The sequence below is a fragment of the Mycolicibacterium hodleri genome, from assembly GCF_025822245.1.
Lineage (GTDB): Bacteria > Actinomycetota > Actinomycetes > Mycobacteriales > Mycobacteriaceae > Mycobacterium > Mycobacterium hodleri.
In genome coordinates, this window is record NZ_JACKTL010000061.1 from 1 (window position 1) to 92,746 (window position 92,746).

Consider the following 92,746-nt stretch of genomic DNA (forward strand, 5'->3'; position numbering starts at 1 on the left):
AACGTGGCCACCCATGGGGCCAACTGGGCCAACCTCTTCTCCGGGGCCGCGGCCGCGCCGGCCGCGGTGGCCTGCCGCGGCCGCGCCGGCCGCGGTGGCCTGCCGCGGGGTGACGGGGCCGCCGCAGGCCGCCGCCAGGACCACCACGGAGACGAGCAGAACGTACCTGGCATGGCGCATGATCACCCGATCTTGCCCGACGAATCCGGACGGGGCCGAGTTTGGCGGAATGGGTCCGCACCCACCGGGTGTTCCACCGATCAGTGGGGCCGCACTGGCGGGATCGGTGAAGTGCGGGACACTAGAGGTCACGAGGAGGCGAGGCCGCATGGCTGAACACCCAGAAAATCCGGGACAGCACTACCAACCAGAGCACACCGGCATCTACGAGCTGGAGTTCCCCGCTCCCCAGTTGTCGTCCGAGGACGGCCGTGGACCGGTGATGATCCACGCGCTGGAGGGGTTCTCCGATGCCGGTCACGTGATCAAGATCGCCGCCGCACACCTCAAGGACTCCCTCGACACCGAGCTGGTGGCCTCGTTCGCGATCGACGAGTTGCTGGATTACCGCTCCCGTCGCCCGCTCATGACGTTCAAGACCGACCACTTCACCCACTACGACGATCCCGAGCTGAACCTGTACGCGCTGCACGACAGCGTCGGCACGCCGTTTCTGCTCCTTGCGGGACTGGAGCCGGATCTTCGGTGGGAGCGGTTCATCACCGCCGTCCGATTGCTGGCCGAGCGCCTGGGCGTGCGTCAGGTCATCGGCCTGGGCACCATCCCCATGGCCGTGCCCCACACCCGTCCGATCACCATGACGGCGCACTCGGTCGACAAGGAACTGATCGCCGAGCACCAGCCGTGGGTGGGCGAGGTTCAGGTGCCGGCCAGCGTGTCGAACCTGCTCGAATACCGGATGACCCAGCACGGTCACGACGCGGTGGGCTACACCGTCCACGTGCCGCACTACCTGGCGCAGACGGACTACCCCCCGGCGGCCGAGGCGCTCCTGGAACAGGTTGCCAAGACTGCGTCCCTGCGTCTGCCACTCGGCCAGCTCGCCGAGGCGGGCATGGAGGTCCACACCAAGATCAACGAACAGGTCTCGTCGAGCGAAGAGGTCGCCCAAGTGGTGACGGCGCTGGAGCGACAGTACGATGCTTTCGTTGCTGCCCAAGAGAACCGATCCTTGCTGGCGCGTGACGAGGACTTGCCGAGTGGCGACGAACTCGGCGCCGAATTCGAGAAGTTCCTCGCCGAGCAGTCCGGAGACGATTCCACGGGCGGGGACGGCGACACCAGGTCTTGATTGGCCGCCTGACCAGGGCCCCGACGACGGAGTTGGTGATCGTGACGGAGCGAAAGACCAATCTGCGACCGGTGCGCGAGCTGACGCCGACGCTGCACTACAAGACCATTCACGGCTATCGGCGCGCGTACCGCATCGCCGGTTCCGGTCCAGTCATCCTTCTCATCCACGGGATCGGCGACAACTCCACCACGTGGAGCACGGTGCAGTCCAAGCTGGCGCAGAGGTTCACCGTGATCGCGCCGGACCTGTTGGGTCACGGCAAGTCCGACAAGCCGCGCGCCGACTATTCGGTCGCGGCGTACGCCAACGGGATGCGCGACCTGCTCAGCGTTCTCGACGTCGAGCGGGTCACCGTGGTCGGTCACTCGCTCGGCGGCGGCGTCGCGATGCAGTTCGCCTACCAGTTCCCGCAATTGGTGGAACGGCTGATCCTGGTCGGGGCCGGCGGGGTGACCAAGGACGTCAACGTCGCGCTTCGCATCGCGTCGCTCCCCCTGGGTACCGAGGCGCTGGCACTGCTGCGCCTTCCGCTGGTACTGCCCGCCCTGCAGCTGGTCGGGCGGCTCGGCGGCTCGGTGCTCGGTTCGACCGGCGTCGGGCGCGACATTCCGGACATGCTGCGAATTCTCGCCGACCTGCCCGAGCCGACGGCGTCCTCCGCCTTCGCCAGGACGCTGCGCGCGGTGGTCGACTGGCGCGGACAGGTCGTCACGATGCTCGATCGATGTTATTTGACCGAATCCGTTCCCGTGCAGCTGATTTGGGGATCGCACGATTCGGTGATCCCGGTCAGCCACGCACGCATGGCCCACACCGCGATGCCCGGTGCCCAGCTCGAGGTCTTCGAGGGGTCCGGGCACTTTCCCTTCCACGACGACCCCGATCGCTTCGTCGAAATCGTCGAGAAGTTCATCGGGGCCACCGATCCCGCCGTCTACGACCAGGAGGCGCTGCGCGATCTGCTGCGCTCCGGGAGCAGCGAAGGCGGCCTCACCGGGTCGATCGACACCCGCGTCGCCGTGCTCGACGCGCTCGGCGCCGACGAACGCAGCGCTACCTGACCGTCCGCGACATCCGCCACGTAGCATCGGTTCATGGCCTTGGACGTGACCGTGTTGCGGGTCTTCACCAACGCGGGCGGTGAGTACGGCAATCCCCTCGGCGTCGTCGACGCCAGCCTGGTGGCACCTGCGGACCGACAGCAGGTCGCCGCCGAATTGGGTTACAGCGAAACGATTTTCGTCGACTTGCCCGCTGCGGACACCCTGACGACGACCGCACACGTCTTCACCCCGACGGTGGAGTTGCCGTTCGCCGGGCACCCGACGGTGGGTGCGTCGTGGTGGTTGAAGAGCCACGGCACCCCGGTCAACACGCTCCAGGTGCCCGCCGGTGTCGTGCGCGTCGCCTACGAGGACCACGCCGACGGTGACTTCACCGTGATCACTGCGCGGGCGGACTGGGCACCGGACTTCTCGATCTACGAGATGGCCTCGGTCGACGACGTGCTCGCCGCCGATCCCGACGACTACCGCGACGCGGTCGAGCACTACGTCTGGGCCTGGATCGACGAGGCGGAGGGACGCATTCGCTCGCGAATGTTCGCCAGCGACCTCGGCATTCCAGAGGACGAGGCAACCGGCGCCGGCGCGGTCCGCATCACCGATCACCTCAGCCGCGACCTGATCATCACCCAGGGCGTGGGTTCGGAGTTGCGCACGGGCTGGAGCGCGGACGGCTGGGTGACGGTGGCCGGCCGGGTCGTCGACGACGGCGTCCGACGACTCGACTAAGTGGTCAGGTCGACGCGACGCCGCGGTGGGCGCGTAGCGCCTCGATCTCGCGTTCGAAGTCGGCAGCCGACGAAAACGACCGGTACACCGAGGCGAATCGCAGATACGCCACCTCGTCGAGGTCGCGCAGTGGGCCGAGGATGGCCAGGCCCACTTCGTTGCTGGGGATCTCCGGGGAGCCAGCGGCCCGTACGGCGTCCTCCACTTGCTGCGCCAACAGGTTCAAGGCGTCGTCGTCGACGTCGCGCCCCTGACAGGCGCGCCGCACGCCCTTGATGACCTTCTCGCGGCTGAACGGTTCGGTGACCCCGCTGCGCTTGACGACCGCGAGGACGGCGGTCTCCACCGTGGTGAACCGACGCCCGCACTCCGGGCACGACCGGCGGCGTCGAATGGCCTGGCCCTCATCGGCTTCGCGCGAGTCCACGACCCTCGAGTCGGGGTTACGACAGAACGGACAGTGCATCTCCGCTCCTTCGCCGCACGTACCTACTCCGGTCGCATACGAGCGTACCGTTGCACGGCAGCGAGTTTGACGGCGCATGCCGTGGATCACCCAACCGGCGCGATGAGCGTCTGGCCGGCGTCGACCGCCGCCGTCTTCAACTCGTTCAGGTCGCGGATCTCGTCGACGACCGCCCCCACCGAGGCGTCGGGGGCGATCCGTTGGGCCAATTGCTCCAGCGATTCGCCGGCCTGCACCTGCACCACGGCCAGCCGGGGCGGCGTGGTGGCGGGCGACTCCGGGGACGCCATCTCCGCGATCAACCCGAGCCATACCGTGATGCCCGCGGCGACGAGCGCCAGGACGACGGTCGCAAACGGCGTCACCTTCTTGCGACGGTTGGAGGCCCGCGACATCAGGACGCCGGTGCGGCGGTAGTGCAGCGGCGCACCCGCCGGCCGGTGGGGTTGCGGACCACGTCGCGCACCGGCCGCCGTCCGCCGCACCGGCCGCATGGGCCGCACGACGAGGTCGGTGGGGTCTTCTCGGGTGATGATCGTCATCTCGCGGGCCTTTCCAGTGGGGTCGATTCGCTCTTGTGTTCGAATACTAATCGCTCAGGTGTTCGATGACTAGAACACGTGATCGAACTGTTGCAAACGCTAGCGGCACCCACCGACACGTCGCCCCGTCCGCGACACGCGTCGAACACATGTTTGATTCCGAGTCCGAGGAGGACTACATTCGGCGCCATGAGCGAGAGCAACGACACGGTTCTGACCGAACGTCAGCGCACCATCCTGGAGGTCATCCGGAGTTCGGTGATGACCCGCGGATATCCGCCCAGCATCCGCGAGATCGGTGACGCCGTCGGTCTGACCTCGACCTCGTCGGTCGCCCACCAGCTCCGCACGCTCGAACGCAAGGGCTACCTGCGCCGGGACGCCAACCGCCCGCGCGCGGTCGACGTCCGCGCGGTGGACGATCCGTCGCGGCTCCCGGCCCCAACCGTCACCACCGACGTCGCCGGGTCCGACGCGCTCCCCGTCCCGACCTTCGTCCCCGTCCTGGGCCGCATCGCCGCCGGCGGGCCGATCCTGGCCGAGGAGGCGGTCGAAGACGTCTTCCCGCTGCCGAAGGAACTCGTCGGAGAGGGTGCGCTGTTCCTGCTGAAGGTGGTCGGCGAGTCGATGGTCGACGCCGCGATCTGCGACGGCGACTGGGTCGTGATCCGGCAGCAGAACGTCGCCGACAACGGCGACATCGTGGCCGCCATGATCGACGGCGAAGCGACCGTGAAGACCTTCAAGCGCACCGGCGGCCAGGTGTGGCTGATGCCGCACAACCCCGCCTTCGATCCGATCCCGGGCAACGACGCAGCCATCCTCGGCAAGGTCGTCACCGTGATCCGCAAGATCTAGAGCCCGGGACCCTCCGCTAGCCCTTCGCGAAGCCGTTCGTCAGCGCGAATTCCTCACTGGCGAACCAGATTTCGGGTTGGACGTCGTCGTAGCCACCGCTGTCGGGCGTCCAGTACAGCCCCGTCTTGGTGTCGGCCTTGATCGGATAACCGTTGGGGGCGTCTCGGCCTCCGCCGCTGGCGAGCCGCAGCGACGGCTCGGCCACCACGGGTTCCTCGAAGTGGATGGCCGCATGCCGCCCGCTGGGTGGCCCACTGTCGAATTCCGGCTCGACCTGCGGCACCACCGGCTCGTCGACGACGGGGGCGGAGGTGGGCACCGGATCGACCGCGACGACGGGCTCGGCCGTCGTGACGGGATCCGGATCGTCGAGGTCGGAGAACCAGGGCGCCTCCGGTTCATCCTCGGCGGCCGTGACGACGGGCGTCGGCGCGGTGTCGATGGCGTCCTGATCGGCGGAGAGATCGGCCACGAAACCGTCGGGCCCGTCGGCATCCGGCCTTGATGCGCGGTCACCGCGCTCGTCGCCGGGCATCGCCCACGTGCTGCGTCCCTCACCAAAATCGCCCACGGGAATCGGCCCGGAGTGCTCGTCCCGATCATCGTCGTCGTAATCGTCGTCGTCGAACTCGTCCAGGGGGGCACGGTCGTGTCGGCGTCGGTTCAACACCACTGCCGCCGTCACCACCCCGACGAGGACCAGGACGGGCACGATGCCCAGCAGCCACCACGGGCTGGGACGGAACCACTGAGATCCGCCGTCGGAACCCGCGGCCGTGGCCGCGGGCGCCTCCGGCGACTTGGCACCCGGCACCTCCAGCCCCTTCAGCTGGGACTGCAGGCTGGCCGGCTCGGTGGTGAATTCGTTGGTCGACTTGTTCCACGAAATCGCGCCGCCGCTGAACTTCTGGGTGACGACGTCGCCGTCGGCGGTCTGGTCGGCCGTGGGCGCGCCGAGCTGGCCGGTCGCGCCGCCGAGCTTGGTCCAGGCGGCGTTCATCGCCCCGCGCACGATCACGGCACCGAAGTCGGGCGTCCAGAAGATGACCGGCTTGTCGTCGGCCGCGAAGCCGGCAACCTTGCTCATCGGCGCGAGGCCACCGTCGGCCTCGTCGCCGGTGGGGAATCCGAGGTCGCCCTGGGGCCCGCCGACGCTCTCGTACTTGGCCAGCACCTGGCCGGTCAGGACGTTGGCGCCCGTCGCCGGGCTGTAGAAGATCTTGCCGCCGGCGTAGTTCTGTCCAGCGCCGTCGGACCCGATGGCGTACTGCCCACCGTCGGGAGCACCCAGGGGCCCCAGCGGCCCACCCGCGGCACGGCGCGCCGCGGCGATGGCCGTCGTCACGTCGCCGGGGATCTCGAGTCCGGCGAGCTGGTCGGCCAGCTCCGGCGGGGTCGTCGTGAACGCGTTCGACTTGCGATTCCACGTGATCTCGCCACCGGTGAAGGTCTGGCTGACGTCGTCACCGCTGTACGCCTCGTCGTCGGTGGGGACGCCGAGTACCCCCGCCGACCCGCCGAGCTTGTCCCACGCGGCGTTGACGGCGCCCCGGACCACTCGAGCGCCCGTGTCAGGGGTCCAGAAGATCACCGGTCGATCGGCGGCGCTGAAGGTCGTGTTGCGGCTGCCGGGCGCCTTGCCGTCACCCTCGTCGATGGTCGGGAAACCGAGGTCGCCGTCGGCAGGGCCCCCCAACGACTGGTATTCGTCGAGGATCGCCCCGGTCATGGCGTGCGCGCCGGTGTCGGGGGTGAAGAAGATCTTGCCGCCGGCGAAGTTCTGGCCGAAGCCGGCTCCGATCGGATAGACCCCGCCGTCCTTGATGCCGAGCGGTCCGGTGGGTCCGCCACCGGCGTCCCAGGCTTGCGTGATGGCGGCGTCGGCGTCGGCGTCCGGCGTGGCCGCCGCGAGGGGTGCGACGAGCAGGACGGCAGCCGCCACCGCGATGACGACGACGCCTGCGCGCCCGATCGTCCTGCTGAGCCGGGTTCCAAGCCCCGTCATGACGTGTCCTCCCCAACGAGCTCCGCCGGACTCCCGTGAGTTCCGCGTGCGTCAACTTTGCGTTAGTCGACGTCCATCTTGAGGGATATCCAACCCGTCCGGGAATGTGTCGCGCCAACGGGCTGGTCGAACACGACCAGGGAAAGTTAGCTAGACGCCCAGGCTACGACCGATGATCTCCTTCATGATCTCCGTCGTCCCGCCGTAGATCGTCTGGATGCGGGCGTCGAGGAATGCCCTGGCGACGGGGTATTCACGCATGTAGCCGTAGCCGCCGTGCAGCTGTAGACAACGGTCGTTGAGCCGCACTTGAGCCTCGGTGGCGTACCACTTCGCCATGGCGGCCTGTTCGACGGTCAGCTTCTCCTCGAGGTGCAATCTCACGAAGTCGTCGACCATGATGCGCACCACCGTGGCTTCGGTCGCCAGCTCCGCGAGCAGGAAGCGGCTGTTCTGGAAGCTGCCGATGGGCTTGCCGAACGCCTTGCGGTCCTTGGTGTACTGCAACGTCTGGTCGAGCACGGCCTCCATGCCGGCGGCGGCCATGACCGCGATGCTGATGCGCTCCTGGGGAAGGTTCTGCATCAGGTAGACGAAGCCGGACCCCTCCTCACCAAGGAGGTTCTCGGCGGGCACGTGCACGTCGGTGAACGACAACTCGGCGGTGTCCTGGGCGTCGAGGCCGATCTTGTCGAGGTGGCGTCCCCGTTCGAAGCCCGCCATCCCGCGCTCGACGACCAGCAGCGAGAAGCCCAGCGCGCCCTTCTCCGGGTCGGTGCACGCGACGACGATCACCAGATCGGCGTTGACGCCGTTGGTGATGAAGGTCTTCGAGCCGTTGAGCACCCAGCTGCCGTCCTCCTGCTTGACGGCGCGGGTCTTGATGCCCTGTAGGTCGCTGCCGGTGCCCGGCTCGGTCATGGCGATCGCCGTGATGTAGTCGCCGGAGCAGAAGCCGGGCAGCCACCGCTGCTTTTGTTCCTCGGTGGTCAGGCGCAGGAAGTAGGGCGCCATGACGTCGTTCTGCAGGGGGAACCCCAGTCCGCTGTAGCGACCGGCGGAGGTCTCCTCGGTGATGACGACGTTGTAGCGGAAGTCGTCGTTGCCGCCGCCGCCGTATTCCTCGGGCACGGCCATGCCGAGGAAGCCCTGCTTGCCGGCTTCGAGCCATACCTGCCGGTCGACGATCTTGTTCTTCTCCCACTCGTCGTGGAAGGGAGCGACGTGGCGCTCCAGGAACGCGCGGTAGGACTCGCGAAACAGGTCGTGCTCTGGCTCGAACAGCGTGCGGTCGTACTTGACGGCGCCCATGGATGACCTCCGGATCGGCGAAGCGGGATTTGCCTTCGACGATATACCACCCAACCGGATGGTTGACGCCGTCGGCAGCGTGGCGCACGGTGGCCCCGCGTGTGACGGGGCCACCCCCCTAGGATCGGGGCAATGGCGAAGAACTCGACGTCACTCACCCACTGGGGTGCGTTCACCGCCGACGTCCGCGACGGCGACATCGCCGCGGTTCGTCCGTTCGCCGCCGACGCCGACCCCTCACCCCTGCTCGGCAATCTCGCGGGCTCGATTCGGCACCGGTCGCGGGTCGAGACACCCGCGATCCGCCGCGGGTGGCTCGAGGACGGCCCCGGCCCCACCACCCGGCGCGGGTCCGACGAGTTCGTCGCGGTGTCCTGGGACGAACTCACCGAACTGCTCTCCGACGAGCTTCGGCGCATCGTCGACCTGCACGGCAACGAGGCGATCTACGGCGGGTCCTACGGATGGGCCAGCGCCGGGCGCTTTCACCACGCCCAGAGCCAAGTGCACCGATTCCTGAAGATGCTTGGCGGATACACCTTCTCGCGTCACTCCTACAGCCTGGGCGCGACGGGCGTGATCATGCCGCGCGTCGTCGGCACCCACGACGACCTCTTCCAACGCTCCACCGCGTGGGACGTCGTGGCGGAGAACACCGAGCTGATCGTCGGCTTCGGCGGGATCGGAGTGAAGAACTCGGCCGTGAACTCCGGTGGCACCACCGAGCATCCGACGCGCCGGGCGCTGCAACGGCTGCGCGAGCGCGGCGGCCGGATCGTGTCGGTGAGCCCGCTGCGGGACGACACCACCGGCGACTGCGAGTGGTTGGCACCCGTGCCCGGCACCGACGTGGCCGTCATGCTCGGCCTGGCCTACGTGCTGGCCACCGAGGGTCTCGCCGACCGCGGCTTCCTCGCCACCCACTGCACGGGCTATCCGCGGTTCGAGCGGTACCTGCTGGGTCTGGACGACGGCGTGGCCAAGTCCCCAGGGTGGGCGGCCGAGATCAGCGGGCTGCCCGCCGACGCGCTGGTCGCGCTGGCCCGCCGGATGGCGGCCACGCGCACGATGGTGACGGTGAGCTGGTCGCTGCAGCGCGTCCGCTACGGCGAGCAGGCGCCGTGGATGGGGCTGACCCTCGCCGCGATGCTCGGCCAGATCGGGCTGCCGGGAGGTGGGTTCGGTCACGGCTACGGCTCACAGAACGAAGTCGGCATGGCCCCGCTTCGCTGCCGATTGCCCACGCTGCCACAGGGTCTCAACCCGGTGTCGACGTTCATCCCGGTAGCCGCCGTCAGCGACATGCTGCTGCACCCCGGCGAGCAGTTCGACTACAACGGCCGCACGCTGACCTATCCGGACGTCAAGTGCGTGTACTGGGCTGGCGGAAACCCGTTCCACCATCACCAGAACCTCCCCCGGCTGAGGCGAGCGCTGGGACGGGTCGACACCGTGGTCGTGCACGACCCCTACTGGACCGCGATGGCCAAGCACGCCGACGTCGTCGTGCCGTCGACGACGCCGTTCGAACGCGACGACTACTCGGGATCGCACAACGACCCTCGGTTGATGGCGATGCCCGCTCTCGCCGCACCGTACGCGCAGTCCCGCGACGACTACACGACGTTCTCGGCGATGGCCCGACGTCTCGGCTTCGGCGACCAGTTCACCGAGGGCCGCACCGCCGGCGAGTGGTTGGTGCACCTGTACGAGAAGTGGTCGGCCCAGGTCGATTTCGAGGTTCCGACCTTCGACGAATTCTGGGCCGCCGGGCACCTCGTGCTGCCGACCGAGACCGGGCTCTCGCTGCTCGCCGACTTCCGGGCCGATCCGGTCGGCCACCGACTCGGCACGCCCAGCGGGCGCATCGAGATCTTCTCCGACGACATCGACGGATTCGGTTACGACGACTGCGCGGGCCATCCCACGTGGTACGAACCGGAGGAATGGCTGCGCGGACCCCGCGCGGCGGCATATCCGCTGCACCTGCTGGCCAACCAGCCGGCCACGCGGTTGCACGGTCAGCTCGACGGCGGAAAGACCAGCCTGGACTCGAAGATTCAGGGGCGCGAACCGATTCGCATGCATCCCGACGACGCCCTCGGCCGCGGCCTGACCGCCGGTGAGGTGGTGCGGGTGTTCAACGACCGCGGCTCGTGCCTGGCCGGCCTCGTCGCCGACGACGGCCTTCGACCCGGCGTGGTCCAGTTGTCGACCGGTGCCTGGTACGACCCCGAAGACCCGGCCGACCCCGACGCGATGTGCGTGCACGGCAACCCCAACGTGCTGACCGCGGACGTGGGAACGTCGTCATTGGCCAAGGGCTGCACCGGCGCTCACGTGCTGGTGCAGGTCGAGAGATTCGACGGCGCGTTGCCGCCGGTGCGGGCACATCAGCCGCCGACGATCGTCGGGCGACCGGATGGCCGCCCGACGACCGGAGACTAGGAGCTGGTCTGGGCCCGACCGGAGCCGGACCGGGGACGACGAGGACCGCCGCCACCGCGACGGGCGCCGCCACTGGAGGCACCCGGCCGACCGCCGGCGGCGTTGCCGCGGAACGGAGAACCGTTGCCGCGGCCCGATCCACCGGTGCTGCGGTTGCCGCCGCGCGACGACGGCGGCGTGGCCGGGCGCTCCGGCGGCTCGCGGTGCGGTGCGATCTCGCCGACGAGCTCGAGAACACTCGCCGAGTCGGCCCGCACCTGCTGCGGCTGGGCCGAAATGCCGGCCTTGCGCAGCAGCTGCTGGGTGTCCCTGCGCTGCTCGGGCAGGACCACGGTCACGACGTCGCCCGCGCTGCCGGCGCGCGCGGTGCGTCCCGAGCGGTGCAGGTACGCCTTGTGCTCGACGGGCGGATCCACGTGGACGACCAGTTCGACGTCGTCGACGTGAACGCCGCGCGCGGCGATGTCGGTGGCGACGAGCACGCGCGCGTCACCCGAGCTGAAGGCCGCGAGGTTGCGATCGCGCGCGGGCTGGGACAGGTTGCCGTGCAGGTCCACTGACGGAACCCCGGCGTCGGTGAGCTGCTTGGCGAGCTTGCGCGCCTGATGCTTGGTGCGCATGAACAGGATTCGGCGGCCGGTGCCCGAGGCGAGCAGGTGCACCAGCTGCGTCTTCTCGGCGGCGCCGGAGACGTGGTAGACGTGGTGCGTCATGGCCACCGGCGGTGCGTCGATCTCGTCGACCGAGTGGGTGACGGGGGTGCGCAGGAAGCGGTTGACGAGCTTGTCGACGCCGTTGTCCAAGGTCGCCGAGAACAGCAGTCGCTGACCGTTGGCCGGGGTGGCGGCCAGGATGCGCGTCACGCCGGGCAGGAAGCCCAGGTCGGCCATGTGGTCGGCCTCGTCGAGCACCGTGATCTGGACGGCGTCCAGCGAGATGTGGCGTTGCTTCATCAGGTCTTCGAGGCGGCCCGGGCAGGCGACCACGATGTCGACGCCGCCCCGCAGCGCGGACACCTGACGGCTCTGGGACACGCCACCGAAGATGGTGGTGACGTTCATGCCGAGCGCGGCCGCGAGCGGCTGGATGACGGCGGTGATCTGCGTGGCGAGCTCGCGGGTGGGCGCCAACACCAAGCCGGTGGGCTTGGACGGCCGTCGCTGGCCACCGGCCAGACGTGACACCAGCGGGATCGAGAACGCCAGCGTCTTTCCGCTGCCGGTCTTTCCGCGGCCGAGGACGTCGCGGCCGGCCAGCGTGTCGGGCAGCGTGCCGGTCTGAATCGGGAACGGACTGGCGATGCCCTGGTCGGCGAGAACGCGACTGACGCGCTCCGGCACACCGAGGGATTCGAAGGTGGGTTCTACGGAAGTCATGTGTCTGAAGTGCCTTTCCGGCATGGGTGCGGCCGCGTCTGCGCTAGACGAAATGGGTCAGGCGAATACGTGGCTCGATGGGCGAGATTGCCGGTGGGCAATATCGATCGCCGCGAGAAGAGCTAGTGCAATGCACTGATCGCCGGCATGCAGTGAGTCACGTCACTGTGACTGAAGGCACCGGGAAGATCGAGCGTTCCACGACGTGTTGACGGCGCGAGGCGACACCAACATTGACCCGAACTCTACCGCACTCCCGGGCCGCAACGGCCGCGGCGGCCTACAACGTGACGAAGTCGGCAAGCGCGGCGGCCAGCGCCGCCGGAACACGCGCCTTGATCCGCGTACCGGTTTCGGTGTGCTCGGTGGCGTCGACCCGGCCCTCGGCGTGCATGCGGGCGATCATCTCGCCGCGGTCGTACGGGATGGTGACGTCGACGGTCACGTCGGTGGGCTCGACCATCTCGCTCATTCGGCTGCGCAGCCGGTCGAGTCCGTCGCCGGTCCGGGCCGAGACGAATACCGCGTCGGGCAGCGCGCGCCGCAACTGCGCCAGGCCCAGACCCGTCGCGGCGTCAGTCTTGTTGACCACCAACAACTCCGGCGGCGGGGCGATGTCGTACTCCCGTACCACCTCGTTGACGACCTGGCGGACGGCGTTGACCTGAGCCAGCGGGTTCACGTCGGAGCCGTCGATCACGTGGATCAACAGATCGGCGTCGACGACCTCTTCGAGCGTCGACCGGAAGGCTTCGACCAACTGGGTGGGAAGATGACGGACGAACCCGACGGTGTCGGTGAGCACGAACGGCCTGCCGTCGTCGAAATGTCCACGGCGCGTTGTCGGTTCGAGGGTGGCGAACAGCGCGTTCTCGACGAGCACCCCGGCGCCGGTCAGCGCGTTCAGCAGGCTGGACTTGCCCGCGTTGGTGTAGCCGACGATGGCCACCGACGCCGCGTCGCTGCGCAGCCGGCGCCCGCGCTGGGTGTCGCGGATCTTCTTCATGTCCTTGATCTCGCGCCGCAGCTTGGACATTCGTTCGCGAATCCTGCGGCGATCGGTCTCGATCTTCGTCTCACCGGGCCCGCGCGTACCCACTCCGCCGCCGCTGCCGCCGGCGCCACCACCTTGGCGAGACATGGACTCGCCCCAGCCACGCAGCCTCGGCAGCATGTACTCCATCTGCGCGAAGGCGACCTGCGCCTTGCCCTCGGCGGAGGTGGCGTGCTGGGCGAAGATGTCGAGTATCAGCGCGGTGCGGTCGACGACCTTGACCTTGACTGCCTTCTCGAGCGCGTTGAGCTGTCCGGGGGTCAGTTCGCCGTCGCAGATGACGGTGTCGGCGCCGGTGGCCACGACGACGTCGCGCAATTCCTTGGCCTTGCCCGAGCCGATGTAGGTGCCCGCGTCGGGCTTGTCACGGCGCTGCACCATGCCTTCGAGCACCTCGGAGCCCGCCGTCTCGGCGAGCGCGGCCAGCTCCGCCATGCTGGCGTCGGCGTCGGCGGCGGTGCCGTCGGTCCAGACGCCGACCAGGACGACGCGTTCGAGGCGCAGTTGTCGGTATTCGACTTCGGTGACGTCGGTTAGCTCGGTCGAGAGGCCCGCCACCCGGCGCAGTGCCGAACGGTCGTCGAGGTCGAGTTCGCCCGTGCTGGGCAGTCTGGGAGTGGTCATGTAATTGGAGATGTTGCCCCTTTAGGTGGTGTCATGCATCCGAATATTCACAGCTGGGCTCGCCACCAGTCGTCGGACAGCTCGCCCTGAGCCACCATCACCGATGGTCCGCGCAGATAGCTGGTGGTGTCGGTGATCGTCACGGTGACCTCGCCACCGGGAATCCGCACGGCGAGCGTGCCCGTCTCGTCGCCCCGATGGCTCAGGGCGGCGACCGCCGCCGCAACGGTTCCCGTTCCGCACGAACGTGTTTCGCCCACTCCGCGTTCGTGCACACGCATCGACACGGCGTCGTCGACCGGGGCGGTGAGCACCTCCACGTTGACGCCGTCGGGGAATTGCGCGGCGTCGAACCACACCGGCGCGGCGACGTCGAGGTCGGCGAGCTCCGCGGCGGTGAGGGATCCGTCCACGCATGCGAGGTGGGGGTTGCCGACGTCTACGGCCACTCCGGTGAAGCGGCGACCCCCCGCTCCCCCGATGACGGCCGAGCCGATGCCGAACTGGTTGGCCTTGCCCATGTCGACCGTCACGTCCGCGGCCAGGTCGGTGACGTCGCGCAGCACCACCTGGCGTGGCCCGGCCAACGAGCCGACGACGAATTTGTCGCGCTGCTCGAGCCCGCTGACCCGCAGATAGTGGGCGAACACCCGCACGCCGTTGCCGCACATCTGGGCGACGGATCCGTCGGCGTTGCGGTAGTCCATGTACCAGTCCCCTGGGCCGACGCCTTCGGGGATCCGGTCGAGGACGCCGGCGGCCAGCGCCGCGTCGGCCGTGGTCACCCGCAGAATGCCGTCGGCGCCGAGGCCGCGGCGGCGGTCGCACAGCGCGGCGACCGCGCTCGGCGTCAGCGCCAGGCGGGCACCGACGTCGGGCAGCACGACGAAGTCGTTCTCCGTACCGTGTCCCTTGGCGAACATCACCTGCTCAGGATACGTGTTGCAGGATTGCGAGGACGGCGTCGAGGTTGCCGGGGTCGGACCCGTCGAGCCAGTGGATGCGATGGTCACGACGGAACCACGACCGCTGCCGGCGCACGTATCGCCTGGTGCCCATGAAGGTCCGCGTCCTGGCCTCGGCGATCGCGGCGTCGGCTCCCCCTTCCGAGGCCGTCTCGGCAAGCGCCTCGAGTACCTGCGCGTACCCCAGGGCACGTGCGGCCGTCACCCCGTCGCGCAGGCCGCGCTCGCACAGGGCCGTCACCTCGTCGACCAGACCGTCGTCGAACATCGCGTTGGTTCGGCGTCGTAGCCGTTCGTCGAGACGTTCGGTCTCCCAATCCAATCCGACGATCAGGGTGTCCCAGCGGGGTTCGCCGATCGTCGGCGCGCTGGCCGCGAACGGCTGGCCGGTCAACTCGACCACCTCCAGCGCGCGCACGATGCGACGACCGTCGGTCGGCAGGATCGACGCTGCGGCCTCGGCGTCGACGCTCGCCAGCTCCCCGTGCAGAGACGACACGCCGATCGCGGCGAGCCGGGCCTCCCACCGAGCCCGCACCTCGGGATCCGTGGCCGGGAATGCCCAGTCGTCGAGCAGGGACTGGACGTACAGCATCGACCCGCCGACGATCACCGGCACCGCCCCGCGGGCCAGGATGGCCTCGACGTCCGCGGTGGCGGCAGTTTGATACCGGCCAACGGTCGCGGTCTCGGTGACGTTCAGGACGTCGAGTTGGTGGTGCGCAATCCCCCGCCGCTCGGCAACCGGCAGCTTCGCGGTGCCGATGTCCATGCCGCGGTACAGCTGCATGGCGTCGGCGTTCACGATCTCACCGCCGAGCCGCTCGGCCAGGTCCAGCGCCAGTGCGCTCTTGCCCGTGCCGGTCGGTCCGACCACGGCGATGGGCCGGATCACCGCGGCCGCCACGTCCCGACGGCGTATCCGACGCCGTAGGGCGCGCCGCGGTACAGCTCGCTCACCTGCCACGCCGAGGATCCGACCAGACCGGCCAGCACCTGGAACGCCACCCTGCCCACGACGACGTCCGGCAGCCGGGTCAGCGCGTCGGCGTCGCCCACCGCCAGTGCGTCGTCCAAGGCCGCTTGCACCGGGACGGACGCGGGGTCGTAACCGCCGGGCGCCGACGCGGTCAGCGTGTTCGCCCCGTCGGCGACCACCAGGACCCCGACGGGCTCGGAGACGGCGTCGACCTCGGCGCGCAGGGCCCGGCCCCTGGCGAGTGCGGCGTCGACCTCGTGGTCGGCGGCGTAGACCCAGACCTCGGCACTGGCCGTGGGTGCGTACGTGGTGCGCACCCAGCCCGCGACCAGGGCGCACAGGGGCAGGGGCTTCGGCGCGGCGCCGGCCCGCTCGGACAGGGCGACGCGCACGTCGACGCCGTAGCCGCCGAAGGTCCCGGTCGTCCCGGGTCCGATCACGTTGTCGCTCGCGCCGACGCCGACGACGAACCAGCGGTCGGGCAGCTCGGCGGCCGCCTGCGCCACCGCCGCCGTCAGATCCTGCAGCTCAGAGGCCGCGCCGGTGGCCAGTTCGGGCACCAGGACGGGCGCCGACGGGACGAGGGCGATGGCGGTGAGCACGCCCTCACGCTAGCCAGTCCGGCGGCCGGTGAACCCGCCGAGGGCAACTGCTCGTGCAAAGCCGTGGGCACGCCCCGGTCCGACCTGTTTCAATGTCGGGTGGAGCAAGCCATCAGGAGCACCGCTAACAGGCGCCGCGTTGCGCGGCAGGAGCGTGGGTCACCCACGCGGAGGGCACGAGGTTCGAGAACATGACCACAGGTGAATCACGCGAAGCACCCAAGCCCGCACCCAAGCCCGTGCCCAGGCCAGGACCTCCGCGCCCCGCTCCGCGCCCAGGCGCCGCACCGGCCGCCGTGGTGGCGCCACCGTCGGGCGACCCGCACCGCTTCGGCCGCGTCGACGACGACGGCACGGTGTGGCTGACCACCGCCGACGGCGAGCGCGTCGTCGGTTCCTGGCAGGCCGGCGAGCACGAGGCGGCCTACGCACACTTCGGGCGTCGCTACGACGACCTGGCCACCGAGGTGGCGCTGATGGAACGCCGGCTCGCCTCCGGCTCCGGTGACGCCCGCAAGATCAAGTCCGCCGCCGCCGCGCTGGCCGAGACCCTGCCGACGGCGTCGGTCCTCGGCGACGTCGACGCGTTGGCCGCCCGGCTCGCCGCCATCGTCGAGGAGGCCGACTCCCATGCCGCCGAGGAACGGCAGAAGCGCGACGAGCACCGCGCTGCGCAGACCGCGCGCAAGGAGGCCCTGGCCGCGGAGGCCGAGGACATCGCCGCCAACGCGACACAGTGGAAGTCCGCCGGTGACCGGCTGCGCGAGATCCTCGACGAATGGCGCACCGTCACGGGCCTGGATCGCAAGACCGACGACGCGCTGTGGAAGCGCTACTCGGCGGCCCGCGAGACGTTCAACCGGCGTCGCGGCTCGCACTTCGCCGAGCTGGACCGCGAACGCGTGGGCACCCGCCAGGCCAAGGAGGCGCTGTGTGAACGCGCCGAGCAGCTGTCCGACTCGACCGACTGGGGTGCGACCGCGGCCACGTTCCGCGACATGCTGACGGAGTGGAAGGCGGCCGGCCGCGCCGCCAAGGACGTCGACGACGCCCTGTGGAAGCGGTTCAAGGCCGCCCAGGACAAGTTCTTCAAGGCCCGCAACGCCGTCAACGCCGAGCGCGACGCGGAGTTCGACGCGAACGCCGCGATCAAGGAGGCGCTCCTCGTCGAGGCCGAGGCCATCGACCTCTCCAATGCCGAGGCCGCCCGGGCCACGCTGCGCACGATCGGCGCCAAGTGGGACGCCGTCGGCAAGGTCCCGCGCGAGCGCGCCCCGGAATTCGAGCGCCGCATGAAGGCCGTCGAGAAGAAGGTTCGCGACACCGCGTCCACCGGCGGGGGCACCGACCCGGAGGCGCAGGCCAGGGCCGACCAGTTCCGGCTCCGCGCCGAGCAGTACGAGCAGCAGGCCGCCAAGGCCGAGGCTGCCGGTCGCACCAAGGACGCCGAGCAGGCCAGGGCCAGTGCCACGCAGTGGCGGGAGTGGGCCGAGGCTGCCGTCGCGGCGCTCGGCAAGAAGCGCTAGGAGCCGGGCTCGGGCGCCGGCCTCGCGGGGCCGATTCCCTGGTCGGGGCGTTCGTCGAGGTCGAGCAGCCCCTTGCCCTGCCGTTCGGTCGCCAGCCTGCGCCGTTCCTCTTCGGCGGCCAGGTGCACCGCCGTGCGTGACCAGACCACCCTGGCCCAGTGGAACGACAGCAGGATCACGGCGATCCACGCGACGATCAGCCCGATGCCGGGGCCCGGATGCGGCTCGGCCACCGTTTGACGCGACCACACCGCCAACATTCCGATGGGACACGCCACGGCCGAGCCGGCGAGCGCGACCCAGGCCAGGCCCCAGCGGCGGGTCAGCAGCGCGAGGATCGAGAAACCGACGCTGAAGATCAAGATCAGCCAGGTGAACACGCGCGACGGCAGGGCGATCGCCTCGCGAATCGCGGCGTCGGAGCCGACCAGGACGTCGAGGCCACGCGCGCTGCCGGTGTGCGGCAACACGAACGACAACAGGATGACGAACACCAGCACGGCGACCACCAAAGCCCGTGCGCCCGGGTCGATTTCGCGGGCCACCCGGCGTTCGGCGTCTTCGAGGTCGCCCTTGAACTCGTCGAAGTTCGGCTCGTTGCGCTTGTCGCGGCTCATCGGCTGCACCCCGCCACCACGGGCCGAGCGGGCGGCATGCCGATGCTGGGAAGTCCGAGACCGACGGCCTTCGTGCCGCCCGTGGTGATCTGGCGACCGGCCTCGTGGGCGTCACCGGCCTTGGTGCGGCGGTGCTCGAGGAGGACGGCGTCGGCGATGAGATGGTGCGGCGCCGCGCTGGTCACGGTGGTGGTGACGACGTCGCCGGGCCGGACGTCCCGCTCGCCGGGGGCGAAGTGCACCAGTCGGCCGTCGCGGGCCCGACCGGACATGCGTGCGGTGGCGACGTCCTTGCGGCCCTCCCCCGTGGCGACGAGGAGTTCGACTCGCGTGCCGATCTGGTTGACGTTCTCCTCCAGCGAGATTCGTTCCTGGAGTTCGATCAGACGCATGTATCTCTCTTGCACGACGGCCTTCGGTAGCTGATCGGGAAGCTCGGCGGCGGGGGTTCCCGGCCGCTTGGAGTACTGGAACGTGAACGCGCTGGCGAAGCGCGCCCGCTCGACCACCTCGAGGGTGGCGGCGAAGTCGTCCTCGGTCTCGCCGGGGAAGCCCACGATCAGGTCGGTGGTGATGGCGGCATCCGGGATGGCGGCCCGGACGCGGTCGATGATGCCGAGGTACCGCTCGGCGCGGTAGGACCGGCGCATGGCGCGCAGGATGCGGTCCGAGCCGGATTGCAACGGCATGTGCAGCGTGGGGCACACGTTCGGGGTGGCCGCCATCGCCTCGATCACGTCGTCGGTGAACTCGGCCGGGTGCGGGGAGGTGAACCGCACGCGTTCCAGGCCGTCGATTCGCCCGCAGGCACGCAACAGCTTGGCGAAGGCACCGCGGTCGGTCGGCAGCTCCTGCCACATCGTCGGGTCCTCGCGCAAGCGCTCGTCCGAAGCGAACGAGACGCCGTAGGCGTTGACGTTCTGCCCGAGCAGGGTGACCTCCGACACGCCCTGGTCGACCAGCGACTGCACCTCGGCGAGGATGTCGCCGGGACGCCGGTCGGTCTCCTTGCCGCGCAGCGACGGGACGATGCAGAACGTGCAGGTGTTGTTGCACCCAACGGAAATGGAAACCCAAGCGGCATAAGACGATTCGCGGGACGCCGGCAGCGTGGAGGGAAACTCCTGCAGCGACTCGACGATCTCGACCTGGGCCACCCTGTTGTGCCGGGCGCGATCCAGCAACGCCGGAAGCGACCCGATGTTGTGGGTGCCGAAGACCACGTCGACCCACGGCGCCCGCTTCAGTACGGCGTCACGGTCCTTCTGCGCCAGACATCCGCCGACGGCGATCTGCATGTCGGGGTTGGCTTCCTTGCGCGGTACCAGGTGGCTGATGTTGCCGTACAGCTTGTTGTCGGCGTTCTCGCGCACCGCGCAGGTGTTGAACACCACGACGTCGGCGTCGACCCCGTCGGCGGCCCGCTGGTAGCCCGCCTGCTCGAGCAGACCGACGAGCCGCTCCGAGTCGTGCACGTTCATCTGGCAGCCGTAGGTCCGTACCTGGAAGGTGCGCACGGGCGCACCATTGGCCACCATCGAAGTCACCCTCCAATGGTACGGCGGGGTCAGCCGCATCCAAACTTCCCGGATTGTCCAGAGCCCTGCCAGCTGATCGTTACCTGGGTAAGGTCTGTGCGCATGCAGACCGACCAGTCGGAGGCCGACCCACTCGAGCCGACTCCGACGACCGTGCCGATGATCTCAATCAAGGGCGTCAACAAGCATTTCGGCAGCCTTCACGTCCTCAAGGACATCAACCTCGAGGTGAACCGCGGCCAGGTCGTGGTGGTGCTGGGCCCGTCGGGTTCGGGCAAGTCCACGTTGTGCCGCACCATCAATCGCCTCGAACCGATCGACTCGGGCTCCATCGAGATCGACGGTGAGAAGCTGCCCGAGGAGGGCCGCAGGCTCGCGCAGCTGAGGTCGGACGTCGGCATGGTGTTCCAGTCGTTCAATCTGTTCGCGCACAAGACGATTCTGCAAAACGTCACCCTCGCGCCGATGAAGGTGCGCAAGTCGTCCAAGGACGCGGCGCACGCGGCGGCCATGTCGTTGTTGGAGCGCGTCGGGATCGCCAACCAGGCCGACAAGTACCCGGCGCAACTGTCCGGTGGTCAGCAGCAACGGGTGGCGATCGCCCGTTCGCTGGCGATGCAACCCAAGGTGATGTTGTTCGACGAACCGACCAGTGCCCTCGATCCCGAGATGATCAACGAGGTGCTGGCCGTGATGACCTCCCTCGCGGAGGAGGGCATGACGATGGTGGTGGTGACCCACGAGATGGGCTTCGCCCGCCGCGCGTCCAACCGGATCGTGTTCATGGCCGACGGTGCGATCGTCGAGGACGCCGAACCCCAGGAGTTCTTCTCCAACCCGAAATCCGAGCGCGCCAAGGACTTCCTCGGCAAGATCCTCAACCACTGAACGCTTCGGCGAAAGGAATACAGCTGTGCCCTCTAGAAAGCCGTCTCTTCGATTCAGGGTGGCCGCCGCCCTGGCGCTGTCGGTCGTCCTCCCCCTGTCGGTCACCGCGTGTGGCGGCGGTTCCGGCGGTGACGACGGCAAGATCGTCATCGGCACCAAGTTCGACCAGCCCGGTCTGGGGCTGAAGAACCCGGACGGCACGATGAGCGGATTCGACGTGGACGTCGCCACCTACGTCGCCGGCCAGCTCGGCTTCACCCCCGACAAGATCGAGTGGAAGGAATCACCGTCCGCCCAGCGCGAGACGCTGATCCAGAACGACCAGGTCAAGTTCATCGCCGCGACCTACTCCATCACCGACGCCCGCAAGGAGAAGGTCTCCTTCGCCGGGCCGTACCTGGTCACCGGTCAGAGCCTGCTGGTCAAGGCCGACAACTCCGACATCACCGGCCCCGACTCACTGCAGAACAACAAGAAGCTCTGCTCGGTGTCGGGCTCGACGCCGGCCCAGCGCATCAAGGACAAGTACCCCGGCGTGCAGTTGCAGCAGTACGACACGTACTCCGCGTGCATCGAGGCGTTGAAGAACGGAGCCATCGACGCGGTGACCACCGACGAGGTCATCCTCGCCGGCTACGCCGCGCAGAGCCCGGGGACGTTCAAGATCGTGGGCCAGCCGTTCTCCGAGGAGAACTACGGCATCGGCCTGAAAAAGGACGACACCGATCTGCAGACGAAGGTCAACGACGCCATCACCAAGATGGAGAAGGACGGCGACTGGGCGAAGGCGTTCGAGAAGAACCTCGGACCCGCGGGCATTGCGACGCCGGCGCCGCCGGCGCTCGACAAGTGACGCCGAGCGCCTAGAGCAGCGGAGACCACGTGGAGATCTTCTCCGAGTATCAGGACCGGATCTTCGAGGCGTTCTGGACCACCATCCAGTTGACGGTGTTCTCCGCCGTCGGAGCGTTGGTACTCGGCACGGCGCTGGCCGCGATGCGGCTGGCACCGGTGCCGATGCTCAACTGGGTCGGCACCACGTACGTCAACGTCATCCGCAACACGCCGTTGACGCTGATCATCCTGTTCTGCTCGTTCGGGTTGGCCCAGACGTTGGGGGTGACGCTGGTCGACTCTCAGTCGAGGACTTCGATCGAAGACAGCAACTTCCGCCTGGCGGTCCTCGGGCTCACGGTCTACACCGCGGCGTTCGTCTGTGAGACGGTGCGCGCCGGGGTGAACACCGTGCCGCTCGGACAGGCGGAGGCCGCCAGGTCGTTGGGGTTCACGTTCGGGCAGAATCTGCGAATGGTGATGCTGCCACAGGCATTTCGGGCGGTCGTCATTCCGCTGGGTTCGGTGCTCATCGCGTTGACGAAGAACACCACGATCGCCTCGGCCATCGGCGTCGCCGAGGCGGCGTTGCTGATGAAGGAGATGATCGAGAACACTGCGGCGCTGGCCACCATTGGGGCCATCTTCGCGCTGGGCTTCGTGATCTTGACGTTGCCGTTGGGTCTGTTGTTCGGCTGGCTGGGGAGACGATTGGCGGTGGCCAGGTGAGCGGCGCATCGGTTCTGTTCGACGCTCCGGGCCCACGCGCCCGGATCCGCAACCGCTTCATCAGCGCCGTCACGGTGGTGCTGGTGTTGGCGGTGGCGTGGGTGGTCTACGCGCAACTGGACGCCAAGGGTCAGCTGACGGCCGCCAAGTGGGAACCGTTCCTCACGGCGAACCTCTGGAAGACCTACATCTTGCCGGGCGTGCAGGGCACGCTGACCGCGGCCGCGGTGTCGATCGTCTTGGCGCTGCTGCTGGGGTTCCTCCTCGGCATCGGCCGGCTGTCCCACCACGACGGCGTCCGGCGGGTCTGCGCGGTGGTCGTCGAGTTCTTCCGGGCGGTGCCCGTGCTGATCATGATGATCTTCGCGTACTTCCTCTATGCGACCTACGACGTGTTCCCGTCGAAGTACCTTGCCCTGGCCGGCGTCATCACGGGTTTGACGCTGTACAACGGCGCCGTCATCGCCGAAATCGTCCGCGCGGGCGTCAACGCCCTGCCCCGCGGACAGTCCGAGGCCGCCGAGGCGCTGGGGCTGCGGTGGGGTCAGATCATGCGGTCCATCCTGCTTCCGCAGGCGGTCACCTCGATGCTGCCGGTGTTGGTGTCGCAGATGGTCGTGGTGCTCAAGGACACCGCGATCGGCTACCAGATCACGTTCCTGGAGATGGTCCGCCAAGGCACACAGGTGGGCTCCGCCTACGGCAACTACGTTCCCGCTCTGATCGTCATCGCCCTGCTGATGATCTGCGTGAACTTCAGCTTGGGGGCGTTCGCGACGTGGCTGGAGAGCCGACTTCGGCGCTCCAAGCGTGGGCCCGAGCCACTGCACGCCGCCCCGGTCACCCAGGGCACCTTCGGGGCGGGTGCCGGTGGCACGATCTAGGGCGATCGCCAACGTCACCGGTCAGACCCGGCGACGCTCCCGCTCGCCGGCCAGCGCGACCTTGACCACGTCGAGGGCCATCGACGGCGAATAGCCCCGGCGGGCCAGCATCCCGACCAGCCGGCGCGTCACCCGGGTGTCGTCGGCGGGGTCGTCGAGCCGCTCACGCCGCAATTTGTCGGCGACGAGTTGCTCGGCCCGGACCCGCTCGGCATCGGCGTCGACGTCGGTGAGCGCCTCGGCGATCACGTCGTCGTCGACGCCCTTGGTGCGCAATTCGGCAGCCAAGGCGCGCTTGCCCTTTCCGGCGTTGACGTGACGCGACCGGACCCACTGGTGCGCGAAGTCCTGATCGTCGACCAGCCCGACCGTCGTCAGCCGGTCCAGCACTCGCTCACTGACGTCGTCGGGGTAACCCCGCTTGGTCAGCCGCTCGGTGAGTTCGGCCCGGGTGCGAGCCCGCACGGTGAGCAGACGCAGGCACAGGTTGCGGGCCTGCTCCTCGCGTTCGCGAGGATCCTGCGCCTGCTCGTCGTCCGACTCAGAAGTCGACTGGGGCGGGCAGGGCTTTGTCATTGCTGGCGTCGTCGGTCAGCACGGCACCGATGCCGAGCTTTTCCTTGATCTTCTTCTCGATCTCGTTGGCCACTTCGGGGTTCTGGAGCAGGAAGTTGCGAGCGTTCTCCTTGCCCTGACCCAGCTGCTCACCCTCGTAGGTGAACCAGGAGCCGGACTTGCGCACGAAACCGTGCTCGACACCCATGTCGATGAGCGAGCCCTCCTTGGAGATGCCCTTGCCGTAGAGGATGTCGAACTCGGCCTGCTTGAAGGGTGGCGCCATCTTGTTCTTGACGATCTTGCAGCGGGTGCGGTTGCCGACCGCGTCGGTGCCGTCCTTGAGCGTCTCGATGCGGCGGACGTCCAATCGGATGGAGGCGTAGAACTTCAGCGCCTTTCCGCCCGTGGTGGTTTCGGGCGAACCGAACATGACGCCGATCTTCTCGCGCAGCTGGTTGATGAAGATCGCCGTGGTGTTCGAGTTGCTCAGGGCGCCGGTGATCTTGCGGAGCGCCTGGCTCATCAGCCGGGCCTGCAGACCTACGTGGCTGTCGCCCATCTCGCCCTCGATTTCGGCGCGGGGCACCAGTGCGGCCACCGAGTCGATGACCAGGATGTCCAGCGCGCCCGACCTGATCAGCATGTCGGCGATCTCGAGGGCCTGCTCACCGGTGTCCGGCTGGGAAACCAGCAGCGAATCGGTGTCCACGCCAAGCCTCTTGGCGTACTCCGGGTCCAGTGCGTGCTCCGCGTCGATGAACGCCGCGATGCCGCCTGCGGCCTGCGCGTTGGCGACCGCGTGCAGCGCGACGGTGGTCTTACCCGAGGATTCCGGGCCGTAGATCTCGACGACTCGGCCGCGGGGCAACCCGCCGATGCCGAGCGCCACGTCCAAGGCGATCGATCCCGTCGGGATGACCGAAATCGGCTGACGCACCTCTTCGCCGAGTCGCATCACCGACCCCTTGCCGTGACTCTTCTCGATCTGGGCGAGGGCTAGCTCGAGGGCCTTCTCGCGATCCGGGGCTTGTGCCATGGTGGTCTCCGTCCTGGTGAGTTCTCGATCGGTTCCGATCGGTTGGCCGTGACGCTAGAGGAGGCCTCCGACAAGGTGTCCGTCGAACACCGCCCACAGTAGACGAACACGTGTTCGATTCAAGTGGACACGCCGATGAGGTCGGAACGCGATGCCCGGACTCCCCGCGGGAGGTGCGCGTCGTTGTGCCACGAGGACCACCGGCCTATCGTGAGGACATCCCGCCCGGATGGGGGCAGACGTGCACGAGATGTCGCTGACGCAAAGTGTCGTCGATGCCGTCTGCGAGCACGCCGCAGGCAGACACGTGCACAGCGTCACGCTGGAGGTCGGCGCGCTGTGCGCGGTGGTACCGGATGCGATGGCCTTCTGCTTCGAGCTGGCCACCGAGGGCACCGTGGCCGCAGGCGCCCGGCTCGAACTCGACCTGCGACCGGGGGTCGCACACTGCCGCACCTGCGCCGCCGACTTCGAGCTCGACGATCCAATCCTGTTGTGCCCCTGCGGCAGTGCAGACGTCGACGTCCTGGGGGGCCGGGACCTGAGAATTCTGTCGATGGAAGTGAGTTGACATGTGCGCAACCTGTGGCTGTGGCGACGACGGCGCGGTGATCACGATCGCGGGTGAGACGGCACCCCACGACCACCACCACCCGCACCCGCACCCGCACCCGCATGATCACCCCCACACCGAGACCGTCACCCTCGAGCAGAAGGTGCTCGCCAAGAACGACGCACTCGCCCACCGCAATCGGCAGTGGCTCGCCGAGCGCGAGATCCTGGCGCTGAACGTCACCAGCTCACCGGGAGCGGGAAAGACGACCGTGCTCGAGCACACCATCCGACGCCTCGGCACCCGGCACCGCGTGTCGGTGATCGAAGGCGATCAGGAGACCCTTCTCGACGCCAACCGGATCACCGCCGCCGGAGCGCGCGCCGTTCAGGTCAACACCGGCGCGGGGTGCCACTTGGACGCCGCGATGATCGAACGCGCCCTGCGCGCCCTCGATCCGGAACCCAGCTCTTTGCTGTTCATCGAGAACGTGGGCAACCTGGTGTGTCCGGCGCTGTTCGATCTCGGCGAGGACAGCAAGGTCGTCGTCATCTCGGTGACCGAGGGAACGGACAAGCCGCTGAAGTATCCGCACATGTTCGCCGCGGCAGAACTGGTACTCGTGAACAAGATCGACCTGCTCCCCTACGTCGACTTCGACATGGATCTCTGTGCCCACCACGTCCGTTCGGTGAATCCGAATGCACGAACCGTGCCCGTCTCCGCCACCACGGGGGACGGCATGGAGAGCTGGTTCCAGTGGATCGACGACCGAGCCCTAAAGCTTGCCAAGATGTGATTGACAACACACTTTTGCCGGAGTAGATCTGAGAACCAGCGACGCGCAAGTGGGCCGAAGGGCGACTCCTGCGCCGTAGGGATCCCAGCCCGATCCCGGAAAGCCGCAGCATGTTGACCGAAGCTGCCAAGAAAGCGGAAGAGACCTTGATCCACATTCTGTGGATCAACGCCGGACTGAGTTGTGACGGCGACTCCGTGGCGCTGACCGGAGCCACTCAACCCAGTGTCGAGGAGATTGCGCTCGGTGCACTGCCGGGATTGCCGCAGGTGGCCGTCCACTGGCCGCTGATCGACTTCGAGTGCGGACCCAACGGCGGCGCCGACGACTTCCTCAGTTGGTTCTTCAAGGCCGACCGCGGGGAGCTCGAACCGTTCGTGCTCGTCGTCGAAGGATCCATCCCCAACGAGAATCTCCACGACGAGGGCTACTGGTGCGGGTTCGGCAACGATCCCGCGACGGACCAGCCGATGACCACCAGCGAATGGCTGGATCGGTTGGCGCCCAAGGCAACCGCGGTCGTGGCGGTGGGCACGTGTGCCACCTACGGCGGCATTCACGCCATGGCCGGCAACCCGACCGGCGCCATGGGCGTCCCCGATTACCTCGGGTGGGAGTGGACGAGCAAGGCAGGCATACCCATCGTCTGCGTGCCAGGCTGCCCGATCCAGGGCGACAACCTCTCCGAGACGCTGGTCTACCTGCTCTACATGGCCACCGGCCAGGCGCCGATGATCCCCCTCGACGACGCGCTGCGCCCCCAGTGGCTGTTCGGCAACACCGTTCACGAGGGCTGCGACCGCGCCGGCTACTACGAGCAGGGCGACTTCGCCAAGGAGTACGGATCGCCCAAATGCATTGTCAAGCTTGGCTGCTGGGGTCCGGTGGTCAAGTGCAACGTGCCCAAGCGTGGCTGGATCAACGGCGTCGGTGGATGCCCCAACGTCGGCGGCATCTGCATCGGCTGCACCATGCCTGGCTTCCCGGACAAGTTCATGCCCTTCATGGACGAACCGCCCGGCGGCAAGATCTCCACCACGGCGTCGGGCCTGTACGGCTCGGTGATCCGGAACCTGCGTCACGTCACCGGCCGCACCGTCGACGAGGAACCCAAGTGGCGGCACCGGGGCCGGGAACTGACGACGGGCGCGACCCGCACCTGGTAGGCGCGCGTCGCGAAGAAAGGCAGATTCGATGACCACCACAGTCCCCGGACCGCAGCACACCAAGAAGGACCCCGGCCAGCTCGTCGACATGGCGTGGGATCCGATCACGCGAATCGTCGGCAGCCTCGGCATCTACACCAAGATCGACTTCGAGAACCGCGAGGTGGTCGAGTGTCACAGCACCTCGTCGATCTTCCGGGGTTATTCGATCTTCATGAAGGGCAAGGACCCTCGCGACGCGCACTTCATCACCAGCCGCATCTGCGGGATCTGCGGCGACAACCACGCCACCTGCTCGTGCTACGCGCAGAACATGGCGTACGGGGTCAAGCCGCCGCACCTGGGTGAGTGGATCGTCAACCTCGGCGAGGCCGCCGAGTACATGTTCGACCACAACATCTATCAGGAGAACCTCCTGGCGGTCGACTACTGCGAGAAGATGGTCTCCGAGACCAATCCGAGCGTTCTGGCCAAGGCCGAGAACACCAGGTGCAACGGCGAAGAACACCACGGCTACCGGACCATCGCCGACATCATGCGGGCACTCAACCCGTTCACCGGCGAGTTCTACCGCGAGGCCCTGCAGGTCAGTCGCTACACCCGAGAGATGTTCTGCCTCATGGAGGGACGCCACGTCCACCCCTCCACGCTGTACCCCGGCGGGGTCGGTACCGTGGCGACGATCCAGCTGATGACCGACTACATCAGCCGCCTGATGCGCTACGTGGAGTTCTGCAAGAAGGTCGTTCCGATGCACGACGACCTCTTCGACTTCTTCTACGAGGCACTCCCCGGCTACGAGAAGGTCGGCCTGCGGCGGACCCTGCTCAACTGCTGGGGCTCGTTCCAGGATCCCGAGGTCTGCAACTTCGCCTACAAGGACATGACCGAGTGGGGCCGAAGGATGTTCGTCACCCCCGGCGTCGTCGTCGACGGGAAGCTGGTGACCAACGACCTCGTCGACATCAACCTTGGCATCCGAATCCTGCTTGGCAGTTCGTATTACGACGACTGGACCGATCAGGAGACGTTCGTCGCGAAGGATCCGCTGGGCAACGACGTGGACCGGCGCCATCCCTGGAACCAGCACACCAATCCCAGGCCGCAGAAGCGCGACATGGACGACAAGTACAGCTGGGTGATGTCCCCGCGGTGGTATGACGGCAAGGACCATCTGGCCCTCGACACCGGCGGCGGCCCCATCGCCAGACTGTGGTCCACCGCGCTGTCCGGGCTGGTGGACATCGGCTACGTGAAGGCCACGGGCCACAGCGTGCAGATCAACCTTCCGAAGACCGCACTGAAGGGCCCGGTCAGCTTCGAATGGAAGATCCCCCAGTGGTCGAACACCCTCGAACGTGGCCGCGCCCGCAGCTACTTCCAGGCGTATGCGGCCGCCTGCGCACTGCACTTCGCCGAGAAGGCGCTCGTGGAGATCCGGGCGGGACGCACCAAGACCTGGGAGAAGTTCGAGGTCCCCGACGAAGCCATCGGCTGCGGTTTCACCGAGGCGGTGCGGGGTGTGCTGTCCCACCACATGGTGATCAGGGACGGGAAGATCGCGAACTACCATCCGTATCCCCCGACGCCGTGGAATGCCAACCCGCGCGACAGCTTTGGAACACCGGGGCCGTACGAGGACGCGGTTCAGGGACAACCGATCTTCGAGGAGAACGACCGGGAGCAATTCAAGGGCATCGACATCATGCGGACGGTCCGCAGCTTCGACCCGTGTCTGCCCTGCGGCGTGCACATGTACCTCGGCAACGGCAAGAGCATCGAACGGCTGCACTCCCCCACGCAGTCCGTCACCGTGGAGTGACGGATGGCCCGGCCGCAGGGACAGGGCTCGGTGGATTCGGAGGTACCAGAGGCTACCCACTGGCGCTCCGCGGGTGACCGCATCCAGAACCTGCTCGACGCCTCCGCCGCAGGGGGTCCGGCCGCACTTGGGCGTGCCGAGGCGCTCGTCGCCGAGCTGACCGACCTGTACGGCGCAGGCATGCACCGGATGCTGTCGATCGCGGCCCAGACGGACCCGACGCTGGTCGAACGCTTTGCCGCCGACGATCTGGTCGCGAGCCTCATGCTGGTGCACGACCTGCACCCATACGCAGTGGAGCGCCGCGTCGAGGACGCTCTCGACGACGTCCGGCCCTATCTCGGGTCGCACGGTGGTGACGTCACGCTGCTCGGTGTCGTCGACGCCGCGGACGGCCCGGTAGTGCGACTGGCGCTCGCGGGCAGCTGCAAGAGCTGTCCGTCGTCGGCCGCGACGCTCGAGTTGACCGTCGACGACGCGGTGCGTGCGGCTGCGCCGGAGATCTCAGCCATCGAAGTCGTCGCCGCCGAGGCGGACCCGGTGCCGGGGGTGATCCCCGCCGAGTCCCTGATGACGCGCGTGCACGCCAGGAACGGAGCAGCCTGGTATCCGGCGCCCGACGTCGGAGCCCTCGAACCCGGCGAGGTCGGAGGCTTCACGGTCGCGGGCGTGACGGTGCTGGCATGCCGCGTCGGCGACGACCTCTTCGCCTACCACGACTGCTGCGGCAGCTGCGACCAGTCGCTGGCGGGTGCGGCGCTGCATCGCCGGATGGGGGGCGCCGCCGGCGCGGCGGTGCTGCGGTGCCCCCGGTGCCGCACCCACTTCGACGTCGTCCACGCGGGCGCCGGGCTCGACGGTACCGCCGCCCACCTGGAGCCGGTCCCCCTGCTGGTACGCGACGGTGTCCTCTCACTCGCGGTGCTTCCCGAGACCACCGGAGTCACCTGATGCCCGAGCTGAATTCCCCGGTCGCTCCGCTCCAGCCCACCGGAACCTACGACGTGATCTCGCGCATCCGCGCCAACCGGCGCATGCCCGAGGTGGCGGGCGAGCGCTGCGAGATGTGCTCCGAGCCCATCGCCGCCGAGCACCAGCACGTCGTCAACGTCGCGGGCCGGCAGTTGATGTGCACCTGCCGAGGGTGCTATCTACTGTTCAGCGATCCGAAGGCCGAGCTCAAGTACCGCGCGGTACCGGACCGCTACCTCCGATTCGCCGATCTGGCCCTGGACCGGCGGGCCTGGGAGTCGCTGCAGATACCGGTCGGTCTGGCGTTCTTCTTCCGGAACTCGTTGCAGGACAAGATCGTCGCGTTCTATCCCGGTCCGGCGGGGGCAACGGAATCCGAGCTGGACGTCGACGCCCTGCGCAGCATTGCCGGCGCCGACGTCCGACTGGAGACGTTGACCGACGACGTGGAGGCGCTGCTGGTGCGGGTGCGGGACGCGGAGCCCGCCGAGTGTTACCTGGTGCCGATCGATGCCTGCTACGAATTCGTCGGGCGTCTGCGAATGCTGTGGCGCGGGTTCGACGGCGGCCAGGACGTGCGCCGTTTCGTCGACGACTTCTTCGAGCGAATCGCCGCGCGCAGCAAGGTGGCCGCGCCATGACCGACATGACGTACACCGTGCTGGACGTGGCTCCCGAGCCGTACTCGCTCACCCCGCTGCTCGCCGCGCGCGTGCGGATCACCGCAGACTCCGACCACCCGGTGCAGGCGGTCGCCCTGCGGGCGCAGATCCGCATCGAGCCGCTGCGGCGCAGCTACTCGGACGAGGAGGCGATCGGCGCGCTAGACCTCTTCGGGCCGCGCGAGCGCTGGGCGGACACTCAGCGCAGCTTCCTGTGGCAGCATGCGACCGCCATGGTCCCGGGCTTCACCGGCGCCACCGAGTTCCAGCTGCCACTGGAGTGCACCTACGACTTCGAGGTGGCGGCGTCGAAGTATCTCCACGCCCTGACAGACGGCTTGGTCCCACTTCAATTCCTGTTCAGCGGAACGATTTTCGGCTACGGTGACCGAGGCCTGTCGGTCGCCCCCGTGTCGTGGGAGAGCGAGGCCCGTCACGACCTGCCCGTATCGGTGTGGCGGGACCTGATGCAACGGCACTACCCCGGCGCGGGGTGGATACGGCTCGATCACGACACCGTCGCCGCGCTGGCCGCCTACCGGTCGGCCCACGGGATGCTGGGCTTCGACGACGCCGTGACCGCGCTGATCACCGACGCGACCGAGGAGGCCCGATGACCACGGGCTGGGACCGCGCCCGTGCGGTCGCCGACGCGGTGCTCTACGAGGGGTACCTCTTGTACCCATATCGCGCCACGTCCGGCAAGAACCAATCACGCTGGCAATTCGGAGTTCTCGGCCCTTCGGGTGCCGCGGAGGCGGGCATCGGCGAGGACGACACCATGTCCGCCCAATTCGTGGTCGAGGGCGACGCCCAACTGAACCTGGTGCTCCGCTTCCTGCAGTTGCAGCATCGACAGGTCGAACGCCGCACCGCCGGTGGCAGTTCCGAACCGGTCGACGAACTCACCGGCGACACGCAGACCTGGGTGACGTGGGACGAGGCGACGGAACGCGAGCTTTCCATTGGCCCGTTCGACGTGGCGGAGGCGACCGCGACCCGCACCACCACCTTCACCGTCGTGGCAGGCGCCGATACCGAGGTCGTCGACGGCGGCAGACTCGTCAGGACCAGACGGGCGATCACCGGCGAGGTCGCGGTCGCCTCCCAGCCCGAGGACGGCTTCCACCGCGTGAGCCTGACCGTGCACAACACCGGAACCGGCGCCACGGACAAGGACGCAGCCATCGCCGCGTCGACGATCGGCACCCATGTCATCGCCGAAGTGGTTGGCGGCGAGTTCGTCTCGCTGCTCGAGCCGCCCGCCGCGGCCGCGGGCGTCGTGAGCCGGTGCGAACGGCACCGCTGCTTCCCGGTACTCGCGGGCGCTCCCGGGGAACGCGAGCTGCTGCTGATCTCGCCGATCATCCTCTACGACTACCCCGAGATCGCCGCACAGAGCGAGGGTGCGCTCTACGACTCCACCGAGATCGACGAAATCCTGACCCTGCGGGTGATGACCATGACGGACGAGGAGAAGGCCCAGGCCCGCGCCACGGATCCGCTCGCCGCCCAGATCGTCGACAGGTGCGACGCCATGTCGCCGGAAACACTGCAGCAGCTGCACGGGGTGCTGCGCAATCCCCATGCGGGCACGACGCCGGGCCTGGTGCCGGAGGTGCCCGAGGGCATTGACTGGTGGGATCCGCTGGCCGACACGGCGGTACGACCCGACGTCGACGCCGTTCTGGTCGGCGGCGTGCGCGTCTCGGCGGGGAGCCGGGTGAGGTTGCGGCCGTCGCGGCGGGCCGACGCGCAGGACATCTTCTTCGCGGGGAGGACGGCGCGCGTGACCTCGGTCCACGGGGACGTCGACGGCGGGCAGCACGTCGGCGTCATCGTCGAGGACGATCCGGCGGCCGAGATGCCCGACCACTACGGCCGCTATCTGTACTTCGCGCCGGACGAGATCGAGCCGCTCGACGCCGATGACCATCGAACCGACACCGAGAGAAGGAGTTCGACATGTACACAGTGGGCTGGGTGGCCACCGGGTTAGTGGCCGTCGTGGTGGTGGCAGGCGTGGTGGTGGGCGTGAGTTCGATCCCCGACATCAAGCGCTACATCCGCATCAGGAACATGTGACCGGGGCGGAGGCCACACCACGTCTCGGATACTGCTAGCCGGCATCGGCAACGTCTTCCTCGGTGACGACGGCTTCGGACCCGAGGTGTTGCGTCACGTCCTCGCTCGACAAAGAGACGACGACGTCCACGCCGTCGACTACGGCATCCGTGGCCTGCACCTGGCATACGACCTGCTCGAGGACTGGCGGGCACTCGTACTCGTCGACGCGCTGCCCGACCGAGGCGCGCCGGGCACCCTGCACGTCTTCGAGGCAGACCACGAAAGTCTCTCCACAACGGCAGGATTCGAATCCCACAGCATGGACCCTTCGGCCGTCTTCGCCACCCTGACCGCGTTGGGCGGTGCGCCGCCTCGGACGTTCGTGGTCGGGTGCGAGGTGCGTTCGGTCGAGGAGGGCATGACCCTGTCGCCGCCGGTTGCGGCCGCGGTCCCCGGCGCGGTGGCGGCGGTCACGGACGTCCTCGCCCGCCTTGGCGTCTCGAACGACGCGTCCGCGAGGAGCTGAACCATGTGCCTTGGAATCCCCGGCCGCGTCGTCGGGATGCTCGAGGGTTACGGCGGTCAACTGGCGCTCGTCGACGTCGCCGGCCAGCACCGCAAGGTCAACGTGGGCATGCTGCCGGAGGAGACCTTCGCACCGGGCGACTGGGTGATCATCCACATGGGATTCGTGGTCGAGAAGACCAACGCTGCAGGCGCGGACGCGGCGATGGCGGGTCTGGAGCTCATGGGCCGCGGGACCGGTGACGGCCTGGTGTCCGACGTGGCGAGTGCCGACCCCGGGGCGTCGACGTGACCGGTCGACGCAGGCTGGACGTCTGCGTGCGGGGTGTCGTCCAGGGCGTGGGATTCCGGCCCTTCGTCTACACCGCGGCGGCGGAGTTCGGACTGACGGGATCCGTGCGCAACGACAGCTCGGGCGCGCTCGTCGAGGTCGAGGGCGACGACGCCGCCGTCGACGCCTTCCTCGCTCGTCTGCGCGACCATCCGCCCCCGCTCGCCGTGATCGAATCCGTGGAGTGCCGAGCCGTTCCCGTCCAGGGCGGTACGGGTTTCGCCATCGCGGACACGTCGCGGTCGGGCGGCCGCACCCTGGCGTCTCCGGACGTCGCGATGTGCGCAGACTGTGCCGCCGAACAGTGCGACCCCCAAAACCGCCGCTACCGCCACCCGTTCGTCAACTGCACCAACTGCGGGCCGCGGTTCACCATCGTCGACTCGCTGCCCTACGACAGGGCAAGCACCACCATGGCCGCGTTCCCGATGTGCCTGCGGTGCGCCCGCGAATACGCCGACCCCGCCGACCGCCGCTTCCACGCTCAGCCGATCTGCTGCCCAGACTGCGGCCCCAGGCTGCGCTTCCACGCCGAAGGACAATCGACCGACGGTGACGCCGGGCTCGCACGGGCGCGACGGATGCTGCGCGACGGGGGCATCCTCGCGGTCAAGGGCATCGGCGGGTACCACCTGGCGTGCAATGCCGCCGACGACGCCGCAGTGGCCGAACTCCGCAGACGCAAGCGCCGCGGGGACAAGCCGTTCGCGGTGATGGTCGCGAACCTGGCGACGGCCGAGGCCGTCGCCCGCGTCGACCCCTCGTCGGCGCGCGTTCTCACCGGCGCGGCGCGCCCGATCGTCCTGATGCCCCGACGGCCAGGCGTCCGCGTCGCGGCGTCGGTGGCGCCGACGAACCCCGACCTCGGGGTGATGTTGGCGTACGCGCCCCTTCATCCGCTTCTGTTCGGCCTGCCGGGTGACGAGCCGGGCCCCGACGTCCTGGTGATGACGTCGGGCAACCTCGGTGGAGAACCCATCTGTTTCACCGACGACGATGCCCGCCAACGCCTGTCAGCGCTCGCCGATGGATGGCTCGATCACGACCGGCCCATCCTGGTGCCGTGCGACGACTCGGTCGTACGGGTGCTCGACGGCGTGGAACTGCCCCTGCGACGGTCCCGCGGATACGCGCCACTGCCGGTCGCGCTGCCGGTGCCGATCCCGCCGACGCTGGCCGTCGGCGCCGACCTGAAGAACACCCTCGCCGTCGGCGACGGCAGGTACGCGTGGCTCAGTCAGCACGTCGGCGACATGGACGACCTCGCGACACTGTCCGCATTCGACGGCGCCGAGCGCCACCTGCGCGCGCTGACCGGCGTGACGCCGGAGGTGATCGTCGCCGACGCGCATCCGAGATACCGGTCCACCGCGTGGGCACACCGCCACGCGAACGGCAGGCCCGTGCGACCGGTTCAGCACCATCATGCGCACCTCGCCGCGGTGATGGCCGAGAACGGTCTGGACGGTTCGGAACAGGTGCTCGGATTCGCCTTCGACGGGACGGGTTACGGCCCGGACGGCGCCGTGTGGGGCGGCGAGGTGATGCTCGCCGACTACAAGGGCTACCAGCGACTGGCCCACCTCAAATACGTGCCGCTGGCCGGCGGGGACGCCAGCGTGCTGCGGCCCTACCGGATGGCGCTGGCGCACCTGTGGGCCGCGGGGCTGCCGTGGGACGACGACCTGGCGCCGGTGCGGGCCTGCCCGGCCGACGAACGACGGGTGCTCCGCCATCAGCTCGAGACCGGGCTCGGATGCGTGTCGACCTCGAGCATGGGCCGGCTGTTCGACGCCGTGTCGTCGCTCGCCGGGGTCCGTCAGCAGGTGGCCTACGAGGCGCAGGCGGCGATCGAGCTCGAGGGGCTCGCTCGCGACGTGGACGGCGGGCCCGGCTATCGCTTCGGCGTCGACGCCACGGTGTCGCCCGTCCTCGTCGACCCCGCGCCGGTGCTCACCGCGGCGATCGCCGATCTTCGTGACGGCGCGGGGCCCGCCGTCGTCGCCGCCCGCTTCCACGTGGCGGTGGCAGACCTCGTCGGGCGACTGGCCGACGACGGCACCGGACGCCTCGTAGCCCTGTCCGGCGGGGTGTTCCAGAACGCGCTGCTGTCGACCCTCGTGTCGAAACGGTTGCGCGCCTTGGGTGTGACGGCACTTACCCACCGCCGCGTGCCCGCCAACGACGGTGGCATCGCGCTTGGTCAACTGATGATCGGAACGTCTGGATAGCGAAGGGAGACAACCATGTGCTTGGCGGTGCCAGGAAGGATCCTGCGCGTGGAGGACCGCGACGGCACGCTGATGTCCGTCGTGGACTTCGGCGGCGTCCAGAAGGAGGTCTGCTTGCAATACGTCCCCGACGCAGGCGTCGGGGAGTACGTGGTGGTACACGTCGGATTCGCGATCCAGCGGCTCGACGAGGAGTCGGCGATGCGGACACTCGCCGAGTTCGAACACCTCGGCGTGCTCGCCGAGGAGTTCGGCGACGGCTTCGAGATCGCGGCCAGGCAGGCAGGGGTGACACCGTGAAGTACCTCGACGAGTTCAGCGACCCGGATCTGGCGGCCAAGCTGATCGCCGAGATCAAGGCGATCACCACCCGGCGGTGGGCGATCATGGAAGTCTGTGGCGGGCAGACGCATTCGATCATCCGGCATGGCATCGACCAATTGCTGCCGGAGCAGATCGAGATGATCCACGGCCCCGGCTGCCCGGTGTGCGTCACCCCGCTGGAGATCATCGACAAGGCACTGGACATCGCCGCCCGGCCCGGCGTCGTCTTCTGCTCGTTCGGTGACATGCTGCGGGTGCCGGGTAGCGACGAGGACCTGTTCGGCATCAAGAGCCGGGGCGGGGACGTGCGGGTCGTCTATTCGCCGCTGGACGCGCTGACGATCGCCAAGGCCAATCCCGACAAGCAGGTGGTGTTCTTCGGCATCGGCTTCGAGACCACCGCACCCGCGAACGCGATGACCGTCTTCCAGGCCAAGAGGCAGGGCATCGAGAACTTCTCGCTGCTGGTGTCCCACGTGCTGGTACCGCCTGCGGTGGCGGCCATCATGGAGAGTCCCGTGTGCCGGGTACAGGCATTCCTGGCCGCGGGCCACGTGTGTTCGGTGATGGGAACCGATGAGTACCCGCCGCTCTGCGAGCGCTACCGGGTGCCGATCGTGGTGACCGGGTTCGAGCCGTTGGACATCCTGGAGGGCATCCGGCGTACGGTCGGCCAACTCGAGGCGGGGCGCCACGAACTGGAGAACGCGTACACCAGGGCCGTCTGCGCCGAGGGCAATCCGGCGGCCAAGCGGATGCTCGCCGACGTCTTCGAGGTCACCGACCGGGCATGGCGCGGCATCGGCACCATCCCGTCCAGTGGCTGGCGCCTGTCCCCCGCCTACCGCGATTACGACGCCGAACACCGGTTCTCCGTCACCGGCATCCACACCGAGGAGTCGACGGTCTGCCGATCGGGCGAGGTGTTGCAGGGGCTGATCAAACCGCACGAGTGCGAGGCATTCGGCAGTCAGTGCACCCCACGCAATCCCCTTGGCGCGACCATGGTTTCGTCTGAGGGGGCGTGCGCGGCGTACTACCTCTACCGCCGGCTGGAGGTGACCAGTGTCTGACGCCGTCGACGTCGAGTCCTGGGTGTGTCCCCTCCCGTTGCGAAACTCACCCAACGTCGTGATGGGCCACGGCGGTGGCGGCGCGATGTCGGCCGAGCTGATCGAACACCTCTTCCTGCCCGCATTCGGCCCGGCCGCCGACGCCGCGATGGGCGACTCCGCCGTCCTGGAGGTGGGTGGCGTACGACTCGCGTTCTCGACGGACTCCTACGTCGTCAAGCCGATCGTGTTCCCCGGCGGCACGATCGGCGACCTCGCGGTGAACGGCACCGTCAACGACCTGGCCATGGCCGGCGCCCAGCCGATGGTGCTGTCCACCGCCTTCATCCTCGAGGAGGGCACCGCGCTGGACGAGCTCGCCCTCGTCGCACGAGCCATCGGTACCGCGGCGCGTGCGGCGGGCGTACGGCTCGTCACCGGCGACACCAAGGTCGTCGACGCGGGCCACGGCGACGGCGTCTACGTCAACACGGCGGGCATCGGCATCGTGGACGCGCGTGCCGACATCCGCCCGCAGCGGGCGGCAGTCGGAGACGTGGTGATCGCGAGCGGCGACATCGGCGTCCACGGGGTGGCGGTGATGAGCTGTCGCGACGGGCTCGAGTTCGGCACCACCGTGACCAGTGACACCGCAGCGCTGAACGGGCTCGTCGCCGCAATGGTCGACACCGGCGTCGACGTCCACGCGCTGCGGGATCCGACCCGCGGCGGTGTGGCGGCCACGCTCAACGAGATCGCGAAGACCGCCGGGGTGGGCATAGCCGTCGACGAGCGGTCACTGCCGATACCCGCCGAGGTGCGGGACGCGTGCGGGCTGCTCGGTCTCGACCCGCTGTACGTGGCCAACGAGGGCAAGCTCATCGCCTTCGTGCCCTCCGACGGCGCCGAACGCGTGCTCGCGGCGATGCGCGAGCATCCCCTCGGCGCACGCTCGGTGGTCATCGGATCGTGTGTCGCCGAACATCCGGGGATCGTCGTCGCACGCACCGCGCTCGGGGGCAACCGGGTCGTCGACCTTCCGATCGGCGAGCAGCTCCCGCGGATCTGCTGACATGACGGCGGGCGCGGAGCTCTTCGCCAGGTACGCCTTCCCACCGAACGAACTCGGGTACTGCGGGCCTGGCGACACCCGTCCTGACGAACTCGCCTCGCACGCAAGGGAGTTCGACGGCGCCTGGCCGTACCTGACGGCCATCGCCGACGCCGTCGGCAGAGCCGATCCGCTGGACGAGGACGTGGTCCGCAGCTACTGGGTGGGCGGCCCGAGTCTCGAACGCGTCGACCCCGAGACGCTCCTGCCGTCGTTGCGCTCGGCGTTCGCGGGGCAGGTCACGGGTCTGCTCGACGCGTTGGGTCCGGATGGCGTGCTGGCCCATCACAGCTTTCACGTGTTCGCGGTCTACCCGTGGGTGCGCTTCCTCGACCGCGACCCCGCCACCCCGGTCTCGGTGATGCAGGCCTGCCGAATCCGGTGGGGCGTCGTGCGCGAGGTGGACGGTGACTGCGCCGTGGTGAGTGCGAGTCCGCTGACGTTCGTCGACCGCACCCTGGGCCTCGGAGCACCCGTCGACGAGCGTTTGCGGTGGCGCAGGGACGGCTCGTCACTGGCGCCGCGACCCGTCGTGGGTCAGGTGGTGGGTGCGCACTGGGACTGGGTCTGCGGTCCGCTCGGCGACCGCGACGTGACGGCACTGACGGCGGCTACCGAGACGACGCTGAAACTGGTGAATGCGGCGAGGGCCTGATCACCACTGGTCGCGGGGCACGTCGAAGTCGGCGCACAGCGCCCGCCACACCTCGCGCGGGTCGACTCCCGCTTCGATGGCCTGAAGGGCGGTCTGACCGCCGACGCCGCTGAGCACGTGGTCGACGAGCAGCGAGGCGCCTCGCACCCGGCCAAACTGGCCGTCGACCAGTTCGTGGAATTCCGTCAAACGCACGCCCACCAACTTACCGAGACCGCACGAGCGCGTCATGGCACACCCGTACCGGATCGGCGACGTCGGCGATGCTCTCGCCCGCCTCGCGGGCGCGTTCCCGATATCGGGGCGAGGACAGCACGTCGTCGACGGCGGCGGTCAAGGACCCCGCCGTCAGTGGCCGAAGAAGGCGCCCACTGCCCTGGCGCACAATGCGATTGGAGATCTCCCACTGGTCTCCCCCGCCCGGCACGAGGACCATCGGCACACCGGCCAGCAGCGCCTTGGCCACCAGGCCGTGCCCTCCCCCGCCGACCACCACGTCCGCGTGCGACAGCAGGGCGTCCTGACGGCCGAGGCCGACGACGGCCCATGGCGGCACGGACGCATCCCGCCCGGCCAGTCGGGACACCACCACCCGCGCGCCGGTCGGCACCGTCTGCCCGGGTATCAGCGTTTCGAGCGCCAGCTCGGCCAGGCCCTGCGTGCCGGTCACCGCCGTCGACGGGGCCACGACGATCACCGGTCCGGTGCCGTCGGGCACCTCGAGCACCGTCGTGGTCGGTTCGAAGTGGAGGGGCCCGACGACCACCGCCTCGGCGGGCCAGTCCGGGCGTGGCACCTCCAGCGCGGGCAGCGTGGCGATCAGCCGCCGCTCGGGTCCGGGATCCGACGCCGGCAGGCCGATCTCGACACGGGCAGCCGAACGTTGGCGCTGCCCCGTCCGCCACGACCGCGCGGTCAGCGCCCGCATCACCGCGTCGCGCAGATGCCCCCGCACGCCGACGCCGGGCGCCAGCCCGGAGCCCAGCGGCGGAAGACCCGTCGACGGTCGATACAGCGGATGCGGATTCAACTCCACCCAGGGCAGCCTCAACATCTCGGCGGCCATCCCGCCGCAGGAGGTGATGACGTCTGACACCACCAGGTCGAGGTCCAAGTCCGCGAGGCCACGTTCGTTGAGGACGGCCATGCGCGCCGCCCGCCGGTGCAGCTTGGCGCCGGAGTCGGCGTCGTCGTCACCCTCGACGGGGTCCAGACCGGCCAGCAGCATGGCGTCGACGCCCCGCTCGCCGGCCAGGTCCAGCCACTGGGCACCCGTCACCAGCGTGGGCTCGTCACCGGCAGCCAGAAACTTCAGGCACAGCGCGATGGCGGGAAACGCGTGGCCGGGATCGGGTCCGGCCACCACCGCCACGCGCATCGCACCACCCTGCCACGAGCGCCGGTGACCGGCGCCGACGCGATGAGCTCGGACTACTGTGAGGCCATGACAGAGCAGACATCGACCGGTCCCACGGTCGACAACAAGGCACTCGTCGAGCGGTTCCTGTTTGCGGTGCAGAACGAAGACTTCGACACCGCGGACACACTGCTCGCCGACGACGTCAAGTGGCAGAACGTCGGCCTGCCGACGATCACGGGCCGCCAGCGCATCGTCAAACTGCTCCGCAGCGGGCAGGGCCGCATGGGCTTCGAGGTGAAGTTCCATCGCATCGCCGCCGAGGGCAGCTCGGTGCTGACCGAACGCACCGACGTCCTGGTGTTCGGTCCGGTGCGGCTGCAGTTCTGGGTGTGCGGCGCATTCGAGGTGCGCGACGGCCGAATCACGCTGTGGCGCGACTACTTCGACTTCTTCGACATGTTCAAGGCCACGGTGCGAGGCGTGGCGGGAGCAGCGGTGCCGTCGTTGCGGCCCACCCTGTGACGAACGAGGTCGGGCGCACCAAGCCCAACGTCCTTCAGTACGTCGGCTACTGCTACGGCAAGCGCCTGCCCGCGTCCATGCGTCAGTGGGTGGCCGACGACCTGGCCGGCCCCGGTGCCACGCGGCGCATGATGACGCGGATGTTCGTGCCAGCGGTGTTGATCCTGACACCGTTCTGGATCGTTCCGATGTCGCTCTACCTGCACCTGTCGACGACGCTGCCCATCCTGATCCCGTTCATCTTCTTCTCGCACGCGCTGAACAAGGTGTGGCGCCGGCACATGCTGCGAAAGCACGGTCTCGACACCGCCCTCGTCGACTACCGCAACCGTCAGCGCGACGCCCACATCCACGACGCGTACGCCCAGAAGTACGGCCCCCGATCGGGGCCGCCGAGCAGCAGCGCCGTCTGAGGAGTCAGGCGCCGCGCAGGTGGCCGAGCTCGTCGAAGGCCTGGGCCCACCCGACGAGCCGGTCCGTCGCGTTGCCCAGCTCGTGCCGTTGACGCTGCGCTGACATCGGTGAGCTGGACATCGACCCGGAGTTGGCCGCGGACACCAATCGTGCTGCCGCTTCGACCATTTCGTCGTACTGCCGAACGCCGCTGTCGAGTTGGGCGGCGAAGGCCCGAATCGTCGGTGTCAGGTGCACCCGTGACTGGGGAGCCGCGGTCGCGGCCCTCTCCATCGACACGAGCTCGTTGGCCGTCGCCGTCATGGTGGTCGAGGTCAGGTTGGCCGCGGCGACGACGTCGCGCAACTCGTCGGCGGGCAGCATCCGGCCCCGCTCCATAACTCCAAGCAGGGAGAACAGGCCCCGCTCAGCCGAATTCAGGGCGGCGATCGGCTGGCGGGCCGCCGAACCCCACGGCGGCAACCGCCGCGACCGGCGTTCCGGCGGCAGCGGCGACCGCTTGAGCCAGCGGTACCGAATGAACGCCAGGGTGGCGAGGAAGGCGGCGCCGACGGCGATGGAGGCGGGAATTGGCAACACCCAGGCGGGGATGACGTCCCACGAGGCGAGCACCCCGGTCACCGCGATCCACAGTCCCGTGGAGAAGGTGAAGAAGACCGCCGCCCGCAGCGCCCACCGCCGCTTGCGGAGCAGCTTGGCCCGCGGGTCGGCGGCCGCACCGAGTCGTTGCGCCACGGTGTCGGAGAACTCGGCCGCGGTGTCCACGCCTCGCTGAACCAGCGTGCGCCACCCTTCGACCCGTCCGGTTCGAGGTTCCGCTGCCATGGCCACCTACCTTCGAGAACTATTGCGAGAGCGGATTTTCCGGCGTCGCCGCCGGGGGGTTGACCGCGGGCGCGGCCGGTGTCGCGGACGCGTCGCCCGCCGGGAGTGCGTCGCCGCGCATCGACGCGCGGATCTGCTCGAGACGGGAGTGTCCGGCCATTTGGACGCTGGCCTGCTGGATCTCCATCATGCGTCCCTGGACGGAGTTCTGGGCGAGCTCGGCGGAGCCCATCGCGTTCGCGTAGCGGCGTTCGATCTTGTCCCTGACCTCGTCGAGGCTGGGCGTGCTTCCCGGGGCGGAGATCTCGCTCATCGACCGCAACGAGGCGCTGACCTGTTCCTGCATCTTCGCCTGCTCCAGCTGGCTCAGCAGCTTGCTGCGCTCGGCGATCTTTTGCTGCAACACCATTGCGTTCTGCTCGACGGCCTTCTTGGCCTGCCCGGCTGCCTGGAGCGCCTGGTCGTGCAGCGTCTTGAGGTCTTCGACGCTCTGCTCGGCGGTGACGAGCTGGGCGGCGAACGCCTCGGCGGCGTTGGTGTACTCGGTGGCCTTGGCGGCGTCACCCGACGTCGCGGCCTGGTCGGCCAGCGTCAGCGCCTGCCGCACGTTGACCTGAAGCTTCTCGATGTCGGCCAGCTGGCGGTTGAGCCGCATCTCCAGCTGACGCTGGTTGCCGATCACCGACGCCGCCTGTTGGGTCAGCCCCTGGTGTTGCCGCTGCGCTTCCTCGATGGCCTGCTGAATCTGCACCTTCGGGTCGGCGTACTCGTCGACCTTGGAGCTGAACAGGGCCATGAGGTACTTCCACGCCTTGGTGAACGGGTTGGCCATCAGTGCGTTCCGCCTTCGTGTTGGAGTGAGTCCAGTGTGCCCGTCCCGTGCGGGGGGCTCACCGACATGCGTAGGTATTCGCTACCTGCCAACGTATCGGTTGCGCGCAGATCACCACACCCCTGCGCGCGTTTCCGACGTGGGAGAGCCGTTCCAGAGCCCTCAGGCCACCGCCATCGACACGGCCTGGGGAATGACGACCCGGGTGGAGTAGTCGATGGTGGCACCGCTGGCCGTGGCGACCGGACGCGGAGCGCCTCGTTCACTGCGTTCCATGGTCTCGCCGGCGTCGGTCAGCACGCGTGACAGAGGCACCTCCAGAGCCCCGCAGATGGCGCTCAGCAGCTCGCTGGAGGCTTCCTTGCGGCCGCGCTCCACCTCGGACAGGTAGCCGAGGCTGACCCGGGCGTCGTCGGACACTTCTCGTAGCGTCCGCCCTTGCGAGAGCCGGACTTGACGCAGCACGTCGCCGATCACTTCGCGAAGCAATGTCGTCATCGCGGTCTCCTCACAACGAAAGACGTGGTCACTGATTTCGGTTTCACTACCAAGCAGAACGCCCGCGGCGGCCAGATTGGTTCCCGACGGCCGCCCGCATCACGTCCGGACGCCCCGAACCGCCGACAGCAGGTAGTCCGCGCCGGTCAGGACGGTCAGCACGATGGCGGCCCACATGAACACCCATGCCCCGGTCAACCACGCCCCGCCCAGGGGCAGCACGAACAGCCCGATCGCGACGGACTGCACCAGCGTCTTGAGCTTGCCGCCCCGACTTGCCGGGATCACGCCGCTGCGGATGACCACGAACCTCAGGATGGTCACGCCGACCTCGCGGACCAGGATCACGATGGTGACCCACCACGGCAGGTCGCCCAGCATGCTGAGGCCGATCATCGCCGCCCCGATCAGCGCCTTGTCGGCGATCGGATCGGCGAGCTTGCCGAATTCGGTGACCATGCCGTAGCTGCGGGCGATGGCGCCGTCGACCCGGTCGGTGATCACCGCCACCGTGAAGATGATGAAAGCGACCACTCGCCAATACGTTTCGTGACCGTCACCGACGAACAAGGCCGCGAGGAACACCGGGACGAGCACGATGCGCAGACCCGTGAGCACGTTGGCGACGTTGACCACACTTACGCGCGGGGTCAACGGATCGACGTCTGACTGACCCGGCACGTGATCAGAATATCGGTAGCGCAAACCGATACCCTCACTGCTGTGACCAGAGCTCCCCTCGACGACGATCTGGTGGTTCGTCGCGCCCGCACGTCGGACGTCCCTCAGATCAAGTCTCTGGTCGACGTCTACGCGGGAAAGATCCTGCTGGAGAAGAATCTCGTCACCCTCTACGAGTCCGTCCAGGAGTTCTGGGTGGCCGAGGTGGACGACGAATTGGTCGGCTGCGGGGCACTGCACGTGCTGTGGTCCGACCTCGGGGAGGTTCGCACCGTTGCGGCGCACCCGCGGATGCGGGGCCGCGGCGTCGGGCACGCCGTCGTGACGCGGCTGCTGGACGTGGCCAGGGAGCTGCGGCTGCAGCGGATCTTCGTGCTGACCTTCGAGACCGAGTTCTTCGGCAGCCACGGCTTCCAGGAGATCGAGGGCACCCCGGTGACCGCCGAGGTGTACGACGAGATGCGCCGCTCCTACGACATCGGCGTCGCCGAATTCCTCGACCTGTCCTACGTCAAGCCCAACATCCTGGGCAACACCCGGATGCTGCTCACGCTGTAAGTGCCGAGCGTGACGCCACTGCGAGAATTCGGCCGAAGAGTCGCAGTGGGCTCACGTTCGGCGTCGTAGAGCTCGCCCCACCCGACCGATGATGGCGCCGTCGCTGTCCTCGGCAGTGATCCGAACGTCATCCCAACCGAGCTCGGTCAGGTCCGCGTGGCGCCTGATGTCCCTCGCGAACTGGCGGCGGGTCATCCGATGGTGTTTGCCCTCGTAGTCGACGCCCACCTTGAGGTCCCGCCAACCCAGGTCGACGACCGCCACGAGCTGCCCCCATTCGTCGTAGACCGGAATCTGGGTCTCCGGAGGCGGAAACCCTGCCGCCACGAGGACCAAGCGCACCCTGGTCTCCTGCGGTGACTCGGCGCCGGCGTCGACCAAGTCGAGTACCTCGACCGCGGCGCGAATGCCCCGACGTCCGCGATGGCGCTCGGCGAGTAATTCGACGTCGGACACCGTGAGCTTGGTGGCGCGCGCCAGTGCGTCGATCGCCGCGACGGCCCGGCCACGCGGGTAGCGGCACGCAATGTCGAGCGCCGTCCGTGCGGGTGTGGTGACGCGCACTCCGTCGACGTACGACGTCTCGTCGTCGTCGAATCGATCAGACCACGTGGTGATCCCGTCGGGGGGCCGCCGATTACCGAAGAGGATCTCGGCGGGGGCGTCGTCGTCCACCCACTTGGCACGATGCAACGCCGCCGCCGATTGCCCGGCGACGATTCCCGCACGTCCCGACCACAGCCACGCCGCCCGCGCGCGGGTCGCTGCGGTCAGCTCGGAACCCTTCGGCAGGTAGACGTCGCGATGGACGGCGACGAACCGACTCCGCAGGTGATACGGCGTCAGGTGACCCGCAGCCAAGGCCTCGCTGCCGACGAACGGCTCCCCCATGGCCGCAGTGTGCCGACACCGTCCGACACGTCGCCGAGCGTGAGCCCACTGCGAGAATTCGGCCGAAGAGTCGCAGTGGGCTCACGTTCGGCGATCAGTCCTCGTCGTCGGCGTCGGCACCGTTGGCGTCCGCGCCGCCGCGGATCAGCATCAGGGTGCCCGCCAGCTCGTCGGGCTTCACCAGGACCTCGCGCGCCTTCGAACCCTCGCTGGGTCCGACGATGCTGCGCGTCTCCATCAGGTCCATCAGGCGGCCGGCCTTGGCGAAGCCGACGCGCAGCTTGCGCTGGAGCATCGACGTCGACCCGAACTGCGACGAGACGACCAACTCGACGGCCTGGAGGAAGACGTCCATGTCGTCGCCGATGTCGGGGTCGACGTCGGTGCGCTCGCCGCTCGGCTTGGCGACGGTGACGCCCTCGGTGTAGTCGGGTTCGGCCTGGTCCTTACAGGCCGCGACGACGGAGTAGATCTCCTCGTCGCTGATGTAGGCGCCCTGGAACCGGACGGGCTTGTTGGCGCCCATCGGCAGGAACAAGCCGTCGCCCATGCCGATCAGCTTCTCGGCGCCCGGCTGGTCGAGGATCACCCGGCTGTCGGTCAGCGACGACGTCGCGAACGCCAGCCGCGAGGGCACGTTGGTCTTGATCAGCCCGGTGACGACGTCGACCGACGGCCGCTGCGTGGCCAGGATCAGGTGAATACCGGCGGCGCGCGCCTTCTGGGTGATGCGCACGATCGCGTCCTCGACGTCACGCGGCGCGGTCATCATGAGGTCGGCGAGCTCGTCGACGATGGCGATGATGTACGGGTAGGTCTTGTAGACCCGCTCGCTGCCCAGGGGGGCGGTGATCACGCCGGACTTGACGTTCTTGTTGAAGTCGTCGATGTGGCGAACCTTGTTGGCCTGCATGTCCTGGTAGCGCTGCTCCATCTCCTCGACGAGCCAGGCGAGCGCGGCCGCCGCCTTCTTGGGCTGCGTGACGATGGGCGTGATGAGGTGCGGAATGCCCTCGTACGGCGTGAGTTCCACCATCTTCGGGTCGATCAGGATCATCCTGACCTCTTCCGGGGTGGCTCTGGACAGCAGCGAGACCAGCATCGAGTTGACGAAGCTGGACTTGCCGGACCCGGTGGAGCCGGCGACCAGCAGGTGCGGCATCTTGGCCAGGTTCGCCGAGATGAAGTTGCCCTCGATGTCCTTGCCGAGGCCGATCACCAGCGGGTGGTGGTCGCGGCGGGTGGTCGGTGCGGTCAGGACGTCGGACAACCGGACCATCTCGCGGTCGGTGTTGGGCACCTCGATGCCGACGGCGGACTTGCCGGGGATGGGCGCGAGCATGCGGACGCTCTCGGTGGCCACGGCGTAGGCGATGTTCTTCTGCAGCGCGGTGATCTTCTCGACCTTCACGCCGGGCCCGAGTTCCACCTCGTAGCGGGTGACGGTCGGACCACGCGTCAGCCCCGTGACCGCGGCGTCGACCTTGAACTGGTCGAGTACCGACTGGATGACCTCCATCATCTTGTCGTTGGCCGCGCTTCGCAGCTTCGGCGGGTCCCCCGCCACCAACAGGTCCAGCGACGGCAGGGTGTAGGGCCCCTCGACGACGCGGTCGAGGGAGAGGGTTTCCTCGGCGACGGGCGCCGGAACCGGCGCCTCCGGCTTCTTGCGCTTGGGACGGGCCTTGGGCTCGGGTGCGGTGGGCGTCTCGTCCGCCAGGGGTTCGTCCAACGGGTAGTTGTCCATCGGCGTGCCCAGGCGACTCGCCGGGACGCCGGACCGAGGTGCAGTCGGCCACTGCGCCTCGTCGGCGCGGGTCGACGCGGGGTCGTCGTAGTACCCGTCGGAGAAGTCGTCGGCGCGCGCGGCGGGATAGTCGTCGTCGTACTCGGCGTCGTCGTCGTACTCGTCGTCATGGGTGTCGCCGCGGTAGGCGCCCATGAACACGTCCTGGATGACGCCGGGCACCTCGCGGATCGTCGTGCCGGTCACCAACAGCAGGCCGAACAGGATGCCGATGATCAACAACGGCGTGGCGATCCAGGGCGTCAGACCGTCGGACAACGGCCCGCCGATCGCGAAGCCGACGAAGCCCGCCACCCGTTGCCGGTCGGCGGGGTCCTGGGGCGCACCCGACCACAGGTGCCACAGGCCGAGCACCGGCAGCGCGATCATCGAGGTGCCGAGGACGAGCCGGGGCCGCGCCTCCGGGTGTGGTTCGGTGCGCATCAGCAGAATCGCGACGGCGATCAGGGCGAGGGGAAGCAGCACGACGGCGGAGCCGATGACGGTGCGGACGACCGAGTCGATCCACCCGCCGACCGGACGCGCCGCGTCGAACCAGGAGCTGGCGGCCAGCACGACGGCGAGTGCGAGCAGGCCGAGCGCGATGCCGTCGCGCCGGTGACCGGGCTCGAGCTCACGGGCCCGTCCGACGGAGCGCGCCGTGGAGCCCGCCCCCTTGGCCAGCATCAGCCAACTCGCGCGCGCACCCTTGCCGATCGCGGAGCCCGCGACCGCCACCGGAGAGGGATTGCGCCGTGGCGCGGGTTTGCGCCGCGGGGCGGCGGGGCGCGTCGTGCGCGCTCGGGGCTTTGAGCTGCTAGAACGAGCTCCCGAGCGGGCGGCGGTCTTACTAGCCATGCGGAAAGACTAGTCGCAACAACCCCACTTTCACCATTAGCCACACAGGTAACAAATAGCCAACAATCGCACGACGAATCCCGCAGCGCGTTGACACCGCGTCGACCTGCGGCGACATCCAACGTGGCCAGGGTCACGCCCCGGTGCGACGACGGATTCCGTAGGCGTCGGTACTCTCGACACGGTGATCGCACCGGCGAAAATTTCTGATGTTAAACCTTTGTTACACAACGTCTTTCGCTACGACGTTCCGGCCTCCCTGGTGGTCTTCCTGGTGGCGCTGCCGCTGTCTATCGGCATCGCCGTCGCCTCCGGCGCCCCGGTGGTGGCCGGTCTGATCGCCGCCATCGTCGGCGGGATCGTGTGCGCGGCCGTGGGCGGTTCGCCACTTCAGGTCAGCGGACCCGCCGCTGGGCTCACCGTCGTGGTCGCCGAACTGGTCGCACAATTCGGGTGGAAGGCGACGTGCGCGATCACCGCGGCGGCGGGCGTGCTGCAAATCCTGCTCGGTCTGAGCCGCATCGCCCGCGCGGCGCTGGCGATCGCACCGATCGTCGTCCACGCCATGCTCGCAGGCATCGGCATCACCATCGCCCTGCAGCAGGTCCACGTCCTGCTCGGCGGCGGGCCACCAAGCAACGCGTGGGCCAATCTGGTTGCGCTGCCCAGCCAACTCGCCGCGCCCCAATGGTCCGAGGTGCTGGTCGGCGGATTGGTGATCGCCATCATGCTGACCTGGCGCTTCGTTCCCAGTGCGGTCCGCGTCGTCCCGGGTGCGCTGGTCGCCGTGGTGGTGGCGACGACCGTCAGCTACCTCCCCGGCCTCAGCGCCGACCGCATCGGTCTCGACGAGTCCGTCGTCGACGCGATCGGCCTGCCCTCGATGCCGCAGGGCTCGTGGTCGGCGATCGCGATCGCCGTGCTCACCGTCGCCCTGATCGCCAGCGTGGAGAGCCTGCTGTCGGCGAGCGCGGTCGACAAGATGCACGGTGGCCCGCGCACCGACTTCAACCGCGAGCTCCTGGGACAGGGCACCGCCAACGTCTCGTCGGGTCTGCTCGGCGGCCTGCCCGTCACCGGCGTCATCGTGCGCAGCTCCACCAACGTCTCGGCCGGGGCCAAGACGCGCGCCTCGGCCGCACTGCACGGCGTGTGGCTCCTGCTGTTCTCGGTGTTCCTGGTCGGCGTCGTGGAGATGATCCCGAACGCCGCGCTGGCCGGTCTGCTCATCGTCATCGGCGTCCAGTTGGTCAAGCTCGCGCACGTCGAGCTGGCCCGTCGCACCGGCGAACTGCTGATCTACGGCGTGACACTGGTGGCGGTGGTCTTCCTGAACCTGCTCGAGGGAGTGCTGATCGGGTTGGTTCTCGCCGTCGGCATCGCCGCCTGGCGGATCGTGCGGGTCTCGATCGTCACCGAGGACCTCAGCCAGCGGTCCGCCGACGGCGGACGCGACCAGTGGCACGTGGCGATCACGGGGTCGTGCACGTTCCTCGCGCTGCCCAGGCTGACCGCGGCGCTCGACGGACTCCCCCGCGGCGCCGACACGTTCGTCGACCTCAACGTCGACTACCTGGACCACGCGGCGATGGACACCCTCCAGGAATGGATACGGCAGCGCCGTGCCGCGGGCGACGAGGTGACGGTTACCGAAACCGGCACGGCCCGAATGGAATTCGCTCACGATCGGCCACCGAAGCGCAACACCGAGGGCAGGCGGGTCATCTCCGCACTACGGCTGATCTGGCCCCCGCACCTCGCCGGCGGCGTCGACCGGTACAGCAACGGAGTCGCCCCCCTTCTGCGAGAGCGGTTCGGCTCCGACGACGAGCACAGCCCCCACACCATGCTGCTGACGTGTGCCGACGCCCGAATCCTGCCGAATCTGCTCACCGACAGCGGCCCCGGTGAGCTGCTCAACGTCCGCAACGTCGGCAACCTGGTGCCCGGCGGGTCGGCGGACGCGTCGGTGGAGTCCGCGCTCAGCTACGCCCTCGAGCGGCTGTCGGTGCGCACGATCGCCGTCTGCGGACACTCCGGCTGCGAGGCGATGGACGACCTCCTGCACGGCGGCGCCGACGGGGCGATCGGCCGGTGGCTCGACCACGGCCACGCCAGCGTCGCCGCCCTGCGCAACGGTCATCCCGTGGCCAAGGCGGCCGCCGAGGCGGGCTTCGGGGCAGCCGACCAACTCGGCATGGTCAACGTGGCCATCCAGGTGCAGACGCTGCAGCGACACCCCCTCGTCGCACCGCGGTTGGCGGAGGGCTCGGCGACCGTCGCCGGATTGTTCCTCGAATTGAGTTCGGCACGGCTGTATCTGGTGGGCGCGGACCACATCGCCGAGATCGGCCAAGGCGCCGCGCAGTTCGAAGGGCTCGGGGAGGTGGTCCGTTGACCCCCGCCTGCGCTGGGTAATGTGAGCCACGCCGATCCACTCGGTGCTACCCACTCGATGAGGAGTCCCCGCATGCCCGTCGTCGTCGTCGCCACCCTGATCGCCAAGCCCGAGTCCGTCGACGCGGTGCGTACCGCCTGCACCCAGGCGATCGAAGCGGTCCACTCCGAGCCGGGATGCCAGCTGTACTCGCTGCACGAGGCCGACGGCACGTTCGTCTTCGTCGAGCAGTGGGCCGACGAAGACGCGCTCAAGACCCACGGCACCGCGCCGGCGATCGGCACGCTCTTCGGGGCCATCGGCGAGCACCTGGACGGCGCCCCGGACATCAAGATGCTGCAGCCGGTCGTCGCCGGCGACCCCGCCAAGGGTCAGCTGCGTCCCTAGGCATGGGAACCCTCGAGGGCAAGGTCGCCTTCATCACGGGTGCGGCCCGCGGCCAGGGTCGCGCCCACGCGGTGAAGCTGGCGTCGGAGGGCGCCGACGTCATCGCCGTCGACCTGTGCGACCAGATCGCCTCGGTGCCGTACCCGATGGCCACCCCCGACGACCTCGCCGCCACCGTGAAACTGGTGCAGGACACCGGTTCCCGCATCGTCGCCCTGCAGGCCGACGTGCGGGATCGGTCGGCGCTGAAGACCGCGTTGCGGTCGGGGGTCGAGGAGCTCGGCGGGCGCCTCGACATCGTCGTCGCCAACGCCGGCATCGCACCGATGGCCGACGAAAACGCGTGGCACGACGTGATCGACGTCAACCTCACCGGCGTGCATCACACCGTGGACGTCGCGATGCGGCCGATGGTCAAGGCGGGCAACGGGGGCGCCATCGTGCTCATCAGCTCGGTGATGGGGTTGGTCGGCCTCGGCTCGCCGTTCGCCGGCTCCATCGGGTACGCCGCCGCCAAGCACGGCGTGGTCGGACTGATGCGGTCGTATGCGAACCTGTTGTCTGGTCAGAACATTCGGGTGAACTCGATCCACCCGGCCGGGGTCAGGACGCCGATGGTCGACAACGAGTTCACCCGAAAGTGGCTCGCCGAGATGACCGGTGGCGAGGAGGGCGACATGACCATGGCCAGCGTGGCCAACATGGAGACCGTCGAGCCGGAGGTCATCGCCGACACGGTGGCCTGGTTGGTGGCCGACACCGGCAAGCACATCACCGGCGTGGCCTTGCCGGTCGACGACGGTTACGTCAACAAGCGGTGACGGCCGCCTAGACCTCCAACACCGTCGGCACGATCATCGGCTGGCGACGGTACTTCTCGGCCACCCACTTGCCGACGGCACGCCGGGCGGCCTGGGCGAACCGGGTCGGGTCGGTGATCTTCTCCGCGACGAGCGACTGCAGCGATTCCTCGACGAGGCGGGTGACGGGCTCGAGGGCCTTGGGGTCCTCGGAGAAGCCGCGCGACTGTAGGTGCACCGGCCCGGCGATCTTGCCGGTGGCCCGGTCGAGCACGATGGTGACGGCGATGAAACCCGATGACAGCACCAGGCGTTCGCCCAGCGTGGCGTCGCCGACGTCACCGGTCACCAGACCGTCCACGAACATCTTGCCGACCGGGACCGCGCCGGAGATCTTGGCCCGACCCTTGACGAGGTCGACGCTGACGCCGTTCTCGGCCAGCACGATGTTCTCTTCGGGCACACCAGAACTTGCGGCCAACGCGGCGTTGGCACGCATGTGGCGCCAGGTGCCGTGCACCGGCATGACGTTGCGCGGACGTACCCCGTTGTAGAGGAACAGCAGCTCCCCGGCGTAGGCGTGGCCCGAAACGTGAACGCGCACTTGCGCGTTGGTGACGACGCGCACGCCGATCTTGGCCAACGAGTCGAGCACGTCGAAGATGGCCTCCTCGTTGCCCGGTATCTGCGACGAGGACATGATGATCAGGTCGCCCCGGGTCAGCGTGATGCTGCGGTGCTCACCGCGCGACATCCTCGACAGCGCGGCCATCGTCTCGCCCTGCGTGCCGGTGGTGACCAGGGTTATCCGGTCCGCGGGCAGCAGTTCGGCGGCGGCGATGTCGACCACGTCGTCGTCGCCGACGTTGAGAAAGCCGAGATCCTTGGCGATCCCCATGTTGCGCACCATGGATCTGCCGACGAAGGACACCTTGCGCCCGAGGGCCACCGACGCGTCGACGATCTGTTGCACGCGGGCGACGTTGGAGGCGAAGCACGCGACGATGACGCGCCCCTCGGCACCGCGGATCAACCGGTGCATGTTGGGCCCGATCTCGCTCTCCGACGGGCCCACACCGGGGATTTCGGCGTTCGTCGAGTCGCACAGGAACAGGTCGACGCCGGCGTCGCCGAGCCGCGACATGCCCGGCAGGTCGGTGGGCCGGCCGTCGAGCGGCAGCTGGTCGAGCTTGATGTCACCGGTGTGCAGCAGCGTGCCCGCGCCGGTGTACACGGCGATGGCCAGCGCGTCGGGAATGGAGTGGTTGACGGCGAAGTACTCGCACTCGAACACGCCGTGGTTGCTGCTCTGCTTCTCGGCGACCTCGACGAACACCGGCTTGATGCGGTGTTCCCGGCACTTCGCGGCGATCAGCGCCAGGGTGAACTTCGATCCGACGACGGGGATGTCGGGGCGCAGCTTGAGCAGATGCGGAATGGCGCCGATGTGGTCCTCGTGGGCGTGGGTGACGACCAGTGCCTCGATGTCGTCGAGCCGGCCTTCGATGTGCCGCAGATCCGGCAGGATCAGGTCGACGCCGGGCTCGTCGTGGCCGGGGAACAGCACGCCGCAGTCGATGACCAGGAGGCGTCCGAGGTGCTCGAGAACGGTCATGTTGCGGCCGATCTCGCTGATGCCGCCGAGCGCGGTCACCCGCAGCCCGCCCGGCTCCAAGGGGCCGGGAGGGACGAGTTCGGCGGTCATCGGAGCACGCCAGCTGCCCGCATGTCTGCCTCCAGCGCGTCGACCTGAGCGCTCGTCGCGGGGATCTGCGGAAGTCGCGGATCCCCAGTGTTGAAGCCCAACAATTGAAGTCCTGTCTTGGCCATGGTGACGCCGCCGAGACGGTTCTGGGCGTCGTTGAGGGTGCCGAGGCTGACGTGAATCTTGCGTGCCGTCGCAGGATCCCCGGAGGTGAAGGCCGACAACATGTCTCGCAACTGACTTGCCGCCAGGTGGCCCCAGACGCTGATGAATCCGGTCGCCCCCATGGCCAGCCACGGCAGGTTCAGGGCGTCGTCGCCGGAATAGTAGGCCAGCCCGGTCTCGGCCATGATCATCGCACCACCGTGCAGATCGCCCTTGGCGTCCTTGATGGCGACGATGTTCGGGTGCGGCGCGATCGCCCGAACGGTGTCCCATTCGATCGGCACCACCGAGCGGGGCGGGATGTCGTAGAGCACGTTGGGCAGCGCCGTGGCGTCGGCGACGGCGGTGAAGTGCGCGACCAATCCGGCTTGCGGCGGCCGTGAGTAGTAGGGCGTGACGACGAGGAGTCCGTGGGCGCCCTCGGCTTCACAGGCCTTCGCCAGGTGCACGCTGTGCGCGGTGTCGTACGACCCGGCCCCGGCGATGACCCTGGCGCGGTCCCCCACGGCCTCCAGGACGGCGGCGAGCAAGGCGAGCTTCTCGGCGTCGGTGGTCGTCGGCGATTCGCCGGTGGTCCCCGACACCACGAGACCGTCGCACCCGGAGTCGACGAGGTGCTTGGCAAGCTTCTTGGCGACAGCCAGGTCTACCGAGCCGTCCGGGCCGAACGGCGTCACCATGGCCGTCAGCATGGTGCCCAGACGGGCGCTGACATCGAATCCGCTGGTGGTCACGCGGTTGAGATTACCCGCTCGACACCGGCGATCACGAGCACCGGTGCTAGTCGCCGAGCACACCCGCGCGCCGCATCGCGGCGGAGATCAGTTCGAAGTCGATGCCGACGTGGGCTCGGGCCACGGCGTCGGCGTCGTCGGCGCGGCCGTCGGCGATTGCGTCGACCAACTCCTCGTGCTCGTGCAGCGAGCGCAACTCCATCTCCCGCATGGTCAACGGCTCGCCCCACAGATGGGCCGGCGCGCCGATGCTGACCGAGGCCTCCAGGTCGAGGAGGACCTGCTTGAGCACCGCGTTGTGGGCGGTGTCCATGATCGCCAGGTGCAGCCGGCTGTCGGCTTGCTGGGCGGCCAGCCCGGTGTCGGCGGTCCGGTACGCCTCGAGCGCGTGTCGAAGCCCGTCGACGTCGGCCGCGGTTCTGGCGTCGGCCGCCGCGCGGCACACCGCGCCGTGGAGTCGCGCGATCGCGTCGCATCGGTCACGCAACTCACCGAGCCGCATCGCCAGGGTGCGACGCACCGCCTCCGTGGACGACTCGGGCCACTGGTCGACGACGTAGGAACCCCCGCCCCGGCCGCGGCGGGTCTCGAGCAACCCGCGGTCGACCAGCCGGGCCAGCGCCGCCCGCACCGTCATGCGGCCGACGCCGAGCGCGGCGGCGAGGTCGCGTTCGACCGGCAGCCGGGCGCCGGGCAGGTACTCGCCGATGGCGATGGCCGTGACGAGCCGGTCGGTGATCTCGTCGACTCGCGTCGGCATGTCCAATTGCTGCGCGAGCAGGCCCGACGGCGGCCCGGCGTCATGCTCGGCCATCGGTGCCTCCCCCCGTCGTCGATACCGCGAATGTTAATTCCCATCGATTGGTCTTGCAGCGAGACCATTGTGGGTACATGCTGAGCGCCATGCTCGTCCAGACCCGCACGGTGCCCTTCCTCGACGGCGAGACCTGGGTGCAGATCACCAGTCCCGACGCCCCCCGTCCCGACGCCCTTCCGTTGTTCGTCTTGCACGGCGGCCCCGGCATGGCGCACGACTACGTGCGCAACATCGCCGAGCTCGCCGACGAGACCGGTCGCGTCGTCGTCCACTACGACCAGATCGGCTGCGGCCGCAGCACGCATCTGCCCGAGGCGCCGCGAGACTTCTGGACGCCGGCGTTGTTCGTCGACGAGTTCCACGCCGTGCGTGCGGCCCTGGGAATCGACCGGTACCACGTGCTCGGCCAGTCGTGGGGCGGGATGCTGGGCGCCGAGATCGCCGTGCGCCAGCCCGACGGCCTGGTCTCGCTGTCGATCTGCAACTCGCCGGCGTCCATGGAGTTGTGGATGGCCGCCGCCGCGCTGCTGCGCTCCGAACTTCCCGAGGACACCCAACGAGCACTCGACCGTCACGAGGCGGCGGGCACCGTCACCGACCCGGAGTACCTCGCCGCGACGCAGGAGTTCTACCGACGCCACGTCTGCCGGCTGACGCCTACGCCCCAGGACTTCCTCGACAGCGAAGCGCAGATGGAAGCCGAACCCACGGTGTACCACACCATGAACGGCCCCAACGAGTTCCACGTTCTCGGCACGCTGAAGTCGTGGTCGGTCGAAGACCGCCTGGGCCAGGTCACGGCGCCGACGCTGGTGGTCGCCGGCGAGTTCGACGAGGCCACCCACGCCACCTGGAAACCGTTCGTCGACCGGATCCCCGACGTGCGCAGTCACGTCTTCGCCGGGGCCAGTCACTGCACCCACCTGGAACAACCAGCCGAGTTCCGGGCCGTCATCGCCTCATTCCTCACCGAACACGACCGATAGGAGACCCTCGTGGTCAACTCCGACACGCCACCGGCGCAGGGGCAGCGCACCCTCGAATCATTCGGCTACACACAGGAACTCAACCGCTCGGTGTCGACGGTCGACCTGCTGGTGTACGGGTTGGTCTTCATGGTGCCGATTGCGCCGTGGGCCATCTTCGGCACCGTGTACAACAGCGCGTCCGGCATGGTGCCGCTGGTCTACCTCATCGGCCTCATCGCCATGATCTTCACCGCGTTGGCCTACGCGCAGATGGCGAAGTCGTTCCCGCTGGCCGGCTCGGTGTTCTCCTACGTCGGCCGCGGCATTCACCCCAGCGTCGGCTTCTTCGCGGGGTGGGCGATCCTGCTGGACTACCTGCTGGTGCCGACGCTGCTGTACGTCTTCGCCGCCGAGTCGATGGTCGGGCTGTTCCCCGGCAGTCCGCGGTGGGTGTGGGCGATCGTCTTCGTCATCGTCAACACGATCATCAACCTCGCCGGAATCAGCCTTCTCAAGTTCGCCAACCGGGTGTTCCTCGCCATCGAACTGGTCTTCGTGGTGGTCTTCGTCGTCATCGCGGTGCGCGCCATCAACGGACAAACCCTGCCGAACGTCGGATGGAGCACCCTGCCGATCTGGGACTCGAGCACCGTCACCGCACCTCTGATCGCGAGCGCGCTGTCGATCGCGGTGCTCAGCTTCCTTGGCTTCGACGGCATTTCGACGCTGGCCGAGGAATCGACGGGCCGCAAGAACCCGGCCGGCCGGGCGATGATCATCGCGCTGTTCGTCGTCGCGTTCCTGTTCATCACCCAGACGTGGCTGGCGAGTCTGCTCGCCGGCGGCCGCGAGTCGTTCAGCGATGACGAGGCCGGCAACGCGTTCTTCACCCTCGTCCAGGCGGCGTCCAACACGGGCTGGATGAACGCGTTCTTCGCGGTCAACGTCATGGCAGTGGGCTTTGCGAACGCGATGGCCGCCCAAGCCGCCACGAGCCGCCTGCTCTACTCGATGAGCCGCGACGGCCAGCTGCCCAGCTTCCTGTCGAAGATCAGCGGCCGCAAGGTCCCCATCGCGGCGATCCTCGTGGTCAGCGCACTCAGCCTGGTGTTGGTGCTGTTCTTCGTCGGACAGATCGGCTTGATCTCCTCGCTGGTCAACTTCGGCGCGCTGTTCGGCTTCTGCCTGCTCCACGTCTCGGTGGTCTGGTACTACGTGGGGCGCCAGAAGTCGAAGAACTACCTGCTGCACCTGGTGGTGCCGACGCTGGGCTTCCTGATCATCGGCTACGTGTTGTTCAACGCCGATTCACTGGCCAAGATCGGCGGTCTGGTGTGGCTGGTGATCGGCGCGATCGTGTTCGGCGTCAACGTCTTCCGCGGCAAGGGTGTACCGGAGCTGCCCGAGGAGAACGCGACGCACTGACTTCTGGCTTAGGGTGAGCCATGCCGGCCAAGACCATCGCCCCTCGCCTGCTCGCCGTCGTCGACGACGACATCCTGCCGCTGACCGAGCGGGGTGTCGACGCGGGCAACAAGGTCTTCGGCGCGGCGATCTTGCGAAAGTCCGATCTGTCGCTCGTCGTCGCGGGCACCAACGACGAGACCGACAACCCACTGCTGCACGGTGAGGTCAACACGCTCAACCAGTTCTACCGGCTCACCGACCGACCACCCACGTCCGACCTCGTGTTCCTCACCACCCACGAGCCGTGCACGCTGTGCATGTCGGCGATCACGTGGGCGGGGTTCGACAACTACTACTACTTCTACAGCCACGAGGACTCACGCGACAGCTTCGCCATCCCGCACGACCTGGTGATCCTCAAGGAACTGTTCGGCCTGGAGCCCGGCGGCTACCGGCGGTCCAACGCGTTCTGGACGGCGTATGCCCTGGCCGACCTCGTCGAGTCCGAGGACGAGCCGCTGCGGTCGCAGTTGCGGGCGCAGACCGCACGCATCAAGGCGCGCTATGCCGCGCTGTCGGATCGCTATCAGGAGTCCAAGGGCGACAACGACATTCCGCTCAGTTGACCCGCGCTGGCCCGGCCCGCAACTAGAGTCGGCGGCGCAGCGCCTCGACCAGATCGCCGCGCTCCCCCACCACGACGTCGTCGAGCTCCAACCACATTGCCATGGTGCGCAATTCGCCCGCGAGCGCCGCGGCCACCCGGCCGGCGTCCTGGCCCGGTTCGGTGAAGGCGCCGACGGCGTGCAGTGCGCCCCGGACACGATCGGCCTTGAGGTCGACCCGACCGACCAGTTCACCGTCCAGCATCAGGGGCCATACGTAGTAGCCGAACTGACGCTTGGGTTCGGGCACGTAGATCTCGATGCGGTAGTGGAAGTCGAACAGCCGCTCCACCCGCGGCCGGAAGAAGATCAACGGGTCGAACGGGCACAGCAGTGCCGTCCCCCGGTTCACCCGGGGCACCACCTGGCCGGCGCGGAGGTAGGCGGGCGCCGTCCATCCGTCGACCTCGACGGGCTCCAGTTCGCCCTCGGCGACCAGGTCGGCAATGACGGGTTTGGCCTGCCCCGCGCCCAATCGGAAGTAGTCGCGGATGTCGGTCTCGGTGGCGACGCCGAGCGCGGTCGCCGACCGCAGCACCAACGCGCGCACCGCGTCGGCGTCGGCCACCTCGCGGGCGAACACCTCGGGCGGCAGCACCCGCTCGCTGAGGTCGTAGTGCCTGGCGAATCCGACGCGGGTGGCCGTGGTCAACGTGCCGGCCGCGAACAGCGCCTCGGCCACCCACTTGGTGTCGCTGCGATCCCACCACGGGCCCTTGCGTCCGCGCGGTTCGGCGGCCAGATGCGCCTCGATCTGGCCGGCCGTCGCCGGACCCAGTTCGCCGACCGCGGTGACGACGTCGTCGGCCAACTGCCGGTTCTTGCGGACGATCTCCTTGCCCCACCTGCCGTCGGCGTATTCGCGCATGCGCCACCGCAACAGGGGCCAGTCGTCGACGGCCATCAGCGCGGCCTCGTGGGCCCAGTACTCGACGAGCAGACGTGGCGACCTAGCGGAATGGCTCCACGCCGCCCGCTCGAGGATGCCGCGGTCGTACGGCCCGAGCCTGCTGAAGATCGGCGCGTAGTGCGCCCGAACGGCGACCGAGACCGAGTCCAGTTGCAGCACCTGGATTCGGGACACCAGCCGCCTGAGGTGCGCGCGGGTCACCTGGCCGGTGGGCTTCGGCTCGGCGAACCCCTGCGCCGCGACGGCGACCCGGCGCGCCTGAGCGGCGGTGAGCTTCATGCCCGGACGTAGGTCGAGAATCGGTAGCGCAACCCCGACGCGCTGGTGAGCCAGTCGCCCTCGGTGCCGACCCACGCCTCGTCGAGCACCGGTGCGACGGCGTCGTCGTCGTCTCGGGTCAGCGCGACGTCGACCTCGGTGACCTCACAGCGGGTGGCCAGCGGCACCGCGAGCGCGTAGATCTGCGCCCCGCCGATCACCCAGGCGTCGCCGTCGGTCAGCCCGTCGTCCAGGCTGCCCACCACGGTCGCCCCGTCGGCCACGTAGTCGGCGTGCCGGCTGACGACGACGTTTCGCCGACCGGGCAGCGGTCGCACCTTCGCTGGCAGGGACTCCCAGGTGAGCCGACCCATGACCACGGTGTGACCCAACGTCAGGTCCTTGAAGCGTGCCTGATCCTCGGGCAACCGCCACGGAATGCCGTTGGCCCGCCCGATGACACCCGACGACGACTGCGCCCAAATGAGACCAACGCTCATACGGCGACGGGAGCCTTGATCCCCGGGTGCGGATCGTAGTCGACCACCGCGACGTCGTCGTAGGTGTAGTCGAAGATCGAATCCCGCGGTGCGAGAACGAGTTTCGGATACGGCCGGGGATCTCGGCCGAGCTGCAACCGGACCTGGTCGACGTGGTTGTCGTAGACGTGGCAGTCCCCGCCGGTCCACACGAACTCGCCGACCTCGAGGCCGGCCTGGGCGGCCATCATGTGCGTCAGCAGGGCGTAGCTGGCAATGTTGAACGGCACGCCGAGGAAGAGATCGGCGCTGCGCTGATACAGCTGGCAGGACAACTTTCCGTCGGCCACGTAGAACTGGAAGAAGGCGTGGCACGGTGGCAACGCCATCTGGGGAATCTCGCCGACGTTCCAGGCCGAGACGATGTTCCGGCGCGAGTCCGGGTCGCGCTTGAGCAGTTCGAGGGCGGCGCTGATCTGGTCGACGTGGTCACCCGAAGGGGTCGGCCAGGACCGCCATTGCACGCCGTAAACGGGACCCAGTTCGCCTGTCGGACTTGCCCATTCGTCCCAGATCGTGACGCCGTGGTCCTGCAACCAGCCGACGTTGGAGTCGCCGCGCAGGAACCACAGAAGTTCGTAGACGACCGACTTGAGGTGCACCTTCTTCGTGGTGATCAGCGGGAACCCGGCCGCGAGGTCGTAGCGCAGTTGACGTCCGAACAGACTGCGGGTCCCGGTGCCGGTCCGGTCGGACTTGGGGGTCCCGGTCTCGAGCACCAGTCGCAACAGATCCTCGTACGGCGTTGGGATCGACACGACGCCAGTTTACGGGCAGCCCCCGACAGGTGAGACGGCACTCAGGGCCGCGAGTCCCTCGGGCGGGGAGTAGAACGGAGGTCATGCCCACGATCACAGACACCATCACCACCGGGGACGGAACGTGTCCGGTCACGCTTGCGACGCCCGACGGCGAGGGGCCGTGGCCGGGGGTCGTGATGTACCCCGACGCCGGCAGCCGTCGCCCGGTGTTCGACGAGATGGCCCAGAAGTTGGCCGACTACGGCTACGCCGTGTTGGTGCCCGACGTGTACTACCGCCACGGCCAGTACGCGCCCTTCGACCTGAACACCGCCTTCAGCGACCCCGAGGAGCGCACCCGGGTGATGTCGATGATGGGCAGCGTCACCCCCGACCTGATGGCCGAGGACGCGGTCGCGTTCTTCGACTATCTCGAGTCACGCTCGGAGGTCTCCGGTACGGCGTTCGGCACGACCGGCTATTGCATGGGCGGACGTACCTCCCTGGTCGTCGCGGGCCGCGTTCCCGAGCGAGTGGCGGCGGCGATGTCCGTCCACGGGGGCGGCCTGGCGACCGACGATCCGGGCAGCCCGCATCTTCTGGCCGATCAGATCAGCGCCGCGGTGTACGTGGCCGGCGCCGAGAACGACGGTTCGTTCACCGCCGAGCAGGCCGAGACCCTCGAGAAGGCGCTGACGGCCGCGGGCGTCGAGCACACCATCGAGACCTACCCCGCCGCGCACGGATTCGCGGTCTCCGACCACCAGGCGGTCTACGACCCCGCCGCCGCCCAGCGGCACTGGGACGCGATGGAGCACTTCTTCGGCGCCAAGCTGGGCTGAGGCGTCGGCGGGGCCGTTTTGCCTAGTCCTTGCCCCGTAGGCGACCATTGACCCGTGTACGACCAACCCTCTACCGAGCCCGATCCCTCCGACCCAGGGTTTCGCATCGACCCGGTCCTGGCCAGGAGCTGGTTGCTGGTCAACGGTGCGCAGCCGGACCGGTTCGCCCCCGCCGCGCACTCGCGCGCCGACATCGTCGTCCTCGACATCGAGGACGCCGTGGCGCCGAAGGACAAGGACGCCGCCCGCGACAACGTGCACACCTGGCTGACCTCCGGGAACGACGACTGGGTGCGCGTCAACGGGTTCGGCACCCGGTGGTGGGCCGACGACCTGGAGATGCTGGCGGCCACCTCGGTCGGCGGGGTGATGCTGGCGATGGTGGAATCCGTCGACCACGTCATCGAGACCGCGAAGCGCTTGCCCGACGTCCCGATCGTCGCCCTGGTCGAGACCGCAAGGGGGCTGGAGCGGATCACCGAGATCGCCGCGACGAAGGGCACGTTCCGGCTGGCCTTTGGCATCGGCGACTTCCGCCGCGACACCGGCTTCGGCGACAACCCGGCCACCCTGGCCTACGCCCGGTCGCGATTCACCATCGCGGCGAAGGCCGCCCATCTGCCCAGTGCCATCGACGGACCGACCATCGGGTCGAGCGCGCTGAAGCTCATCGAGGCCAGCGCCGTCTCCGTCGAGTTCGGCATGACCGGCAAGATCTGCCTGACGCCGGATCAGTGCCCCGCGGTGAACGAAGGGCTGTCCCCCTCGCCCGACGAAATCAGTTGGGCGACGGAGTTCTTCGCCGAGTTCCAGCGAGACGGCGGTGAGATCCGCAACGGCTCGGATCTGCCCCGCATCGCGCGGGCCACCAAGATCCTCGATTTGGCCAAGGCCTACGGCATCCACTCATCGGAATACGGCGACGACCCCGACCACGTCCCGGCGCCGTCGGACACCTACCACTACTGATCCCGGTGACGCACGAACGACGCCAGGGCGCGGACGATTCCGCGTCCGGCGTACACCGCGGCGGCGACCGACACCACGATCATCACGATGAACATCACCAGCCAGTTGCTGCGGCTGTGGCTGACGTTCCACCACACGATGGTGAACAGGACCGCGCAGACGAACACCACGATGTCGCGCCAGTTGCCGCGATAGGACTGGGCGAGTTCCAGCAGCGACCGGTTCTTGTCGACGGCGGCGATGAGGTCGTCGACCCGGATGTCGATGACGCGCTGGAGTTCGGCACGCCGCTCGGTCTGCTCCGCCGGAAGACGTTCCAGCAGGTCCATGTCCTGCTTGATCAATCCCCGTACGTCGGGTCCACGCAGGTTGCCGGCGACGACGCCGAGAAGTGCGCCACCGGCGATCGGTGCCCCCGCAAGGGCGAGTTCGGCGATACCCGGCATGATCGTCTCCTCCGTCAGGCCATGAGCGTAACGGTCGGCGCGGGCCGACCGGGTGGGATCATTGCGTCAGTCGAGCCGCGACCGTCGCGCCAAGGTCCCAGCACGCCTCCAGGCCGGCCTTCGTCGGTCGTCCCGAAACCGTCACGTAGTCAGCGGCTTTCACCCAGCCCAGCCCGGTCGTGATGGCGGTGACGCCCCGTTCGGCGCCCTCGACGCCTTCGTTTCCGTGGAGGTACAGGCCGAACGGACGCCCGCGGGTGGAGTCGAGGCACGGGTAGTAGCAGACGTCGAACGCGTGCTTGAGCGCCCCGCTCATGTAGCCGAGATTGGCGGGCGTGCCCAGCAGGTATCCGTCCGCGGTGAGCACGTCGGTCGGCGACACCGTCAGCGCCGGTCGTCGGACGACGTCCACGCCCTCGATCTCGGGCGTGGTGGCGCCGGACAGGACTGCTTCGAACATCTCCTGGGTGTGCGGCGACGGGGTGTGGTGCAGGATCAACAGCGTCTTGCTCACTGCCGCTGCTCCTGCATGGCGACGGCCTTCTTCATCGTCTCCCTGGCCCGGCCCCGGTCGCCGGCGTAGTCGTAGGCGCGGGCCAGTCGATACCACCGCACCCACTCGTCGGGGTGCTCCTCGACCTCGGCACGCACGGCGTCGAAGAGACCGTCGGCGGCCTCGCGTTCGATGCGGCCCGACGGCCGTCGGGGCAGCGCGTCGACGTCGAGCTCCATGCCCTGCTCCCGCGCCAGGCGGGCCAGGCGCTGATGCGCGAACCCGGCGCGCAGCGTGGCGATCAGGGCCCACAGCCCCACCACCGGCAACAGGAAGATCGCAACGCCGAGCCCGATCGCGGCGGGCCGGCCCGATGCGACGAGGAGCACGCCGGCCCGGCCGAGAAGCACGAAGTACACCAGCATCGCGAGGCACATGAACCCGATCAGCACCTGGATGCGCAGCGCCCGCGAGCCGTCGTTCGCGCTCACAATCCCATGAGGGGTTCGATGCCGATCGTCAGCCCCGGGTGGTCGGCGACGTTGCGCACGCCCAGCAGCACGCCGGGGACGAACGAGGTGCGGTCCAGGCTGTCGTGGCGGATGGTCAGCGTCTCCCCCATGGTGCCGAACAGCACTTCCTGATGGGCGACCAGGCCGGCCAGCCGCACGGAGTGCACCCGCACACCGTCGACGTCGGCGCCGCGGGCTCCGTCGATGCCGGTGCTGGTGGCATCGGGGCTGGGCGGCAACCCCTTTCGCGCCTCGGCGATCATCCGCGCGGTGCGGGTGGCCGTGCCCGACGGCGCGTCGGCCTTGAAGGGGTGATGCAGTTCGATGACCTCGGCGGACTCGAAGAACCGCGCCGCCTGCCGGGCGAACTCCATCGACAGCACCGCGCCGATCGCGAAGTTGGGTGCGATGAGCACCGAGACGTCGGGTGCGTCGGCGAGCCACGACCTGACCTGGGCGATCCGCTCGTCGGTGAAACCGGTCGTGCCGACCACGGCGTGGATGCCGGCGCCGACGAGGAACCGTAGGTTCTCCATCACGACGTCGGGGTGGGTGAAGTCGACGACGACCGCGGTCTGGCTGTCGGTGAAGAGGGTCAACGGCTCCCCCGCGTCGACGCCCGCCGAGAAGGTCAGGTCGTCGGCGGCCTCGACGGCATCGACGATCGTGGCGCCGACCTTTCCCTTGGCACCCAGCACTCCCACACGCATGGTGGCAGCCTACTTCCCCGAGCCGACCGGCCCGGATGGGTCCTCACTGCGGCAGTGCGGCCCTGGCCTTGAGGGCCAGCCACAGCTCCATCCGGTCGTCGCCGTCGTCGAGACGCCGGCCGGTCAACGCGGCGATTCGATCGATGCGATTACGAACGGTGTTGCGGTGCAACGACAGTCGATGCGCGGCCGGGTCCCAGGCGCCGTTGACGCGCAACCACTGGTCCAACGTGCGCAGCAGCTCCAGCCGGTCGCGCGGGTCGAGGTGGTCCAGCGGCGCCAGCACGGCGTCGGCGAAGCCGCGCACCACGTCCGGCGGCCCCACCGACAGCAGCAGCGACACCGTCTCCCCTTCACTGGCGGTGACGATGCGGCCGAGTTGCCCGCTGATCGGCAGCAGAGAGCGCGCCTGCATCGCCGAGATCGCCAACGTCTCGGGGGCCGTGGCGGCACCGATGCCCGCGGGCCGACCCGGCGCGTGCGCCGCGACGGCATCGGTCAGGGCCGCCAGATCGGAGTGCGCCACCTCCACCGTGGCTCCCTGCACCCGCACCAGCGCGCCGTCCAGGCCCAGGTGGACGCGGAAGGCCAACGACTCCGGGTCGTCGGCCGCGACGACGGCGACCTGGTAGTAGGCCCCGGTGAGGCCGACGCTCGCCGAGAGGTGTTGGGCGCGTTCGCGTTTGATCCCCGGCCTCAGCAGTTGGGTGAACACCTGGCCGCGACGGCGCCACTCGGTCTGGTCGGACAGGTTGCGCCGCTCGACGTCCAACGCGATCAGCGACACCAGCACCGTCGACGAGTTGCGCGACGTCACGTCCATGTCCGCACCGAGCACCACGTAGGCCAGCGGTATCCCGGCCCCGACGACGTGGACCTCCACGTCGCCGACCATCGACCAGCCGCCGCGCTGCGCCCGCGGGTCGAACGGGGCCCGGCAGGCCCGTTCGACGAACGACGCGTCGGCGCCCGCCGTCGCCGCCATCGGGCGCCCCCGGCTGTCGCAGACCACGCACGGTGTCCCGCTGGACGTCGACCACGCCGACAGCAGGGCCGCCAGCGGCGCGGCGTTGGTGGCCACCGCCGTGAGTCTGCGGTTGATCTCCATCGCGGTCTGCAGGTCCTGGCGCTCCTGGGCGGCGATGGTCTCGAAGACCCACTTCGTGACGGCGATGAACGGCGTCTCGTCGGGCACCGTCAGCAGCGGCACTCCGACCTCGCCGGCCGCCTGCCGCAGCGCGTCGGGGCAGTCCCGGTAGGGCAGACCGTGGCCCAGCCCCAGGGCCACGCCCGCCACGCCGGCCTCGGCGCACTCGGAGAGGTAGGCACGGCAGTCCGGCACGGTCATCGGCAACAACAGGCCGACGGTCATCAGCAGTTCGCCGCCGCGCAGCCAGTCACCGGGCGAGGTCAGCTCGGACACGTGCGCCGAGGTGACCTGCCGGCCCACCCCGTCCGAACCGGCTGCGACCTGCAGGTTCAACGCGGGATCGGCGACGACGTCGGCGACGGTGATCATCGCCCACCTCCCCCGCTGTGCATTTCGCCCAATGGTAATGGACACATTGAACAAATCGGCCATGGCGGACGCCCGCCCACGGGCGGAGGGTGACGTGCACCACCCACCCACCAACGTTGCGGGAGCCACCCATGTCGTCCACCTCGCCCGGGGCCACCGACGGCCGCACCGGTTCGATGATCGAAACCCGATCCATCGACTATGTGCCCGACGACGAACGCCACGGCAAGGTCTCACACCAGGGGCCGTTCTGGTTCGTCGGCAACTTCCAGCCGTTCACCCTCGCCCTGGGCTTCGTCGGCCCCAGCCTCGGCCTGTCGCTGTGGTGGACGATCGTCGCCGGACTCGCCGGCATCGCCTTCGGCACGCTCTTCATGGCGTTCCACGCCACCCAGGGACCGGTCCTCGGACTCCCCCAGATGATCCAGTCCCGGGCCCAGTTCGGGTACCGAGGCGTGCTGCTGCCCCTGATCGGGACGCTGTTCACCTTCGTCGGCTTCAACGTGGTCGACGTCGTCATCATCAAGTCGGGCCTCGAATCGATCTTCGGCTGGAACCCCGTTGTCGTGGCAGTGGCCATCACGGTCATCGCGGCGCTGGTCGCCATCTTCGGACACGACTTGCTGCACAAGAGCTTTCGCGTGCTCTTCTGGATCTCCCTGCCCCTGTGGATCGTGCTGACGTGTGGCGTGCTGTTCGGCGGCGTGACGGGAACCGCCACCAGCGCGGGCGGTTTCACGTTCGTCGCCTTCCTGGCCCAGTTCAGCGTGGCGGCGTCCTACAACATCACCTACGCCCCGTACGTGTCCGACTACAGCCGCTACCTGCCGCGCAACACCAAGCCGTCGGCGATCATCGCGTCGGTCTTCGTCGGCGCCGCCGCGTCGCCCGCCTGGTTGATCCCGCTCGGCGCGTGGATGGCGACCTACCTGGGCGCGAGCGACGCGCTGGCGGGCATCAACCAGACCGGCAACGACACGTTCTCCTACCTGGGCAGCGTGCTGGCTGTCGTCTCGACACTGGTGCTGGTGGCCACGATGGGACTGAACGCCTACAGCGGAATGCTCACCGTCGTCACGGGTCTGGACTCGCTGAGGTCGGTCACGCCGACGCGCAACCTGCGGGTGGTGACCATCGTGGTGCTGGCGGTGGTGTGGCTGATCGGCAGCCTGCTGCTGTCCAACGCGACGACCGCGCTCAACACCACGCTGCTGATCATGCTGTACCTGCTGGCCCCGTGGACCGCGGTCAACCTGACCGACTACTTCTTCGTCCGCCGGGGGCACTACGCGATCGCAGAGTTGTTCACGCCCAACGGAATCTACGGCGCCTGGTCGTGGCGCGGGCTGGTCGCCTTCACCGCAGGCGTCCTGGCCGAGATCCCCTTCGTCGACCTGCCGTTCTTCGTGGGACCCGCCGCCACGGCACTCGGGGAGGTCGACGTCGCCTTCATCGTCGGCCTGCTGGTGTCCGGCCTGGTGTACATCGCCGTCACCCGATCGCTGGACGTCTCCGGCGAACTCGCCTTCATCGACTCCAAGGAGCATGCGTGACCGACCGTCCCGTCGTCGGACCTCCCGACGCCAGCCGCGTCCCCCGCTACACCGACCCGGCCACCTTCGCCCGGCTGCCCCGCATCGACCAGGTCGCCGACGCCGACGTGTGCATCGTCGGCATCCCCTTCGACAGCGGAGTGTCCTACCGGCCCGGCGCCCGCTTCGGCCCGGGTCACGTGCGGGCGGCCTCGAAGTTGTTGCGGCCGTACAACCCCGCCCTGGACGTGTCGCCGTTCGCCAACCAGCAGGTCGCCGACTGCGGCGACATCGCGGTCAACCCGTTCGACATCGAGGAGGCGATCGCCACGATCGACTCGTCGATCACCGACCTCCGCACCCACGGTTCGACGGTGCTCACCATCGGCGGTGACCACACCATCGCGCTGCCGATCCTGCGCTCGCTCGCCCGCGACCACGGGCCCATCGCGGTGCTGCACTTCGACGCGCACCTCGACACCTGGGACACCTACTTCGGCGCGCCCTACACGCACGGCACGCCGTTCCGCCGGGCCAGCGAAGAGGGCCTCATCGACATGGAGCGCTCCCAGCACATCGGCATCCGCGGACCGCTGTACGGCAAGCAGGACCTCGAGGACGACGCCGTGCTGGGATTCCAGGTGATTCGGTCCGACGACTACGAATTCGACGGCGTGAAGAGCATCGTCGACCGGATGCGGGCCCGCCTGGACGGCGGTCCCGTCTACGTCTCGGTCGACATCGACGTGCTCGACCCCGCCCACGCCCCGGGCACCGGGACGCCGGAGGCGGGCGGCATGACGTCGCGCGAACTGCTGAACACGCTGCGGGGGCTCGTCGGGCTCAACGTCGTCGGCGCCGACATCGTCGAGGTGTCCCCCGCCTACGACCACGCCGAGATCACCGGCATCGCGGCCGCGCACGTCGGCTACGAGCTGTTGTCGGTGCTGGCGGCCAATCGCTGAAGGTCCGACTCGGCCTCCGCGAGGGCCGCCGAGGCGGCCGTCAGCGCCGTCGCGGCAGCCCGTGACGCCCCCTCCGCCTCGGAGTGATCGGCGTCCGCGACGCTCAGTGCGCGTTCCGCGGCGCTCACCGTCTCCAGAACCTTCTCGTACCGCCGGCGCGCCGTCGCGAGCGCGGCCGCCCGGTCCACCAGCGCCTCGTCGGCCTCGGTCTTGGTCTGCTCGGCGACTCGAGCGGCGCGTTCCGCCGATGCGAGGCGCTCCCGGGCCGCGGCCACCTCGCGCTCGTCGGGCCCGGGCTGCACCGGCGGTGGCTTCGGCGACGCGGACGCCTTCGCCTTGGGCGCGGGACCGACCGCGGTGACCGTGCCGAATTCGCCGAAGCCAGACCACCTTTCGGCCTTCTCCAGCCGACCCAGCCGGGACGCGACGGTGGGATCGGCGACGGCGGCCTGCAACGTACCGACGACGTCGTCGCGCAGCGTGGCCGAGGGGTGCGCGACGTCGGCCGCGGCGAAACCGGCGCGCACCAGTTCGTCGACCAGCCTGCGTTGCGCCGCCGACGACTCGCGAATCTTGGCACCGTCCATGGCCGCGTGCGCGGCCCGAAGCCGTTCGCCGATCTCGGCGAGCCTGTCGGTGGCGGTGCCGTCGGCGCGGACGAGCGCGTTGACCACCCACGCCGCCGTCGTCGGCCGCCGTGCCGCGCCAATGGTCCGGGCCGCCTCCTTGTCCCCACGTTTCTTGGCCGCGGCCACCAACTCCTTGCGCAACTCGGTGAACTCGGCCGGGTCGACGCCGTAGAGCCGGTCGAGATCCTCCTGCTCACCGGAACTCGTATTCACAGCGGGGACGCCCCGCGAAGGTGCTCGAAGATCAGCGACGTCTGGGTGCCCGCCACGTCGGCGTCGGAGTTGAGGTTCTCCACGACGAAGGACCGAAGGTCGTCGGTGTCGCGCGCCGCCACGTGCAGCAGGAAGTCGTCGGCACCGGCCAGGAAGTAGACGTCCATCACCTGGGGGCGGCTGCGGATGTTCTGGATGAAGCTGCCGATCTTGCCCCGCGCGTTCGCCTGCAGACTGACCGAGATCATCGCCTGCATCGGCAGCCCGATGGACGCGGGGTCGATGTCGGCGTGGAAGCCGCGGATGACGCCGATGTCCTGCAGGCGCCGGACCCGGCCGTGACAGGTCGACGGCGCGATGCCGACCAGGTCCGCGAGCGCGGTGTTCGACAACCGCGCGTCGCGGTGCAGCGCGGTCAGCAGGCGCCGGTCGGTGGCGTCCAGGTCGGCGGGACGAACATTCTTCGGCGGCTCCGGCACGGACGCGGCCATCTTCGAAGATCCTTCTGGCATTGATCGACTTTATCGAATCTATGACGAACTCGTTGCCATCGAACCGCACGTTCTTCACAATTTATCCAACAGATGTCGACTGAAGGAGCTGTCATGCGCGTCGGAATCCCGACCGAGGTCAAGAACAACGAGTACCGGGTGGCCATCACCCCGGCCGGGGTGGCCGAACTGAGCCGCCGCGGTCACGAGGTACTCGTCCAGGCCGGCGCCGGCGAGGGCTCGGCCATCTCGGACACCGACTTCAAGTCCGCGGGCGCGCAGATCGTCGACACCGCGGACCAGGTCTGGGCCGAGGCCGATCTGCTTCTCAAGGTGAAGGAGCCCATCGAGGCCGAATACGGTCGGATGCGCAAGGGCCAGACGCTCTTCACGTACCTTCACCTCGCCGCGTCGCGGCCGTGCACCGACGCGCTGATGGCGTCGGGTACCACGTCCATCGCGTACGAGACCGTTCAGACCGCCGACGGCGCCCTGCCGCTGCTGGCCCCGATGAGCGAGGTCGCCGGACGACTGTCCGCTCAGGTCGGCGCCTACCACCTGATGCGCACCCAGGGCGGCCGCGGCGTGTTGATGGGCGGCGTCCCCGGCGTCGCGCCGGCCAAGGTCGTGGTGATCGGCGGCGGCATGGCGGGCGACAACGCCGCCGCCGTCGCATGGGGCATGGGCGCCCACGTCACCGTGTTCGACCTGAACGTCAACACGCTGCGCAAGATCGACGCCGAGTACGGCGGCGCCATCGAGACCAGGTACTCGTCGGCTCTGGAGCTGGAAGAGGCGGTCAAGCAGGCCGACCTGGTCATCGGCGCGGTGCTGGTCCCCGGCGCCAAGGCCCCCAAGCTGGTCACCAACTCGACCGTCGCGGGCATGAAGTCGGGCGCGGTCCTGGTGGACATCGCCATCGACCAGGGCGGTTGCTTCGAGGATTCCCGCCCGACCACGCACGACGACCCGACGTTCGCGGTGCACGACACCGTCTTCTACTGCGTGGCCAACATGCCGGGCGCCGTCCCGCGCACGTCGACCTTCGCCCTGACCAATGCGACCATGCCGTACGTCGTCAAGCTCGCCGACAAGGGCTGGAAGGCGGCCTGCGCCGCGGATGCCGCACTGGCCAAGGGCCTTTCGACGCACGAGGGTGCACTGGTCTCCGAGCAGGTCGCCGCCGACCTCGGGCTGCCCTTCACCGATCCGGCCGGGTTGCTGGCCTGAGCGTCTCGTCGAACTTGACACCTGTCAAGTAAGCTGTGGGCATGCTGCTCACCGACGTTCTGCCCGACGCGCCCACGACCGCGACCGAAGCGCTGGCGATCTACGACGCCGCGCCCGCCGTCGAGCCGGACTTCATGGTCGGCACCTGGCACGGGGCCGAGCTGCCGACGAACCACCCGCTGGACGGCATGCTGGCCGCCAGCGGGTGGTGGGGCAAGCAGTTCGTCGACGCCGAGACCGTCCATCCCCTGCTGTTTCCGACCGCCGACGGTTCGGCGCTGTGGGCGCTCAACCCCGCGCTGGCCTTCGGCGGACTCGGCGTGGCCACCCGCGTCCCCGGAATCCGTAGCCGCGACTTCTCCGGTGCCATCGCAAAGCTCAAGCCGGTGCTCGGCACCACCGCCCCCAAGGCGCGGCTGCGCGCGACGCGGTACCGCGGCGTCGACACCGCCACGATGGTCTACGACCAGCTCCCGATCAACGACGTGTTCCGGTTGCTCGACGATGCGCCCGGATCCGAAACCGTGCTCGGCGCCATGGACCTTCGCGGATCCACCCGGCCCTACTTCTTCGTGCTCCGGCGCGACGAATCGCTGCGCGTCCGTTAGCCCGCCGACAGGTACGGCAGTACCACCTTGGTGACCTCGCCGACCAGCGGCCGTAGATCACCAGCGTCGGGATCGTCGGCCTGCGACCTGGTCATGATCGACAGCACCGCCCGTCGGCCGTCGGGACCGTAGACGACGCCGACGTCGTTGGTGCTGCCGTAGCTCCCGCCGCCCGTCTTGTCGGCGCTGGTCCACCCGGCAGGCAGGCCGGCGCGCAGGCTGGAGGTCTGGTTGCCGCGCATCCAGCGCTCGAGTCGACCGCGCTGCGCAGGCGCCAAGACGTCGCCGGTCAGCAGGCGCCGGAAGCCGACGCCGAGCGCGCGGGGCGTGCTGGTGTCCCGGGGATCGCCCGGCACGGCGGAGTTCAGTGCGGTCTCCCAGCGGTCGAGCCGGGTCCGGTCGTCGCCGAGCGTGCGCGCGAAGTCGGTGACCGCGGGCGGCCCGCCGATGATGCGCAGCAGCCAGTTTCCGGCGGTGTTGTCACTGCGCTGCAGCGCCGCCTCGCACAGTTCGCCGATCGTCATCGTCTGACCGACGCGCTGCTCGGTGACCGGTGAATTCGCGACGACGTCCGCGGCGTCGATCCTTACCGCGTCGCTCAGGTGCACGGCCCCGGCCTGATCCAGCTGAAGCACCCGGCTCGACGCGTAGACCTTGAAGGTCGAGCACATGGCGAACGGGTCGTCGGCACGGTTGTCGACCTGCCGACCGCTGTCGAGGTCGACGGCCGAGACACCGACGAACGCGCCAAACCGGTTCTCCAGGGCCGTGATCGAGTCGGCGACCACGCGGGCGCCGTCGGTCGGCTCGGCCTGGGTGGGCGTCGCCGCAGCCACCGCCAGACCGGCCAAGGCTCCCGCGCCGACCAGCAGTCCGCGTCGTGAGATGGCCGACCCCATCAGCCGGCGATCGACCGAAGTGCTTGCGGCAGTGACTTCTTGGAGCGGTGCGGGCCGAGCACCGCGGCGCCGTAGGGACGGCTCAACAGTTGGCGTGCCACCGCATTCACTTCCTCGAGACTGACGGCGTCGATGAGCGCCAAGGTTTCGTCGATGGTCCGGTGCTTGCCGAAGTTCAGTTCACTTCGGCCGATCCGGTGCATCCGCGAACCGGAGTCCTCGAGTCCGAGCACCAGACCACCGCGCAACGAGCCCTTGGCGATCCGGCATTCGGCGTCGGTGATCCCGTCGCGGGCCACCTCGGCCAGCACGTCCGAGGAGACCTGCGTGACCTCGTCGAAGCGTTCCGGCAGACAGGCCGCGTACACCGACAGGGCACCAGAGTCGGAGAAGGTGTCGATGCTGGAGTACACCGAGTAGGCCAGGCCGCGCGTCTCCCGGATCTGTTGGAAAAGGCGCGAACTCAGCCCGCCACCGAGCGCACCGTTGAGCACCGACAGCGCCCAGCGGTGATTCCAGTGCCGGCCGGGCGTCCGCACGCCGAGGAACACGTGCGTCTGCTCGCCGTCGCGGTTGACCAGTTGCAGACTCGGCCGGCCCGGCACTCGACCCGTGCCCTTGCGGGGCGCCACGGGTTCACGGTCCGTGCGCAGACGCGGACCGAAGTACTCCCTCACCAACGCGACCACCTGGTCGTGGTCGACGTTGCCGGCCACCGCGACCACCATGCGTTCCGGTGTGTAGCGCCGCACGTGGAACGAATGCAGTTGTGTACGAGTCATCGTCGAGATCGACTCGACGCTCCCGATCACCGGGCGGCCCACCGGATGGTGCCCGAACATCGCCGACAGGAAGACGTCTCCGAGGGTGTCCTCGGGATCGTCGTCGCGCATGGCGATCTCTTCGAGCACGACGTCGCGCTCGACCTCGACGTCCTCGGCGGCGCACCTACCACGCAGCACCACGTCGGCGACCAGGTCGACCGCCAACTCGAGGTCGGTGTCCAGGACGTGCGCGTAGTAGCAGGTGTGCTCGCGGGCGGTGAACGCGTTGAGCTCACCGCCGACCGCGTCGACCGCCTGGGCGATCTGCACCGCCGAGCGCGTCGGCGTCGACTTGAAGAGCAGATGCTCCAGGAAGTGGGCGGCGCCGGCCACGCTCTGACCTTCGTCGCGCGAGCCGACACCCACCCACACTCCCACGGACGCCGAGCGCACCGACGGGACGAACTCCGTGACTACCCGGAGTCCGCCCGGCAGTGTGCTGCGGCGGACGTGGTTAGTTGCTCGCTGTCGCGGCATCGGCGGATTCGGCACCCGTATCCGTCGTGACGTCGGCGTCGACGGGCTCCGGAGATGCCTCGGCGGCGTCGGACTCCTCGGCGACCAGAACCAGCGAGATCTTGCCGCGGTTGTCGATGTCGGCGATCTCGACGCGCAACTTGTCGCCGACCTTCACCACGTCCTCGACCTTGGCAATGCGCTTGCCGCGACCCAACTTCGAGATGTGCACCAGGCCGTCACGACCGGGCAGCAGCGACACGAATGCGCCGAAGTCGGTGGTCTTGACCACGGTTCCGAGGAACCGCTCACCGATCTTGGGCAGCTGCGGGTTGGCGATGGCGTTGATCAGGTCGATCGCGGCCTGCGCAGCCTCGCCGTTGGAGGCGCCGACGAACACGGTGCCGTCGTCCTCGATCGAGATCGACGCACCCGTCTGCTCGGTGATCGAGTTGATCATCTTGCCCTTGGGCCCGATGACCTCGCCGATCTTGTCGATCGGCACCTTGATCGTGGTGATCCGCGGCGCGTAGAGGCTCATCTCGTCGGGCTCGTCGATGGCCTCGGCCATGACCTCGAGAATGGTGATGCGAGCGTCCTTGGCCTGTGCGAGCGCACCGGCCAGCACCTTGGACGGGATGCCGTCGAGCTTGGTGTCGAGCTGCAGCGCGGTGACGAAGTCCTTGGTGCCTGCGCACTTGAAGTCCATGTCGCCGAAGGCATCCTCGGCGCCGAGGATGTCGGTCAGGGTGACGAAGCGACGCTCGGTCTTGCCGTCCACCTCGACGTCATCGGACACCAGACCCATCGCGATGCCCGCGACCGGAGCCTTCAGCGGCACACCGGCATTCAGCAGCGACAGGGTCGACGCACACACCGAGCCCATCGACGTCGAACCGTTGGAGCTCAACGCCTCCGACACCTGACGGATGGCGTACGGGAACTCCTCGATGCTCGGCAGCACCGGCATCAAGGCGCGCTCGGCGAGCGCGCCGTGGCCGATCTCGCGACGCTTGGGCGAACCGACGCGGCCGGTCTCACCGGTCGAGTACGGCGGGAAGTTGTAGTGGTGCATGTAGCGCTTGGAGGTTTCCGGTCCCAGCGAGTCGATCTGCTGGGCCATCTTGACCATGTCCAGAGTGGTGACGCCCATGATCTGGGTCTCGCCACGCTCGAACAGGGCGCTGCCGTGCGCACGCGGGATGACGGCCACCTCGGCCGACAACGCGCGGATGTCGGTGATGCCACGGCCGTCGATGCGGAAGTGGTCGGTGAGGATGCGCTGCCGAACCAGCTTCTTGGTCAGCGAGCGGAACGCCGCGCCGATCTCCTTCTCACGACCCGCGTAGGTCTCGGCCAGGCGATCGAGCACCTCGGCCTTGATCTCGTTGGTGCGGTCGTCTCGCTCTTCCTTGCCGGCGATGGTGAGCGCCTTGGCCAGCTCGTCGGTGGCCACCGAGGACACCGCGTAGAACACGTCGTCCTGGTAGTCCGGGAACACCGGGTAGTCGGCGACCGGCTTGGCGGCGCTGTCGGCCAGTTCCTTCTGGGCGTCGCACAGGGCGGCGATGAACGGCTTGGCGGCTTCGAGGCCCTCGGCCACGACGGCCTCGGTGGGCGCACCCGCGCCACCGGCGATGAGCTCGATGACCCGGTCGGTGGCCTCGGCCTCGACCATCATGATCGCGACGTCGTCGGCAGTCTTGCGACCCGCGACGACCATGTCGAACACGGCGCCCTCGAGCTGCTCGACCGTCGGGAACGCGACCCACTGGCCGTCGATGAGCGCGACGCGCACGCCACCGACGGGACCGGAGAACGGGATGCCCGAGATCTGGGTAGACGCCGACGCGGCGTTGATGGCCAGCACGTCGTACAGATCCTTGGGATCGAGGCTCAGGATCGTCACGACGACCTGGATCTCGTTGCGCAGACCGGAGATGAACGTCGGGCGCAGCGGCCGGTCGATCAGGCGGCAGGTCAGGATCGCGTCGGTGGAGGGACGGCCCTCACGACGGAAGAACGAGCCGGGGATGCGGCCAGCGGCGTACATCCGCTCTTCGACGTCGATCGTGAGCGGGAAGAAGTCGAAGTGGTCCTTGGGTTGCTTGCTCGCCGTGGTGGCGCTCAGCAGCATGGTGTCGTCGTCGAGGTACGCGACGACGGAACCGGCGGCCTGCTTGGCCAGCCGGCCGGTCTCGAAGCGAATGGTGCGGGTGCCGAAGCTCCCGTTGTCGATAACGGCGGTCGATTCGAAGACGCCGTCTTCTATTTCAGTTGCAGACATACGTGTGTCAGGCCTCTTTGGTTCTCGTGTGGTGCGCATTCGCACCCCTTTTTTCGCGCGACACGCAGGAGAACCCGGGAATTACGACGGCCGTCGATCGAAGCGGTCGGAGCCTCCCCTGTCTCGGGGGCTCCGGCAGCCACTACCGAAGACCGCCCATTGAAGAGACGGGTCCTGCCGGTGACGCACTGGAACGGTGCCCGCGGATATGCGCGAACCGCACCGACGTTCGAGCCAGAACAGGCTCAAAACATGTCCATGTTACACCGCGGCAATCATCGAACCCGCCGCTGGGGCCGTTACGACACGTCCTCGACGCACACCGTGAACTGGCGCTCGTCGTAGGCGTATCCGGTGCCGGTCGCGCACTGGTCGACGTTGGCGACGTCCGCGATGATCTGGGTGGCACGTTGACGATTCGGTACGGAACGATCCGCGCAGTCGACCCGGACGGGGTCACGACCGTTCTCCGGGTCGACGCTCATGCACCCGCCGACCACCCAGTCGACGTCCATGCAAATGGTCGAACCCGATCCGCTGAACGAACTCCGCGTCGAGTAATACGTGTCGACGTCGGCGGGGCATTCGTCGGTGTTCTGGACCGCGTCGACGACGCGGAAGTTGGACTCCGGGCTGCCGCACTGCACGCGGGCGGTCTCCGGCCGGTCCGGCGGACCACCGACCTCGAGGCAGTCACCCACCTGGACGTCGGCGGCCGCCGCGGGTGAACACCCTGCCAGCGCCGTCGCCACGGCGACGGCCGCGAGCAGGGCCTTCACCGAAGGCTAGCGGCGCAGGCCCAGGCGCTCGATCAAGGAGCGGTACCGCGCCACGTCGACCTGGGCGATGTACTTGAGGAGACGACGACGACGACCGACCAGCAGCAGCAAGCCGCGGCGCGAGTGGTGATCGTGCTTGTGCATCTTGAGGTGCTCGGTCAGATCGGAGATGCGCTTGGTCAGCATCGCGATCTGGGCTTCCGGCGATCCGGTGTCGGTCTCGTGCAGGCCGTACTGGCCGAGGATTTCCTTCTTCTGCTCTGTGGTGAGCGACATGACACTAACTCCATCCATGGGTTCGCGAATGATGACTAAGGCGTGGCCGCCGCGAACTGCAGCACACGCTGGGCCGTCGGGGAGTCTAACAGCGCCGAGACGGGAGAACCGAATCCTCAGGACTGCGCGAGGACCGCACGGGCCCGCGCGGTGTCACGGTCCATGGCCACGACGAGGTCGTCCACCGAGTCGAACTTCTCCTGTCCGCGGATGCGCGAGACGAAGTCGACGGCGACGTGCTGGCCGTACAGGTCGGCCTCGGTGTCCAGGACGAACGCCTCCACCGTCCGGGTGCGGCCGGAGAAGGTGGGGTTGGTGCCGACCGAGACGGCGGCCTGGTACCGCTCCCCCGGGGTGACGGTGCCCATGACGGGTCCGTGCCCGAGGACGGTGAACCACGCCGCGTAGACCCCGTCGGCGGGGATCGCCGAGTACATCGGCGGTGCGACGTTGGCGGTCGGGTACCCGAGCCCCCTGCCGCGGCCGTCACCGCGGACCACGACCCCTTCGACGCGGTGCGGCCGACCCAGCGCCTCCGCCGCGGCGACGACGTCACCGGCGTCGACGCAGGATCGGATGTAGGTGGAGGAGAACGTGACGGTCCCGTCGCGACCGGTGTCGGAGACCTCGGAGACCAGGGACATGCTCTCCACCGCGAACCCGGCGCGCTCGCCGGCCTTGCGCAGCATGGTGACGTTGCCCCCGGCCTTCTTGCCGAAGGTGAAGTTCTCGCCGACGACGACCTCGACGACGTGCAACCGCTCGACCAGCAGTTCGTGGATGTAGCGCTCGGGCGTCAGCTTCATGAAGTCGGAGGTGAACGGCATGACGAGGAAGACGTCGACGCCCATCTCCTCGACCAGCTCGGCGCGCCGGGTCAGGGTGGTCAGCTGAGCGGGATGGTTGCCCGGGAAGACGACTTCCATGGGATGCGGGTCGAACGTCATCAGCACCGTCGGCACGTCGCGGGACCTGCCCGCCTTCACCGCGTGGTTGATCAGTTCGGCGTGCCCTCGGTGGACACCGTCGAACACACCGATCGTGAGGACGCACCTGCCCCAGTCCGTGGGGATCTCGTCTTGGCCCCGCCAGCGCTGCACGACGGCAAGCCTACGACGCCCCGCGGCGCCCGGCACCGTCAGATGCCCGGATGGCGGACCGATTGCCTAAACTTCTCTGATTATGAGCCCCGACGACACTGCTCGCGACTTGTCATCGGTTGCCGAGGACTACCTGAAGGTGATCTGGACCGCCCAGGAGTGGTCGGTCGACAAGGTCAGCACCAAGATGTTGGCCGAACGCATCGGGGTGTCGGCCAGCACGGCCTCGGAGTCCATTCGCAAGCTGGCCGACCAGGGACTGGTCGACCACGAGAAGTACGGCGCCGTGACGCTCACCGACGCCGGCCGCCTCGCCGCGCTGGCGATGGTCCGTCGCCACCGGTTGATGGAGACGTTCCTGGTGCGCGAACTCGGGTACGGCTGGGACGAGGTGCACGACGAGGCCGAGGTGCTCGAGCACGCCGTGTCCGACCGGATGCTCGACCGCATCGACGCCAAGCTCGGTTTCCCGACCCGCGACCCCCACGGCGACCCGATCCCCGCCCGCGACGGCAGGGTGCCGACGCCCGACGCCCGCCAGCTGTCGATGTGCCGGGACGGCGACACCGCCACGGTGGCACGCATCTCCGACGCCGACCCGGAGATGCTCCGCTACTTCGACAGCGTGGGCATCAGCCTCGACGCCCGGGTGACGGTGCTGGCGCGCCGCGACTTCGCCGGCATGATCTCGGTCGGCGTGGAACAGCCGGGGAGCGCAGCCACGGCGACGACCACCGTCGACCTGGGAAACCCTGCGGCCGAGGCGATTTGGGTGGTCTGAGCGGCCGCTACAGCGTCGACGGGCGGATGACCACGACGGACTTCGTCCGGGCTCCGTCGTCGGAGAGCAGCGCGATCACCCGACCGTCGGCGGCGGTCGCGGCGTAGACCCCGTCGATCCCGCCCGGGGCCAACGCCCGCCCGTTCGACGCCGACTCCGCCTCCGCCTCGGTGAGATCGCGGCGGGGAAACCCGAGCAGGCACGCCTCGTCCAACGAATAACTCAGCTGCGGAGATTCGGCCAGTCGTTCGAGGGTGTGTGCCTCGGCCAGCCCGTAGCGGCCCACCCGGGTGCGGCGCAGCGCGGTGAGGTGTCCACCGACGCCGAGTCTCGCCCCGACGTCGCGCGCGAGCGCCCGAATGTAGGTGCCCGACGAACAGTCGACCTCGACGTCGACGTCGACGAATCCGTCCAGCCGGCGCACCGTGACCACCTCGAAGCGCTCGATCCGGACCCGGCGCGGGGCCAACTCGACCACCTTGCCCTCCCGAGCCAGCTTGTAGGCGCGTTGGCCGTCGACCTTGATCGCACTGACCGACGACGGGATCTGGTCGACCTCACCCCGCAGTCCGGCGACGGCCGCCTCGATCTCCGCGTCGGCGACGTGCTCGGCCGACACCGTCTGCAGCACGTCGCCCTCGGCGTCCTCGGTGGAGGTCGTCTGACCCAGCCGAATGGTCGCGGCGTAGGACTTCTCCGTCGCGGTCAGCAGACCGAGGATCTTGGTGGCGCGCTCGACGCCGACCACCAGCACCCCGGTGGCCATCGGGTCCAACGTGCCGGCGTGTCCCACCTTGCGGGTGCCAAACAGCCTGCGGCACCGGCCGACCACGTCGTGGCTGGTCATTCCGGCGGCCTTGTCGACGACGACGAGTCCGGGCTCGACCGGGCTCACAGCACGATCGCCGTCAGCACCAGACCGTCGTCGACCGACCAGCGACCCGACAGCGAGGTCAGCGGCGGCCCCGACTCGGCCTGCGGGTCGACCAGGATTTGCGATTCGAAGCCGCCCGCGCTCCCCGACCCGTCGACGGTGAAGGTGATGTGCGCATCCTCGAAACCCAACCACCGGTGCGTCAACGGAAACCACGTCTTGTACGTCGCCTCCTTGGCGCAGAACAAGATTCGATCCCAGTGAGGCCCACCGGGAAGCGCCGCCAGCTCACTGCGCTCCTCGGGCAGGCTGATGGCGTCGAGCACGCCCTTGGGCAGCACGGCGTGCGGCTCGGCGTCGATGCCGACGGAGCGGACGTCACCCGCCCGCCCGACGACGGCGCCGCGGAAACCCTCGCAGTGCGTGAGGCTGCCGACCACCCCGTCGGGCCAGCACGGCTCGCCCTTGTCCCCCTTGAGGATTGGCACCGGCGGCAGCCCGAGGTCGCCGAGCGCCTGGCGGGCGCAGTAGCGCACCGTGACGAACTCGTTGCGCCGCTTGGCCACCGAGCGGGCGATCAGCGGTTCCTCCTCGGGCAGCGGCGTCAGATCGGGCGGGTCGGCGTACAACTCGGCCGAGGCGATCACCGCGGGTACGACGTTCGAAAGCAGCTTGCCCGTCATGCTCGCCTGCTCCTGATCCGCTCCTGCATCTTCTCCGCGTTGGCGCGCATCTCGGGAGTGACCTCGAAGTGACCGCCGAAGTCGTTGAGGTAACCGGGCGGGTACTGCGGGTCGGGCAGAATTTGGCGCATCCACCGATAGGGCTTGCGGCGGCGCCACTCTCGCGGATATCCGACGGAGACCTCCTCGAACCGCACCCCGTCGTACCACGTGGTGCGTGGGATGTGCAGGTGCCCGTATACCGAGCACAACGCGTTGTACCGGGTGTGCCAGTCCTTCGTCGCGGTGGTGCCGCACCACAGCGCGAACTCGGGGTAGTACATCGCCTCGCAGGGCTCGCGCACCAGCGGGAAGTGGTTGACCAGAATCGACGGCGTCAACCAGTCCAGGTCTTCGAGCCGGTCGCGCGTGACCTTGACGCGGTCGCGGCACCACGCGTCGCGGGTGGCGTACGGCTCGGCCGAGAGCAGGAACTCGTCGGTGCCGACCACGTTGCGCTCCCGCGCGATCGCCAGCCCTTCGGCCTTGGTGGCCGTGCCCGCGGGCAGGAACGAGTAGTCGTAGAGCAGGAACATCGGCACGACGGTCGCCGGGCCGCCCTCGTCGTTCCACACCGGATACGGGTGCTCCGGGGTCACGATGCCCATCTCGTCGCACATGTTGACCAGGTAGTCGTAGCGCGCCTTGCCGAAGATCTGCATCGGATCCTTGGCGGTGGTCCACAGCTCGTGGTTGCCGGGCACCCAGATGACCTTGGCGAAGCGTTTTCGCAGCAGATCCAGCGACCACCGGATCTCGTCGGTCCGCTCGCCGACGTCACCCGCGACGATCAACCAGTCGTCCGGGGACGACGGGTGGAGCGACTCGGTGACGGGCTTGTTGCCGGTATGGCCGATGTGGAGATCGCTGATCGCCCAGAGCGTGGGATGGCGACGGTCTTGTGACAGCGGAGACACAACGGTCCAGCCTACGTGCGCCGCGCCGCGAATCTCACCCGGCAACTAGAACGTGTTCTGCTTTTTGGCCCGGACGCCGACGCGGGACTTGTACACTCCCGCCAATGGACAACGAGCGCGGAACCCATGCCGCCGGGGGTGGCGTGGTCGGCAGAATGCGCCTGCTGTCGGCGATGTGCGCCCTGGTCGCAGCGGTGATCGTGGTCTGGCAGACCAACCCGATCACCCCGGCCGACGCCGGCTCCGTGGAGCTGCGGTCCACGTCGTTGCCCATCAGCGGGGTGTCCAGCAGCATCAAGTGGCCCGTGATCGAAACCACCGACCCGCGCCCGTTCGACCCGTGCGAGGACATCCCGATCGACGTGATCAACGGTCTGGGCCTGGGCTTCACCCCGCCGGAGCACGAGGACGGCCTGCGCTGCCACTACGACGCGGGCAACTATCAGATGGCCGTCGAGGCGTTCGTGTGGCGAACCTACGAGCAGACGCTGCCCGCCGACGCCGTCGAGATGGACATCGCCGGCCACCGCGCCGCGCAGTACTGGATCCTGAAGCCGTCGGACCGCAACAACCGCTTCTGGTTCAGCTGCATGATCGCCTTCGACACCAGCTACGGCGTGCTGCAGCAGTCGCTGTTCTACGCCCCGGTCTACAGCGCCGACGACGTCGACTGCATGCAGACCAACCTGCAGCGCGCCCAGCAGCTGGTGCCGTTCTACAAGTTCTGAGCGCACCGCGCCGGTGCGTAACGTGGCTGCCGTGGCTACCCGACTGAGCGCCAAGCGCATCGCCTCGCACACCCTGAGCCGAGTTCTCCACCTCCCCCCGCCGACGACGGACTTCACCGTGCTGCGCGGATTGCGGGTGCCGATGCGCGACGGCGTCGACCTCGTCGCCGACCACTACGCGCCGCGGACCGCCGCGCCGGCGGGAACGCTGCTCGTGCGCTGCCCCTACGGCCGCGCCTTTCCCTTCTCCACCCTGTTCGGCACCGTGTACGCCGCCCGGGGGTACCACGTGGTGATCCAGAGCGTGCGGGGCACGTTCGGGTCGGGCGGCGAGTTCACCCCGATGATCCACGAGGTGGCCGACGGTGCGGACACCGTCGAATGGCTGCGCCACCAGACCTGGTTCACCGGGTCGTTCGCCACCGTCGGCCTGTCCTACCTCGGCTTCACCCAGTGGGCCATCCTGATGGACCCGCCGCCGGAGTTGTCCGCCGCGGTCATCACCGTCGGCCCCCACGACTTCAGCCAATCCGCTTGGGGCACCGGCTCCTTCACCGTCAACGACTTCCTCGGCTGGAGCGACATGATGTCGCACCAGGAGGACGGGAGCCGGCTGGCCGGGGCGTTGCAGCAGGGCCGGTCGCGGCGCCGGGTGGCACACTCCGCCAACCAGGCACCGATGGGCCCGTCCGGGCGCACCCTGCTGGGCGCGGGCGCGCCGTGGTGGGAGTCCTGGGTCGAACACCCCAACCGCGACGACCCGTTCTGGGAACCCCTGCGGCTGACCGACGCGCTCGACCGCGTCGACGTTCCGGTGCTGCTCTTCGGCGGCTGGCAGGACCTGTTCCTCGACCAGACGCTGGCCCAGTTCGCACGGCTGCGTGACCGCGGCGTGACGACGGCGCTGACCGTCGGCTCGTGGACCCACACCCAGGTGATGACGAAGGGCGCCCCCACGGTCCTGCGGGAGTCGCTGGCATGGCTCGACGAACACCTCGCAGGCAAGCCGGCGCCCACCCGACGCCCGGTGCGAGCCCACGTCCACGGCGGAGTCGACCGTGGCGGCTGGCTCGACCTCGAGACGTGGCCGCCGACGATGCCCGAACTGGTGACGTATCTGCATCCCGCACACCGGCTCTCCGACGTCGCGCCCGAGGAGTCGGCGCCCCCGTCGGCGTTCACCTTCGACCCGGCCGACCCGACCCCCACCATCGGCGGCCGGCTGCTCTCGCCTGAAGGCGGGTACCGCGACGACACGCGCCTCTCGCTGCGCCGCGACGTCCTCGACTTCACCGGCGACCCCCTGGCCGCCGACCTGTACCTCGTCGGCAGTCCCGTGATCGAGCTGTCGCATTCGTGCGACAACCCGTACAACGACGTCTTCGTTCGGCTGAGCCAGGTGGACCCCGACGGAAGTTCGGTCAACGTCACCGACGGATTCATCAGGCAGACAACCGATTCCGGCGCCCTCCGACTGACCCTCGACGCCGTCGCGCACCGCTTCCCGGCGGGGTCGCGGCTGCGGGTGCTGGTCGCAGGGGGCTCGCATCCCCGATTCGTGCGCAACCTCGGCACCGACGAACCGCCGATCTCCGGCACCACGTTCACCCCCCAGCGACACACCATTCACCACGGTGCGGGCGGAGTGTCCCGGCTTGTGCTCCCGGCCGGGTCGCAACCCCCGTCAGCCCACTGACGCCCTGACCCGTTCGACGACCGCCGCCAACACCGCGTCGTCGTGGACGGGGTCGCCCCACCTCACCGCGACCGGCACGTCGACCCAGCTCTTGCAGCCCGCGTAGGCGGGGTCTCGCGGCAGCCGCACCGGATCGAGCAGCGGACGCGCCTGGACGACCAGCACCGTCAGCCGGTGCCTGGGGCGGAAGTCCACCCGATCCGACCGCACCGACTCCGACGTCCAGATGTGGGTGTCGGCCAACTCCTCCAGCCCGTCCAGCCGGTCGACGGCGACCGCGGCGACGACCTTCGCGCCCGCCCGAAGCACCACGTCGTCCTCCGTGCTGTCCGGCCCGGCGGTCTCGAGCAGGTGGCGATGTTCGGGACGGACGCGGTCGGCGTGCCCGTGGGCGACGGTCGGAAAGAACACGAACTCGCTTGCCGCGACGTCGAAGCGCTTCTCGTGGATGCCGCCCTTGCGCAACAGCACCGTCTGACGGCCGTCCAGCATGGCGTGCACGGCCGCGCTCCACTCCTTGAGCGCCGGTGTGCTCACGTCGCAGCGAGCCGGGCCCGCACCTCGGGCCGCCGCAGTGGCGGCACCGTCTTCGGCGGCTGACGGCGCGGCGGCAACGCGCTCAGCAGCCGCGTCGTCGTCGCGGTCACCTCGGCGACCGCGGCCTCGAAGGCATCGGCGTTGGCGGCCGTCGGCCGGGTGATGCCGCTGACCTTGCGGACGTATTGACGGGATGCGGCCTCGATCTCCTCGGCCGTCGCGGACGGCTCGAGGCCGCGCAGTTCGGTGATGTTCCGGCACATGCCGTCAACGATAGGTCGGGCGGTCGATACGGTGAAGGCATGCCGAGCACCGACGCCGAATCCGTTCTGCTGGTCGACACCACCGACCGGGTGCGCACCCTGACCCTGAACCGGCCTCGAGCCCGCAACGCCTTGTCCTCGGAGCTGCGCACCCGGTTCTACTCGGCGCTGCACGAGGCGGAGGCCGACGACGCGGTCGACCTCGTGATCCTCACCGGTGCCGACCCCGTGTTCTGCGCGGGCCTCGACCTCAAGGAACTCGGCGACACGACCCAGCTGCCCGACATCTCGCCCAAGTGGCCGGCGATGAGCAAGCCCGTGATCGGCGCGATCAACGGAGCCGCGGTCACCGGTGGTCTGGAGCTGGCGCTGTACTGCGACATCCTGATCGCCTCGGAGAAGGCGCGGTTCGCCGACACCCACGCCCGGGTCGGGCTGCTGCCGACGTGGGGCCTGAGCGTGCGGCTGCCGCAGAAGGTCGGGATCGGCATGGCCCGCCGGATGAGCCTGACCGGTGACTACCTCTCCGCCGACGACGCCCTGCGGGCCGGGCTGGTGACCGAGGTCGTCGGCCACGCCGACCTGCTGCCCGCGGCTCGCACGGTCGCCGCCTCCATCGTCGGCAACAACCAGAAGGCCGTCCGGGCGCTGCTCGAGTCCTATCACCGCATCGACGAACAGCAGACCCACGCCGGCTTGTGGATCGAGGCCACCTCGGCGACACGGTGGATGGCGGTGACCACCGGGGACGACGTCGCCGCCAGCCGGGCTGGGGTGCTCGAACGCGGCCGCACCCAGGTCCGCTGAATGGCGGACATCAGCCGGCGGACGTTGTTGACCCGCGGCGCAGTCGCGGCCGGTGGGGCCGTCGCGTTCTGTGGTTACGAGTTCCTCCGCCGGCCGGGCCGCACGGATGCCGCCGCATCGGGCGGTGACAAGCCCAACATCCTGGTCGTCGTCGTCGACCAGATGCGGGCACCGCAGTGGTTTCCCGGCGCCGGTGAGCTCGACGCGCTGCTGCCCAACCTGGCACGGCTGCGGCAGAGCAGCGTCTCCTTCGGCGCGCACTACACCGCCTCCAATGCCTGCACCCCGTCGCGGGGGGTGCTGACCACCGGGCTGTACTCGCATCAGACCGGTTGTCTCTACACCGGCGACGGCCCAAGCGAGTCGAGCCTCGCCCCGCAGTTCCCCACCTGGGGCACGATGCTGCGCGAGCAGGGCTATCGCACGTGGTGGTGGGGCAAGTGGCATCTCGGAGCGGCCGCCGACACCACGCCCGACGGCCTCGACGCCCACGGGTTCTCCGGCGGCACCTACCCCTCCCCCAACGGCGCACCCAATCAGGGATTGCGCAGAGACCCTGGCATCACCGACCAGTTCGTCGAGTGGTTCGACGCCCACGCCGCCGACGGACCCTGGTGCACGACCGTCTCCCTGGTCAACCCGCACGACATCATGTGGTGGCCGAAAACCCCGCTGCCAGAAGACGTCCCGCGGGTGTTCGACGCGAAACCGCCGAACTTCGAGACACCCGAGGATCTCCGGCGACACGGCAAGCCACGATTGCAGGTCGACTACGTCGACTTCGTCGCGCCACTGCTGGCCGGGGCGCTTCCGTACGCCGGCCCCGACGTCGAGAGGCAGTGGGCGCGCGGTCTGGACGTCTACCTGTGGCTGCAGCAGCAGGTCGACCGCCAGATCGGCAGGGTCCTCGACACGTTGGCCTCCCGCCCCGACGTCGACCGCAACACCGTCGTCGTCTTCACCTCCGATCACGGCGAATACGGCGGCTCCCACGGCATGCGCGGCAAGGGCGCCGCCATCTACGACGAGGCGATCCGGGTGCCGCTCTACGTCCGGGACCCCGCCAGTCGTCTCACCCCCACCCCTGGAGAGGTGCGTACGCAGCTGACGTCGAGCGTGGACCTCGCACCGCTGTTGCTGACGATCGGCGCCGGCGGGAACGGATGGCGCGGCGACTCCCGCCTCGCCCACCTCGCCAGCCGAGCCGACATCGCCGGAATCGCCGCGAGCGCGGCCGCACGGGGTCGGCCCTGGATCGCCCACGTCACCGACGACATCTCCGTAGAGGAGATGGCCGCCATGATGACGGCGGCGGGCATGCCGGCCGCGACCCCACCCACCGCGACACCCGGCCAGGTCCCCACCAACGCGCCCAGCCACATCGTCGCGGTCCGCACCCCGGCGGCGAAGTTCGGCGTGTACTCCCATTGGAAGCCCGGCGGGATGACGGTCGACCCTTCCCGCGAGGTCGAGCTCGAGTTGTACGACTATTCGACCCCGGACGGCCTTCGGGAGGTCGACAACCTCGCCGGGCGCAGCGCGTTGCAGCCAAAGCTCCAAGGACTGCTGGACACCGAGGTGAGAGCCGAAGTCCAGGCGCCGCTGCCCGCCGCGCTGCACCAGGCGCAGGAGCTCGGACTGGCCAACATGCAGCAGGTGACGGCGGCACGCGGCGGGTGACCGTCAGTGGGTGCCGGGCACCAGCCACCGGCCCGAGAACGCGCGCCACCCGACGAACACCAGTCGCAGCACCATGAACGTGGTCAGGCCCGACCAAATGCCGACCAGCCCCCACCCGTAGATCAGCGACAGCCAGATCAACGGCAGGAACCCGACGAGCGCACTGGCCAGCGTCGCGTTGCGCATGAACTTCGCGTCGCCCGCGCCGAGCAGCACCCCGTCGAGGGCGAAGACCACCCCGGCAATCGGCAACTGCGCCACCAAGAACCACCACGGCACGCCGATCGCGTCGAGAACCGACTCGTCGGAGGTGAACAGCCGGGGCAACGTCGTGGCCCCCACCGCGAACGTCGCGGCCAACACCGCCGCCGCGATGGTCGAGAAGACGGTCACCCGCCAGGCGACCGACTTGGCATGCGCCAGCAGGCCAGCCCCGAGTGCCGCCCCGACCAGGGACTGCGCCGCGATCGCCAACGAATCCAGCACCAGCGCAAGGAAACTCCAGAGCTGCAGCACCACCTGGTGCGCGGCGACCGCCGCCGCACCGAAGCGAGCGGCCACCGCGGCGGCGGAGACGAAGCAGGCCTGGAACGCCAGCGTGCGGACCACCAGGTCACGGCCCATCACGACCTGGGCGCGCAGCACCGCGAGGTCCACCCGCAGCGGCACCCCCTCGGCCAGCAGCGCCCGGCAGAACAGCAGCCCCGCCAGCCACTGGCCGACCAGGTTCGCGACCGCCGACCCGCTCACGCCCAGCCGCGGCGCCCCGAGCCAGCCGTACACCAGCACCGGGCACAGCACCGCGGACACCGCGAAGCCGGCCACCACGTACCGCAGCGGCCGCGAGGTGTCCTGCACACCTCGCATCCACCCGTTGCCCGCCAAGGAAATCAGGATCGCCGGCGCGCCGAAGATGGCGATCCGCACCCAGGGCAGGGCCGTGTCGGCGATCTCGCCGCCGTCGGCGATCACCGCCAGGATCGGTACCGCTGCCGCCTGGACCACCACGACGACGACCGTTCCGAGCGCGACGCCGAGCCAGGTGGCCTGCACGCCCTCGCCGACGGCCGCCGCACGGTCACCGGCCCCGAAGAACCGGGCGGCCCGCGCCGTCGTCCCATAGGACAGGAACGTCAGCTGCGAGGACAACAACGACAGGATCAGACCGCCGATGGCCAGACCGGCCAGGGCCACCGCGCCGAGCCGACCGACCACGGCGATGTCGAACAGGAGATACAGGGGCTCCGCGGCCAGCACCCCGAGTGCGGGCAACGCCAACCCGGCGATGCGACGGCCGGTGACCCGCTCAGCCAAAGCGCCCGCTGAGGGTCTCAGCCAAGGGCATCGGTCAGCGCCTTCACCACGGCGTCCACCGGCCCAACCGCCGAGTAGCCCGCGGCGAGCCGGTGACCTCCACCGCCGAAACCGCTTGCCACCGCCGCCAAGTCGACCTCGGACTTGGCGCGCATGGACACCGTCCACTGCTGCGGCTCGACCTCCTTGAACACCGCCGCCACCTCGGCCTGGGCCGTCGTGCGCACGATGTCGACGACGCTCTCGACCTCCTCGGGCCTGGCGTCACACCAATCCTGGTGTCCGACAACGGCATACACCAGACCGCGACCGGCAGCGGCCTCCGGCACCAATTGCGCCGACGCCAGCACCCGCGACAGCATCGGAAGCCAGGAGAACGGGTGGGTGTCCAGCAACGTGCGGCTGATCGAGGCGTTGTCGACCCCGAGCCGCAGGAGGCGCGCAGCCATCTCGTGCGCCCGCTCGCTGGCCCACCGGAACGATCCCGTGTCGGTGGTCAGGCCGGCGTACAGACAGTGGGCAACCCGCTCGTCGAGCGGCTTGCCCCACGCGTCGAGCAATTCGGCGATCAGCATCGTCGTCGAGTCCGCCGACGGGTCGACGTAGTTGGCCGTACCGAACAGCTGGTTGGAGGCGTGGTGGTCGATCACCAAGACCTCGCGGCCGGACTCGGCGAGTCCGAACAACCCACCGAGGCGGTTCACGCTCGGCACGTCGACGGTCACCACCAGGTCGCTGTCGTCGCGCATCTCGTCGGGGTCGACGAGAAGGTGTCCACCGGGCAGCGACTGCAGCGACTCGGGCAGGTCCGACGGGGCGGCAAAGCCGACCTCGACGCGCTTGCCGGCCCGTTCGAGGACCAGCGCCAAGGCCAGACCGGCGCCGATGGTGTCGGCGTCAGGAAAGACGTGGCACACCACGCTGACCGTGTCCGCCGCGTCGAGCAGCTCTGCAGCTCCCCGACCATCGACGCGCAACGATGACCGAGATAGTTCAGTCTTCGGGTCGATCGCGGTCATAGGTGTCCTCAGGGTCGAGCACGTCAGTGTTGTCCTCGGGCCCCCCGGCCACGTCCTCCGCCCCCGTCACACGGTACGGGTCTGGGTCACCGGCCGGAGTGGCACCCTGCCGAATGCGCGCCAGATCGGCGTCCGCCTGACGCGCGCGCGCCAACAGGTCCTCCATGTCGCGTGCCGTGTCCGGCAGCTTGTCGAGGACGAACGTCAACGTCGGCGTGAACCGAACACCCGTGCCGGCCCCGACCTTGGACCGCAGCACGCCCTTGGCACGTTCCAATGCCGCGGCCGCACCCTCGTAATCCGGCTCCTCGTCCAGGGTTTCACCCCGGACCGTGTAGAACACCGTCGCATCGTGGAGGTCGCCCGTGACCTTCGTGTCCGTGACGGTCACGAAGGCCAAGGGCGGATCCTTGATCTCGAACTCGATGGCCGAGGCGACGATGGTGGCGATTCGCTTGGACAGCTTGCGTGCCCGCCCCTCGTCGACCACTTAGGCCCGTGCCTTCTCGACGAGTTCGTACGCCTCGATGACGTCGCCTTCCTTGATGTCGTTGTACGTCACCGTCAGACCACACTCGTAGCCGTCTCGCACCTCGGTGACGTCGTCCTTCTCCCGCTTGAGCGAGGAGATGGTGACCGTCTCGGCCACGACGACGTTGTCCCGGATGAGACGCGCCTTCGCGTTGCGGCGGATGACGCCAGAGGTGACGAGGCAGCCGGCGATGTTGCCGACCTTCGACGACCGGAAGATCGCCCGGATCTCGGCACGGCCGAGTTCCTTCTCCTCGTAGACCGGCTTGAGCATGCCCTTGAGCGCTGCCTGGATCTCGTCGATGGCCTGGTAGATCACCGAGTAGTACCGGATGTCCACGCCCTCGCGGTTGGCCAGCTCGGTGGCCTTGCCCTCCGCGCGAACGTTGAACCCGATGATGATGGCGTTGGACGCCGACGCCAGGTTGACGTTGGTCTCGGTGACGCCACCGACACCGCGGTCGATGACGCGCAGCTCGACCTCGTCGCCGATCTCGATGCCCAGCAGGGCCTCCTCCAGCGCCTCGACGGTGCCGGAGTTGTCGCCCTTGAGGATCAGGTTCAGCTGGCTGGTTTCCTTCAGCGCGGCATCGAGGTCGTCGAGGCTGATGCGCTTGCGGCTACGAGCGGCCAGCGCGTTGCGCTTGCGCGCACTGCGCCGGTCGGCGATCTGGCGGGCGATCCGGTCCTCGTCGACGACGAGCAGGTTGTCACCGGCACCCGGCACCGACGTGAAGCCGATGACCTGGACGGGACGCGACGGGGTCGCCTCCTCGACGTCCTCGCCGTGTTCGTCGACCATCCGTCGAACACGTCCGTAGGCGTCGCCGGCGACGATCGAGTCACCGACCCGCAGCGTTCCGCGCGCGATGAGCACGGTGGCCACGGGACCACGGCCGCGGTCAAGGTGCGCTTCGATCGCGACACCCTGGGCCTCCATGTCGGGGTTGGCCCGCAGGTCGAGCGAGGCGTCCGCCGTCAGCAGCACCGCTTCGAGCAGCGCGTCGATGTTGGTGCCCTGCTTGGCCGAGATGTCGACGAACATGGTGTCGCCGCCGTACTCCTCTGCGACGAGGTTGTACTCGGTGAGCTGCGCCCGGATCTTGGCCGGGTCGGCACCCTCCTTGTCGATCTTGTTGACCGCCACCACGATCGGCACGTCGGCCGCCTGCGCGTGGTTGATGGCCTCCACCGTCTGTGGCATGACGCCGTCGTCGGCGGCGACCACCAGGATCGCAATGTCGGTGGCCTTCGCACCACGGGCACGCATGGCGGTGAACGCCTCGTGACCAGGCGTGTCGATGAAGGTGACCAGTCGCTCGTTGCCGTCCAGTTCGGTGAGGACCTGGTAGGCGCCGATGTGCTGGGTGATGCCGCCGGCCTCGCCCTCGCGGACGGTGGCGTTGCGGATCGTGTCCAGCAGTCGCGTCTTGCCGTGGTCGACGTGGCCCATGACGGTGACGACCGGCGGACGGAACTCGAGGTCCTCTTCGCCGCCCTCGTCCTCGCCGTAGGTGAGGTCGAACGACGACAGCAGCTCGCGGTCCTCGTCCTCCGGGGACACGACCTGCACGACGTAGTTCATCTCGCCGCCGAGCAGCTCGAGGGTCTCGTCGCCTACCGACTGGGTGGCGGTGACCATCTCACCGAGGTTGAACAGCGCCTGGACCAGAGCGGCCGGGTTGGCGTTGATCTTGTCGGCGAAGTCGACGAGCGAGGCACCGCGGGCCAACCGGATGGTCTCGCCGTTGCCGTGCGGCAACCGCACGCCACCGACGACCGGCGCCTGCATGTTCTCGTATTCGGCGCGCTTTGCCCGCTTCGACTTGCGACCACGGCGGACGGCGCCACCGGGACGACCGAACGCACCTGCTGCGCCACCGCGCTGACCGGGGCGGCCTCCGCCGCCACCGCCACCTGGGCGACCACGGAAACCACCGGCGGGAGCGCCACCTGGGGCACCGGCGCCACCGACGCCGCCACCGCGGTAGTTACCGCCGCCACCTGCACCGGGGGGACCACCGGGACGACCGCCGCCGCCGCCGGGTCCACGAGCACCCGGGCCGGGGCGAGGTCCGCCGGGACGACCGGCCGCACCTGGCCGTGCGCCGGGCGGACGGGGAGGCATGTTGCCGGGGGTCGCACCCGGGCGGGGTCCGCC

Annotated in this window: 96 protein-coding genes; 46 read left to right on the forward strand and 50 right to left on the reverse strand. The window is 68.9% G+C overall.

Going from position 1 to position 92,746, the window contains the following annotated elements; translation table 11 throughout:
* Window positions 1-180: hypothetical protein (locus H7J06_RS25160; protein WP_264042122.1), on the reverse strand; the 180-nt coding region annotated here is incomplete at its 3' end.
* 148 nt (window positions 181-328) lie between these two features.
* Here H7J06_RS25160 and H7J06_RS25165 point away from each other — a divergent pair.
* The 3 genes from H7J06_RS25165 to H7J06_RS25175 are packed head-to-tail and all read left to right on the forward strand — an operon-like array spanning window position 329 to window position 3,108.
* A complete protein-coding gene (locus H7J06_RS25165; RefSeq protein WP_264042124.1) occupies window positions 329-1,312 on the forward strand; it encodes a proteasome assembly chaperone family protein in 984 nt (327 codons plus the stop codon).
* A 41-nt stretch (window positions 1,313-1,353) separates the two neighbouring features.
* Window positions 1,354-2,376: an alpha/beta fold hydrolase gene (locus H7J06_RS25170; RefSeq protein ID WP_264042125.1), complete on the forward strand. Its 1,023-nt coding sequence runs from the start codon at window positions 1,354-1,356 to the stop codon at window positions 2,374-2,376.
* Between the two features lie 33 nt (window positions 2,377-2,409).
* Window positions 2,410-3,108: a PhzF family protein gene (locus tag H7J06_RS25175; RefSeq protein WP_264042126.1), complete on the forward strand. Its 699-nt coding sequence runs from the start codon at window positions 2,410-2,412 to the stop codon at window positions 3,106-3,108.
* Between the two features lie 4 nt (window positions 3,109-3,112).
* On the opposite strand, the gene nrdR is transcribed toward H7J06_RS25175, so the two are convergent.
* Both nrdR and H7J06_RS25185 read right to left on the reverse strand, forming a co-directional pair.
* Window positions 3,113-3,574, reverse strand: a complete 462-nt coding sequence (gene nrdR, locus H7J06_RS25180) for a transcriptional regulator NrdR (RefSeq protein ID WP_264042127.1) — start codon at window positions 3,572-3,574, stop codon at window positions 3,113-3,115.
* A gap of 86 nt (window positions 3,575-3,660) precedes the next feature.
* Entirely contained in the window at window positions 3,661-4,116 is a 456-nt protein-coding gene (locus H7J06_RS25185) for a LysM peptidoglycan-binding domain-containing protein (RefSeq protein WP_264042128.1), read from the reverse strand.
* A 189-nt stretch (window positions 4,117-4,305) separates the two neighbouring features.
* On the opposite strand from H7J06_RS25185, the gene lexA reads away from it, so the two are divergent.
* On the forward strand, window positions 4,306-4,974 hold the full coding sequence (gene lexA / locus H7J06_RS25190; RefSeq protein WP_264042129.1) for a transcriptional repressor LexA: 669 nt from the start codon (window positions 4,306-4,308) through the stop codon (window positions 4,972-4,974).
* 16 nt (window positions 4,975-4,990) lie between these two features.
* Here lexA and H7J06_RS25195 read toward each other — a convergent pair whose 3' ends face one another.
* Both H7J06_RS25195 and H7J06_RS25200 read right to left on the reverse strand, forming a co-directional pair.
* Window positions 4,991-6,979 carry an LGFP repeat-containing protein gene (locus H7J06_RS25195; RefSeq protein ID WP_264042130.1) on the reverse strand — a complete coding sequence of 663 codons (1,989 nt, stop codon included), beginning with the start codon at window positions 6,977-6,979 and terminating at the stop codon, window positions 4,991-4,993.
* Between the two features lie 150 nt (window positions 6,980-7,129).
* A complete protein-coding gene (locus H7J06_RS25200; protein ID WP_264042131.1) occupies window positions 7,130-8,290 on the reverse strand; it encodes an acyl-CoA dehydrogenase family protein in 1,161 nt (386 codons plus the stop codon).
* A gap of 132 nt (window positions 8,291-8,422) precedes the next feature.
* Between H7J06_RS25200 and H7J06_RS25205 the strand changes: the two genes are divergently transcribed.
* Window positions 8,423-10,738: a molybdopterin guanine dinucleotide-containing S/N-oxide reductase gene (locus H7J06_RS25205; RefSeq protein ID WP_264042132.1), complete on the forward strand. Its 2,316-nt coding sequence runs from the start codon at window positions 8,423-8,425 to the stop codon at window positions 10,736-10,738.
* Here the strand turns inward: H7J06_RS25205 and H7J06_RS25210 are convergent.
* From H7J06_RS25210 to H7J06_RS25230, 5 genes are all read right to left on the reverse strand, one after another.
* Window positions 10,735-12,114 (reverse strand): DEAD/DEAH box helicase, encoded by a 1,380-nt coding sequence (locus H7J06_RS25210; RefSeq protein WP_264042133.1) that lies wholly within the window; start codon window positions 12,112-12,114, stop codon window positions 10,735-10,737. The two genes, H7J06_RS25205 and H7J06_RS25210, sit on opposite strands and share 4 nt — an antisense overlap.
* 280 nt (window positions 12,115-12,394) lie before the next feature.
* Window positions 12,395-13,792: a GTPase HflX gene (gene hflX / locus H7J06_RS25215; protein WP_264042134.1), complete on the reverse strand. Its 1,398-nt coding sequence runs from the start codon at window positions 13,790-13,792 to the stop codon at window positions 12,395-12,397.
* A 47-nt stretch (window positions 13,793-13,839) separates the two neighbouring features.
* The gene (gene dapF / locus H7J06_RS25220; protein WP_264042135.1) at window positions 13,840-14,718 is read right to left on the reverse strand and encodes a diaminopimelate epimerase; all 879 of its coding nucleotides are present in this window, start codon (window positions 14,716-14,718) and stop codon (window positions 13,840-13,842) included.
* Between the two features lie 4 nt (window positions 14,719-14,722).
* Window positions 14,723-15,649: a tRNA (adenosine(37)-N6)-dimethylallyltransferase MiaA gene (miaA, locus tag H7J06_RS25225; protein ID WP_264042217.1), complete on the reverse strand. Its 927-nt coding sequence runs from the start codon at window positions 15,647-15,649 to the stop codon at window positions 14,723-14,725.
* Window positions 15,649-16,338 (reverse strand): class III extradiol ring-cleavage dioxygenase family protein, encoded by a 690-nt coding sequence (locus H7J06_RS25230; RefSeq protein WP_264042136.1) that lies wholly within the window; start codon window positions 16,336-16,338, stop codon window positions 15,649-15,651. The genes miaA and H7J06_RS25230 overlap by 1 nt, the downstream gene beginning before the upstream one ends.
* 191 nt (window positions 16,339-16,529) lie before the next feature.
* On the opposite strand from H7J06_RS25230, the gene H7J06_RS25235 reads away from it, so the two are divergent.
* Window positions 16,530-17,864 (forward strand): DUF349 domain-containing protein, encoded by a 1,335-nt coding sequence (locus tag H7J06_RS25235; RefSeq protein ID WP_264042137.1) that lies wholly within the window; start codon window positions 16,530-16,532, stop codon window positions 17,862-17,864.
* On the opposite strand, the gene H7J06_RS25240 is transcribed toward H7J06_RS25235, so the two are convergent.
* Both H7J06_RS25240 and miaB read right to left on the reverse strand, forming a co-directional pair.
* On the reverse strand, window positions 17,861-18,481 hold the full coding sequence (locus H7J06_RS25240; protein ID WP_264042138.1) for an Rv2732c family membrane protein: 621 nt from the start codon (window positions 18,479-18,481) through the stop codon (window positions 17,861-17,863). The genes H7J06_RS25235 and H7J06_RS25240 overlap by 4 nt on opposite strands.
* Window positions 18,478-20,019: a tRNA (N6-isopentenyl adenosine(37)-C2)-methylthiotransferase MiaB gene (miaB, locus tag H7J06_RS25245; protein ID WP_264042219.1), complete on the reverse strand. Its 1,542-nt coding sequence runs from the start codon at window positions 20,017-20,019 to the stop codon at window positions 18,478-18,480. The genes H7J06_RS25240 and miaB overlap by 4 nt, the downstream gene beginning before the upstream one ends.
* 159 nt (window positions 20,020-20,178) lie before the next feature.
* On the opposite strand from miaB, the gene H7J06_RS25250 reads away from it, so the two are divergent.
* From H7J06_RS25250 to H7J06_RS25265, 4 genes are read left to right on the forward strand one after another with little or no spacing between them, the layout of a single operon-like run.
* Entirely contained in the window at window positions 20,179-20,907 is a 729-nt protein-coding gene (locus tag H7J06_RS25250) for an amino acid ABC transporter ATP-binding protein (RefSeq protein ID WP_264042220.1), read from the forward strand.
* A 25-nt stretch (window positions 20,908-20,932) separates the two neighbouring features.
* Window positions 20,933-21,760: a glutamate ABC transporter substrate-binding protein gene (locus tag H7J06_RS25255; protein ID WP_504928669.1), complete on the forward strand. Its 828-nt coding sequence runs from the start codon at window positions 20,933-20,935 to the stop codon at window positions 21,758-21,760.
* Between the two features lie 29 nt (window positions 21,761-21,789).
* Entirely contained in the window at window positions 21,790-22,470 is a 681-nt protein-coding gene (locus H7J06_RS25260) for an amino acid ABC transporter permease (RefSeq protein ID WP_264042140.1), read from the forward strand.
* Window positions 22,467-23,354: an amino acid ABC transporter permease gene (locus H7J06_RS25265; RefSeq protein WP_264042141.1), complete on the forward strand. Its 888-nt coding sequence runs from the start codon at window positions 22,467-22,469 to the stop codon at window positions 23,352-23,354. The genes H7J06_RS25260 and H7J06_RS25265 overlap by 4 nt, the downstream gene beginning before the upstream one ends.
* Window positions 23,355-23,375: 21 nt before the next feature.
* On the opposite strand, the gene recX is transcribed toward H7J06_RS25265, so the two are convergent.
* Window positions 23,376-23,930, reverse strand: coding sequence for a recombination regulator RecX (gene recX / locus H7J06_RS25270; RefSeq protein WP_264042142.1), 555 nt, complete (start codon window positions 23,928-23,930; stop codon window positions 23,376-23,378).
* Complete coding sequence (gene recA / locus H7J06_RS25275; protein ID WP_149478844.1) at window positions 23,896-24,948, reverse strand: recombinase RecA; 1,053 nt, start codon at window positions 24,946-24,948, stop codon at window positions 23,896-23,898. The genes recX and recA overlap by 35 nt, the downstream gene beginning before the upstream one ends.
* Window positions 24,949-25,189: 241 nt before the next feature.
* On the opposite strand from recA, the gene H7J06_RS25280 reads away from it, so the two are divergent.
* The 16 genes from H7J06_RS25280 (at window position 25,190) to H7J06_RS25350 (ending at window position 39,218) form a co-directional block, all read left to right on the forward strand.
* A complete protein-coding gene (locus H7J06_RS25280; protein WP_264042221.1) occupies window positions 25,190-25,519 on the forward strand; it encodes a hydrogenase maturation nickel metallochaperone HypA/HybF in 330 nt (109 codons plus the stop codon).
* A gap of 1 nt (window position 25,520) precedes the next feature.
* A complete protein-coding gene (gene hypB, locus H7J06_RS25285) occupies window positions 25,521-26,300 on the forward strand; it encodes a hydrogenase nickel incorporation protein HypB (RefSeq protein WP_264042143.1) in 780 nt (259 codons plus the stop codon).
* 110 nt (window positions 26,301-26,410) lie between these two features.
* Window positions 26,411-27,466 carry an NADH-quinone oxidoreductase subunit B family protein gene (locus H7J06_RS25290; protein WP_264042144.1) on the forward strand — a complete coding sequence of 352 codons (1,056 nt, stop codon included), beginning with the start codon at window positions 26,411-26,413 and terminating at the stop codon, window positions 27,464-27,466.
* 28 nt (window positions 27,467-27,494) lie between these two features.
* Complete coding sequence (locus tag H7J06_RS25295; protein ID WP_264042145.1) at window positions 27,495-29,288, forward strand: nickel-dependent hydrogenase large subunit; 1,794 nt, start codon at window positions 27,495-27,497, stop codon at window positions 29,286-29,288.
* Window positions 29,289-29,291: 3 nt separating this feature from the next.
* Window positions 29,292-30,239, forward strand: coding sequence for a NifU-related iron-sulfur-binding protein (locus H7J06_RS25300; RefSeq protein WP_264042146.1), 948 nt, complete (start codon window positions 29,292-29,294; stop codon window positions 30,237-30,239).
* Window positions 30,239-30,901 carry a DUF5947 family protein gene (locus H7J06_RS25305; protein WP_264042147.1) on the forward strand — a complete coding sequence of 221 codons (663 nt, stop codon included), beginning with the start codon at window positions 30,239-30,241 and terminating at the stop codon, window positions 30,899-30,901. Before H7J06_RS25300 ends, H7J06_RS25305 begins: the two co-directional genes overlap by 1 nt.
* The gene (locus tag H7J06_RS25310) at window positions 30,898-31,539 is read left to right on the forward strand and encodes a DUF6084 family protein (RefSeq protein WP_264042148.1); all 642 of its coding nucleotides are present in this window, start codon (window positions 30,898-30,900) and stop codon (window positions 31,537-31,539) included. The genes H7J06_RS25305 and H7J06_RS25310 overlap by 4 nt, the downstream gene beginning before the upstream one ends.
* Window positions 31,536-32,921 carry a hypothetical protein gene (locus tag H7J06_RS25315; RefSeq protein WP_264042150.1) on the forward strand — a complete coding sequence of 462 codons (1,386 nt, stop codon included), beginning with the start codon at window positions 31,536-31,538 and terminating at the stop codon, window positions 32,919-32,921. The genes H7J06_RS25310 and H7J06_RS25315 overlap by 4 nt, the downstream gene beginning before the upstream one ends.
* Window positions 32,906-33,007 carry a DUF6893 family small protein gene (locus H7J06_RS32710; protein WP_372515408.1) on the forward strand — a complete coding sequence of 34 codons (102 nt, stop codon included), beginning with the start codon at window positions 32,906-32,908 and terminating at the stop codon, window positions 33,005-33,007. Before H7J06_RS25315 ends, H7J06_RS32710 begins: the two co-directional genes overlap by 16 nt.
* Window positions 33,008-33,035: 28 nt before the next feature.
* Window positions 33,036-33,515 (forward strand): hydrogenase maturation protease, encoded by a 480-nt coding sequence (locus H7J06_RS25320; RefSeq protein ID WP_264042222.1) that lies wholly within the window; start codon window positions 33,036-33,038, stop codon window positions 33,513-33,515.
* A gap of 3 nt (window positions 33,516-33,518) precedes the next feature.
* Window positions 33,519-33,806 (forward strand): HypC/HybG/HupF family hydrogenase formation chaperone, encoded by a 288-nt coding sequence (locus H7J06_RS25325; RefSeq protein WP_264042151.1) that lies wholly within the window; start codon window positions 33,519-33,521, stop codon window positions 33,804-33,806.
* Window positions 33,803-36,076, forward strand: coding sequence for a carbamoyltransferase HypF (gene hypF, locus H7J06_RS25330; RefSeq protein WP_264042152.1), 2,274 nt, complete (start codon window positions 33,803-33,805; stop codon window positions 36,074-36,076). The genes H7J06_RS25325 and hypF overlap by 4 nt, the downstream gene beginning before the upstream one ends.
* 15 nt (window positions 36,077-36,091) lie before the next feature.
* Window positions 36,092-36,376, forward strand: coding sequence for a HypC/HybG/HupF family hydrogenase formation chaperone (locus tag H7J06_RS25335; protein ID WP_264042153.1), 285 nt, complete (start codon window positions 36,092-36,094; stop codon window positions 36,374-36,376).
* Window positions 36,373-37,473 (forward strand): hydrogenase formation protein HypD, encoded by a 1,101-nt coding sequence (gene hypD / locus H7J06_RS25340; RefSeq protein ID WP_264042154.1) that lies wholly within the window; start codon window positions 36,373-36,375, stop codon window positions 37,471-37,473. Before H7J06_RS25335 ends, hypD begins: the two co-directional genes overlap by 4 nt.
* Entirely contained in the window at window positions 37,466-38,524 is a 1,059-nt protein-coding gene (gene hypE, locus H7J06_RS25345; protein ID WP_264042155.1) for a hydrogenase expression/formation protein HypE, read from the forward strand. The genes hypD and hypE overlap by 8 nt, the downstream gene beginning before the upstream one ends.
* A gap of 1 nt (window position 38,525) precedes the next feature.
* Entirely contained in the window at window positions 38,526-39,218 is a 693-nt protein-coding gene (locus H7J06_RS25350) for a DUF6390 family protein (RefSeq protein ID WP_264042156.1), read from the forward strand.
* Here H7J06_RS25350 and H7J06_RS25355 read toward each other — a convergent pair whose 3' ends face one another.
* Both H7J06_RS25355 and H7J06_RS25360 read right to left on the reverse strand, forming a co-directional pair.
* Window positions 39,219-39,413 carry a DUF3046 domain-containing protein gene (locus tag H7J06_RS25355; RefSeq protein ID WP_264042158.1) on the reverse strand — a complete coding sequence of 65 codons (195 nt, stop codon included), beginning with the start codon at window positions 39,411-39,413 and terminating at the stop codon, window positions 39,219-39,221.
* 10 nt (window positions 39,414-39,423) lie between these two features.
* Complete coding sequence (locus H7J06_RS25360; RefSeq protein ID WP_264042159.1) at window positions 39,424-40,596, reverse strand: glycosyltransferase; 1,173 nt, start codon at window positions 40,594-40,596, stop codon at window positions 39,424-39,426.
* A gap of 66 nt (window positions 40,597-40,662) precedes the next feature.
* Here H7J06_RS25360 and H7J06_RS25365 point away from each other — a divergent pair, with 66 nt between their 5' ends.
* Window positions 40,663-41,100 carry a limonene-1,2-epoxide hydrolase family protein gene (locus H7J06_RS25365; RefSeq protein ID WP_264042160.1) on the forward strand — a complete coding sequence of 146 codons (438 nt, stop codon included), beginning with the start codon at window positions 40,663-40,665 and terminating at the stop codon, window positions 41,098-41,100.
* Window positions 41,097-41,513, forward strand: coding sequence for a DUF5313 domain-containing protein (locus H7J06_RS25370; RefSeq protein WP_264042161.1), 417 nt, complete (start codon window positions 41,097-41,099; stop codon window positions 41,511-41,513). The genes H7J06_RS25365 and H7J06_RS25370 overlap by 4 nt, the downstream gene beginning before the upstream one ends.
* A 4-nt stretch (window positions 41,514-41,517) precedes the next feature.
* Here H7J06_RS25370 and pspM read toward each other — a convergent pair whose 3' ends face one another.
* The 4 genes from pspM to pgsA all read right to left on the reverse strand — a co-directional run bounded on the left by pspM (window position 41,518) and on the right by pgsA (window position 44,350).
* Window positions 41,518-42,339, reverse strand: a complete 822-nt coding sequence (gene pspM, locus H7J06_RS25375) for a phage shock envelope stress response protein PspM (RefSeq protein ID WP_264042162.1) — start codon at window positions 42,337-42,339, stop codon at window positions 41,518-41,520.
* Window positions 42,340-42,358: 19 nt separating this feature from the next.
* On the reverse strand, window positions 42,359-43,171 hold the full coding sequence (pspA, locus tag H7J06_RS25380) for a phage shock protein PspA (protein ID WP_264042163.1): 813 nt from the start codon (window positions 43,169-43,171) through the stop codon (window positions 42,359-42,361).
* A 162-nt stretch (window positions 43,172-43,333) separates the two neighbouring features.
* Window positions 43,334-43,669, reverse strand: a complete 336-nt coding sequence (gene clgR / locus H7J06_RS25385) for a transcriptional regulator ClgR (protein ID WP_264042165.1) — start codon at window positions 43,667-43,669, stop codon at window positions 43,334-43,336.
* 99 nt (window positions 43,670-43,768) lie between these two features.
* Entirely contained in the window at window positions 43,769-44,350 is a 582-nt protein-coding gene (gene pgsA, locus H7J06_RS25390) for a CDP-diacylglycerol--glycerol-3-phosphate 3-phosphatidyltransferase (RefSeq protein ID WP_264042166.1), read from the reverse strand.
* 42 nt (window positions 44,351-44,392) lie between these two features.
* Here pgsA and H7J06_RS25395 point away from each other — a divergent pair, with 42 nt between their 5' ends.
* Window positions 44,393-44,908, forward strand: coding sequence for an amino-acid N-acetyltransferase (locus tag H7J06_RS25395; protein ID WP_264042167.1), 516 nt, complete (start codon window positions 44,393-44,395; stop codon window positions 44,906-44,908).
* 51 nt (window positions 44,909-44,959) lie between these two features.
* On the opposite strand, the gene H7J06_RS25400 is transcribed toward H7J06_RS25395, so the two are convergent.
* The gene (locus H7J06_RS25400; RefSeq protein WP_264042168.1) at window positions 44,960-45,799 is read right to left on the reverse strand and encodes a type IV toxin-antitoxin system AbiEi family antitoxin; all 840 of its coding nucleotides are present in this window, start codon (window positions 45,797-45,799) and stop codon (window positions 44,960-44,962) included.
* Between the two features lie 94 nt (window positions 45,800-45,893).
* Window positions 45,894-48,443, reverse strand: a complete 2,550-nt coding sequence (locus H7J06_RS25405; protein ID WP_275079900.1) for an FtsK/SpoIIIE family DNA translocase — start codon at window positions 48,441-48,443, stop codon at window positions 45,894-45,896.
* A gap of 220 nt (window positions 48,444-48,663) precedes the next feature.
* Between H7J06_RS25405 and H7J06_RS25410 the strand changes: the two genes are divergently transcribed.
* The 3 genes from H7J06_RS25410 to H7J06_RS25420 all read left to right on the forward strand — a co-directional run bounded on the left by H7J06_RS25410 (window position 48,664) and on the right by H7J06_RS25420 (window position 52,049).
* On the forward strand, window positions 48,664-50,841 hold the full coding sequence (locus H7J06_RS25410; protein WP_264042169.1) for a SulP family inorganic anion transporter: 2,178 nt from the start codon (window positions 48,664-48,666) through the stop codon (window positions 50,839-50,841).
* 72 nt (window positions 50,842-50,913) lie between these two features.
* Window positions 50,914-51,228, forward strand: coding sequence for a putative quinol monooxygenase (locus H7J06_RS25415; protein ID WP_264042170.1), 315 nt, complete (start codon window positions 50,914-50,916; stop codon window positions 51,226-51,228).
* A 2-nt stretch (window positions 51,229-51,230) separates the two neighbouring features.
* Window positions 51,231-52,049, forward strand: coding sequence for a mycofactocin-coupled SDR family oxidoreductase (locus H7J06_RS25420; protein WP_264042172.1), 819 nt, complete (start codon window positions 51,231-51,233; stop codon window positions 52,047-52,049).
* 7 nt (window positions 52,050-52,056) lie between these two features.
* Here the strand turns inward: H7J06_RS25420 and H7J06_RS25425 are convergent, their stop codons facing one another.
* From H7J06_RS25425 to H7J06_RS25435, 3 genes are all read right to left on the reverse strand, one after another.
* Window positions 52,057-53,733 carry a ribonuclease J gene (locus H7J06_RS25425; RefSeq protein ID WP_264042173.1) on the reverse strand — a complete coding sequence of 559 codons (1,677 nt, stop codon included), beginning with the start codon at window positions 53,731-53,733 and terminating at the stop codon, window positions 52,057-52,059.
* Complete coding sequence (gene dapA, locus H7J06_RS25430; protein WP_275079912.1) at window positions 53,730-54,590, reverse strand: 4-hydroxy-tetrahydrodipicolinate synthase; 861 nt, start codon at window positions 54,588-54,590, stop codon at window positions 53,730-53,732. Before dapA ends, H7J06_RS25425 begins: the two co-directional genes overlap by 4 nt.
* Before the next feature lie 88 nt (window positions 54,591-54,678).
* On the reverse strand, window positions 54,679-55,446 hold the full coding sequence (locus H7J06_RS25435; RefSeq protein WP_264042175.1) for a FadR/GntR family transcriptional regulator: 768 nt from the start codon (window positions 55,444-55,446) through the stop codon (window positions 54,679-54,681).
* A gap of 89 nt (window positions 55,447-55,535) precedes the next feature.
* Here H7J06_RS25435 and H7J06_RS25440 point away from each other — a divergent pair, with 89 nt between their 5' ends.
* The 3 genes from H7J06_RS25440 to H7J06_RS25450 are packed head-to-tail and all read left to right on the forward strand — an operon-like array spanning window position 55,536 to window position 58,450.
* On the forward strand, window positions 55,536-56,435 hold the full coding sequence (locus H7J06_RS25440; RefSeq protein ID WP_264042176.1) for a proline iminopeptidase-family hydrolase: 900 nt from the start codon (window positions 55,536-55,538) through the stop codon (window positions 56,433-56,435).
* Window positions 56,436-56,444: 9 nt separating this feature from the next.
* Window positions 56,445-57,842, forward strand: coding sequence for an APC family permease (locus H7J06_RS25445; RefSeq protein WP_264042177.1), 1,398 nt, complete (start codon window positions 56,445-56,447; stop codon window positions 57,840-57,842).
* A gap of 20 nt (window positions 57,843-57,862) precedes the next feature.
* Window positions 57,863-58,450, forward strand: coding sequence for a nucleoside deaminase (locus H7J06_RS25450; protein WP_264042179.1), 588 nt, complete (start codon window positions 57,863-57,865; stop codon window positions 58,448-58,450).
* Window positions 58,451-58,472: 22 nt separating this feature from the next.
* Here the strand turns inward: H7J06_RS25450 and H7J06_RS25455 are convergent, their stop codons facing one another.
* From H7J06_RS25455 to H7J06_RS25465, 3 genes are read right to left on the reverse strand one after another with little or no spacing between them, the layout of a single operon-like run.
* Window positions 58,473-59,678 (reverse strand): winged helix-turn-helix domain-containing protein, encoded by a 1,206-nt coding sequence (locus tag H7J06_RS25455; protein ID WP_264042180.1) that lies wholly within the window; start codon window positions 59,676-59,678, stop codon window positions 58,473-58,475.
* The gene (locus tag H7J06_RS25460) at window positions 59,675-60,157 is read right to left on the reverse strand and encodes a dihydrofolate reductase (RefSeq protein ID WP_264042181.1); all 483 of its coding nucleotides are present in this window, start codon (window positions 60,155-60,157) and stop codon (window positions 59,675-59,677) included. The genes H7J06_RS25455 and H7J06_RS25460 overlap by 4 nt, the downstream gene beginning before the upstream one ends.
* Window positions 60,154-60,954, reverse strand: a complete 801-nt coding sequence (locus H7J06_RS25465; RefSeq protein WP_264042182.1) for a thymidylate synthase — start codon at window positions 60,952-60,954, stop codon at window positions 60,154-60,156. Before H7J06_RS25465 ends, H7J06_RS25460 begins: the two co-directional genes overlap by 4 nt.
* A gap of 83 nt (window positions 60,955-61,037) precedes the next feature.
* Here H7J06_RS25465 and H7J06_RS25470 point away from each other — a divergent pair, with 83 nt between their 5' ends.
* Both H7J06_RS25470 and H7J06_RS25475 read left to right on the forward strand, forming a co-directional pair.
* Window positions 61,038-61,778 carry a dienelactone hydrolase family protein gene (locus H7J06_RS25470; RefSeq protein WP_264042183.1) on the forward strand — a complete coding sequence of 247 codons (741 nt, stop codon included), beginning with the start codon at window positions 61,038-61,040 and terminating at the stop codon, window positions 61,776-61,778.
* Window positions 61,779-61,832: 54 nt separating this feature from the next.
* Window positions 61,833-62,747 carry an HpcH/HpaI aldolase/citrate lyase family protein gene (locus H7J06_RS25475; RefSeq protein WP_264042184.1) on the forward strand — a complete coding sequence of 305 codons (915 nt, stop codon included), beginning with the start codon at window positions 61,833-61,835 and terminating at the stop codon, window positions 62,745-62,747.
* On the opposite strand, the gene H7J06_RS25480 is transcribed toward H7J06_RS25475, so the two are convergent.
* Genes H7J06_RS25480 through H7J06_RS25500 form a run of 5 tightly spaced genes read right to left on the reverse strand, consistent with a single transcriptional unit; the run spans window position 62,741 to window position 66,427 of the window.
* Complete coding sequence (locus H7J06_RS25480) at window positions 62,741-63,193, reverse strand: hypothetical protein (RefSeq protein WP_264042185.1); 453 nt, start codon at window positions 63,191-63,193, stop codon at window positions 62,741-62,743. The genes H7J06_RS25475 and H7J06_RS25480 overlap by 7 nt on opposite strands.
* Window positions 63,194-63,251: 58 nt before the next feature.
* Entirely contained in the window at window positions 63,252-63,707 is a 456-nt protein-coding gene (locus H7J06_RS25485) for a flavodoxin family protein (RefSeq protein WP_308205833.1), read from the reverse strand.
* The gene (locus H7J06_RS25490; RefSeq protein WP_264042224.1) at window positions 63,704-64,123 is read right to left on the reverse strand and encodes a hypothetical protein; all 420 of its coding nucleotides are present in this window, start codon (window positions 64,121-64,123) and stop codon (window positions 63,704-63,706) included. Before H7J06_RS25490 ends, H7J06_RS25485 begins: the two co-directional genes overlap by 4 nt.
* 50 nt (window positions 64,124-64,173) lie before the next feature.
* Entirely contained in the window at window positions 64,174-64,908 is a 735-nt protein-coding gene (dapB, locus tag H7J06_RS25495; protein WP_264042187.1) for a 4-hydroxy-tetrahydrodipicolinate reductase, read from the reverse strand.
* A gap of 43 nt (window positions 64,909-64,951) precedes the next feature.
* A complete protein-coding gene (locus H7J06_RS25500; RefSeq protein ID WP_264042188.1) occupies window positions 64,952-66,427 on the reverse strand; it encodes a PucR family transcriptional regulator in 1,476 nt (491 codons plus the stop codon).
* Window positions 66,428-66,558: 131 nt separating this feature from the next.
* Here H7J06_RS25500 and H7J06_RS25505 point away from each other — a divergent pair, with 131 nt between their 5' ends.
* Together H7J06_RS25505 and speB are read left to right on the forward strand one after the other, a co-directional pair.
* Entirely contained in the window at window positions 66,559-67,980 is a 1,422-nt protein-coding gene (locus tag H7J06_RS25505; protein ID WP_264042189.1) for a purine-cytosine permease family protein, read from the forward strand.
* Window positions 67,977-68,924, forward strand: coding sequence for an agmatinase (speB, locus tag H7J06_RS25510; protein WP_264042190.1), 948 nt, complete (start codon window positions 67,977-67,979; stop codon window positions 68,922-68,924). Before H7J06_RS25505 ends, speB begins: the two co-directional genes overlap by 4 nt.
* Here speB and H7J06_RS25515 read toward each other — a convergent pair.
* Together H7J06_RS25515 and aldR are read right to left on the reverse strand one after the other, a co-directional pair.
* Window positions 68,888-69,766, reverse strand: a complete 879-nt coding sequence (locus H7J06_RS25515) for a hypothetical protein (RefSeq protein WP_264042191.1) — start codon at window positions 69,764-69,766, stop codon at window positions 68,888-68,890. The genes speB and H7J06_RS25515 overlap by 37 nt on opposite strands.
* Window positions 69,763-70,278, reverse strand: a complete 516-nt coding sequence (gene aldR / locus H7J06_RS25520) for an HTH-type transcriptional regulator AldR (protein WP_264042192.1) — start codon at window positions 70,276-70,278, stop codon at window positions 69,763-69,765. Before aldR ends, H7J06_RS25515 begins: the two co-directional genes overlap by 4 nt.
* 93 nt (window positions 70,279-70,371) lie before the next feature.
* Here aldR and ald point away from each other — a divergent pair, with 93 nt between their 5' ends.
* Both ald and H7J06_RS25530 read left to right on the forward strand, forming a co-directional pair.
* Window positions 70,372-71,487, forward strand: coding sequence for an alanine dehydrogenase (gene ald / locus H7J06_RS25525; protein WP_264042193.1), 1,116 nt, complete (start codon window positions 70,372-70,374; stop codon window positions 71,485-71,487).
* 41 nt (window positions 71,488-71,528) lie between these two features.
* Window positions 71,529-72,095, forward strand: a complete 567-nt coding sequence (locus tag H7J06_RS25530) for a DUF4334 domain-containing protein (protein ID WP_264042195.1) — start codon at window positions 71,529-71,531, stop codon at window positions 72,093-72,095.
* On the opposite strand, the gene bla is transcribed toward H7J06_RS25530, so the two are convergent.
* From bla to H7J06_RS25560, 6 genes are all read right to left on the reverse strand, one after another.
* Window positions 72,092-72,994 carry a class A beta-lactamase gene (gene bla, locus H7J06_RS25535; RefSeq protein ID WP_264042196.1) on the reverse strand — a complete coding sequence of 301 codons (903 nt, stop codon included), beginning with the start codon at window positions 72,992-72,994 and terminating at the stop codon, window positions 72,092-72,094. The genes H7J06_RS25530 and bla overlap by 4 nt on opposite strands.
* Window positions 72,994-74,295: a M16 family metallopeptidase gene (locus H7J06_RS25540; protein WP_264042197.1), complete on the reverse strand. Its 1,302-nt coding sequence runs from the start codon at window positions 74,293-74,295 to the stop codon at window positions 72,994-72,996. The genes bla and H7J06_RS25540 overlap by 1 nt, the downstream gene beginning before the upstream one ends.
* On the reverse strand, window positions 74,273-76,561 hold the full coding sequence (locus tag H7J06_RS25545) for a polyribonucleotide nucleotidyltransferase (RefSeq protein ID WP_264042198.1): 2,289 nt from the start codon (window positions 76,559-76,561) through the stop codon (window positions 74,273-74,275). The genes H7J06_RS25540 and H7J06_RS25545 overlap by 23 nt, the downstream gene beginning before the upstream one ends.
* A gap of 299 nt (window positions 76,562-76,860) precedes the next feature.
* Window positions 76,861-77,340, reverse strand: coding sequence for an LppU family putative lipoprotein (lppU, locus tag H7J06_RS25550; protein ID WP_264042199.1), 480 nt, complete (start codon window positions 77,338-77,340; stop codon window positions 76,861-76,863).
* A gap of 6 nt (window positions 77,341-77,346) precedes the next feature.
* Window positions 77,347-77,616, reverse strand: coding sequence for a 30S ribosomal protein S15 (gene rpsO / locus H7J06_RS25555; protein WP_140688001.1), 270 nt, complete (start codon window positions 77,614-77,616; stop codon window positions 77,347-77,349).
* Between the two features lie 116 nt (window positions 77,617-77,732).
* Window positions 77,733-78,716, reverse strand: coding sequence for a bifunctional riboflavin kinase/FAD synthetase (locus tag H7J06_RS25560; RefSeq protein ID WP_264042201.1), 984 nt, complete (start codon window positions 78,714-78,716; stop codon window positions 77,733-77,735).
* 82 nt (window positions 78,717-78,798) lie between these two features.
* On the opposite strand from H7J06_RS25560, the gene mntR reads away from it, so the two are divergent.
* Window positions 78,799-79,497, forward strand: coding sequence for a manganese-binding transcriptional regulator MntR (gene mntR, locus H7J06_RS25565; RefSeq protein ID WP_264042202.1), 699 nt, complete (start codon window positions 78,799-78,801; stop codon window positions 79,495-79,497).
* Between the two features lie 7 nt (window positions 79,498-79,504).
* On the opposite strand, the gene truB is transcribed toward mntR, so the two are convergent.
* From truB to pptH, 3 genes are read right to left on the reverse strand one after another with little or no spacing between them, the layout of a single operon-like run.
* On the reverse strand, window positions 79,505-80,392 hold the full coding sequence (gene truB, locus H7J06_RS25570) for a tRNA pseudouridine(55) synthase TruB (protein WP_264042203.1): 888 nt from the start codon (window positions 80,390-80,392) through the stop codon (window positions 79,505-79,507).
* Complete coding sequence (pptT, locus tag H7J06_RS25575) at window positions 80,389-81,054, reverse strand: 4'-phosphopantetheinyl transferase PptT (protein ID WP_264042204.1); 666 nt, start codon at window positions 81,052-81,054, stop codon at window positions 80,389-80,391. The genes truB and pptT overlap by 4 nt, the downstream gene beginning before the upstream one ends.
* Entirely contained in the window at window positions 81,051-82,010 is a 960-nt protein-coding gene (gene pptH / locus H7J06_RS25580) for an ACP phosphodiesterase PptH (protein WP_264042205.1), read from the reverse strand. The genes pptT and pptH overlap by 4 nt, the downstream gene beginning before the upstream one ends.
* Before the next feature lie 143 nt (window positions 82,011-82,153).
* Here pptH and H7J06_RS25585 point away from each other — a divergent pair, with 143 nt between their 5' ends.
* Together H7J06_RS25585 and H7J06_RS25590 are read left to right on the forward strand one after the other, a co-directional pair.
* On the forward strand, window positions 82,154-82,738 hold the full coding sequence (locus tag H7J06_RS25585; RefSeq protein ID WP_264042225.1) for a DUF3558 domain-containing protein: 585 nt from the start codon (window positions 82,154-82,156) through the stop codon (window positions 82,736-82,738).
* A gap of 31 nt (window positions 82,739-82,769) precedes the next feature.
* Window positions 82,770-84,434, forward strand: coding sequence for a CocE/NonD family hydrolase (locus H7J06_RS25590; protein ID WP_264042207.1), 1,665 nt, complete (start codon window positions 82,770-82,772; stop codon window positions 84,432-84,434).
* Here the strand turns inward: H7J06_RS25590 and H7J06_RS25595 are convergent.
* Both H7J06_RS25595 and H7J06_RS25600 read right to left on the reverse strand, forming a co-directional pair.
* Window positions 84,423-84,971: a DUF1802 family protein gene (locus H7J06_RS25595; RefSeq protein WP_264042208.1), complete on the reverse strand. Its 549-nt coding sequence runs from the start codon at window positions 84,969-84,971 to the stop codon at window positions 84,423-84,425. The genes H7J06_RS25590 and H7J06_RS25595 overlap by 12 nt on opposite strands.
* Window positions 84,968-85,234 carry a DUF2277 domain-containing protein gene (locus H7J06_RS25600; protein ID WP_264042209.1) on the reverse strand — a complete coding sequence of 89 codons (267 nt, stop codon included), beginning with the start codon at window positions 85,232-85,234 and terminating at the stop codon, window positions 84,968-84,970. The genes H7J06_RS25595 and H7J06_RS25600 overlap by 4 nt, the downstream gene beginning before the upstream one ends.
* A 39-nt stretch (window positions 85,235-85,273) precedes the next feature.
* Here H7J06_RS25600 and H7J06_RS25605 point away from each other — a divergent pair, with 39 nt between their 5' ends.
* Both H7J06_RS25605 and H7J06_RS25610 read left to right on the forward strand, forming a co-directional pair.
* Window positions 85,274-86,041, forward strand: a complete 768-nt coding sequence (locus tag H7J06_RS25605; protein ID WP_264042211.1) for an enoyl-CoA hydratase — start codon at window positions 85,274-85,276, stop codon at window positions 86,039-86,041.
* On the forward strand, window positions 86,042-87,721 hold the full coding sequence (locus H7J06_RS25610) for a sulfatase-like hydrolase/transferase (protein ID WP_264042212.1): 1,680 nt from the start codon (window positions 86,042-86,044) through the stop codon (window positions 87,719-87,721). It abuts the gene before it with no gap.
* Between the two features lie 3 nt (window positions 87,722-87,724).
* Here the strand turns inward: H7J06_RS25610 and H7J06_RS25615 are convergent, their stop codons facing one another.
* The 4 genes from H7J06_RS25615 to infB form a co-directional block, all read right to left on the reverse strand.
* The gene (locus H7J06_RS25615) at window positions 87,725-89,035 is read right to left on the reverse strand and encodes an MATE family efflux transporter (protein WP_264042213.1); all 1,311 of its coding nucleotides are present in this window, start codon (window positions 89,033-89,035) and stop codon (window positions 87,725-87,727) included.
* Between the two features lie 17 nt (window positions 89,036-89,052).
* Window positions 89,053-90,054, reverse strand: a complete 1,002-nt coding sequence (locus H7J06_RS25620) for a DHH family phosphoesterase (protein ID WP_264042214.1) — start codon at window positions 90,052-90,054, stop codon at window positions 89,053-89,055.
* Window positions 90,029-90,544: a 30S ribosome-binding factor RbfA gene (rbfA, locus tag H7J06_RS25625; protein ID WP_264042215.1), complete on the reverse strand. Its 516-nt coding sequence runs from the start codon at window positions 90,542-90,544 to the stop codon at window positions 90,029-90,031. The genes H7J06_RS25620 and rbfA overlap by 26 nt, the downstream gene beginning before the upstream one ends.
* Window positions 90,545-92,746 (reverse strand): translation initiation factor IF-2 (gene infB, locus H7J06_RS25630; protein ID WP_264042216.1); only part of this gene is annotated, 2,202 nt, incomplete at its 5' end. It lies immediately after the preceding gene.

Excerpts from the sequence above, each read along its gene's own strand:
- H7J06_RS25185 (WP_264042128.1), bottom strand. The coding sequence starts at position 4,116 with ATGACGATCATCACCCGAGAAGACCCCACCGACCTCGTCGTGCGGCCC.
- H7J06_RS25530 (WP_264042195.1), top strand. The coding sequence starts at position 71,529 with ATGCTGCTCACCGACGTTCTGCCCGACGCGCCCACGACCGCGACCGAA.
- recA (WP_149478844.1), bottom strand. The coding sequence starts at position 24,948 with ATGGCACAAGCCCCGGATCGCGAGAAGGCCCTCGAGCTAGCCCTCGCC.
- H7J06_RS25365 (WP_264042160.1), top strand. The coding sequence starts at position 40,663 with ATGACAGAGCAGACATCGACCGGTCCCACGGTCGACAACAAGGCACTC.
- pspM (WP_264042162.1), bottom strand. The coding sequence starts at position 42,339 with ATGGCAGCGGAACCTCGAACCGGACGGGTCGAAGGGTGGCGCACGCTG.
- miaB (WP_264042219.1), bottom strand. The coding sequence starts at position 20,019 with ATGGTGGCCAATGGTGCGCCCGTGCGCACCTTCCAGGTACGGACCTAC.
- H7J06_RS25405 (WP_275079900.1), bottom strand. The coding sequence starts at position 48,443 with ATGGCTAGTAAGACCGCCGCCCGCTCGGGAGCTCGTTCTAGCAGCTCA.
- H7J06_RS25450 (WP_264042179.1), top strand. The coding sequence starts at position 57,863 with ATGCCGGCCAAGACCATCGCCCCTCGCCTGCTCGCCGTCGTCGACGAC.
- mntR (WP_264042202.1), top strand. The coding sequence starts at position 78,799 with ATGAGCCCCGACGACACTGCTCGCGACTTGTCATCGGTTGCCGAGGAC.
- H7J06_RS25195 (WP_264042130.1), bottom strand. The coding sequence starts at position 6,979 with ATGACGGGGCTTGGAACCCGGCTCAGCAGGACGATCGGGCGCGCAGGC.
- bla (WP_264042196.1), bottom strand. The coding sequence starts at position 72,994 with ATGGGGTCGGCCATCTCACGACGCGGACTGCTGGTCGGCGCGGGAGCC.
- hypB (WP_264042143.1), top strand. The coding sequence starts at position 25,521 with ATGTGCGCAACCTGTGGCTGTGGCGACGACGGCGCGGTGATCACGATC.
- H7J06_RS25610 (WP_264042212.1), top strand. The coding sequence starts at position 86,042 with ATGGCGGACATCAGCCGGCGGACGTTGTTGACCCGCGGCGCAGTCGCG.
- H7J06_RS25455 (WP_264042180.1), bottom strand. The coding sequence starts at position 59,678 with ATGAAGCTCACCGCCGCTCAGGCGCGCCGGGTCGCCGTCGCGGCGCAG.
- H7J06_RS25545 (WP_264042198.1), bottom strand. The coding sequence starts at position 76,561 with ATGTCTGCAACTGAAATAGAAGACGGCGTCTTCGAATCGACCGCCGTT.
- dapB (WP_264042187.1), bottom strand. The coding sequence starts at position 64,908 with ATGCGTGTGGGAGTGCTGGGTGCCAAGGGAAAGGTCGGCGCCACGATC.
- H7J06_RS25315 (WP_264042150.1), top strand. The coding sequence starts at position 31,536 with ATGACCACGGGCTGGGACCGCGCCCGTGCGGTCGCCGACGCGGTGCTC.
- ald (WP_264042193.1), top strand. The coding sequence starts at position 70,372 with ATGCGCGTCGGAATCCCGACCGAGGTCAAGAACAACGAGTACCGGGTG.
- pptT (WP_264042204.1), bottom strand. The coding sequence starts at position 81,054 with ATGACGGGCAAGCTGCTTTCGAACGTCGTACCCGCGGTGATCGCCTCG.
- H7J06_RS25490 (WP_264042224.1), bottom strand. The coding sequence starts at position 64,123 with ATGTGCCTCGCGATGCTGGTGTACTTCGTGCTTCTCGGCCGGGCCGGC.
- H7J06_RS25540 (WP_264042197.1), bottom strand. The coding sequence starts at position 74,295 with ATGCCGCGACAGCGAGCAACTAACCACGTCCGCCGCAGCACACTGCCG.
- H7J06_RS25295 (WP_264042145.1), top strand. The coding sequence starts at position 27,495 with ATGACCACCACAGTCCCCGGACCGCAGCACACCAAGAAGGACCCCGGC.
- H7J06_RS25420 (WP_264042172.1), top strand. The coding sequence starts at position 51,231 with ATGGGAACCCTCGAGGGCAAGGTCGCCTTCATCACGGGTGCGGCCCGC.
- H7J06_RS25505 (WP_264042189.1), top strand. The coding sequence starts at position 66,559 with ATGTCGTCCACCTCGCCCGGGGCCACCGACGGCCGCACCGGTTCGATG.
- recX (WP_264042142.1), bottom strand. The coding sequence starts at position 23,930 with ATGACAAAGCCCTGCCCGCCCCAGTCGACTTCTGAGTCGGACGACGAG.
- dapA (WP_275079912.1), bottom strand. The coding sequence starts at position 54,590 with ATGCTGACGGCCATGGTGACGCCGTTCGGCCCGGACGGCTCGGTAGAC.
- hflX (WP_264042134.1), bottom strand. The coding sequence starts at position 13,792 with ATGACCACTCCCAGACTGCCCAGCACGGGCGAACTCGACCTCGACGAC.
- H7J06_RS25470 (WP_264042183.1), top strand. The coding sequence starts at position 61,038 with ATGCCCACGATCACAGACACCATCACCACCGGGGACGGAACGTGTCCG.
- rpsO (WP_140688001.1), bottom strand. The coding sequence starts at position 77,616 with ATGTCGCTCACCACAGAGCAGAAGAAGGAAATCCTCGGCCAGTACGGC.
- H7J06_RS25350 (WP_264042156.1), top strand. The coding sequence starts at position 38,526 with ATGACGGCGGGCGCGGAGCTCTTCGCCAGGTACGCCTTCCCACCGAAC.
- H7J06_RS25400 (WP_264042168.1), bottom strand. The coding sequence starts at position 45,799 with ATGGGGGAGCCGTTCGTCGGCAGCGAGGCCTTGGCTGCGGGTCACCTG.
- H7J06_RS25175 (WP_264042126.1), top strand. The coding sequence starts at position 2,410 with ATGGCCTTGGACGTGACCGTGTTGCGGGTCTTCACCAACGCGGGCGGT.
- H7J06_RS25205 (WP_264042132.1), top strand. The coding sequence starts at position 8,423 with ATGGCGAAGAACTCGACGTCACTCACCCACTGGGGTGCGTTCACCGCC.
- H7J06_RS25440 (WP_264042176.1), top strand. The coding sequence starts at position 55,536 with ATGCTCGTCCAGACCCGCACGGTGCCCTTCCTCGACGGCGAGACCTGG.
- H7J06_RS25210 (WP_264042133.1), bottom strand. The coding sequence starts at position 12,114 with ATGACTTCCGTAGAACCCACCTTCGAATCCCTCGGTGTGCCGGAGCGC.
- H7J06_RS25235 (WP_264042137.1), top strand. The coding sequence starts at position 16,530 with ATGACCACAGGTGAATCACGCGAAGCACCCAAGCCCGCACCCAAGCCC.
- H7J06_RS25600 (WP_264042209.1), bottom strand. The coding sequence starts at position 85,234 with ATGTGCCGGAACATCACCGAACTGCGCGGCCTCGAGCCGTCCGCGACG.
- H7J06_RS25200 (WP_264042131.1), bottom strand. The coding sequence starts at position 8,290 with ATGGGCGCCGTCAAGTACGACCGCACGCTGTTCGAGCCAGAGCACGAC.
- H7J06_RS25305 (WP_264042147.1), top strand. The coding sequence starts at position 30,239 with ATGCCCGAGCTGAATTCCCCGGTCGCTCCGCTCCAGCCCACCGGAACC.
- H7J06_RS25165 (WP_264042124.1), top strand. The coding sequence starts at position 329 with ATGGCTGAACACCCAGAAAATCCGGGACAGCACTACCAACCAGAGCAC.
- H7J06_RS25480 (WP_264042185.1), bottom strand. The coding sequence starts at position 63,193 with ATGCCGGGTATCGCCGAACTCGCCCTTGCGGGGGCACCGATCGCCGGT.
- H7J06_RS25415 (WP_264042170.1), top strand. The coding sequence starts at position 50,914 with ATGCCCGTCGTCGTCGTCGCCACCCTGATCGCCAAGCCCGAGTCCGTC.
- H7J06_RS25310 (WP_264042148.1), top strand. The coding sequence starts at position 30,898 with ATGACCGACATGACGTACACCGTGCTGGACGTGGCTCCCGAGCCGTAC.
- H7J06_RS25335 (WP_264042153.1), top strand. The coding sequence starts at position 36,092 with ATGTGCTTGGCGGTGCCAGGAAGGATCCTGCGCGTGGAGGACCGCGAC.
- H7J06_RS25425 (WP_264042173.1), bottom strand. The coding sequence starts at position 53,733 with ATGACCGCCGAACTCGTCCCTCCCGGCCCCTTGGAGCCGGGCGGGCTG.
- H7J06_RS25250 (WP_264042220.1), top strand. The coding sequence starts at position 20,179 with ATGATCTCAATCAAGGGCGTCAACAAGCATTTCGGCAGCCTTCACGTC.
- H7J06_RS25435 (WP_264042175.1), bottom strand. The coding sequence starts at position 55,446 with ATGGCCGAGCATGACGCCGGGCCGCCGTCGGGCCTGCTCGCGCAGCAA.
- H7J06_RS25605 (WP_264042211.1), top strand. The coding sequence starts at position 85,274 with ATGCCGAGCACCGACGCCGAATCCGTTCTGCTGGTCGACACCACCGAC.
- nrdR (WP_264042127.1), bottom strand. The coding sequence starts at position 3,574 with ATGCACTGTCCGTTCTGTCGTAACCCCGACTCGAGGGTCGTGGACTCG.
- H7J06_RS25240 (WP_264042138.1), bottom strand. The coding sequence starts at position 18,481 with ATGAGCCGCGACAAGCGCAACGAGCCGAACTTCGACGAGTTCAAGGGC.
- H7J06_RS25620 (WP_264042214.1), bottom strand. The coding sequence starts at position 90,054 with ATGACCGCGATCGACCCGAAGACTGAACTATCTCGGTCATCGTTGCGC.
- H7J06_RS25290 (WP_264042144.1), top strand. The coding sequence starts at position 26,411 with ATGTTGACCGAAGCTGCCAAGAAAGCGGAAGAGACCTTGATCCACATT.
- lexA (WP_264042129.1), top strand. The coding sequence starts at position 4,306 with ATGAGCGAGAGCAACGACACGGTTCTGACCGAACGTCAGCGCACCATC.
- H7J06_RS25300 (WP_264042146.1), top strand. The coding sequence starts at position 29,292 with ATGGCCCGGCCGCAGGGACAGGGCTCGGTGGATTCGGAGGTACCAGAG.
- pspA (WP_264042163.1), bottom strand. The coding sequence starts at position 43,171 with ATGGCCAACCCGTTCACCAAGGCGTGGAAGTACCTCATGGCCCTGTTC.
- H7J06_RS25500 (WP_264042188.1), bottom strand. The coding sequence starts at position 66,427 with ATGATCACCGTCGCCGACGTCGTCGCCGATCCCGCGTTGAACCTGCAG.
- H7J06_RS25460 (WP_264042181.1), bottom strand. The coding sequence starts at position 60,157 with ATGAGCGTTGGTCTCATTTGGGCGCAGTCGTCGTCGGGTGTCATCGGG.
- clgR (WP_264042165.1), bottom strand. The coding sequence starts at position 43,669 with ATGACGACATTGCTTCGCGAAGTGATCGGCGACGTGCTGCGTCAAGTC.
- H7J06_RS25325 (WP_264042151.1), top strand. The coding sequence starts at position 33,519 with ATGTGCCTTGGAATCCCCGGCCGCGTCGTCGGGATGCTCGAGGGTTAC.
- aldR (WP_264042192.1), bottom strand. The coding sequence starts at position 70,278 with ATGCCAGAAGGATCTTCGAAGATGGCCGCGTCCGTGCCGGAGCCGCCG.
- H7J06_RS25360 (WP_264042159.1), bottom strand. The coding sequence starts at position 40,596 with ATGCGCGTGGCGGTGGTGGCCGGACCCGATCCCGGCCACGCGTTTCCC.